The organism is Sphingobacterium sp. MAE, assembly GCF_056711605.1.
The window spans coordinates 3,228,103-3,343,445 of the sequence record NZ_CM160044.1 but is presented as its reverse complement, the minus strand read 5'-3'; the positions used below and the strand labels follow the sequence as shown (position 1 = coordinate 3,343,445).

At 37.6% G+C, this 115,343-nt stretch carries 98 protein-coding genes, 6 tRNA genes and 3 rRNA genes (2 of these 107 only partly in view); 44 read left to right on the top strand and 63 right to left on the bottom strand.

Going from position 1 to position 115,343, the window contains the following annotated elements; translation table 11 throughout:
• Together AC06G9_RS14405 and AC06G9_RS14400 are read right to left on the bottom strand one after the other, a co-directional pair.
• A protein-coding gene (locus tag AC06G9_RS14405) for a methionine ABC transporter ATP-binding protein (protein WP_480956558.1) crosses the window boundary here: on the bottom strand, positions 1-299 show its 5' portion. Its footprint begins 721 nt before the window's first position; 299 of the gene's 1,020 nt are visible here — the first part of the coding sequence; the start codon lies at positions 297-299; its stop codon lies beyond the left edge, outside the window.
• Between the two features lie 161 nt (positions 300-460).
• Positions 461-1,381 (bottom strand): TIGR01777 family oxidoreductase, encoded by a 921-nt coding sequence (locus AC06G9_RS14400; protein ID WP_480956557.1) that lies wholly within the window; start codon positions 1,379-1,381, stop codon positions 461-463.
• 139 nt (positions 1,382-1,520) lie between these two features.
• Between AC06G9_RS14400 and AC06G9_RS14395 the strand changes: the two genes are divergently transcribed.
• Positions 1,521-3,431, top strand: coding sequence for an AAA domain-containing protein (locus AC06G9_RS14395; RefSeq protein ID WP_480956556.1), 1,911 nt, complete (start codon positions 1,521-1,523; stop codon positions 3,429-3,431).
• Positions 3,432-3,514: 83 nt separating this feature from the next.
• Positions 3,515-4,129 carry a hypothetical protein gene (locus AC06G9_RS14390; RefSeq protein ID WP_480956555.1) on the top strand — a complete coding sequence of 205 codons (615 nt, stop codon included), beginning with the start codon at positions 3,515-3,517 and terminating at the stop codon, positions 4,127-4,129.
• 137 nt (positions 4,130-4,266) lie between these two features.
• On the opposite strand, the gene clpB is transcribed toward AC06G9_RS14390, so the two are convergent.
• Positions 4,267-6,870 (bottom strand): ATP-dependent chaperone ClpB, encoded by a 2,604-nt coding sequence (gene clpB, locus AC06G9_RS14385; protein WP_094773345.1) that lies wholly within the window; start codon positions 6,868-6,870, stop codon positions 4,267-4,269.
• A gap of 277 nt (positions 6,871-7,147) precedes the next feature.
• On the opposite strand from clpB, the gene AC06G9_RS14380 reads away from it, so the two are divergent.
• Together AC06G9_RS14380 and AC06G9_RS14375 are read left to right on the top strand one after the other, a co-directional pair.
• Positions 7,148-7,220 (top strand) — tRNA-Thr (locus AC06G9_RS14380).
• Positions 7,221-7,244: 24 nt separating this feature from the next.
• Positions 7,245-7,317 (top strand) — tRNA-Thr (locus AC06G9_RS14375).
• Positions 7,318-7,441: 124 nt separating this feature from the next.
• Here AC06G9_RS14375 and AC06G9_RS14370 read toward each other — a convergent pair.
• Entirely contained in the window at positions 7,442-8,161 is a 720-nt protein-coding gene (locus tag AC06G9_RS14370) for an LOG family protein (RefSeq protein ID WP_084405459.1), read from the bottom strand.
• Between the two features lie 110 nt (positions 8,162-8,271).
• Between AC06G9_RS14370 and recR the strand changes: the two genes are divergently transcribed.
• From recR to AC06G9_RS14355, 3 genes are all read left to right on the top strand, one after another.
• On the top strand, positions 8,272-8,886 hold the full coding sequence (gene recR, locus AC06G9_RS14365; protein ID WP_045756325.1) for a recombination mediator RecR: 615 nt from the start codon (positions 8,272-8,274) through the stop codon (positions 8,884-8,886).
• Between the two features lie 140 nt (positions 8,887-9,026).
• A complete protein-coding gene (locus AC06G9_RS14360) occupies positions 9,027-10,295 on the top strand; it encodes a Gfo/Idh/MocA family oxidoreductase (protein ID WP_045756326.1) in 1,269 nt (422 codons plus the stop codon).
• Positions 10,296-10,313: 18 nt separating this feature from the next.
• Positions 10,314-13,712, top strand: coding sequence for a 3-keto-alpha-glucoside-1,2-lyase-like domain-containing protein (locus tag AC06G9_RS14355; RefSeq protein ID WP_248753297.1), 3,399 nt, complete (start codon positions 10,314-10,316; stop codon positions 13,710-13,712).
• A 286-nt stretch (positions 13,713-13,998) separates the two neighbouring features.
• On the opposite strand, the gene AC06G9_RS14350 is transcribed toward AC06G9_RS14355, so the two are convergent.
• From AC06G9_RS14350 to AC06G9_RS14320, 7 genes are all read right to left on the bottom strand, one after another.
• Positions 13,999-14,328, bottom strand: a complete 330-nt coding sequence (locus tag AC06G9_RS14350; RefSeq protein WP_108159021.1) for a DMT family transporter — start codon at positions 14,326-14,328, stop codon at positions 13,999-14,001.
• Positions 14,329-14,432: 104 nt separating this feature from the next.
• Positions 14,433-14,993, bottom strand: coding sequence for a Crp/Fnr family transcriptional regulator (locus AC06G9_RS14345; protein WP_108159022.1), 561 nt, complete (start codon positions 14,991-14,993; stop codon positions 14,433-14,435).
• Positions 14,994-15,650: 657 nt separating this feature from the next.
• A complete protein-coding gene (locus AC06G9_RS14340) occupies positions 15,651-16,124 on the bottom strand; it encodes a ferredoxin reductase domain-containing protein (protein ID WP_480958190.1) in 474 nt (157 codons plus the stop codon).
• Entirely contained in the window at positions 16,073-16,354 is a 282-nt protein-coding gene (locus AC06G9_RS14335; RefSeq protein ID WP_480956554.1) for a hypothetical protein, read from the bottom strand. Before AC06G9_RS14335 ends, AC06G9_RS14340 begins: the two co-directional genes overlap by 52 nt.
• Before the next feature lie 78 nt (positions 16,355-16,432).
• Positions 16,433-17,296 (bottom strand): helix-turn-helix domain-containing protein, encoded by an 864-nt coding sequence (locus tag AC06G9_RS14330; RefSeq protein ID WP_480956553.1) that lies wholly within the window; start codon positions 17,294-17,296, stop codon positions 16,433-16,435.
• An 88-nt stretch (positions 17,297-17,384) separates the two neighbouring features.
• Positions 17,385-17,999: an alpha-ketoglutarate-dependent dioxygenase AlkB family protein gene (locus AC06G9_RS14325; protein ID WP_480956552.1), complete on the bottom strand. Its 615-nt coding sequence runs from the start codon at positions 17,997-17,999 to the stop codon at positions 17,385-17,387.
• 74 nt (positions 18,000-18,073) lie between these two features.
• Entirely contained in the window at positions 18,074-18,925 is an 852-nt protein-coding gene (locus AC06G9_RS14320; RefSeq protein WP_260948988.1) for a methylated-DNA--[protein]-cysteine S-methyltransferase, read from the bottom strand.
• A gap of 535 nt (positions 18,926-19,460) precedes the next feature.
• Here AC06G9_RS14320 and AC06G9_RS14315 point away from each other — a divergent pair.
• From AC06G9_RS14315 to AC06G9_RS14305, 3 genes are read left to right on the top strand one after another with little or no spacing between them, the layout of a single operon-like run.
• Positions 19,461-19,628, top strand: a complete 168-nt coding sequence (locus tag AC06G9_RS14315; protein WP_293927705.1) for a hypothetical protein — start codon at positions 19,461-19,463, stop codon at positions 19,626-19,628.
• Positions 19,629-19,681: 53 nt separating this feature from the next.
• Positions 19,682-20,239, top strand: a complete 558-nt coding sequence (locus tag AC06G9_RS14310) for a hypothetical protein (protein WP_094773352.1) — start codon at positions 19,682-19,684, stop codon at positions 20,237-20,239.
• A gap of 14 nt (positions 20,240-20,253) precedes the next feature.
• The gene (locus AC06G9_RS14305; protein ID WP_248753302.1) at positions 20,254-20,721 is read left to right on the top strand and encodes a lipocalin-like domain-containing protein; all 468 of its coding nucleotides are present in this window, start codon (positions 20,254-20,256) and stop codon (positions 20,719-20,721) included.
• A 176-nt stretch (positions 20,722-20,897) separates the two neighbouring features.
• On the opposite strand, the gene AC06G9_RS14300 is transcribed toward AC06G9_RS14305, so the two are convergent.
• The 4 genes from AC06G9_RS14300 to xerD all read right to left on the bottom strand — a co-directional run bounded on the left by AC06G9_RS14300 (position 20,898) and on the right by xerD (position 25,114).
• A tRNA-Arg gene (locus tag AC06G9_RS14300) sits at positions 20,898-20,969 on the bottom strand.
• Between the two features lie 73 nt (positions 20,970-21,042).
• Entirely contained in the window at positions 21,043-21,582 is a 540-nt protein-coding gene (locus AC06G9_RS14295) for a hypothetical protein (RefSeq protein ID WP_094773398.1), read from the bottom strand.
• A gap of 20 nt (positions 21,583-21,602) precedes the next feature.
• Entirely contained in the window at positions 21,603-23,885 is a 2,283-nt protein-coding gene (locus AC06G9_RS14290; RefSeq protein ID WP_480956551.1) for a TonB-dependent receptor, read from the bottom strand.
• Between the two features lie 323 nt (positions 23,886-24,208).
• Positions 24,209-25,114 carry a site-specific tyrosine recombinase XerD gene (gene xerD, locus AC06G9_RS14285; protein ID WP_346572389.1) on the bottom strand — a complete coding sequence of 302 codons (906 nt, stop codon included), beginning with the start codon at positions 25,112-25,114 and terminating at the stop codon, positions 24,209-24,211.
• Between the two features lie 88 nt (positions 25,115-25,202).
• On the opposite strand from xerD, the gene AC06G9_RS14280 reads away from it, so the two are divergent.
• Positions 25,203-28,058 (top strand): M16 family metallopeptidase, encoded by a 2,856-nt coding sequence (locus AC06G9_RS14280; RefSeq protein WP_480956550.1) that lies wholly within the window; start codon positions 25,203-25,205, stop codon positions 28,056-28,058.
• Positions 28,059-28,141: 83 nt separating this feature from the next.
• Here AC06G9_RS14280 and AC06G9_RS14275 read toward each other — a convergent pair whose 3' ends face one another.
• The 4 genes from AC06G9_RS14275 to AC06G9_RS14260 form a co-directional block, all read right to left on the bottom strand.
• The gene (locus AC06G9_RS14275; RefSeq protein WP_248753305.1) at positions 28,142-28,603 is read right to left on the bottom strand and encodes a copper resistance protein NlpE; all 462 of its coding nucleotides are present in this window, start codon (positions 28,601-28,603) and stop codon (positions 28,142-28,144) included.
• A gap of 73 nt (positions 28,604-28,676) precedes the next feature.
• On the bottom strand, positions 28,677-28,964 hold the full coding sequence (locus AC06G9_RS14270; protein WP_045752102.1) for an Rdx family protein: 288 nt from the start codon (positions 28,962-28,964) through the stop codon (positions 28,677-28,679).
• A gap of 102 nt (positions 28,965-29,066) precedes the next feature.
• Positions 29,067-29,951: a 4,5-DOPA-extradiol-dioxygenase gene (gene ygiD, locus AC06G9_RS14265; protein WP_248753306.1), complete on the bottom strand. Its 885-nt coding sequence runs from the start codon at positions 29,949-29,951 to the stop codon at positions 29,067-29,069.
• A gap of 107 nt (positions 29,952-30,058) precedes the next feature.
• Positions 30,059-30,892, bottom strand: a complete 834-nt coding sequence (locus tag AC06G9_RS14260) for a helix-turn-helix domain-containing protein (RefSeq protein WP_346572391.1) — start codon at positions 30,890-30,892, stop codon at positions 30,059-30,061.
• Positions 30,893-32,135: 1,243 nt separating this feature from the next.
• On the opposite strand from AC06G9_RS14260, the gene AC06G9_RS14255 reads away from it, so the two are divergent.
• The 5 genes from AC06G9_RS14255 (at position 32,136) to rrf (ending at position 37,293) form a co-directional block, all read left to right on the top strand.
• A 16S ribosomal RNA gene (locus AC06G9_RS14255) occupies positions 32,136-33,665 on the top strand.
• Positions 33,666-33,794: 129 nt separating this feature from the next.
• Positions 33,795-33,871: transfer RNA gene (locus AC06G9_RS14250), tRNA-Ile, on the top strand.
• 10 nt (positions 33,872-33,881) lie between these two features.
• Positions 33,882-33,955 (top strand) — tRNA-Ala (locus AC06G9_RS14245).
• A 227-nt stretch (positions 33,956-34,182) separates the two neighbouring features.
• Positions 34,183-37,071 (top strand): 23S ribosomal RNA (locus AC06G9_RS14240).
• 110 nt (positions 37,072-37,181) lie between these two features.
• Positions 37,182-37,293: ribosomal RNA gene (rrf, locus tag AC06G9_RS14235) — 5S ribosomal RNA — on the top strand.
• The 16S, 23S and 5S rRNA genes sit together here with 2 tRNA genes alongside, the layout of an rRNA operon.
• Before the next feature lie 774 nt (positions 37,294-38,067).
• Here the strand turns inward: rrf and AC06G9_RS14230 are convergent.
• Genes AC06G9_RS14230 through AC06G9_RS14220 form a run of 3 tightly spaced genes read right to left on the bottom strand, consistent with a single transcriptional unit; the run spans position 38,068 to position 41,904 of the window.
• Positions 38,068-38,796, bottom strand: coding sequence for an MIP/aquaporin family protein (locus tag AC06G9_RS14230; RefSeq protein ID WP_045752260.1), 729 nt, complete (start codon positions 38,794-38,796; stop codon positions 38,068-38,070).
• Positions 38,797-38,807: 11 nt separating this feature from the next.
• Positions 38,808-40,316 (bottom strand): glycerol kinase GlpK, encoded by a 1,509-nt coding sequence (gene glpK, locus AC06G9_RS14225; protein WP_480956549.1) that lies wholly within the window; start codon positions 40,314-40,316, stop codon positions 38,808-38,810.
• A gap of 10 nt (positions 40,317-40,326) precedes the next feature.
• Positions 40,327-41,904: a glycerol-3-phosphate dehydrogenase/oxidase gene (locus AC06G9_RS14220; RefSeq protein WP_434443690.1), complete on the bottom strand. Its 1,578-nt coding sequence runs from the start codon at positions 41,902-41,904 to the stop codon at positions 40,327-40,329.
• A 158-nt stretch (positions 41,905-42,062) separates the two neighbouring features.
• Here AC06G9_RS14220 and AC06G9_RS14215 point away from each other — a divergent pair, with 158 nt between their 5' ends.
• From AC06G9_RS14215 to cmk, 4 genes are all read left to right on the top strand, one after another.
• On the top strand, positions 42,063-42,827 hold the full coding sequence (locus tag AC06G9_RS14215) for a DeoR/GlpR family DNA-binding transcription regulator (protein WP_045752258.1): 765 nt from the start codon (positions 42,063-42,065) through the stop codon (positions 42,825-42,827).
• Positions 42,828-42,981: 154 nt separating this feature from the next.
• Positions 42,982-45,411 carry a type I DNA topoisomerase gene (gene topA / locus AC06G9_RS14210; RefSeq protein ID WP_480956548.1) on the top strand — a complete coding sequence of 810 codons (2,430 nt, stop codon included), beginning with the start codon at positions 42,982-42,984 and terminating at the stop codon, positions 45,409-45,411.
• A 5-nt stretch (positions 45,412-45,416) separates the two neighbouring features.
• Positions 45,417-45,830 (top strand): hypothetical protein, encoded by a 414-nt coding sequence (locus AC06G9_RS14205; protein WP_045756028.1) that lies wholly within the window; start codon positions 45,417-45,419, stop codon positions 45,828-45,830.
• Between the two features lie 4 nt (positions 45,831-45,834).
• Positions 45,835-46,521 (top strand): (d)CMP kinase, encoded by a 687-nt coding sequence (cmk, locus tag AC06G9_RS14200; protein WP_045756027.1) that lies wholly within the window; start codon positions 45,835-45,837, stop codon positions 46,519-46,521.
• 32 nt (positions 46,522-46,553) lie between these two features.
• Here cmk and AC06G9_RS14195 read toward each other — a convergent pair whose 3' ends face one another.
• From AC06G9_RS14195 to AC06G9_RS14180, 4 genes are all read right to left on the bottom strand, one after another.
• A complete protein-coding gene (locus tag AC06G9_RS14195) occupies positions 46,554-46,847 on the bottom strand; it encodes a hypothetical protein (RefSeq protein WP_045756026.1) in 294 nt (97 codons plus the stop codon).
• 272 nt (positions 46,848-47,119) lie between these two features.
• Entirely contained in the window at positions 47,120-48,316 is a 1,197-nt protein-coding gene (locus tag AC06G9_RS14190) for a pyridoxal phosphate-dependent aminotransferase (protein WP_293925946.1), read from the bottom strand.
• 99 nt (positions 48,317-48,415) lie between these two features.
• Positions 48,416-48,790 (bottom strand): DUF1573 domain-containing protein, encoded by a 375-nt coding sequence (locus AC06G9_RS14185; RefSeq protein WP_045756024.1) that lies wholly within the window; start codon positions 48,788-48,790, stop codon positions 48,416-48,418.
• Between the two features lie 127 nt (positions 48,791-48,917).
• Positions 48,918-49,883: a KpsF/GutQ family sugar-phosphate isomerase gene (locus AC06G9_RS14180; protein ID WP_293925949.1), complete on the bottom strand. Its 966-nt coding sequence runs from the start codon at positions 49,881-49,883 to the stop codon at positions 48,918-48,920.
• Between the two features lie 99 nt (positions 49,884-49,982).
• Between AC06G9_RS14180 and recQ the strand changes: the two genes are divergently transcribed.
• From recQ to AC06G9_RS14165, 3 genes are all read left to right on the top strand, one after another.
• Positions 49,983-52,172, top strand: coding sequence for a DNA helicase RecQ (gene recQ, locus AC06G9_RS14175; protein WP_094773459.1), 2,190 nt, complete (start codon positions 49,983-49,985; stop codon positions 52,170-52,172).
• Positions 52,173-52,187: 15 nt separating this feature from the next.
• The gene (gene kdsA, locus AC06G9_RS14170; protein ID WP_480956547.1) at positions 52,188-53,003 is read left to right on the top strand and encodes a 3-deoxy-8-phosphooctulonate synthase; all 816 of its coding nucleotides are present in this window, start codon (positions 52,188-52,190) and stop codon (positions 53,001-53,003) included.
• A gap of 189 nt (positions 53,004-53,192) precedes the next feature.
• The gene (locus AC06G9_RS14165; RefSeq protein WP_293925954.1) at positions 53,193-54,281 is read left to right on the top strand and encodes an SGNH/GDSL hydrolase family protein; all 1,089 of its coding nucleotides are present in this window, start codon (positions 53,193-53,195) and stop codon (positions 54,279-54,281) included.
• Here AC06G9_RS14165 and AC06G9_RS14160 read toward each other — a convergent pair.
• From AC06G9_RS14160 to AC06G9_RS14130, 7 genes are all read right to left on the bottom strand, one after another.
• Entirely contained in the window at positions 54,271-55,446 is a 1,176-nt protein-coding gene (locus AC06G9_RS14160) for a BaiN/RdsA family NAD(P)/FAD-dependent oxidoreductase (protein WP_480958189.1), read from the bottom strand. The genes AC06G9_RS14165 and AC06G9_RS14160 overlap by 11 nt on opposite strands.
• Positions 55,447-55,618: 172 nt before the next feature.
• A complete protein-coding gene (gene arsB / locus AC06G9_RS14155; RefSeq protein WP_480956546.1) occupies positions 55,619-56,656 on the bottom strand; it encodes an ACR3 family arsenite efflux transporter in 1,038 nt (345 codons plus the stop codon).
• Positions 56,657-56,658: 2 nt separating this feature from the next.
• Positions 56,659-57,270, bottom strand: coding sequence for a low molecular weight phosphatase family protein (locus tag AC06G9_RS14150; RefSeq protein WP_480956545.1), 612 nt, complete (start codon positions 57,268-57,270; stop codon positions 56,659-56,661).
• An 11-nt stretch (positions 57,271-57,281) separates the two neighbouring features.
• The gene (locus AC06G9_RS14145) at positions 57,282-57,740 is read right to left on the bottom strand and encodes a DUF6428 family protein (RefSeq protein WP_480956544.1); all 459 of its coding nucleotides are present in this window, start codon (positions 57,738-57,740) and stop codon (positions 57,282-57,284) included.
• Between the two features lie 77 nt (positions 57,741-57,817).
• The gene (locus AC06G9_RS14140) at positions 57,818-58,144 is read right to left on the bottom strand and encodes an ArsR/SmtB family transcription factor (protein WP_094773454.1); all 327 of its coding nucleotides are present in this window, start codon (positions 58,142-58,144) and stop codon (positions 57,818-57,820) included.
• Positions 58,145-58,721: 577 nt separating this feature from the next.
• The gene (locus AC06G9_RS14135; protein WP_094773452.1) at positions 58,722-59,588 is read right to left on the bottom strand and encodes a cation diffusion facilitator family transporter; all 867 of its coding nucleotides are present in this window, start codon (positions 59,586-59,588) and stop codon (positions 58,722-58,724) included.
• A 171-nt stretch (positions 59,589-59,759) separates the two neighbouring features.
• Positions 59,760-60,140 (bottom strand): hypothetical protein, encoded by a 381-nt coding sequence (locus AC06G9_RS14130; RefSeq protein ID WP_480956543.1) that lies wholly within the window; start codon positions 60,138-60,140, stop codon positions 59,760-59,762.
• A gap of 346 nt (positions 60,141-60,486) precedes the next feature.
• Here AC06G9_RS14130 and AC06G9_RS14125 point away from each other — a divergent pair, with 346 nt between their 5' ends.
• The 9 genes from AC06G9_RS14125 (at position 60,487) to AC06G9_RS14085 (ending at position 69,932) form a co-directional block, all read left to right on the top strand.
• Complete coding sequence (locus tag AC06G9_RS14125; protein WP_480956542.1) at positions 60,487-62,508, top strand: BCCT family transporter; 2,022 nt, start codon at positions 60,487-60,489, stop codon at positions 62,506-62,508.
• A gap of 15 nt (positions 62,509-62,523) precedes the next feature.
• Entirely contained in the window at positions 62,524-63,546 is a 1,023-nt protein-coding gene (locus tag AC06G9_RS14120) for an LLM class flavin-dependent oxidoreductase (protein ID WP_480956541.1), read from the top strand.
• A 418-nt stretch (positions 63,547-63,964) separates the two neighbouring features.
• Positions 63,965-64,618, top strand: a complete 654-nt coding sequence (locus AC06G9_RS14115) for a TetR family transcriptional regulator C-terminal domain-containing protein (protein ID WP_248753316.1) — start codon at positions 63,965-63,967, stop codon at positions 64,616-64,618.
• Between the two features lie 82 nt (positions 64,619-64,700).
• Entirely contained in the window at positions 64,701-66,017 is a 1,317-nt protein-coding gene (locus AC06G9_RS14110; protein ID WP_045752286.1) for an ABC1 kinase family protein, read from the top strand.
• Complete coding sequence (locus tag AC06G9_RS14105; RefSeq protein WP_084405251.1) at positions 66,018-66,173, top strand: DUF2256 domain-containing protein; 156 nt, start codon at positions 66,018-66,020, stop codon at positions 66,171-66,173.
• On the top strand, positions 66,125-67,426 hold the full coding sequence (locus tag AC06G9_RS14100) for a DASH family cryptochrome (protein WP_480956540.1): 1,302 nt from the start codon (positions 66,125-66,127) through the stop codon (positions 67,424-67,426). The genes AC06G9_RS14105 and AC06G9_RS14100 overlap by 49 nt, the downstream gene beginning before the upstream one ends.
• Positions 67,414-68,892 (top strand): cryptochrome/photolyase family protein, encoded by a 1,479-nt coding sequence (locus AC06G9_RS14095; RefSeq protein ID WP_480956539.1) that lies wholly within the window; start codon positions 67,414-67,416, stop codon positions 68,890-68,892. The genes AC06G9_RS14100 and AC06G9_RS14095 overlap by 13 nt, the downstream gene beginning before the upstream one ends.
• Positions 68,892-69,173, top strand: coding sequence for a TIGR03643 family protein (locus tag AC06G9_RS14090; RefSeq protein ID WP_045752289.1), 282 nt, complete (start codon positions 68,892-68,894; stop codon positions 69,171-69,173). The genes AC06G9_RS14095 and AC06G9_RS14090 overlap by 1 nt, the downstream gene beginning before the upstream one ends.
• A 60-nt stretch (positions 69,174-69,233) precedes the next feature.
• Entirely contained in the window at positions 69,234-69,932 is a 699-nt protein-coding gene (locus AC06G9_RS14085; protein ID WP_480956538.1) for an SDR family NAD(P)-dependent oxidoreductase, read from the top strand.
• Between the two features lie 1,009 nt (positions 69,933-70,941).
• On the opposite strand, the gene AC06G9_RS14080 is transcribed toward AC06G9_RS14085, so the two are convergent.
• From AC06G9_RS14080 to AC06G9_RS14060, 5 genes are all read right to left on the bottom strand, one after another.
• Positions 70,942-72,051, bottom strand: a complete 1,110-nt coding sequence (locus tag AC06G9_RS14080; RefSeq protein WP_480956537.1) for an NAD(P)-dependent alcohol dehydrogenase — start codon at positions 72,049-72,051, stop codon at positions 70,942-70,944.
• A gap of 253 nt (positions 72,052-72,304) precedes the next feature.
• Positions 72,305-73,897: an MFS transporter gene (locus AC06G9_RS14075; RefSeq protein WP_480956536.1), complete on the bottom strand. Its 1,593-nt coding sequence runs from the start codon at positions 73,895-73,897 to the stop codon at positions 72,305-72,307.
• The gene (locus tag AC06G9_RS14070) at positions 73,897-74,943 is read right to left on the bottom strand and encodes an HlyD family secretion protein (protein WP_480956535.1); all 1,047 of its coding nucleotides are present in this window, start codon (positions 74,941-74,943) and stop codon (positions 73,897-73,899) included. Before AC06G9_RS14070 ends, AC06G9_RS14075 begins: the two co-directional genes overlap by 1 nt.
• A 10-nt stretch (positions 74,944-74,953) precedes the next feature.
• Positions 74,954-76,288: a TolC family protein gene (locus tag AC06G9_RS14065; protein WP_480956534.1), complete on the bottom strand. Its 1,335-nt coding sequence runs from the start codon at positions 76,286-76,288 to the stop codon at positions 74,954-74,956.
• A 7-nt stretch (positions 76,289-76,295) separates the two neighbouring features.
• Positions 76,296-76,532, bottom strand: coding sequence for a hypothetical protein (locus AC06G9_RS14060; protein WP_480956533.1), 237 nt, complete (start codon positions 76,530-76,532; stop codon positions 76,296-76,298).
• A gap of 92 nt (positions 76,533-76,624) precedes the next feature.
• Between AC06G9_RS14060 and AC06G9_RS14055 the strand changes: the two genes are divergently transcribed.
• A complete protein-coding gene (locus AC06G9_RS14055; RefSeq protein ID WP_480956532.1) occupies positions 76,625-77,404 on the top strand; it encodes a helix-turn-helix domain-containing protein in 780 nt (259 codons plus the stop codon).
• Between the two features lie 109 nt (positions 77,405-77,513).
• Here the strand turns inward: AC06G9_RS14055 and AC06G9_RS14050 are convergent, their stop codons facing one another.
• The 3 genes from AC06G9_RS14050 to AC06G9_RS14040 form a co-directional block, all read right to left on the bottom strand.
• Positions 77,514-77,900, bottom strand: coding sequence for a VOC family protein (locus tag AC06G9_RS14050; protein ID WP_480956531.1), 387 nt, complete (start codon positions 77,898-77,900; stop codon positions 77,514-77,516).
• A 29-nt stretch (positions 77,901-77,929) separates the two neighbouring features.
• Positions 77,930-78,694 carry a DUF6597 domain-containing transcriptional factor gene (locus tag AC06G9_RS14045; RefSeq protein ID WP_480956530.1) on the bottom strand — a complete coding sequence of 255 codons (765 nt, stop codon included), beginning with the start codon at positions 78,692-78,694 and terminating at the stop codon, positions 77,930-77,932.
• A gap of 299 nt (positions 78,695-78,993) precedes the next feature.
• The gene (locus AC06G9_RS14040; RefSeq protein WP_480956529.1) at positions 78,994-79,950 is read right to left on the bottom strand and encodes a helix-turn-helix domain-containing protein; all 957 of its coding nucleotides are present in this window, start codon (positions 79,948-79,950) and stop codon (positions 78,994-78,996) included.
• A gap of 87 nt (positions 79,951-80,037) precedes the next feature.
• On the opposite strand from AC06G9_RS14040, the gene AC06G9_RS14035 reads away from it, so the two are divergent.
• The gene (locus AC06G9_RS14035) at positions 80,038-80,994 is read left to right on the top strand and encodes an FAD-dependent oxidoreductase (protein WP_480956528.1); all 957 of its coding nucleotides are present in this window, start codon (positions 80,038-80,040) and stop codon (positions 80,992-80,994) included.
• A gap of 27 nt (positions 80,995-81,021) precedes the next feature.
• On the top strand, positions 81,022-81,210 hold the full coding sequence (locus AC06G9_RS14030) for a hypothetical protein (protein WP_480956527.1): 189 nt from the start codon (positions 81,022-81,024) through the stop codon (positions 81,208-81,210).
• A gap of 243 nt (positions 81,211-81,453) precedes the next feature.
• Here AC06G9_RS14030 and AC06G9_RS14025 read toward each other — a convergent pair whose 3' ends face one another.
• Entirely contained in the window at positions 81,454-81,813 is a 360-nt protein-coding gene (locus AC06G9_RS14025) for a VOC family protein (RefSeq protein WP_480956526.1), read from the bottom strand.
• 80 nt (positions 81,814-81,893) lie between these two features.
• On the opposite strand from AC06G9_RS14025, the gene AC06G9_RS14020 reads away from it, so the two are divergent.
• Complete coding sequence (locus tag AC06G9_RS14020; protein WP_480956525.1) at positions 81,894-82,250, top strand: winged helix-turn-helix transcriptional regulator; 357 nt, start codon at positions 81,894-81,896, stop codon at positions 82,248-82,250.
• Between the two features lie 237 nt (positions 82,251-82,487).
• Here the strand turns inward: AC06G9_RS14020 and AC06G9_RS14015 are convergent, their stop codons facing one another.
• The 3 genes from AC06G9_RS14015 to AC06G9_RS14005 form a co-directional block, all read right to left on the bottom strand.
• Positions 82,488-83,066: a nuclear transport factor 2 family protein gene (locus AC06G9_RS14015; protein WP_480956524.1), complete on the bottom strand. Its 579-nt coding sequence runs from the start codon at positions 83,064-83,066 to the stop codon at positions 82,488-82,490.
• A gap of 121 nt (positions 83,067-83,187) precedes the next feature.
• On the bottom strand, positions 83,188-84,201 hold the full coding sequence (locus AC06G9_RS14010; protein WP_480956523.1) for a hypothetical protein: 1,014 nt from the start codon (positions 84,199-84,201) through the stop codon (positions 83,188-83,190).
• Positions 84,202-84,263: 62 nt separating this feature from the next.
• Positions 84,264-84,722 carry an NAD(P)H-dependent oxidoreductase gene (locus AC06G9_RS14005; RefSeq protein ID WP_480958188.1) on the bottom strand — a complete coding sequence of 153 codons (459 nt, stop codon included), beginning with the start codon at positions 84,720-84,722 and terminating at the stop codon, positions 84,264-84,266.
• 167 nt (positions 84,723-84,889) lie between these two features.
• Here AC06G9_RS14005 and AC06G9_RS14000 point away from each other — a divergent pair, with 167 nt between their 5' ends.
• Positions 84,890-85,252: a winged helix-turn-helix transcriptional regulator gene (locus AC06G9_RS14000; protein ID WP_045756547.1), complete on the top strand. Its 363-nt coding sequence runs from the start codon at positions 84,890-84,892 to the stop codon at positions 85,250-85,252.
• 221 nt (positions 85,253-85,473) lie between these two features.
• Here the strand turns inward: AC06G9_RS14000 and AC06G9_RS13995 are convergent, their stop codons facing one another.
• The 3 genes from AC06G9_RS13995 to AC06G9_RS13985 all read right to left on the bottom strand — a co-directional run bounded on the left by AC06G9_RS13995 (position 85,474) and on the right by AC06G9_RS13985 (position 88,846).
• The gene (locus tag AC06G9_RS13995; RefSeq protein WP_480956522.1) at positions 85,474-85,713 is read right to left on the bottom strand and encodes a hypothetical protein; all 240 of its coding nucleotides are present in this window, start codon (positions 85,711-85,713) and stop codon (positions 85,474-85,476) included.
• Between the two features lie 796 nt (positions 85,714-86,509).
• A tRNA-Ser gene (locus tag AC06G9_RS13990) sits at positions 86,510-86,599 on the bottom strand.
• 132 nt (positions 86,600-86,731) lie between these two features.
• Complete coding sequence (locus AC06G9_RS13985) at positions 86,732-88,846, bottom strand: HD family phosphohydrolase (protein WP_094773445.1); 2,115 nt, start codon at positions 88,844-88,846, stop codon at positions 86,732-86,734.
• Between the two features lie 170 nt (positions 88,847-89,016).
• Here AC06G9_RS13985 and rpe point away from each other — a divergent pair, with 170 nt between their 5' ends.
• From rpe to AC06G9_RS13965, 4 genes are all read left to right on the top strand, one after another.
• Entirely contained in the window at positions 89,017-89,697 is a 681-nt protein-coding gene (gene rpe, locus AC06G9_RS13980) for a ribulose-phosphate 3-epimerase (protein ID WP_045752529.1), read from the top strand.
• 458 nt (positions 89,698-90,155) lie between these two features.
• On the top strand, positions 90,156-92,918 hold the full coding sequence (locus AC06G9_RS13975) for a bifunctional aconitate hydratase 2/2-methylisocitrate dehydratase (RefSeq protein ID WP_094773444.1): 2,763 nt from the start codon (positions 90,156-90,158) through the stop codon (positions 92,916-92,918).
• A 58-nt stretch (positions 92,919-92,976) separates the two neighbouring features.
• Positions 92,977-95,244 carry an aconitate hydratase gene (locus AC06G9_RS13970; RefSeq protein WP_293925046.1) on the top strand — a complete coding sequence of 756 codons (2,268 nt, stop codon included), beginning with the start codon at positions 92,977-92,979 and terminating at the stop codon, positions 95,242-95,244.
• Between the two features lie 67 nt (positions 95,245-95,311).
• A complete protein-coding gene (locus tag AC06G9_RS13965; protein WP_045752532.1) occupies positions 95,312-96,202 on the top strand; it encodes a hypothetical protein in 891 nt (296 codons plus the stop codon).
• Between the two features lie 38 nt (positions 96,203-96,240).
• Here AC06G9_RS13965 and AC06G9_RS13960 read toward each other — a convergent pair whose 3' ends face one another.
• The gene (locus AC06G9_RS13960) at positions 96,241-97,077 is read right to left on the bottom strand and encodes an MBL fold metallo-hydrolase (protein WP_094773443.1); all 837 of its coding nucleotides are present in this window, start codon (positions 97,075-97,077) and stop codon (positions 96,241-96,243) included.
• 84 nt (positions 97,078-97,161) lie between these two features.
• On the bottom strand, positions 97,162-98,304 hold the full coding sequence (locus tag AC06G9_RS13955; RefSeq protein ID WP_480956521.1) for a serine hydrolase domain-containing protein: 1,143 nt from the start codon (positions 98,302-98,304) through the stop codon (positions 97,162-97,164).
• 337 nt (positions 98,305-98,641) lie between these two features.
• On the opposite strand from AC06G9_RS13955, the gene AC06G9_RS13950 reads away from it, so the two are divergent.
• Positions 98,642-101,248 (top strand): TonB-dependent receptor domain-containing protein, encoded by a 2,607-nt coding sequence (locus tag AC06G9_RS13950; protein ID WP_480956520.1) that lies wholly within the window; start codon positions 98,642-98,644, stop codon positions 101,246-101,248.
• Positions 101,249-101,330: 82 nt separating this feature from the next.
• Here the strand turns inward: AC06G9_RS13950 and gap are convergent, their stop codons facing one another.
• The 7 genes from gap to AC06G9_RS13915 all read right to left on the bottom strand — a co-directional run bounded on the left by gap (position 101,331) and on the right by AC06G9_RS13915 (position 107,220).
• Entirely contained in the window at positions 101,331-102,329 is a 999-nt protein-coding gene (gene gap, locus AC06G9_RS13945; RefSeq protein WP_248753334.1) for a type I glyceraldehyde-3-phosphate dehydrogenase, read from the bottom strand.
• A 9-nt stretch (positions 102,330-102,338) separates the two neighbouring features.
• Positions 102,339-102,947, bottom strand: a complete 609-nt coding sequence (locus tag AC06G9_RS13940; protein WP_094773439.1) for a redoxin domain-containing protein — start codon at positions 102,945-102,947, stop codon at positions 102,339-102,341.
• 96 nt (positions 102,948-103,043) lie between these two features.
• Positions 103,044-104,129, bottom strand: a complete 1,086-nt coding sequence (locus AC06G9_RS13935) for an AI-2E family transporter (RefSeq protein WP_346575977.1) — start codon at positions 104,127-104,129, stop codon at positions 103,044-103,046.
• Positions 104,130-104,342: 213 nt separating this feature from the next.
• Complete coding sequence (gene gloA2 / locus AC06G9_RS13930) at positions 104,343-104,735, bottom strand: SMU1112c/YaeR family gloxylase I-like metalloprotein (RefSeq protein ID WP_045752538.1); 393 nt, start codon at positions 104,733-104,735, stop codon at positions 104,343-104,345.
• Between the two features lie 6 nt (positions 104,736-104,741).
• A complete protein-coding gene (locus AC06G9_RS13925; protein WP_248753336.1) occupies positions 104,742-105,806 on the bottom strand; it encodes an NADH:flavin oxidoreductase/NADH oxidase in 1,065 nt (354 codons plus the stop codon).
• A gap of 54 nt (positions 105,807-105,860) precedes the next feature.
• Positions 105,861-106,580 carry a 3-ketoacyl-ACP reductase gene (locus AC06G9_RS13920; RefSeq protein WP_480956519.1) on the bottom strand — a complete coding sequence of 240 codons (720 nt, stop codon included), beginning with the start codon at positions 106,578-106,580 and terminating at the stop codon, positions 105,861-105,863.
• A 52-nt stretch (positions 106,581-106,632) separates the two neighbouring features.
• The gene (locus AC06G9_RS13915) at positions 106,633-107,220 is read right to left on the bottom strand and encodes an NUDIX domain-containing protein (RefSeq protein ID WP_346571155.1); all 588 of its coding nucleotides are present in this window, start codon (positions 107,218-107,220) and stop codon (positions 106,633-106,635) included.
• Between the two features lie 22 nt (positions 107,221-107,242).
• Between AC06G9_RS13915 and pyrE the strand changes: the two genes are divergently transcribed.
• Entirely contained in the window at positions 107,243-107,890 is a 648-nt protein-coding gene (pyrE, locus tag AC06G9_RS13910; RefSeq protein ID WP_045752542.1) for an orotate phosphoribosyltransferase, read from the top strand.
• Between the two features lie 18 nt (positions 107,891-107,908).
• Positions 107,909-108,307: an SRPBCC family protein gene (locus AC06G9_RS13905; protein ID WP_045752543.1), complete on the top strand. Its 399-nt coding sequence runs from the start codon at positions 107,909-107,911 to the stop codon at positions 108,305-108,307.
• Positions 108,308-108,393: 86 nt separating this feature from the next.
• On the opposite strand, the gene AC06G9_RS13900 is transcribed toward AC06G9_RS13905, so the two are convergent.
• The 6 genes from AC06G9_RS13900 to AC06G9_RS13875 form a co-directional block, all read right to left on the bottom strand.
• On the bottom strand, positions 108,394-109,110 hold the full coding sequence (locus tag AC06G9_RS13900; RefSeq protein WP_248753340.1) for a superoxide dismutase: 717 nt from the start codon (positions 109,108-109,110) through the stop codon (positions 108,394-108,396).
• A gap of 397 nt (positions 109,111-109,507) precedes the next feature.
• Complete coding sequence (gene brnQ, locus AC06G9_RS13895; protein ID WP_480956518.1) at positions 109,508-110,800, bottom strand: branched-chain amino acid transport system II carrier protein; 1,293 nt, start codon at positions 110,798-110,800, stop codon at positions 109,508-109,510.
• A gap of 423 nt (positions 110,801-111,223) precedes the next feature.
• The gene (locus AC06G9_RS13890) at positions 111,224-112,315 is read right to left on the bottom strand and encodes a hypothetical protein (RefSeq protein WP_480956517.1); all 1,092 of its coding nucleotides are present in this window, start codon (positions 112,313-112,315) and stop codon (positions 111,224-111,226) included.
• A gap of 18 nt (positions 112,316-112,333) precedes the next feature.
• Complete coding sequence (locus AC06G9_RS13885; protein ID WP_480956516.1) at positions 112,334-112,894, bottom strand: biliverdin-producing heme oxygenase; 561 nt, start codon at positions 112,892-112,894, stop codon at positions 112,334-112,336.
• Between the two features lie 18 nt (positions 112,895-112,912).
• The gene (locus AC06G9_RS13880) at positions 112,913-113,632 is read right to left on the bottom strand and encodes an HmuY family protein (protein ID WP_248753344.1); all 720 of its coding nucleotides are present in this window, start codon (positions 113,630-113,632) and stop codon (positions 112,913-112,915) included.
• Positions 113,633-113,636: 4 nt separating this feature from the next.
• A protein-coding gene (locus AC06G9_RS13875; protein ID WP_480956515.1) for a TonB-dependent receptor crosses the window boundary here: on the bottom strand, positions 113,637-115,343 show its 3' portion. Its footprint extends 663 nt past the window's final position; 1,707 of the gene's 2,370 nt are visible here — the last part of the coding sequence; its start codon lies off the right edge, out of view — the gene reads right to left on this strand; it ends in the stop codon at positions 113,637-113,639.

Genomic DNA, 115,343 nt, shown 5'->3' with positions numbered 1-115,343 from the left:
AAAACTGTACGAGAAGATAGTAAATTGAAGTGCTGAAAGATCATTCCGATTTTTCGGCGTTGCTGAACCAAATCCTGGCGAGACAACTGCATGATGTCAACGCCGTGGATCAACACTTGACCTTCATCGGGCTTTTCCAATAAATTGACACAGCGAATCAACGTGCTTTTTCCTGCACCCGAACTCCCTATAACACCAAATATTTGCCCTTTCGGAATCGCTAGCGTGACTTGATCTAATGCTTTCGTAAACTTATTTTTTACTGCAAATGTCTTGGAAATGTTAATTAATTCTATCATTTATGTATAGTAAAAACTAATCTTACAAAAAAAACCTTTCAAACATGTCCTGAAAGGCTTATGGATATGAAGCAATTTGATCTCATGATAAAAACATGAATTGCTATATTTTAGGGCAAATGTATCAAAAGTAGCCCTAACTCACAATACTAATCTTTAAATTACAGGTTTTTGATACATGCTTCGTTCAAAGTGGGATATTTAAATGTAAAACCAGCATCCCGTATTTTTTGGTTACTGGCGCTTGTGCTTGTCAGTAAAACTTCCTCACCCATCTGGCCCAAAGCCAACTTCAGTGCAAATGTAGGAACATAAATAGGGAGATAAAAGCTACCTATCTTTTGCTTGGCCATACGATCGATAATGGTCTTCTGAGGAAGTACTTCCGAAGAGACTGCATTAAAAATGCCTGATAGGTTGCTATCACGAATGGCTGCCAAATAAAGATGGCAAACATCATCAATATGGATCCAGCTCATTTTTTGTTTACCTGATCCTAAGTAAGTAGCCGTTTTATACTTAAAGGATTTGATTAGTTCTTTTAACGCTCCTCCATCCTTACTGAAAACTACCCCTAATCTCAAGATGACGATTCTTTTGTGGAGAAGCTCAATAGGTTTAATGCTATCTTCCCATAGTTTACAGGTCCAACTCAAGAAATCCGTTCCCTGCTCTTCATACTCTTTAAAAATGTGGTTAGGACTTTTGTCCGCTCCATACCAGCCAACAGCAGAAGTAGAAATGACGGCTTTTACCTTATTTGGGATTTGCTGTAAGGCTTCAACGATCAAATTACCGCTATTGACCCGACTCGAAATGAGTTCTTGCCGGCGCTTTTTAGTCCAACGTTGATCAGCAATCCCGGCTCCGGCGAGATTGATTATATAATCAGCCCGTTGAATAGCGTGATTATTGATTCTTTTTTGATCCGGATCCCAATCCAGGTATTCGATATGGGTACTGTCTTGATGTGACTTGGTACTTCGCGTGAATATGATGACATGAAAGCCTTCGCTAATCAGTAATGTTGCGAGATCTCTTCCTATTGTTCCTGTACCACCAGCTAGAATGACTGTTTCCATATTTGATAAGATCTATTAAGCTTAAAAATAACAAGATAGTTTATTAACGCCAATTTAATTTTTATTTATCATATTCCAGCCTTAATCAAATTAAAAATTGGTTATTTTGCTGCATATCGTGGAAGAGAATTATTATAATATGAATTATTTCGATGAGCTGACAACGCTCCTTAATATTGAACAAAACTTTGATTGTGAGCAATATGAGTTGCTTTTGTTAAAGTCAAGCTTGAATGAACGTAAGCTGAAAGGAGTAACTTGGTTTCCCATTCAAATAAAAAGTGACGAAATAGGTAGAGGTGATTATTTGACCATTACGCTGACCAAAACAAATCAGATGGAGCAGGAGCATCGTTTCCGATTTGGCATGCCTGTAGCACTATTTTCCAATCATGATCCACAAGTAGACCGACAAGAAGGTTTGATTTCTTATGTAAGCCGTGACACCATGAAGATTGCATTTCGGGTAGACGAACTGCCCGATTGGAGTCGGCGCGGAAAGTTGGGTGTGGATCTGCTATTTGATGAGAACTCGTATAAGGAGATGCACGACGCGCTCCGGAAAGCAAAAGATTTGCGCTCGGATTTACATAAAGGAAGACTCATTCGCGAAATAATCGGAGAAGAACAAGTAAAGGACTATGAAAAAGAAACGTATTATGATGATGCAGCTTTAAATCAAAGCCAAAATGAAGCTATTGCACTAGTGTTGAGTTCAAGTCCGATTTCAATTATTCATGGTCCCCCAGGTACAGGGAAAACGACAACGCTCATCAAAGCCGTAGCCGCCTTGCTCAAAAAAGAAAAAAAGCAGATCTTGATTGTTGCTCCGAGTAACACAGCGGTAGATGTGCTGACCGAACGATTGGATGCTGTGGGCGTGCTGGTGACAAGGATTGGAAATCCAGTGAAGATTTCAGAGCACCTGCAAGAATTGTCATTGGATGCACAAGTGGATCAGCATCCTGCCAATAAGGAGGTCAAGATATTAAAGAAAAAAGCTCGAGCCTATACGGATATGGCTCAAAAATATAAACGAAGTTTTGGACGTTCAGAGCGTGAGCAACGCAAGGCTCTTTTTGATGAAGCTCGAAAAATAACGAAAGAAATTGGCGATATCCAAGATTTTATCGTTGGAGATATTTTGGATAAAGCGCAAGTGGTGACGGCCACTTTGGTAGGGGCAAATCAATACGCTATTAGAAACAGAACCTATGGGGTCGTCGTTATTGACGAAGCGGCACAAGCGTTGGAACCCGCATGTTGGATTCCTATTTTAAAGGCAGATAAGATAGTGCTGGCGGGAGATCATCGTCAACTGCCCCCAACCGTAAAGTCAACTGCGCATATGAAAACAGGACTTTATGATACATTATTTGAAAAGTTGGTCAGTCGGTATCCTAGCCATGTTGCCCTACTCAATGTTCAGTATCGGATGAATGAAAAAATAATGAAATTTCCATCCTTAGCCTTGTATGACGACCACTTATTGGCAGCAGAGCAGGTGCAGCACTGGACTTTAAAAGGAGATCAAGAACCTGTGTTATTTATTGATACGGCAGGTGCTGGATTTGAAGAAGAACAAGAAGGAACAGCTACTTTTAATCAAGGGGAAGCCCAGTTTTTAAAAACTCATTTGAGCGAATTGCTGACAAAGCTTTCTGCGACTTATGCTGAAGATGATTTTCCAAGTATTGGGGTTATTACTCCTTATCGGAAACAGGCAACTCTATTGCATGAGGTGTTATCACATGATGAATGGATGGCTACCTATCGTAAAAACATACAGATCAATACCATCGACAGTTTCCAAGGACAGGAGAAAGATATTATATATATAAGTTTAACCCGAAGCAATGATCAACAAACCATTGGCTTTTTGTCGGACGTCCGCAGAATGAATGTGGCCATGACTAGAGCTAGAAAGAAACTCATCGTCATTGGTGATAGTGCTACAGTAGGCAAACACGAATTTTATGATGCCTTTATCAAATATGTTGAGTCTGTCGAAAGCTATCATAGTGTTTGGGAATGGGATCTGAATCATTAGATTCCCAAAAAATGAATAAAAAAATATTGATCAGATTTCATATTTAACTGTTATTTTAGTACACAACCCATATCAAATTAATTATGTATCAGCATTATCAAAATAGCGAACTTGTTTTTAAAACACGATGGATTACCAACGAAGGGTTTTATTTTTCTGAGAAAGAATTGCCAGATACATCATTAGAACAGTTTCTGAGTAAATCTGGAGACCCAGAAGAACATATAATTTTCATACCCTATAGTCAGATTAAGCAAGTAGCACCCCTTTATGAAAATCAACCTCCCTTGCTCGATATGGATGTCGTTGACCCGAGTAATTATCAAGCACTAGTGGCAGATTTTGAAAATAAAGCCCAATTGCAGGAAGCTATCCAAGAAATCGAAAAGCATTCAGGACTTAAAGAAGATGTTGAAATTATAAAGAATAAAAGCTGGATGCGCAATTTGTTGTATACGATTGCAGCAGCTTTTTTCGGCTTTTCATTGGTGATGATGGCCAGAGAAATGGAAGCAGGAGAATCATTACACTTAAGCGGTAGCAGATCGGGATTTAAAAATATTTTGGCTTCTATAGCAGGTCAGTTGGGGGTCGTTGGATCCTCTGTATTGGCAATTGCGTTAGTTGCAGGATTTGGTTATCTTACTTATACAATCTATAAAAGCTCAAATACAACAAGGGTGGTATGGAAGAAATAGGGATCTGAGATATGCCATCTCCATCATAAGTATTTTGTAGGCAGACGTTATCATACGATCAGATTGTTCAGGATAATACCATAAAAAATGCGGTTGACACAGTCAACCGCATTTTTTATGGCGAGGCATGTTTTATGTTATTCGATCTCTTTTTTATTTAAGAATACAAATTGACCGTCGAAGACATCGAGCTGGATAACAGCATCTTTATTTACCTTTCCTGAAAGGATCTCTTTTGAAAGTTCATTCAAAATTCGTTTTTGAATCACGCGTTTCAAAGGTCTAGCACCATAGGTAGGGTCATATCCCAGTTGTGCCAACCAATCCAGTGCATCATCAGAAGCAGTGATGAAAATATCCTGTTCAGCTAACTGTTTTTGAATGTTACCAAATTGCATCCTGACAATGCTACCAATTTCTGTTCTGCTCAATGGTGTGAACATAATGATTTCATCAATCCGGTTCAAGAACTCTGGACGAATCGATTTCTGTAACAGCTCAAACACTTCACCTCTTGTTTTAGCGATGACCTCATCTCTATTGATATCATTCAAATGCGAGAAGTTCTCTTGGATAATATGCGAACCTGTATTTGAAGTCATGATGATAATCGTGTTTTTGAAATTGACTGTTCGACCTTTATTGTCCGTCAAATGTCCATCATCCAATACTTGAAGCAATATATTGAACACATCAGGATGTGCTTTTTCAATTTCATCCAATAGGACCACAGAGTAGGGACGGCGTCGTACAGCCTCAGTCAATTGACCACCTTCTTCATAGCCCACGTATCCTGGAGGCGCTCCGATCAGTCGAGATACAGCATGACGTTCTTGGTACTCAGACATATCAATTCTGACCAACGCATGTTCGTCGTCAAATAAAAATTCAGCTAATGCTTTCGCTAATTCTGTTTTACCAACACCAGTTGTACCCAAGAAGATGAAAGAACCAATTGGACGTTTCGCATCACTAAGGCCAGCTCTTGATCGACGAATCGCATCTGATATCGCTTCAATAGCTTCTTCCTGACCAGCCACTCTTTTATGTAATTCGGCTTCGAGTGAAAGTAGTTTTTCACGTTCTGACTGAATCATTTTATTGACAGGGATACCTGTCCATTTGGATACGACATCGGCAATGTCTTCAGCGGTCACTTCCTCTTTCAACATGCGCTTGCTATCTTGCTTTTCAGCCAGTTCAGCCTTTAGTTTTTCAACCTGATCTTGTGCCTCTTTAATACGGCCATAGCGTATCTCTGCTACCTTGCCATAATCTCCAGCACGTTCAGCTTGATCAGCCTCTTGTTTGTAATGCTCAATATTTTCAATTTCTTGGTTGACCTGGTCTACCAATGTTTTTTCAGACTGCCAAGAAGCACGTAACGAATCCCGTTCAGCAGATAAATTTGCAATAGTTTCAGATAGCTCACTTACTTTCTTGTCATCATGTTCACGCTTGATGGCTTCGCGCTCGATCTCCAACTGCATAATGCGGCGATTTAACTCGTCCACGGCCTCAGGCACAGAGTCCATTTCAAGACGTAATTTTGATGCGGCCTCGTCCATCAAATCAATGGCTTTATCCGGTAAGAAACGATCTGAAATATAGCGTGTCGATAATTCGACCGCTGCGATGATTGCCTCATCAAGAATACGCACTTTATGGTGAGTTTCGTATCTTTCTTTTAATCCCCTTAAGATTGAAATTGCATCTTGGGTAGTTGGTTCATCAACCATTACTTTTTGAAAACGACGCTCCAATGCCTTATCCTTTTCAAAATACTTTTGATACTCGTTTAAAGTTGTGGCACCTATAGCGCGAAGTTCACCGCGCGCTAGGGCAGGCTTTAAGATATTGGCAGCATCCATTGCGCCTTCACCGCCACCAGCACCCACTAAGGTATGGATCTCATCAATGAACAGGATGATCTCTCCATTGCTATCGGCTACCTCTTTGACAACAGCTTTTAATCTTTCTTCAAATTCACCTTTGTACTTAGCGCCAGCTATCAGCGCACCCATGTCCAACGAGAATACAATCTTTGACTTTAAATTTTCGGGTACATCACCATTGATGATGCGGTGTGCAATACCTTCAGCAATTGCCGTTTTTCCAACACCAGGCTCACCCACTAAAATTGGATTGTTCTTAGTTCTTCGGGACAGAATTTGCATCACGCGACGGATCTCTTCATCACGACCGATAACTGGGTCCAATTTTCCCGATTCAACAAACTCATTTAAGTTACGCGCATATTTTCCCAAAGCATTATAGGTCGCTTCAGCATTTTGATCCGTTACCCTGCTATTGCCGCGCAGCTCCTTAATGGCCAATTTGAGATCTTTTTCATTGACACCTTGATCTTTTAACAAGGAAGAAGTCTTATCTCCAGCATTTAATATACCCAAAAGAAGATGCTCAACAGAGACAAATTCGTCATTAAACTCCTTCAAGTAGCTTTGCGCTTTCTGTAAGGCTGTATTAGAAGCGTTGCTCAAATAAACATTTGTACCACTTACTTTTGGAAATGCTTGGATCTGTTTATCCAACTCGCCACCTAAGTAGGAGATGTTGACATTTAATTTTTTTAACAGGTGACTGATCACATGTTCATCAACTGTTAGTAATGCTTTTAATATATGTGCGGTCTCAATAGCTTGCTGTTGATTGCCACTGGCAATCTCAGAAGCCTTTTGAATCGCCTCTTGTGCTTTAATCGTGTAGTTATTGAAGTTCATAATTTTTTCCATTTGATTCTACACAAGGGTAACAATCAAAATGCCATATCTGTTTTTATTCTTTTTTCGGAAAAAATGTCTTCTATTTTTATTGTTAAATGACAAAATTTCAGTTTTAGCTGTTTTTCTGTGTTCTGATCCGATATGGAGAGAAAATAAAGCGCTTGATTTTCAGAAAATTATTAAAATTATTAAAAAAAAATGCAATAAAGCTTGATTTTGTTGTCAAAGGTTTCGATATTTGCACCATCATAATTCGAAAGGGTTATTTAAAAAAGCCTCTTTAGCTCAGCTGGTAGAGCAACTGACTTGTAATCAGTAGGTCATTGGTTCGATTCCGATAAGAGGCTCTTTTTTAAACTTTCAGACATGATGCCTCCTTAGCTCAGCTGGTAGAGCAACTGACTTGTAATCAGTAGGTCATTGGTTCGATTCCGATAGGAGGCTCAAAAAGGTCAATCTCACAAAGATTGGCCTTTTTTTATTTATAGCAATTTCCTGATGCTTCGCCTTAAAAAAAAAAGTCCACCATACGATCGTATGGTAGACTTGATGCTTACAGGTTGTACTACTAAAAGTTTGGTTTTAATAAATACTTATCATAGAACCTGAAAATATGATCAGCAGCTTCTTCAGCTGTATCTACAATTCGATATAGTTTTAGATCCTCTTCACTAATGTAGCGATCGCCGAGCATCGTATTTTGAATCCAATTAAAAAGACCACTCCAGTATTCGGTACCTACCAATACGATCGGGAAGCGGGCGATCTTACCCGTTTGGATTAAAGTTATGGCTTCAAATAATTCATCCATTGTTCCAAATCCTCCCGGCATGACGATATAGCCCTGCGAATATTTCATAAACATCACCTTTCGAACAAAGAAATAGTTAAATTCGAGTAGCTTATCACGATCAATATATCTATTGTGAAATTGTTCAAAAGGCAATTCAATGTTTAATCCTACAGATTTACCCCCTGATTCGTACGCACCCTTATTGGCTGCCTCCATGATTCCGGGGCCACCTCCAGAAATGATCCCATAGCCTCGAGCGGTCAATAGGCTTGCTACATCAACAGCCATTTGATAGTATTTATGGTCTTGGGGAGTTCGCGCAGATCCAAATATGGATACACAAGGTCCAATCTTTGCCAATTTCTCAAAACCATCCACAAATTCGGACATGATCTTAAATATTTGCCACGAATCTTTTACTTTTATCTCTTGCCACGTTTTGTTTTCAAAGGCACTCCTTATTTTGTCGATTTTATCGTCTTTAGTGATATCCATGCTCTAATGTTAGTGTAAAATTATTATTCCCATTTTTTGAAGGGAATACAAGATAAGGAATATTTTTAATTTGAGCAGTTTCTTTAGCTAATATATTATTAAATTTGCGCATGAATTTTTCTTCTAAATTATTAGAAAACGCTGTTTCAGAGTTTGGACGTCTACCTGGAGTAGGTCAAAAAACTGCGTTACGACTTGTTTTGCATTTGTTAAAACAATCTGATGCGGAAGTTTTACGATTTACATCGGCGATAAATCAATTGAAGGAAGAAATTCAATATTGCCGCATTTGTTTCAATATTTCAGATTTTCAAGAATGCGAAATCTGCACCTCTTCAAAACGTGATCATTCCATCATCTGTGTGGTAGAAGATACGCGCGATGTAATGGCTATTGAAAATACAAACTCTTATCAAGGAAGTTACCATGTATTGGGAGGGCTTATTTCTCCAATGGATGGGGTAGGACCGTCTGACTTGAAGATCGAAGGATTGGTGGAGCGCATGCGGAAGCGCGACATCAAAGAAGTAATATTGGCATTGAGTGCTACCATGGAAGGCGATACCACTATATTTTATCTGTATCGCAAATTAAAAGAATTCAATGTTCAGGTCACCACCATCGCCCGCGGTATTGCTTTTGGAGGTGAACTCGAATATGTCGATGAATTGACCCTTGGAAGATCAATTGCAACAAGAACATTATACGAGCGTCCTACGCTGTAGCTACGCAGATTTCATATAATAATAATTGTAAGAGCTTTGTTACCCGACAAGGCTTTTTTTTAGTTTGCTTTTTAGTAAAAAGTTGTATTTTAACAGATTATTAAATCTAACACAACCAAACTATCATTTATTAAATAAGTATGAAAGAAAAAAATAGCTCCAGAAGAGATTTCTTGAAGAAATCCGTCACAGGAGCAGCGGCATTTACTATTGTCCCTCGATTCGTATTAGGAGGACAGGGATACTTGGCACCAAGTGACCATTTAACAAAAGGCATTATTGGTGTAGGTTCAATGGGTCGTGGTCATTTTGGATACGCGGGGACCAAGACAGTGGCGATATGTGATGTGGACACCAGACATTTGGCTATTGCTCAACAAGCTTTAGGCGGAGGAGTCAAAGAGCATCATGATTTTCGTGATCTCATCAAAAACCCCGAAGTCGATATTGTACATATCGCAACCCCACCACATTGGCATGGTCTGATGTCTTTAGAAGCAGCTCGTGCTGGAAAGGACATCTGGTGTGAAAAGCCAATGACACGTACGATAGGTGAGGGTAAAAAAGTTAAAGAAGCCATCGCACAGCATGGCAATATGTTTAGACTAAATACATGGTTTCGTTTTAGCGATAATTTTTATGGAATGAATGTTCCGGTAAAAAAGATCAAAAAATTAGTAGATACCGGGATGTTAGGCTGGCCATTAAAAGTCACGATCAGTAAGCATACAGGTTTCGATTGGAAATTTTATTGGGTGGGAAAAGAAAATCTTCCTGTTGAACCTGTACCTGCCGAGTTGGACTATGAATTGTGGTTGGGTCCGGCACCGTTCAAACCTTATAGCACACACCGCGTGCATACGACTTTTAGAGGTTATTGGGATTATGATGGTGGAGGATTAGGAGACATGGGACAACATTATTTAGATCCTGTGCAATATTTCTTAGGAAAAGATGGCGAGAGCCCCGTTTCTGTAGAAGTAGATGCACCTCAGCAGCACAGTGATGCTGTTGGTACTTGGAGAAGAATCACCTATACCTATGCTGATGGTTGCCAAATTATTTTAGATGGAGAAGGGAAAGATGAAGGCATGGCTTATATAGAAGGACCAAAAGGTAAACTATACAAAGGCTTTGTCTCGGATATCCCAGATATGGAAAGAAAATTATCACAATTTCCAGAGCCAGCTCCGCAAATTACAGATTTCTTAGAATCGGTACGTACACGCGAGAAATTTGCATTGAATGAAGAAAACGGATATCGCTCCTGTACGTTGGTAAACATGGGCTTAATTGCATTACGTTTAAATCGTTCATTGAAATTTGACTCTACCAAAGACGAGTTTATCAATGACGATGCAGCAAACCGTTTAGTTTATCAACCCATGCGTGGTCCTTGGTCAATGTAATTTTCTAATCTATCTAAAATGAAAAAAGTTTTTAATACGATATCTGCCTTATTAATACTTCAAGTGGCAGCATATGCACAACAACCCCAAAATAGAACAACAGCAACTAAAATAGCCGATGTCTTGGGCCAACAACCTGCCGAAGAGAAGGCTAAGTTTTTATACGCGATGAACGAGTTGGAAAACTTTACATCAAGTGAAATTGCGGCGATGCTCAATCAGTTGAAACCGCAAGGCCAAAACAATGCGCAGGTAGAATATGCCACAAACAGCTATTCTTTTTATGTTAACCAACCAGGTAAGGAAAAACAGAAAGAAGTATTTGTTCAAGGTCTATTAGATGCATTGGGCACGGTAAAAGAAGATACCAACAAAGCCTTTGTATTGCGTCTTTTACGTCAGTGTGCAACAAATACTGCTGTTAGTAAAGTCGCTACTTATTTAAATACCCCATATTTGGCTGATGCCGCAGCACGCACTTTGGTTTCCATCAATACGAAAGAATCCAGCGATGCACTTGCACAGGGATTAGCGAAAGTAAGCGATGAAAAATGTGCAGTTGCGCTCGTGACCGCTTTGGGAGATGTTAAAAACCAAAGCACCGAGACAGCTATCATCGCTTTGATGGATAAGTTCAAATCGGATAGCTTCAAACGTACCGCTTTGATTGCCCTGAGCAAAATTGGCGGGACGGCAGCACTTCCTATCTTTGAAAAAGAACTTAAAGCCGCAAATTATAGTTATGATAACCTGAATGGTATTGGTTTAGGTCTGGACTATGCCGAATCTTTAATCGAGAATAAGAAAAATACGGAAGCTGTTGCATACTTAAACACCTTGTTTGCTGAAGCTTCTAAATTAAAAGCGATCAATGCACAGGTAGGCTCATTAACCTTATTGACAGAACTGGATGCTAAGAAACAAAAGAAAAATTTGTTTGCAGCAGCGCAAAATGAAAATAATGTTTACCGTCATGTTGCTTTAAGCTTATTGCACAAATATGGAGATGCCAATGATACTAAGAAGCTGTTAGGATTAGCCGCGAAATCAAGTCCTGCTGTGCAAGAATCGCTGTTGAACTATATGGCTCAAAACGGTTCGATAAGTCAATTAAAAGCAATCGAAAAAATCGTTGGCAAGTCTACAGATGCGCATGCCAAATTAGCGGGTCTGTCGGCGATCAATCTCCTGTCTAAAGGTGCTGACTCGAAAGCCTTAATTGACAATCTGTCAACTGATGCACAACTGAATGAATCGATCAAAGCGCTTTTGTTAAGTTCAAAAAATGAGCAGACAATGGATGTGATCAACAATTCATTAGCAACTGTCGATGATGCAAAGAAAATTCAATTATTGGATATTTTAAGTACAAGAGCCAATGCTAATTCTTCACAGGCAGTATTGGCGCTGAATAGCACAAATGCTGATGTTAATAAAGCGATTAATAAGGCCTTGCCAAATGTTGCACAAGAGAAAGACCTAGATGTACTGGTCAATTTATTGGCAAAATCGGAGGATGCTTCAAGTAAGAATTTGGAAGTTGCAATTGCCAATGTGATCCAATCTAGTCAAAATAGAGACCAGCATATTCAGAAACTAGCGGCTAATATTTCGAGATCTGCAGCACCGAGTGCAATCAGGTATTTTCCGGTTTTTGCAAGATTAGGCGATCAAGAATCACTGAATGCAGTGGCTAATTACTTGAAATCTGATAATCCTGACCTTCGAAATGCTGCTGTAGCTGCCATTGCTGACTGGTCTACACCATTAGCGTTGAATGAACTGATTCAACTTTCCAGAACCGATCTATCGGCTGATTTAAATGGAAAAGTATTCGCAGGACTGGTTAAGAATATCAATAAATCCAGTGAAACAAATGATCAGAAAACGCTTTTATTGAAAGATGCATTTGCTGTCGCTAAAAATACCACTCAAAAAAGAACAGTCTTGGCCTCATTGCAAGCAACAGGTACATATCAAGCATTGGTATTTGCGAGTAAATACATGAAAGACCCAGAGTTAAAAGGAGCGGCTGTCAATACAGCGATGAACATTGCTTTGGATAATAAGTCTTTTGTAGGTACGGAAATCCGCACGATATTGAATGAAGTTATCGGTAATTTAAGTGGAAGCGAGAGCTCTTATTTAAAAGAAGCTGTTATTAAGCATCTTGCTGAAATGTCCAAATCTGAAGGTTTCGTGAGTCTTTTTAATGGACAGGATCTGACAGGCTGGAAAGGTTTAGTTGCCAATCCAATCAAGAGAAGTCAGATGACAGAAAAAGAATTGGCTGCAGCACAACTAAAAGCGGATGAGCAAATGCGCCAAGGATGGATAGCCAAAAATGGGGAATTGATCTTTACTGGAAAAGGAGACAATATCGCGACAATCAAACAATATGGTGATTTTGAGATGTTGGTGGATTGGAAGTTGGATAAAAATGGTAAAGAAGGGGATGCTGGAATATATCTTCGCGGTACGCCACAAGTGCAAATTTGGGATATATCCAGAGTACACGAAGGAGCTCAGGTGGGTTCTGGAGGTCTGTACAATAACCAAAAAGCAGAATCGAAACCATTATTGGTGGCGGACAATCCATTAGGAGAATGGAATACCTTCAAAATTAAGATGGTTGACGACAAGGTTACAGTTTACTTAAATGGTAAATTGGTTACAGATAATGTGCCTTTAGAAAATTATTGGGATCGCAATCAATCCCTTTTCCCGACCGAGCAGATTGAGTTGCAGGCTCATGGTACGGTAGTGTCGTATAGAGATATCTATGTGAAAGAGCTGGCTAGAAAAAATGTATTTCAATTGAGTGCAGCTGAAAAGAAAGAAGGTTTTGAGGTGCTGTTTGATGGTACAAACTTAGATAAGTGGACGAAGAATGATGGTTATGTCATCAGTGATGAAGGATATCTTAGGGTAGTGCCGGATGCTAAATTTGGTGGTAATCTTTATACAAAAGAAGAGTACGGCGATTTTATCTATCGTTTTGATTTCAAATTGACTGAAGGTGCCAACAATGGTGTAGGTGTAAGAGCTCCATTAGAGGGTGATGCAGCTTATGCCGGTATGGAAATCCAAGTATTGGATAACACTGCTGATATCTATAAAGACTTGAAACCTTACCAATACCATGGTTCGGTATACGGTGTTGCAACGGCTAAAAAAGGATTCTTAAAACCAGTAGGCGAGTGGAATACGGAAGAAATCGTGGTAAAGGGTAATCGTGTTCAAGTTACTTTAAATGGCACCGTGATTCTTGATGCTGATATTGCAGCGGCAAGTAAAAATGGTACTTTGGATGGTAAAGATCATCCAGGTTTAAAACGTACTACTGGCCATCTTGCTTTCTTAGGGCATGGATCTGAAGTATTCTTTAAAAATATCAGAGTGAAAAAATTGAAATAAGAATTATCTTATTTTATTGATTAGGTCCTTATTAATATCAATTAATAAGGACCTTTTTCGTACTGATACCCCATTTATCGAAATGTTCAACAGTTAGATTGATAACTTTAGGGATCAACATTCTTAACAATCTATGTTGCTGCAGACCTATAAAAATATTTAGATGACTGACAACCGATTGAAGAATCCATATTGCTGATCAATAGAACTAGGTAATCGATAGAAATGGCACTTGAAATATATGGATAAAAAATAATATCACACGTTACGGTAGGCTGGATGAATATTAGTGAGCTGTAGAATTTGAAAATACATTCATCACCACTACTCCCGAAACAATCAAGATAATACCAATCACCGCTGGCAAATCTAGTGTATGTTTAAAAACAACAACAGAGATAACAGTTGTCAGCACAATACCAATACCACCCCAGATGGCATAAGCAATACTGAGCGGTATAGACTTAAGCGCCAAGGAGAGGAAATAGAAACATGCAATAAAAGCAATAACCGTGATAATGGAAGGAATTAGCTTTGTAAAACCGTTAGATGCTTTCAAAAAGCTGCTGCCCGTTAATTCAAATACAATCGACAGCCCTAAAAATAAATATTTCATGATATTTTATATATGATTTAATAATCATACAAAGTAACGTTAGATTGAGACGAGTTTTTTTGATATAGATCAAATTCAGTTATCAAGTACCAGGTAGTACGTAATTATTTTTTTCGAATACGACTTAATGTTTCCTGCGTAATGCCCAAGTAGGAGGCGATATGTCCCAAAGAAATCCGTAAAGAGGCTTCTGTTTCATTCTTCAACAACGTGTTGTAACGCTCCTCCGCAGATTCTGTTTGTAGTGAAATGGCACGCTCCTCTAATATTTTACAATATTCTTCCGCTAATTTTCTACCAATGGTTTCCATCTGATGGTACTTTTGGTACAGCTCATTCATATCTTCTCTTGAGATGTAGTAAATGGAAGAATTTTCTAAAAACTGAATACTTTCTTGGGAGGGAAGATTAAAGAAAAGTGGAATCACCGAACCTAATATGGTATTTTCAATACCAAACCAAACATTAATTTCTCGACCTTCTTTATTGTAAAATGCACGAACAAGTCCGTTTTCGATAACAAACATATTGGATACAACCTGACCTTGTTTAAGAAAAAAATCCCCCTTCTGTTTGGTCATGAATTTAGTTCTACTTAACAGTTCTTGCTCAAGATCATCATGAATTGCTCCATATTTTTTTAGTTGTTGAATTAAAAGATTCATATTTTTTGTTACTTCCTTACCTATTAAAATATTCAGAATATCTCTATACCCTTGTTCCAAAATATCACTTTATGTATGTAAGCGCTAAATTTGAAGCCTTATAAGCCAATAGCTATATATGAGCTTCTGTTTGCAACTACAATAACAAAATTACTCAGATTTATAATATTATATGCATGATATCTCATTTACATCATCCTTATAGGGATAGGACGTAGTGAAAAACAATTTTTATCCCCATATCTTAACTGTTGATCCCTTATGGGGATCGTTTGAATCCTGGTATTGTTCATGCACTTTCTGTTTTTTTTTAAGTTGGAATAGCACAAAATAAGATTGATCTGATCATGATCAAATAATCAGGTCAATATCCGGGATATGGAATTTATGATTGCCTATTGTCAATGGACTAGTAGGGTAACTCTTCACAGTTAAAACCCTTATTCTGCAAGAGTGAGATGATGGACGCTGCATTTTGCTTTTGCGTATCAATACGTAAGATACGATCGCAATCCTGTAAGTCGAAATTCCATTTACCGGGGGTACAGTACGCAGTAAGATCGTATGCTAAGTCAAGAATATCTTTTTCAGTTTCAACTGATGTCTTAAATACATAAATCATATGGCTCGTTGTTTTAGTTTTTTAAATATAATCTGTTATAGTCCTTTCTTTCCTTGCAACCAATAGCCCTGTGCCGATATGCGTTTCGCGCCTTTGTTTTTAAGAACTTTTCGAAATGTCTGGATAGAAATGACATTGCCGACCAGTATATAGCTCGCATCTAACCATTCCTCATCATAGAATATGGGAAGATCAGCTATCCATTTCTCATGCGAGAATGATCCATTTTTTGGGAATATCTGATAATTTTCCAAGCCTAATAATGCTGGAACCTCTTTATTTTCATCGTCCAATTCCAGATAAAATTGAAATAAATGTTTGTTTTGCTTTAACATAGGAAGTAAAGAGCAGGCTAACCCTAACGATGTCTCATCTCCAAAAAAAAACTGATGTTTGATCTTCTGCTGATATACCTTGCGTCCTCTTGGGCTACTGATATAAAGTTGATCACCTATGTTCAAGCTATGGGCGTATTGGCTACCAGGACCATTGTCGTGAAGATGGAATATAATATCCAGGATACCCGTACGGATATCGTGATAGGCAATGGTGTAATTACGATATCATTGACACGTATGACACTGGCATAGCCTATCTGAAAATTCATATGAGCAATATTACTCCGGAAGCGTACTTTTTTAAGATACGGGCTAAGGTAAGTGGCGTATATGACTTCGGCGCGCTGTCCGACGACACTTTCTAATAGTTTTCCTGCCCATTTGGGTATTGTTGATATCATGGTATTCCTTTTTAGTTCATTACAAAGGAACATCGAATTTACAGTGTAAACAATGGAGTAAAGAAAGAGTGTATTGGACTAATCGCGGTTTTTATTCCTAAAGGATAGGGCTGACATTCCAGTTGCCTTAGTGAAAAGTCTGGAAAAGTAGGCATAATCCTCGAAACCCAACGTGTCAGCAATTTCTTTTACCGATTGGTCAGAATGGTAAAGCAGTCGCTTGGCTTCTAAAATAATGCGCTGCTGAATATGATAGGATACCGGCTGGCCAGTACTGTCTTTTACACATTCATTCAAATAAGAGGTTGAGATATTGAGGATCAAAGCATAAGCCGAAGGCCGCTTTATCGATACAAAGTCTCGCTGTAATGCAGCTTTGAAAGCTTTAGTAATCTGCTCTGATCTAGAAAGCTTGTCAATAGCTGTGGAGCCTTCTAGGTATACTGAAGTGAGCAGTCCAATCAAGGTATTGCAGCTGTCTTTTAAACAGGAGTGATACAATTGCTGATTTTTTCGTTCAGATAGGTTAAGACATAGCGATGCACTATTGGCTAGGATAGAAAAGATATCTTCTTGAACCATTAGAGGTTTGAGGGGAGCCAGCTCTTCTAACAAATGGAGGTATTCTGGATTTATATGTTCACTATTGATCCTCAAAAAACTACCGTTCACACTTGTCAGAGCAACAATACGATGTACCTGATGTGGATGTATATATAGAATAGAAAATGGCTTTACAGTATATTGTTGAAAATCTATTTCGATTACCGTAGTTCCATTTTCTAACAAGAAGAACGAATGGTAGTTATCACGGTGTGATCGTCTGACTTCATCCAGATTCATGATATCCTGTTCATCAAAGTGTGCTTTGCCCATACTGATTCCAGAGCTGAATTCAGCAGTCATTGTTTTTATAGGGATGGACTTATTTTTTTGACGCATGATTGGATGTGTATATCTTTAAACCTGATTACTGTCACAGCTAAGAGAAGCAAAAATACGAGAAATATTAAAGATTGGTGGGCACCGTTTATTTTTGCTCTACAATAGTTCTGAAAGTGAGGTTAATCCTCGGGGTATGGATCTTTTTTGTTGGAGGAAGCCGATGTAGCCAATGGGATTGAGTTTCGTCTTTCATCACCAGCAAGCTACCATGTTCTAAGGTCAATCCGACATGCTCTTTCGTTTGTTTATGTTTGAAAGCAAATTTACGCACGGCACCAAAGCTCAAGGAGCCGATAGCCCCATTTTTCTTTAGATCTTTTTCGCCATCACTATGCCAGGCCATACCTTCATCCCCGTTATGATAGAGATTGAGCAAGCAAGAGTTAAAAGTCTCACCAGTCATTTTTTCAATTAAAACTTTCAATTCCAACAACTCTTTTGACCACGGTAGTGCGCGCTTTGTTATATTCGAATAGGTGTATTCAAAAGCTTTTTCCCCGTACCATGCAACCTTTCTTTTGGTCACTATATGTTTGCCAAAAATAACAGCCTCATCATGGCGCCATTCGATAGCAGCTAATAATTTTTCATAATAGCGATTGGCAGTTTCCATATCCACGATTGGACCATAATAATGTACAGTACCATCTTTTGGAAGCCAATTTTTTGAGCTATCTACAGGGTAAGCGAATAATTCCATATCGTTAATTTATGCTTTTTTTTTATTTATGTTAAGTTTGCACCCTTATAAAGGACGATGTGTAAACGGGATTTTTACCATTGATCTTCTGTTCGAGCACTTTCCCAACCTATTATGGCAGTTTTCCTTGTCGGTCCCCACATATATCCTCCCGTAATGCCAGAAGATTGGATAATGCGGTGGCAGGGGATAAGAAAAGCAACCGGATTACTCCCAATTGCGGTGCCAACTGCACGTGACGCTTTTGGATTTCCGATCTGTTGGGCAATGGCAGCATAAGTCGTCAGCTTTCCCATAGGAATTTTTAGTAAACTTTCCCAAACCTTCAGCTGGAAATCAGTTCCCTTGAGGTGTAGCTTAATTTCCGATAGCGCAGACCAATCATTTTGAAAAATATAAAGAGCATTTTCCTGCAGCTCATCTTCATGGTGATTAAATACAGCATTTGGAAATTTAGCATGGAGATCCTGAAAAGCTTTTGTTTCATTATTTTCAAATGCTATATAACAGACCCCTTTTGTCGTGGATGCAACGATAAGTTTGCCAAATGGACTATCTGCAAAGCGATAATTAATATGTAGAAATTGACCGCCATTTTTATATTCAGCAGGGCTCATCCCTTCAATATTGATAAATAAATCATGTAGACGGCTTGTACTGGAAAGCCCCGTCTCGTATGCTGTATCAAATAGAGTAAGCCCCTTGTTTTCATTCAGTAATTTTTTAGCATATTGAATGCTGATGTACTGCAAAAACTTTTTAGGACTTGTACCTGCCCATTCCGTAAAGAGCCGTTGAAAATGGGATGGGCTTAGGTGAATCTGCGCAGCGACCTCATCAAGATTAGGTTGCTCCTTAAAATGATGTTGTATATATTCGATGGCGGAGGCGATTCGATTGTAATTTAAACTTGCTTGTGTTTCCATTCCATTTTTATTTATTCACAAATTTCAATATGATTTTGATTTTTTACAATCCGAAACATGCTGACTTTTAACCGATCTCCCTTACCACATGATCATCAATTGGATGCTGCTTGAACAACACAACCTTTTCTATAATCCTTGTGCGCTGCGCATTCAAAAAAGTTTTAGCAATATAGCTTACATCCGGGGGGTATCTTGCTGGCATTTCATTTTTTAATTCAATTCCTACCCAACGATATAAGTGATTGCCAACCTGACAGTCCCCTCCTCATTTTGATCAACAAACAAGAAATCCAGATAAGTTCCCTTGTCTAAGTTACAAAAACCGATTTAACCTTTCGGAGCTATGTTCATAAATTTTTCTTGCTAAATGATGATTTGCCCATTCTCAATAGTGTATAAAAAGCAAAATAGCAATTCATTTGGGATCTTTTTAGCAGGTGAATATTAAGAGAGGCCTACGATCCAATCAAATTTGTAAAAAAAATACCGGTCAATTTATGAGCCGGTAAAACGTGTTTCCTAGCGATTGGAGATGAGCTATATTTCAAGCAATGGATTGAGATCGGTTGAAATAGATCGGAGAACGCTGATTGTAGCCGATTTTACGGAGTCCACGGAAACCATTACCTCACCGATCAATATTCCTTTTTCAACGATAGTTTGTGCCTGTCCGATGGATAGTGAATTCGACGGACGGTAAATAGGCATAGATTTACATCAGTAAAACAAATCAATCATTCAAAAATTAGTATTATGGAAATTATTCAAACCTCAGAAAATGCATTATCACACTCATCAGTAACAGCGATCATTCATGCACCTATCGAAAAGGTAAATATTGCAGACTGGTTATTGAACCTACCTGATGCAGAATACCAAAGATGCTCAACACAGCATATCGCTGCTGCAATCTCTACAACGTTTGATGGAGAACCCGTTTCACTTAATGTCGAAACAATAGGAGACGCATTAATGGTACAGCACTACGTAGCTGTTGTCCATGAACCGGCATACTGTCGAATGCTGTCGATTTCAGATTCAATCACTAAAGGTGGGCGTACAAAAGTACAGGTACTTTGGGAACTTAGGGCTACCAGAATTGACGATAATACTTGTCTTTATACCAATGAGATCCACGCTACAGCTACTCCAGAGATGCTGGCTTACATCAAAGAAAATGGAATCAATCTTTCCGATGCAGCAGCAGCAAGACAGGCTGCTTCAGATGCGCACAATCATGAAGAGACACCGAACTTTGCTAAAAGTATCGAAAATAAGGCCATAACAGGAAAATACAATCAACCCTTTTAAAAAAAATGTTTAAGATGGAAAAGACATTATTTGAAAAATTGATCGGTACCTGGACCTTAGTGGAATTGCAAGAAGTAGCGCTCGAAAGTGGGAGCATTTCCTACCCCATGGGTGAAATGCCAAAAGGTCTGATCATGTATAATCCTGATGGTTATATGTCTGCTCAGATCATGAATCCAGATCGCAAGAACTTTAAAAAGGAACATTGGACTGGAGCTACAGCAGAAGAATACAGGCAGGAGGGATCCACCTATTTAGCATATTCAGGGCCTTTTACTGCTGATCAGAACGAACAGACATTAAGCCATGTCATGTATATTTCTCTTTTTCCGAATTGGACAGGTCAAACACAAAATAGGATCATACGTTTTGAAAATGAATATCTGTTTTTAGAAAGCGGTAAATCCTTCCTGTCCGAGGGAAAAGAAGTTGTACATCAACTTAAATGGAAAAGAGCAGAAAATTTAAAACCCAAAAATTGATTCAAATGAAAACGGTTGCAATGTCAAGGTATGGTGGTCTTTTTTGAGGAATTGGTAAACGAATATGATAGGGTTTAATTGAAAATTTAGAACGCTAAATGAATATACTTTAACAGGGTGGTTTATAGTTTTTTTGCATAAAAAAGGAGACAACTTATCTAAAGTGCCTCCTTTTGTGTCCCCGAAGGGAGTCGAACCCATATCAACAGAACCGGAATCTGCAATTTTATCCATTAAACTACAGGGACATGCTAGCAAAGATATACTATTTCATGAAAAATCAAAATAGCTAATTACAATCTCTTGCCAACGCTCTCATCTTTAGTCAATAAGATTTAAAGTTAAGTTTACGGCGATATCTGGAGTTCCGCCACCTAGTATTTGGTAGTTCTTATTGTTCCAATCTGCTGCTGTTACAGCGGATTTGCGTAAACCATGCATCAAGACAATTTTCATCGGAATATTGCTCGCGGTTTGCAATACTTTCCAATTACTTTGTAAACCGACTTGCTTATCCAAGTAGGTAAAGTTGATCTGTTCCTGAGTAGGGCCTACGAAGAAAAATTGATGTTCATCTGCATCGTCAGCGATCTCTTGTTGAACCTCATGGCCATCAAAATCATATAATTTTAGATTCATATCGTAGTTTCCTTTTTTCAGATTCAGGACCTTAGTTTCTTTATCTGTTGCATCTATACTAACAACTACTGATGCGTTGGTGGTTTTTTCTGTAAATGTTAAGGTCATCGTTTTCATTTCCTCATTATCATGTTCGTGGACAGGGTCATCTTTCTTACATGAGTTGAAAAGGAGTACGGCTGCGACTAAGATTAATTTGCTGCTGTTAATGATTTTTTTCATGATCGTTATATTTATATGTATTAAAATGTGTAATTGATTGTTAGTTGTACATTTCGGCCCACTCCGTGACTGTAATAACGGAATAGATCTGTATAAGATTTGTATTTGCTATTCAATAGATTTTCCACCAGTAAGCGTGTCTGCAATTTATTGTTTCCGAGCAGGGAACCCAGGCTTATTGATCCATTTATTAATTGATATGCCGGCGGAGGAGGAGCCATTTCCATACTTGCGGTAGACATAAATTGCTTGGCATAAACCTCTTGGCCCAACGCAAATTTTAAATCTTTCATCCAGTTATGATTTCCTTTTACTAAATAGGCTATTTCATGGGTATAAGAAAGAGGAGGAATAAGGGGTAAATAATTATGATCATCTAAATTTCGCGCATAGATGAAAGAGGAATTGGCACTATATTCTAAATTTTCTTTAATGAGGTATCTTCCTTGTATATCGATTCCTGTTAGTAGCGCATTGTTTTGGCTGTACTGCCAAATCGGAAAAGTACCTGAAAGATTTTGTATGTATTCAGAAGTGGGGTTCACATAGATGTAATGATTAATGAAGTTGGCATAGACATCGATATTTAAGAAATTTTTCTTTTCATGAATATTTAAACTTGTGATCCATTTCAAACCTTTTTCTGCTTTTAAACTCGCGTCACCTCTTTCGTACCTTGCCGTACTTTGATGTATGTTTTGACTGTATAATTCTTGTGCAGAAGGTGCTCTCCATGCCAGTCCTAGATTTGATTTTAAAACCATGTGGTTATCGATAGAATAGGATACACCCAGATTGGTCGATAGGTTGTGAAATTGATTGTCTCCTCCATAAGGCTTACCATAGAAATCATATCCTGCCGCATCAAAGTTTTTGAAATCATAACGCGCTCCCAGTTCGTAAGCCAGTCGATTTCTTTGCCATTGGTAGATACCATATGCCCCGATGTTGACTGCACTATAATTAGGAATCAATGGTGTATTGAACGTACCGACAACATTATTATTGACCTGTGTCTGTGCTTGCAGTCCTGTGATGAGTTTTTGGTCGATACCTTCCACGGTATAGGATACATCTAGCGCATGCGAGCGCAAAATCATATCCATGCTAGGAGTAGCACTGCGACCCGCCCGTCTTTTATCATATTCCTTGCGGTGATTGTTTTGGAAAGCATATTTTATGGATAATGTTTTGTCACTGCTCAATTGTTGGTTATAGGCCAATTGAAGTACATCGTGTTTGACCTCTTGACGTGGCGCTTCGATACCGTATGAGAATCCGAATATTTCACTAGGGTAGGGACGTCCATAAGCAATACGCTCTTGAAACGAAGCTAAATCTCCGATATGGGTTGATGACAATATACCTGCTTCATTATGATATTGCTTATAGGAAACTTCAACATTGGCATTCTTGTATTGATAATCAACAGCGGCATTTAAATTGTAAATGCGTTGTCCTGTATTGTTGAGGTAGTAGTCTGGAGTTTTTCTATTCCCACTTTTGGTATAATTTCCATTCAAGGTCCATTTTAAACCCGGGATAGGAGAATTACCTTCTAAGTTCAATGCTCCCTGCATACCTTTGCCATTGGTAAATCCATTGACACTGATTTGTCCCCTAAGACTGTCAACTTTGTTCCAAGGTTTGGATGACAGTAAAACAGCACCACCTAAAGCTTCTCCTCCATATCGAAGGCTTTCTGCTCCCTTCACGACCGTAATGGAGTGTGCTGCGTAAACATCAATTTCTGGTGCATGGTCATTTCCCCATTGTTGACTTTCTAATTTCATCCCATCATTCAATATGGCTAAACGATTTCCATAAAGCCCATTAATAATGGGCTTGCTGATCGTAGAACCTGTCTGTAGCAGCTGCACACCAGAAACTGTTTTTAATACTTCCGCTAAGGAACGGTTGCGGTTTTCGGATAATGACAACGCATTTACCTGCTGTGCAATTTGTGTTTTCGCGGCAGTTTGATAACCATACACTTGCGTTTCAGCAAGTTTTTTAATATCTCTTTTCAATCGTATGATAATGGGCTGATTGTCTTTTATATAGGTGGTGTCATTTTCATAACCCACTAATGAAGTTATCAACTTTAGCGGTAAGCTGCGCTCCGGGTTAAATTTAAATTCACCTGAAAAGTTAGTCGTTACAGGCTTTCTGTGGCCTTCATAGTGGATATTTGCGCCATGAATGGGGGCAGTGTTTCCCATGTCAATTACCTTTCCGCTTACCGTCCTTTGTTGTGCATATAAAGTATGAGAGGTACCTATGCTTAGAAGTGCCGGTACCATGATAGCAAAAATGCTGAGTTGTTTTGTTATGCTTGATTTAATCACGGGTCAAAAATACAACAATGTTGCATTATTTGAAAATTATAATGCAACATTGTTGTGTTAAATTTTTAAAACCGTGTTTTATGACTTTAAATCAATGCTTTTAGTCTGCTTGGATATCTGTTATATGAAGTTATGACATCCATCGTTAAGGGATAAGAAGATATCAAACTTTAGCTTTTTGAAGCGATATTAATTTTATTTAGTTTGATAAAATATCTAAAATAGCGTAGAACCAGGTTATAAATGCACTATTCTGGGTATAGGGGATCAAACGCTATTTACGAACGCGGATGATATTGTGTAATCACACTTTGCAAATAGTCGCGGTCGATATGGGTGTATATTTCTGTCGTTGTAATACTTTCATGCCCGAGCATATCCTGTACTGCGCGGAGATCTGCTCCCCCTTCGACCAGATGTGAAGCAAAACTATGACGAAAAGTATGGGGGCTTATGTTTTTTTGGAGACCAATTTTTGAAGCGAGATCCTTGATGATGATGAAAACCATCACACGGGATAGCGCAGCACCACGTTTATTTAAAAAAACGAAATCTTCTTGACCGGATTTGATTTTGATGTGCGCTCTTACTTCGTTAATATAGATTTTTAAATATTTTATCGCTTGACGACCAATAGGTATTAAGCGTTCTTTATTTCCTTTTCCTTCGACTTTGATAAATTCGATATCCAGGTATAAGTTCGAGATTTTCAGATTGACCAATTCAGATACACGAAGACCACAACCATATAGTACTTCTAGGATTGTTTTATTGCGCATACCTTCTGGAGTCGATAAATCGATCGCATCGATCAGCTGATCAATTTCTTGGATATTGAGGACGCCGGGTATTTTTCGAGCTATGCGAGGAGCTTGGATCAATTCGACGGGATTATTTTCCCAGTCGTACTCCAAGAGCAAGAAATTATAGAAAGTTTTGAGCCCAGATAAAAGACGTGACTGCGTAAATGGAGAGATACCAAATCCATTTATCCAGATCAAAAAACGTTGGATATCTTTACTGGTTATTTGCTGTACTGCCAGATTATTTTCTTCACTATAAACTTCCAACTTGGAAACATCATTGAGATACGCTTCAATAGAATTTTCGGAAAGACCACGCTCAAATTTCAAAAAACGAGCAAAATCTCTTTTAAAATGCACCCAATTATTTTCTTCTATCATCGTGACAAAAATACAACAGATTAATTGTACTTTCGAACATTAATTTTATAAAACAAACTAAATTAAAAACTTAAGGTAAATCAAAAAAATGAGATTTATTAAACCAATTGCATTAACATTTTTGTTGCCAGCCATCTATTGTACGACCCCAAGTACAGCGGCAACAGCATTCCGTGCTGAAGCGAGAGCAATTTTAGCACAAGACACCGTCAGCTGGAATCAAAATCTTCCATTTGACAATGAAGTCGTTACAGGTAAACTGAAAAATGGTTTTACTTATTATATCCGTCGCAACGTGGAGCCTGAAAAAAGGGTAACCATGTATTTGGCTAATAAAGTAGGTTCAATTTTAGAAACAGACGAACAGTTAGGTCTTGCACACTTTTTAGAGCATATGAACTTTAATGGACTGAAGCATTTTCCAAAAAATGAATTAGTCAATTACTTGCAAAAAGCAGGTGTACGTTTTGGTTCTGACTTAAATGCCTATACCGGTTTTGATGAAACGGTGTACCAATTGCCCATTCCATCTGACGATCCAGAACTATTGAAAAATGGTTTACAAGTGATGCGCGATTGGGCGCAGGATGCTCTGTTATCTGACGATGAAATTGATAAGGAACGTGGTATTGTCATGCAAGAAATGCGTGGTGGTAGAGGAGTAGGTCAACGTTTGCAGGACCAATATTTTCCGATCGTTTTAAATGGTTCACGCTATTCCAAGCGCATCCCAATCGGTACAGAAAAAATCATTACGACTTTTAAACCGGAGACTATCCGTCAATTTCACCAAGATTGGTACAGACCAGATCTACAATCGATCATTATTGTTGGTGATATCGATGTTAAAGATATGGAAGCGCGCGTAAAAGCCCTGTTTTCTGATTTAAAAACTCCTGCTAAAAAGTTGGAGCGTACCAAATACAATGTTGATTTATTGAACAAAAATCAATTTATTGCAATCACGGATCCTGAATTGCCGTACACGGTAGCTCAAATCATGATTAAAAGTAAATCCGAGAAAACAGTAACAGTAAAGGACTATAGAAAGGAGTTGTTGATTTCATCTTTTAATACGATGGTGAGTGAGCGTTTTTCAGAAATTATGCAACAAGCAGATGCGCCATTTATGCAAGCTGGAGGTAGTATAACTGATTTCATCGCGGGCCTAGATGTATTTTCGCTCATGGTGGTTCCAAAGCCAAATCAGCTGGAACTTGGTTTCAAAAAGATGATGACCGAATTTGAAAGAATTCAAAAGTTTGGATTTACACAATCTGAATTGGATAGAGCGATCATAGCTATGAATAAAGCCAACGAAACCTCTTATGTGGAAAGAAGTAAAAAGAAATCGGATAGCTATGTTAATCGTTATTTGAATAATTTTTTAAAGGATGATGCGGCTTTGAGTAACGATGACAGTTACAAAATTACGAAACAGCTTTTGCCGACATTGACATTGACAGAAGTGAATGCATTGATTTCAAAATATTACACTGACCTGAATCGTGATGTCATTATCATGGGGCCTGAAAAAGATAAGGCTACTTTACCGACTGAGCAGATCATTAATACGTGGATAAAGGATGTGGAGGCTCAAAACCTGACAGCCTATGAGGACAAAGTATCTAAATTGCCGCTATTGTCTAAAGAGCCAATAAAAGGGACTATTGTTTCTGCAAAAGAGCTAAAAGATATCCAGGTAAAGGAACTGACGTTAAGTAATGGCGTGAAGGTTATTTTGAAACCTACTAATTTCAAAAATGATGAAATAAGAATTTCTGCATTTAGTGAAGGTGGATCATCTCTATATCCTGATTCGGACTATTATTCTGCGAGTAATGCAGCAGGCTTAGTGGATGCAAGTGGGTTGGGACAACTGAATAATGTAGAATTGCAAAAATACCTGACAGGTAAAAATATTGGGATCACGCCTTATATTTCCGAACGATATGAAGGATTATATGGAAGTTCTGATAAAGAGGGATTAAAAAATGCCTTTGAATTGATTTATGGATATTTTACTGAACCACGATTGGACGATGATGTATATCAAAGTATCATTACCCGTACTCTAGGAAGTTTGGAAAATCGTGATAGTAATCCATCGAATGTATTCTCTGATAAAGTAAAAGAAACACTTTATGGCGATAATGTCAGAAGGAAAAATGCAACGGCAGAACTGGTAAAGACAATTGATAAAAATCGTGCTTTCCAAATTTATAAAGAACGATTTGCGGATGCATCCGACTTTACATTTACGATTGTAGGATCTTTTACCGAGGAGGAAATCAAACCTTATCTAGAGAACTATCTTGCAGCCCTACCTAATTTAGGTCGTAAAGAATCTTATAAAGATCTGGGTATTGTGGAGCCGGCAAAAGGAAAACGTGTTGTTGTTCAAAAAGGTAAAGAGGATAAAGCTTCTGTACAGTTAGCTTATTATGGAGACTATACCTACTCTGAAGATGAAAATATAAATATGGATGCTTTGGAAAGTATCTTGACCATTAAATTATTGGAACGTCTTCGTGAAGCTGAAAGTGGAGTTTACAGCGTAGGTGCATCGGCTAATTACGGTAAGTTGCCACGTGGTCGCTATACTTTTGGTATTGGTTTTGGCACCGCGCCAGATAAAGTCGATGTTTTGATAAAATCTGCGGTTGACGAAGTCGCTAAAATAAAGAAAAATGGACCTGTTAAGGAAGATATCGAGAAATTCGTAATCGAACAGAAACGTCAATTGGAATTACAGCTTAAAGAAAATGGGTTTTGGGTTGGATATCTTTCTGGATCATACCAAAATCAGGAGGATGTAACTGAAATTTTGAGAAAATTGGATGATCTAAATCAAGTTTCCGTAGAAAGTGTAAAAGCTGTAGCGGATAAATACCTAAAAGATGATCGTATGTTCGAGTTTATTTTGTTACCAGACGCAAAATAAGGTCTTGTTAAAAAACAAATAAAGCTCCTGATTATTTCAGGAGCTTTATTTGCTTCAATATTTTGACTAAAAGAAATCCAGTATTATTTTATTTTTTTAAAGTTGTAGAATTCTTCTAATTCTCCTTTGATTTCTTTTCCCTCTATATCTAATTTCTTCATCATTCCTTCCCCAACTTTGTATTTGCTTTCACCATCTTTCTCTTTTAAGATAATGGAGCCACCATCAGGAGTCCATGTGAAAGTCCCCGTTTCTTTGAAAGGTTTACCTTTTTCAAGATATTCTTCAGATTTTTCATATGTTCCGTCCATATTTAAAGTTAGGATAACATGGATACCCGTACAGTCTGCGCAGGGAAGAGTGCCTTCATAAGTTCCCGCCCAATCGACGGAGTTTTTGGTATTGTGTTCATCGTAAGATACGCTATCTTGTTTACCAACAATGGTACTACTATCTTTACCGGAGCTTTCTTTCTGTTGTGTTTGACTGTTACAAGCCGAAAATATAGCTGCAATGACCAAGAGACTTATGATGTTTTTTTTCATGTTATTTTTATTCTATTAACCTGTAGAAATGTGTCTTTGAGATTTACACTTGAGTAAAGCTACAAAATAATTTTTATTTTCTTTCCGAGTGCCCCAAATCCTTATCGGGGTTAATGTGGTCCCTTATTAATTGTTTCAATTCCTTAACTTCCGGAAATCTGCCCCTATCTTTACGGTCAAATAAAGGGAGCAGATCAATTGATATGGTATATTTTCCAGCAGTTTCACTTGGAATTAATAAGATCCCATGAATATCTTCTGTAAAAGTGCTTAACAGCTCCTGTGCCATATAAGCCGCCCGCAACATCCAGTTGCATTTTGGGCAGTACTCAATTGAAATGGTTGGTTTTTGTGTGTTCATAAATACGCAAGGTCGAATCTATAGCGAAGATAAGTGATTTTGTTTTTATATGTGTAGATTTTAAAGTTTGACATTCAGCTCATGCTAACAGATCTTTGATCATTAGCCAATTTTTAAGGAAGTCATAGCCAGAGATCCTCCAACAGAGCTGTCATTAAACAAGAACAGATCGTCTTGTTTATCCTTTAAAGCTAGGCTATAAATCAAGGGTAGATAATGTTCTGGAGTTGGAATGGCAAGATCAAATGCTTTTCCTTGATTTCTAAAGTCAATTAACGCATGGTGATTGCCCTCCATGATATATTGTTTCATTTTTTCCTTTGCTTCTAGTGCCCAATCCCAGGCAAAACCAGATTCGTTTAACTTATCCCACGCGACCATTCGTAGATTATGGACCATATTTCCGCTGCCGATTATTAAAACTCCTTTTTGACGCAAAGAAGCTAATTCTTTTGCAAGTTCGTAATGATATGATGCAGGTTGTGTATAGTCGATACTCATTTGAATAACCGGAACAGCTGCATCGGGGTATAGATGTTTAACCACTGACCAAGCTCCGTGATCGAGGCCCCATTTGTTATCGAGCAGAACATCTGTTTTGGTAATAATCCTTTTGGTCTCCTGAGCTAAAGCTGGACTTCCCGGAGCAGGGTACTGCACGTCGAATAATGCCTGTGGAAATCCACCAAAATCATGAATAGTAGGAGGGTTTTCCATAGCGGTGACAAATGTGCCCCGGGTTTCCCAATGTGCTGAAATAACAAGAATGGCAGTTGGTTTTTCAAATGTCTTCCCGATGTTTCGAAAACCATCGACAAACTCATTTTCTTCAATCGCATTCATTGGACTTCCATGACCTAAGAACAAAACTGGAAATTTTTCTGTTGCCTCAAAGTTTTGAGATAATTCTCTTAAGGAACTTACTTTTAAAGCAGCTCCTGTTAGTGGTAATGCAGCCATAGCGGTTATAAATTTTTTTCTATTCATTTTAGTACTCCTGATACCGATTCGCTAATTTGAAGTGATTCGTTAATAAGTACAAATATCGGGGAGATTACAGGAGCGGGGTATTGTTTTTTGGAAAGAATGTTGTGTTATTTGGAAATAATGCTTTTCATGTCCGTTCTAAATTCACTAGGTGTCTGACTTGACTTTTTCTTGAATACATTTGTAAAATAAGCTTTATCGGTATACCCTAATTCAAAACCAATCTCCGATATGGTTTTATCCGTATTCATCAGCAAATTTTTAGCTTCAATTAATTTTCTGGTTTCAATAATTTCAGAAACACTTTGCTGTAATATCTGATGACAGATCAGATTGAGTCCGCGTGCACTCATAAAAAGTTTTTCTGCATAGAAATTCACGGATTCGGGACGATGATAATTTTCTTCTAGAATCGTTAGGAAATTTTTAAAAGTAGTACTTGAGTTGGAAAGTGTCGGTAATCCTTCCGGATATTGTTTTCTGTATTCAGACTCGATCATGGTAAATAGCGTACTTAACAGTTGCCGAACAATTCCAAGATCACTTTGTCCTTCCTGCATCTCGTCGGCAATCATTTGAGCAATATGGGTTAACCTTTGAAAACAAGTTGAATATGTGATGCCAAAAGTAGCATGGTCGTGGAAATGATTATAAAGTTGAAAAGTGGTTTCTGGAATAAATTCACTTTTGAATCTTAAAACCCAAAATAAACATTTGCCATCTGTCGGGTGGGGCTTCACACGATGTGTCTTTCCTTTGGTTACGAAACTGATAAATGGTGCTTCATAAATTTCAGATTTGAAATCAATAAAATGTTCTAATTTTCCTTCGAGGCCAATAATGAGTTCTTCGAAATCATGCTGATGAATGTTATTCTCACTATGAGCGATGCGGTTTGCTTCTGCTTCATCAACTTGGTATATTTTGAAAATCTCCTTCAACGCTTATGTTATTTGTTAAGTTTAAAGTTATACAAAATATGTAATAATCTTAATCGTTATATTTTTTATGCGCTCTGATCGATGATTTCATCCGATTGATTATAGTCCATGGTTAGATGGAAATGTCTTGTTATTGATGATGATTGATCGAGTTCTTATCGCTTATACCAATGGAACATCCATACGGTCGGGCATTATGGCTGTATGGGTGATCAGAGAAGTGCAAAATTATTATCTTTTTTTGTACGCTATATATAGGAGTTAATGCACCTGTATATTGATCTACTAAAACTACATACCAAATTCTGACCAACTTCGTATTTAATACCGGTATAGTAGGGGGATAAGAGGGGGTTTATAGGGGGTTAGTAGGGGTACGCCCCTACTAACCCCCTATAAACCCTAAGTAATGTCTGGTGTATTCCCCATTTAATAGTGAAGTTGGTCTGTAGTTGGTCAGAATTTGTCTTTAAGATCTGGTATATATTGAAAAGTAACGGAGTATCGAGTAACGCAGTGATGTAGTGACGGAGTAAAGCAGTAACATAAAAGGGTAACGCAGTGATCGAGTAACTAGGTAACATAGTAACGGAGTGACGAAGTAACCGAGTAACGCAGTACTTGTATGATGATCCCATATATGGACAGGTGACGGGCGTGTCCGCACACAGATGATCCCAGACCAACTAACAATGTGATCCATAGCAAAAGGTAATCCATATCCGACCCAGCATGATCATCAGGCGGCATCCAGATAAATTATCGGTCACATTTATAGCCCTTTACCGTGCCACGGTAAACTATTTCCGGAAAACATTAGGAAGTGAAGGATAAAAGTTCCTATCTTTGCACCACTCCGCAAGGGAGGAACGGCCGATCCGAAAGGGGAAGCACTGAAAAAAGAAGGGTTTAATTTAGTTTAAACGCAGAAACAGAAGGAAAACAAAAAAATAAATTTTCACATTTATTTTGGAGATGCCAAAAAGATTTCTACCTTTGCAGTCCCAACGGAAACGAAGGGAAAACAAACAAGACCGATACCGGCGCAATGCCGACATCATATAAAGCCGAAGCGAGATGCGGGAGCGAAGAAAGTTCTTTAAAAATATAATCATGTAACGTAACGAGTAGTGTTGAGAAACAACGAAAGTTAAAAAAATCAACCTGTTCAATTTTAGAATTAGAAATAAAATACAAGACAATTCTATTTATTATAAATAGTCTTGATCTTACACTTCATTTTACAATGGAGAGTTTGATCCTGGCTCAGGATGAACGCTAGCGGCAGGCCTAATACATGCAAGTCGGACGGGATTCAGGGAGTAGCTTGCTACAAACTGATGAGAGTGGCGCACGGGTGCGTAACGCGTGAGCAACCTACCCATATCAGGGGGATAGCCTCTCGAAAGAGAGATTAACACCGCATAACATCATTTACCGGCATCGGATTATGATCAAATATTTATAGGATATGGATGGGCTCGCGTGACATTAGCTAGTTGGAGGGGTAACGGCCCACCAAGGCTACGATGTCTAGGGGCTCTGAGAGGAGAATCCCCCACACTGGTACTGAGACACGGACCAGACTCCTACGGGAGGCAGCAGTAAGGAATATTGGTCAATGGAGGGAACTCTGAACCAGCCATGCCGCGTGCAGGATGACTGCCCTATGGGTTGTAAACTGCTTTTGTCAGGGAATAAACCTTTCCACGTGTGGGAAGCTGAATGTACCTGAAGAATAAGGATCGGCTAACTCCGTGCCAGCAGCCGCGGTAATACGGAGGATCCAAGCGTTATCCGGATTTATTGGGTTTAAAGGGTGCGTAGGCGGTCCTATAAGTCAGTGGTGAAAGACGGCAGCTTAACTGTCGCAGTGCCTTTGATACTGTAGGACTTGAATCTATTTGAAGTGGGCGGAATAAGACAAGTAGCGGTGAAATGCATAGATATGTCTTAGAACTCCGATTGCGAAGGCAGCTCACTAAGTTAGTATTGACGCTGATGCACGAAAGCGTGGGGATCAAACAGGATTAGATACCCTGGTAGTCCACGCCCTAAACGATGATAACTCGATGTTTGCGATACACAGTAAGCGTCCAAGCGAAAGCGTTAAGTTATCCACCTGGGGAGTACGGTCGCAAGATTGAAACTCAAAGGAATTGACGGGGGCCCGCACAAGCGGAGGAGCATGTGGTTTAATTCGATGATACGCGAGGAACCTTACCCGGGCTTGAAAGTTAGTGAATGATCCAGAGACGGATCAGTCCTTCGGGACACGAAACTAGGTGCTGCATGGCTGTCGTCAGCTCGTGCCGTGAGGTGTTGGGTTAAGTCCCGCAACGAGCGCAACCCCTATGTTTAGTTGCCAGCACATTAAGGTGGGGACTCTAAACAGACTGCCAGCGTAAGCTGTGAGGAAGGTGGGGACGACGTCAAGTCATCATGGCCCTTACGTCCGGGGCTACACACGTGCTACAATGGATGGTACAGCGGGCAGCTACATAGCAATATGGTGCTAATCTCTAAAAGCCATTCACAGTTCGGATTGAGGTCTGCAACTCGACCTCATGAAGTTGGATTCGCTAGTAATCGCGTATCAGCAATGACGCGGTGAATACGTTCCCGGGCCTTGTACACACCGCCCGTCAAGCCATGAAAGTTGGGGGTACCTAAAGCATGTAACCGCAAGGAGCGTGTTAGGGTAAAACCGATAATTGGGGCTAAGTCGTAACAAGGTAGCCGTACCGGAAGGTGCGGCTGGAATACCTCCTTTCTAGAGCATTCAGGATTGAAGCTCGTTACGTACACACATGGTTTATATAAGAAACAAACAAGAGACAAAACATTTGAAGAAATGTGCCCATCCCTGATTGGATGGTCCAGAGAGATAGAAAGATAAGCTAGTCCCGTAGCTCAGTTGGTTAGAGCACTACACTGATAATGTAGGGGTCAGCAGTTCAAATCTGCTCGGGACTACCATTAACACCACGGGGAATTAGCTCAGCTGGCTAGAGCACCTGCCTTGCACGCAGGGGGTCATCGGTTCGACTCCGATATTCTCCACAGGTATCCGCGCCGTATAAGATATTTACGGCACATAAAGCGGAAACAAAGAGTTCTTTGACATATTGAAAGAAAAAAAATTACAAGAGAAGACAACAGTAGAGACAATACTGTGGTGTGCTTGATGTATTATGAAGACCCTCGGTCAAGGCCGAACGGATTAATGCGTAGCACCATGGTTATATATATCAAAACGCAACCCATAGTAGCAAAAGGGCTATGAGGTGAAGAAAGTAAATAAGGGCACACGGGGGATGCCTAGGCTCTCAGAGGCGATGAAGGACGTGATAAGCTGCGATAAGCTTCGGGGATTAGCAAATGTGAGATTGATCCGAAGATTTCCGAATGGGGCAACCTAGCATACTGAAGGTATGCTGTAAAATACGCGAACGCGCTGAACTGAAACATCTAAGTAGGCGTAGGAGAAGAAAATAATAATGATTTCCCAAGTAGTGGCGAGCGAACGGGAAAGAGCCCAAACCAACTTTGTTACGGCATGGTTGGGGTTGTAGGGCTGCGAAGTGGCATTAGCAAACAGAAGTGGAATGGGATGGGAAGCCCAGCGATACACGGTGATAGCCCTGTACACGTATAGAATGCTAGCCTAGCAGTACCCTGAGTACCGCGGGGTCGGAGACGCCCTGTGGGAATCTGTCAGCACCATCTGATAAGGCTAAATACTCCTGAGAGACCGATAGTGAACTAGTACCGTGAGGGAAAGGTGAAAAGAACCTCGAACAGAGGAGTGAAAAGAACCTGAAACCGTGTGCTTACAAGCGGTCGGAGCTGGCAGGTCCAGTGACGGCGTGCCTTTTGCATAATGAGCCTACGAGTTACTCTTGTCTGGCAAGGTTAAGTGGTTCAGCCACGTATCCGAAGCGAAAGCGAGTCTTAATAGGGCGCATAGTCAGATGAGGTAGACGCGAAACCTTGTGATCTACCCTTGGGCAGGTTGAAGTTGCAGTAACATGTAATGGAGGACCGAACCGATAAACGTTGAAAAGTTTCCGGATGACCTGAGGGTAGGGGTGAAAGGCTAATCAAACTGGGAAATAGCTCGTACTCCCCGAAATGTTTTTAGGAACAGCGTCGGCATGGAGTCTTATAGAGGTAGAGCTACCGATTGGGTGCGGGGGAGTCAAATCCTACCAAATCCAGACGAACTCCGAATGCTATAAGATATGGCCGGCAGTGAGGCTTTGGGTGCTAAGGTCCAAGGCCGAGAGGGAAAGAACCCAGACCATCAGCTAAGGTCCCTAAATATACGCTAAGTTGAACTAACGAGGTCCGATTGCCTAGACAGCTAGGATGTTGGCTTGGAAGCAGCCATTCATTTAAAGAGTGCGTAACAGCTCACTAGTCGAGCGATCGGGCGTGGATAATAAACGGGCATCAAGTGTATTACCGAAGCTATGGATTCATACTGAAATATGTATGTCTGGTAGGGGAGCATTCTATTTACGGCGAAGCGGTCTGGTAATGGGCCGTGGAGTGGATAGAAAAGCAAATGTAGGCATAAGTAACGATAAGGCGGGTGAGAAACCCGCCCACCGAAAGACTAAGGTTTCCTGATCAACGCTAATCGGATCAGGGTTAGTCGGGGCCTAAGGCGCATCCGAAGGGAGCAAGCCGATGGACAACTGGTTAATATTCCAGTACTTTTTATAACTGCGATGTGGTGACGGAGTAGTGACACTGCCGCGAACTGACGGAATAGTTCGTTAAAAGGCGTAGGTATAGGGACGGTAGGCAAATCCGCCGACCCTGCTGAAACCCAATAGTACAGCAAAGCTTCGGCGGCGCTGATAGAGCAGGTAAACAGACTTCCAAGAAAACCCGCTAAGCTTCAGGTTATAAAAACCCGTACCGTAAACCGACACAGGTAGTCGAGGAGAGAATCCTAAGGTGCTCGAGTGAATCATGGCTAAGGAACTCGGCAAAATGGCCCTGTAACTTCGGGAGAAGGGGCGCTTCCTCCAGCAATGGAGAAGCCGCAGTGAAAAGGCCCAGGCGACTGTTTAACAAAAACATATGGCTTTGCAAAATCGAAAGATGAGGTATAAGGCCTGACACCTGCCCGGTGCTGGAAGGTTAAGAGGGGATGTCATCGCAAGAGAAGCATTGAATCGAAGCCCCAGTAAACGGCGGCCGTAACTATAACGGTCCTAAGGTAGCGAAATTCCTTGTCGGGTAAGTTCCGACCTGCACGAATGGTGTAACGATCTGGGCGCTGTCTCAGCCATGAGCTCGGTGAAATTGTGGTATCGGTGAAGACGCCGATTACCCGCAACGGGACGGAAAGACCCCATGCACCTTCACTATAGCTTAACATTGGAATTGGGTACAGGATGTGTAGGATAGGCGGGAGATGTTGAAGTGGCTTCGCCAGGAGTCATGGAATCAACCTTGAAATACCGCCCTTTCTGTATTCGGTTTCTAACTCGGTCATGCCGAGGACATTGTTTGGTGGGTAGTTTGACTGGGGTGGTCGCCTCCAAAAAGGTAACGGAGGCTTTCAAAGGTAAGCTCAGTACGCTTGGTAACCGTACGCGGAGTGCAATGGCATAAGCTTGCTTGACTGTGAGACCAACAAGTCGAACAGGGTCGAAAGACGGACATAGTGATCCGGTGGTTCTGTATGGAAGGGCCATCGCTCAAAGGATAAAAGGTACGCTGGGGATAACAGGCTGATCTCCCCCAAGAGCTCATATCGACGGGGAGGTTTGGCACCTCGATGTCGGCTCGTCACATCCTGGGGCTGGAGAAGGTCCCAAGGGTTGGGCTGTTCGCCCATTAAAGTGGCACGCGAGCTGGGTTCAGAACGTCGCGAGACAGTTCGGTCCCTATCTGTTGTGGGCGTTGGAAGTTTGAGTGGATCTGTCCTTAGTACGAGAGGACCGGGATGGACTGACCGCTGGTAAACCAGTTATGCCGCCAGGTGTACGGCTGGGTAGCTACGTCGGGAATAGATAAGCGCTGAAAGCATCTAAGTGCGAAACTAGCCACGAGATGAGACTTCCTTATAGGGCCGTAGTAGACTACTACGTTGATAGGTTGCAGGTGTAAAGGTAGAGATATCATAGCTGAGCAATACTAATCACCCGAAGCTTTCTCAAGCAACGCAGACACTGTTGTCTTCCTCTTTTAGTTTTTCTTTCAATTGTCTATAGATTAGTATGTTGGATGGGATATTTTATATTTCATTTTTATGACTAATAAAAACATTTTAGGTGCCTATATCGGCGGTGTCTACCTCTTCCCATTCCGAACAGAGCAGTCAAGCCCGCCAGAGCCGATGGTATTGCCGTAACAGGTGGGAGAGTAGGTCGGTGCCTTTTTTTATACAGAAGCCCTTGCTAAGCAGCAGGGGCTTTTTTGTGCGCTAAACTTTTTCTGTCTTTCGGATCAGCATATTCCAGTACCGGTGCTTTAGAACAAGCCATTCCGCTGCTACAGTATAATCAATAGCGCTGACGCAGCAATTAACAATCCTGCTGCCGCAGATAACCCCTTTCACAGCCAAAGATATCGACTTGCTACGGCAGTACTGCAGACGTAGCACAAGCATATTTCTTCTCCTTCATGTCCGAGCTGGTTCCGGATATGGCTATTGGCGGCACGGTTCCACTTCAAGCTCATCCTCCATATCCACGCCAGGCAACTCCTGCTTTTGAAATACGCTTATAGCCCACCTGCTGAACTACTCTAAAATTGGTTTTCTGTCTTCAGTTTGTAAGCGATGTGGTTTCCTTTTGAATGGATCTACATGAGCGGTGCTGATAAGATATTTTGCTTACTACCTGAGCGATTATCTGTTTGAGCGTTTCTTGCTTTCCTATGATCTGGTTTGACCAATTACCTTATCAGTTTTATATTTTAAACTAAATCCATTTTATGAACAATACGTCTGGTTTATTCTAATATGCGTTGTATGGCGGTAGTTTTTACAACAGAGAAGTAGTATTAGCCTTGGTAGTCAGTATTTTGATGACTAATGATTTTAGATTTTTCTAATATAAAAAGGCTAATCACCTCTTGTAAGATGATTAGCCTATATCTCATGATTGACCATAAATCATCAAGATCGACTAATGATGAACTTTAATGTCATCTTATGTTGTGATATATAAATAAAGAATAGTCGCTATTGCGCTTCCAATAAGTGGACCTACTACAGGTATCCAGGCATAGGCTATGTGGAAGGATTTTTTATTTTTTATGGGTAATAAAGCATGTACAATCCTTGGACCTAGATCACGTGCAGGATTAATGGCATATCCAGTAGTTCCCCCTAATGAAAGGCCAATTGCCCAAACGATGAAACCTACTGGTAATGCTCCTATAGAACCTAATCCAAAAGTTTCACCTTGGTGTGTAGTGGGATTAGTAAAATGTAAAATTGAAAATATTAATACAAAAGTACCAACGATTTCACTGATCAGATTAATCTTAGGATTAAAAATAGCAGGTCTTGTGCAGAATACAGCTTCTTTAGCACCAGCATCATCGGTTTGTGCGAAATGATCTTTATACATACACCAAACTACAAAAGATCCAAACATAGCACCTAACACCTGCATCAGGATATATTGCATACCTAACATTAGTGTCATCTTATTTAATATCAAATTGGCTAATGTGACCGCTGGGTTGAGATGTGCACCGCTATAGGGACCAGCGATGATAACGCCTGTAAATACGGCTAGAGCCCAACCTGTACTGATGACCATCCAGCCGGCATTGTGTCCTTTTGTGTCTTTTAAGACCACGTTTGCGACGACTCCACCTCCCAATAGAATAAGCACTGCTGTACCTATAAATTCTGCGATTAATGCATTCATATCAGTTATTCTTAATGGTTAACATCATAATTGGCCCAAAATTTCACTGTTTCTACAGCTCGTTTCCATCCTTTAAGCGATTCTTTAACAGATTGATCGGGTATTGGCGTAAAGGTCCTATCTATTTTCCATTGTTCCGATATTTCCTCAATATTTGCCCAAAATCCTACGGCTAAACCTGCTAGATATGCTGCTCCTAATGCGGTTGTCTCGACGACTTCTGGGCGTAAGGTAACCACATTTAAAAAATTAGCTTGGGTCTGCATTAAAAAGTTATTGGAACTCGCGCCACCATCTACCCGGAGTTCCTTGATATCCGTTTGTGCGTCGGATTGCATAGCACTTAATATATCTGTAATCTGAAAGGCTATTCCTTCCAGTGCAGCACGAGCAATATGTGCCGCATTTGTTCCTCTAGACATCCCTAAAATCGTACCCCTTGCATACGGATTCCAATGTGGTGCTCCTAATCCGGAGAAAGCTGGTACGAGATACACGCCATTACTATCGTGTACACTTTCTGCCAATTTTTCAATTTCTTGAGCATTTTTAATGATGCCTAATTCGTCCCTCAACCACTGGACTACTGCTCCACCTATAAACACACTGCCCTCTAGTGCATATACCACTTGATCACCGATTTTCCAGCCAATGGTGGTTACCAAATTATTTTTGGACAGAATGGGTTTGGAGCCTATATTCATCAACAGAAAGCAGCCTGTTCCGTAGGTGTTTTTTACCATCCCCTTTTCGGTGCACATTTGTCCAAAAAGAGCCGCTTGCTGATCTCCTGCAATTCCAGCTATTGGCACTTTGCTGGAGAGAATCTGTCCTGAAGTATGGCCATAAATTTCAGATGATGATGCCACTTTTGGAAGCATGCGTTCGGGAATATCGAATAGGGTCAAAAGCTCGGTATCCCAGTCTAAGGTTTCGATATTGTATAGCATGGTTCTCGAGGCATTGGACACATCCGTAACGTGAACTTCGCCGTTTGTTAAATTCCAAATAATCCAACTATCAACTGTTCCAAAAGCGAGTTCTCCTGCATTTGCCCTTTCTCTTGCTCCTTGAACATTGTCGAGAATCCAATTGATCTTCGATGCTGAGAAATACGCATCTATTCGAAGGCCGGTTTTACTCTGAATAAGATCTGCATATCCTTGCTTTTCGATATTTTTACAATAATCAGCAGTCCTTCTGTCTTGCCAGACTATCGCATTATAGATGGGTTCGCCTGTTATTCTGTCCCAAACAATAGTAGTTTCTCTTTGGTTGGTAATTCCTATTCCTTTGATATTCTTCGGCGTTATTTTCATCTTGGCCATGACTTCTGTAAATACAGAGAGTTGGCTAGACCAGATTTCTTTGGGATCATGTTCCACCCAGCCTGATTCAGGATAAATTTGTGTAAACTCTTTTTGTGCTACCGCTTCAATTTTTCCAGATTTTGAAAAAACGATCGCTCTTGAACTTGTAGTGCCTTGGTCTAGTGCCAAAATATATTCAGATGTATTCATGGGACAAGGTTTATTGTGATTGGTAATCGTATTGTTTACAAAGGTTTAAAAATGAGGTTAATTGATCATCTTGCCATGCAGTTGATCGGTCTAATTCTTTAGCCATGATTTTCACGACAAGGGGAGCTGCTTCTATTGCTGCTTTGGCATCCAGAAATAATATACGCATCCTCCTCGCCAATACATCTTCTACACCTCTAGCCATTTCATTTCGTACTGCCCACACGACTTCTGCCGCGATGTGATCAAATCTTGGATGTATTTTTTGAGCTAGATCTGGATTTTCTGAAGCTAAATCTTGGATTAACTTTGCATCGGATCCATAAAATTGCCAGTGACCTTCTTGTTGGTCTTTGTGATAACCATGGATTTTTAATGTCTTGGTAACACATGGTTCATCCCTTAATTTTCCAATTTCAATAGCCTTGTTTACCGTTTCTTCTGCCATTTTCCGATAGGTGGTCCATTTTCCACCGGTGATGGTGATTAAACCTGATGGGCTGCTGATTAATTTATGATCTCGCGATATCTCCTTCGTCGAAGTTGAATTCGAATCTTTGGGTGCAGCTAAAGGTCTTAATCCTGCAAATACACTTAATATATCGGCTCTTTGTGGTGCAGGATTTAAATAATTTTTAGCGGTATCAAGAATAAATGCAATCTCCTCCTCTAAAGGTCTTGGTTCAATACTATGTACATTTAAGGGGGTATCTGTTGTTCCTAACAAAATATGATCGTGCCATGGAACTCCAAACAATACGCGACCGTCTGTTGTCTCAGGAATCATAAGAGCATCTTCTTTGCCCAAGAACTTTTTATCAATAACAATATGTGTTCCCTGCGAAGGTCTTACTAGGTTTTTATGGTTGGGAGATTCCATTTTTAAGATATCATCTACAAAAATTCCTGTGGCATTGATGACTGTTTTTGCTTTAATTTGAAAACTTTCACTGGACTCCGTGTCCGTAAATGAGATACCCGAAACCAGTCCTTCTCCATTTTTATGAATAGCGTTTACATCACAATAATTTAAAATCGTAGCTCCTAATGTATGTGCTGATTGTGCTAAATTAATAGCAAATCGCGCATCATCAAATTGTCCATCGTAGTAAATGATACCTCCTTGAAGACCTTGTTGTTTAACTGAATGAAGTTTGGAGACGACTTGTGCATTGGATAGAAATTTAGAATTTCCAATTCTATACTTGCCAGCCATCCAATCGTACATCTTTAAGCCGATAAGAAATTTCCATTTACTAAAGAATGAATAACAAGGAATGATAAAACTTTGTATTCGTGCCAAATGAGGAGCATTTTGAAAAATTAAGCCTCTTTCGTGTAAAGCTGAATAGACGAGCTTGATATCGCCGTTCGCTAAATAACGAACACCCCCATGAACCAACTTGGTACTTCTGCTGGATGTTGCCTTGGCAAAATCGTATTTTTCCAGTAATAGGGTTTTGAATCCTCTGGATGCTGCATCTACAGCAATACCAAGTCCAGTAGCTCCACCTCCGATGATGACGATATCCCATTCAGAAGTGCTTTTTACCGCTGTTAAACTTGTGTTTCTATTAAAATTAATCATATATGTATCGTTTTTATTACGATTTATTTCTTTTTGTTGTGAAATTGCAATAATCAAATATAAATGAAACATTTTAATAATCAAACGAAAGCTTACGAAAGTTGGTTTTATTTATTTCATAATAAGTAGTAACTTGCATCATAAATTATTGAATTTTTATGAATCTTGTAGATAGACATGAATATATCTTAGCGCAGTTGAAAAAGTCTGATCATATAACGGTGATGCAGTTGTGTCAAGATTTAAATGTTTCCACTGTAACCATTCGAAAGGATTTGAAGCAGTTGGAAGATTCTAATTTACTTTTTCGAACACATGGTGGTGCTACCAATAAAAATCCTTATATTATAGACCGTAATGTTTTTGAAAAGGAAAAACATTATTCGAATGAAAAAGCACTCATCAGTAAATGCGCTGTTTCTTATATGGAGTCTCATGAATCTATTATTATTGCTTCGGGGACGACTATGCATGCCTTGGCAGATGCCATGGATTCCAGTATGGAACTGAATGTGATCACATCGTCTTTGCAGGTTAGTATGAAGCTCAATCAATTTCCGGCAGTAGAAGTCTTACAGTTACCTGGAATTCTTCGGAAAAGCAGTATTTCTATCTCTGGCCATTATGCTGAACAAATCTTGGGGGATTATTTTTGCTCCAAATTGTTTATTGGTGTTGACGGTATCGATATCACGTATGGCTTGTCTACGACTTCTGGTCAGGAGGCCAAGTTGAATAAAGCGATGATTCAATCTGCACAGAAAGTCATTGTATTGGCAGACTCTTCTAAATTTGGAAGAAAATCTTTTGGACGGATCTGTGCCATTGATGAAATTGATATCATCATAACAGACCAAGGGATTACACCTTATTATAAAGAAGAGATTGAGAAACTAGGCGTTAAATTAATAATAGCTGAATAGAAAAAATAGGCTATGTTGTTCGGAAATATGGTAACAAAATTTGGGATTTTACTCAACCAGATTTTATTATTTTTCTTTAAATTATGTAAAAAAAGACTAAAAATATTGTCATTCGTTAAAGAAATGCCTTTATTTGCACAAATCTCAAATTTAAATGGCTAAAAATTTACTCATAGTAGAGTCTCCAGCGAAAGCGAAAACAATAGAAGGGTATTTAGGGAAGGACTTTTTAGTGAAGTCTAGTTACGGACATATTCGTGATTTGGTGAAGACCGATGATGCTATTGATACAGACAAAGATTTTCAACAAAAGTATGAAGTCCCGAGTGATAAAAAGGCTGTTGTCAGTGAGTTAAAGAAATTAGCTAAAGCTGCAGAAACTGTATGGCTAGCGTCCGATGAGGACCGCGAAGGAGAGGCCATATCTTGGCATCTGTTTGAGACGTTGGGATTAAAGGATGAGAGTACCAAGCGTATTGTATTTCATGAGATCACGAAACCTGCAATTTTAAAAGCCATTGAGAATCCACGCAAAATAGATTATAATTTAGTAAATGCACAACAAGCACGTCGTGTATTGGATCGTTTGGTCGGATTTGAACTTTCTCCTGTATTATGGAAAAAGGTGAAACCTTCATTATCTGCAGGACGTGTTCAATCTGTCGCTGTCCGTCTGATCGTCGATCGTGAGCGTGAGGTGATCAGATTTAATGCTGAGGCATCCTTTCGTATAGTTGCTTTTTTCCATACTGGAAAAGTTAAAGATAGTTTTAAAGCAGAACTACCACATCGCTTTGCAACAGAAGCTGAAGCTAAGCAGTTTTTAGACGATTGTAAGACTGCAGAGTTTGCTGTGAAGAGTTTGGAAACAAAACCTGCGAAACGAGCTCCTGCGGCTCCATTTACGACTTCAACATTACAACAAGAGGCTAGTCGTAAGCTTGGGTTCTCTGTAGCACGCACGATGCAGGTGGCACAACGTTTATATGAGGCTGGACGTATTACCTATATGCGTACCGATTCTGTTAATTTAAGTGATACTGCAACGGAAGCTGCTGAAAAAGAAATTCGATCTGCTTATGGTGATCGCTATCATAAGCTGAGAAAATATAAAACCAAAACTTCTGGTGCTCAAGAGGCCCACGAAGCTATTCGTCCGACTTATTTTTCTGAACATAGTATCGAAGGTGATGCTGCAGAAAAACGTTTATATGATTTGATTTGGAAACGTGCTATTGCTTCTCAAATGAGTGAAGCAGAGTTTGAAAAAACATTAGCTAAAATTTCCATATCTACGCGTAAAGAAGATTTATCGGCATCGGGTGAAGTCATGAAATTTGATGGATTCTTAAAGGTTTATTTCGAATCTACGGATGACGATCAAGATCAAACCCATGATGAAGAAAGTGATAATTCATTATTGCCACCGTTAACGACCGGGCAAGCAGTTGTGTTGAAAAGCATGAATGCGACAGAGCGTTTCACCAGACCTCCTGCTCGTTATACGGAAGCGGCCCTAGTGAAAAAGTTAGAAGAACTTGGTATTGGTAGACCTTCTACCTATGCACCAACTATTTCGACGATTCAAAACCGTGGATATGTGGTAAAAGAGGAAAGGGAAGGTCGTTCGCGTGATTATCGTGTATTGACTTTGGAAAATGCTGAAATCTCTGCTGTGACTAAAACTGAAATTACGGGTGCTGAGAAAGGAAAAATGTTTCCAACAGATATCGGTATCGTGGTCAACGATTTCTTAGTTGAGCATTTTAAGGGTATTGTTGATTTTAATTTTACGGCAAAAGTAGAAAAGGAATTTGATGAGATTGCGCATGGTCTGACAGAATGGACCGATATGTTGCGCGAATTCTACGGACCTTTTCATTCGGAAGTACAGAATACGTTGGAAAATGCTGAGCGTGCGAACAATGAAAGAGAATTAGGTGTAGACCCTGTATCGGGTAAGCCTGTATCTGTGCGTATCGGTAAATTTGGTCCTTTAGTTCAGATCGGTGCACAGGATGATGAAGAGAAGCCTCGTTTTGCTTCTTTACGTAAGGGTCAAATGATCGAAACCATTACTTTTGAGGATGCTATGGAATTGTTCAAGCTTCCTAAGAAAGTAGGTGTTTTTGAAGAAAAGGAAATGACTGTTGCTATTGGACGATTTGGTCCTTATATCCGTCACGATTCTTCTTTCTATTCTTTACCAAAAGGTATTGATCCACTGGATGTGACCGAGGAAGAGTGTATTCAGATCATTAAAGAAAAGAGACAGAAGGATATTGAAAAGATTATTCGTGTTTTTGATGAAAACCCTGAAGCTCAAATCGAACAAGGTCGTTGGGGTCCATTCGTCCGTTTTGGAAAGCAAAATTTAAAAATTCCTAAAGGAATGGAAGTGGAGCAAATTACTTATCAGGATGTATTGAAATGGGCGGAAGCCGATGCACCTAAAGGTAAAGCTAAAGTAACGGCCAAAAAAACGGCCACAGCTAAGAAAGCACCGGCTAAAAAAGCTACGACAGCAAAAAAGGCGACGACAACTAAAAAAGCAGCTACAGTCAAAGCAACTAAAGCGAAATAATTGAAATGAAAAAGGATTTACCTGAAAACATTGTTCAAAATATCACAATTGCTGTTGTTTTGGAAAGTGAAAGTCCAGAGTTTAAGGTATGGAATGTCTATTTGATCAATGAGAAAAGTCAAGAGATTCAAAATGTCTTGGTTACTTCAAAAGGATATGGTGAGAAAGATGGTGCTCAGGTACAAACAAGTACATTGCGTCATTTTATTGGAAATGTTGCCGCACATTCTTTTGAAAAAATCGAAGCTATTGACGAACAGGTATTTGGCTTGACAAATGAATACTGGTTGAGTTTTTACATTGATAATATTATTTACGATAAGAAATATATCTTCTTGCCAGAGAGCATCATTGAAGGGAATTTAATACTTGTTCCTTTAGTCAACAAGCTTGGGGTAATCATAGGAGGTATGAATTAGTTTTATGACAACTAGACATAACTTTATTATTGCTATTGATGGTTTCTCTTCCTGTGGGAAAAGTACAGTAGCAAAGGCATTAGCTAAAAAATTAAAATTCGTCTTTATTGACAGCGGTGCGATGTACCGTGCTGTAACATTGTATTTCCTTAGGGAAGGGATCGATGTAGAAGATGAAGCGGCAGTTGCTCAAGCATTAGAAAATATTCATATTGACTTTATACCTAATCTGGAAAAAACAGAGATCCACCTGAATGATGAAGATATATCTGATGAGATCCGTCAGATGTATATTTCTGATAAGGTGAGTGAGGTGAGTACGATTAAAGCGGTACGTCAAGCCATGGTTGCACAGCAGCAAAAGTTGGGACGTAGGCGCAATATTGTGATGGATGGTCGTGATATTGGTACGACTGTATTTCCGGATGCAGATATGAAGATCTTTATGACTGCCGATCCGCAGGTTCGTGCAAACAGGCGTTATCTCGAATTGACCAGTAAAGGTGAGCACGTGACCATGGATGAGATTGTTAAAAATCTGGCACATCGTGATCATATCGACAGCACGCGAGAAGAGAGCCCGCTACGAAAAGCTGATGATGCCATCATACTGGATAATTCATATATGACTCAAGAGGATCAGCTGACATTTGTCATTGAAGAATATACAAAAAGAAAAGCTTCCAAATAGGAAGCTTTTCTTGTATTATTTAATAGTAAATCTTATTTAATACTATTGATTTGCTGTTGTTCTTTTAGTTTGGCAACATTGTTCTTCTCACCGTACTCATCTGTTTTTTCTTGGAAAGAGTCCAATAGTTGACGAATTGCATCTGAATTGTCTGCAGTACGTTGAAAAATATCCGGTAGAATTTTTTCTAGATTTTGGTCTCCAAGTTCGATATTATCCACCTCAATTTTTCCAATTTTTTCTAATACGGCTTGCTGACTTTTTCTTACATCTTCTAACTCTCTGGAAATTTTTTCCATCAATTCAAATTTCTTCAATTTATCCATATTATATCTATTTAGTGATCAATTACTATAATAACGTTTGAAGTGGGTAAAATGTTTGGTATGAAATAAATAAAAGCGATTGAGTCGTAGCCTGTATGTTGACACTACAGCATATTTTATCGGCTATGCAGATGGGTAATAGCATCAAATAAGAAATGGAAAAGCGGGTAATGGCTGGAAGAGTAGGAGTCTTTTATAAGGGAAAGGGCTATCACACAGATGTATGATAGCCCTTTCCTTTATTTTGGATCAACAGGCAGTACCTTTTGGAATTATACTCGCCCTGGGTATGCTTCTAATCCTTTTTCTAAACAAATCAATGCTTTTTTCAGGTCGTGTTGATTGAGTACGTAAGCTAATCGCACTTCATTGTTTCCTGCTCCCGGAGTACTGTAAAATCCGGTTGCCGGAGCCATCATCACGGTTTCATTTTCGTAAGCAAATTCTTCCAACATCCACTGACAAAATTTATCTGCGTTGTCAATAGGTAATTTTGCTACGACATAAAAAGCACCACCTGGATTTGGCGAAAATGCACCTTCAATTTTATTTAAACCAGCGACCAAGGTGTCGCGACGGGCTGTATATTCTGTTGAAACGGCATCAAAATAACTAGCTGGTGTATCTATCGCCGCCTCAGCAGCGATCTGACCTTCCAAAGAAGGGCTAAGGCGTGCTTGAGCAAATTTGAGTGCTACTTGGTATAGTTCTTTGTTTTTTGTAATTAGACAGCCTATTCTAGCTCCACAAGCCGAATAGCGTTTTGATACAGTATCCAATACAACCACGTGCTGTTCTAATCCCTCCATATGCATGGGCGAAATAAATTCGCGACCATCATAGCAGAATTCACGGTATGCTTCGTCAGAAAATAAGTATAAATCGTATTTTAAGCAAAGTTCGCGTAACGCTTCGAGTTCTTCTCTCGAATATAGATAACCTGTAGGATTATTGGGATTGCAGATTGCAATAGCTTTTGTTTTATCCGTGATCACTTTTTCAAATTCGGCGATCGATGGTAAAGCAAAACCACTGTCGATATAGGACATAATCGGTTTAACTACGATATCTGCTGAACATGCAAAACCATTGTAATTAGCATAGAAAGGCTCTGGAATAATTACTTCTTCACCAGGGTTTAAACACGCTTGCATAGCGATCATAATCGCTTCAGAACCACCATTTGTTACTAAGATATCAGTAGGTTCGATATGATAGTTCAAATTATTGTAGTATGTCGTGAGTTTATTGCGGTATGATGCTGTTCCCTCAGATGCTGTATATGCCCAAACTTTGAAGTCAATGTTTTTTAACGCATTTAGCATGACCTCGGGTGTTTCGATGTCCGGCTGTCCGATGTTTAAATGATAGATTTTTTTTCCTTCTTTCTTTGCTTGATCAGCAAAAGGCGTCAGTTTTCTAATTGGAGAAGCGGGCATATTATACCCTTTTGTTGATATTGATGGCATTATTTTATATAAATTAGCAATACAAATTTAAGGAATAAAAACTAAAAAAAGCCACTTTAGTTGAAGTGGCTTTTGATGATCATGATATCTGTAAAGTAATTACTCTACAATTCCTTTAATGTACAATGTTTTTACAGGTGTTTTCGTATTTGATGTTACCGTAAAGCTTTTTGTAAATGGAGCTTTTGATGCAGCATTGAACGTCACTTTAATGGTTCCTGTATCTCCTGGTTTGATGGGAGTCTTTGTGAACTCGGCCACTGAACAACCGCATGATGGTTTAACATCACTTATAATGATAGGCTCACTTCCAACATTTGAAAATTTGAAACTGTATGAAACTGGAGTTCCTTGTGCAATCTTTCCAAAATCATGCGTTTCTTTCTCAAATTTAAATTCGCTTTGACTCGCTTGCATTGCAGTAAATCCTACAAATGCGATAATAACAGTTAATACGGCTAAAAACTTTTTCATATCTTCTTCTTCTTTATTTGTTTACTATGCTATTTGATATAGTCAAACAACGTACCAAAATAGCTATTTAGACTTTGATTTAGTGGGTAAAAGGAGCTAATAACAATAATATTACATTCACCTCAGACTAGATGATTCCTTCTTTTAACAAATCCTGAATATGAATAATGCCATCATATTTTCCATCGTTTAAAACAATCAATTGCGAAATATTATTTTGGCGCATCATATGCAATGCATTTACTGCAAGTTCAGATTTGTCAATTGTTTTGGGGTTTGCACCCATGATGTCGGCGGCAGTAAGCCCAGATAAATCTTGATAATTTTCGAGCATCCGTCTTATATCACCATCGGTAATTACGCCAATAATCTGATCTTGGTCCAATACAGCAACGGCACCTAATCTATGTTGGGTAATGGTGAGTATAATTTCCCTGATCCTTGCATGACTTTGAATTTTTGGTTTTTCATTTTGATCTGAAAGATCCGCAACTTTGAGGTATAGTTTTTTGCCGAGTGCTCCTCCTGGATGGTACTTCGCAAAGTCTTGATCTGAAAAATCACGGCACTCCTGTAAGCATACGGCCAAGGCATCGCCCATCGCCAATTGCGCTGTTGTACTGGAAGTCGGAGCGAGGTTATTTGGACAGGCTTCTTTGTCAACAGTTGTGTCCAATACATAATCTGCCTGTTCTGCCAAATAAGAGTTAATATTACCAACAAGGGCTACCAAAGTATTGCCTGTTTGTTTTAAGAAAGGTACCAATACTTTGATTTCGGGAGTTGTCCCACTTTTTGAAATAGCAATGATTAAATCTTGCTGTTGAATGATCCCTAAATCTCCGTGAATGGCGTCAGCGGCATGCATAAAAATGGATGGTGTTCCAGTAGAATTCATTGTTGCAACAATTTTTTGAGCAATTATTGCACTCTTTCCTATGCCGGTAACGATGACACGTCCCTGTAAGTTTACAATTTGTTTCACCACGTTAACAAAGTCGTCGTCAATCCGTTGTGACAAATCAGCTACCGCTTTAGCCTCTTCTTGTATCGCTTGTATAGCTATATTTTTTATATCGATGTTGCTTTTCACAAATAAAATATCTACTTTTATATTAAAGATTGACTACAAAAATACGTTATTTTACAGATTTTTTAGTCATTTATCTATCTTATTTTTGCCCGAGGCTCGATGGAAATAGAAAAATCACTTTTCGACAATTTACAAGATTTTTTTGGTTTTGATACTTTTAAAGGAGATCAAGAAGCAATCATAACAAATGTGCTACAGAGAAAGGACACATTTGTCATTATGCCTACTGGGGGTGGTAAATCCATCTGTTACCAGCTGCCGGCATTGATGAGTGAGGGGACAGCAATTGTCATTTCACCTTTAATTGCCTTGATGAAAAACCAAGTTGATCAACTTCGCGCGTTTGGCGGAGAGGATAGTATTGCTCACTTTTTAAATTCTTCATTGAATAAAGGTGATATTATGCGCGTTAAACAGGATGTTACGGCAGGGAAAACCAAACTACTTTATGTTGCACCGGAATCGCTTTCCAAATTGGAAAATGTCGAATTTCTAAAGCAGATAACGGTTTCTTTTGTGGCTGTTGATGAGGCGCATTGTATCTCTGAATGGGGACATGATTTCCGCCCTGAATATCGTAAGATTCGTCAAGTGATCAATGGTATCGGTGAAAATATACCCATCATTGCGTTGACAGCTACTGCTACTCCAAAGGTGCAGTCGGATATTCGTAAGAATCTTCAAATGAATGATGCTATGCTCTTTAAATCTTCTTTTAATAGGGGCAATTTATTTTATGAGGTAAGACCTAAGAAGGATGTCGTTAAAGAAATCGTACGTTTTATTAAAGGTCAATCTGGAAAGACGGGTATTATTTATTGCTTAAGCCGTAAAAAGGTTGAGGAAATTAGTGAGGTCTTAAATATCAATGGAATCAAGGCGCTTCCTTATCATGCTGGTCTGGATGCTAAAACGCGTGCTGATACACAGGATAAATTTTTAATGGAGGATGTGGAGGTTATCGTAGCAACGATAGCTTTTGGTATGGGAATCGACAAACCCGATGTACGCTTTGTCATCCACCATGATATTCCAAAATCAATGGAAGGTTACTATCAGGAAACAGGTCGTGCTGGTCGTGATGGTGGAGAGGGGCTATGTTTGGCTTTTTACTCGGAGAAGGACGTTGAGAAATTAACGAAATTTATGAAGGATAAGCCTGTTGCTGAAAGGGAAATCGGTACCCAGATTCTCAAAGAGGTCATTGATTATTCTGAATCTGCAGTTTGTAGACGTAAACAAATATTACATTATTTTGGTGAGAATTTTGATGAAACGGGTTGTAGTAACATGTGTGATAACTGCCGTTCTCAAAAGACTTATTTTGAAGCTGAAGCCTCTTTATTAGAAGTGCTTTCTTTCATTAAAGAACAGGGGGAGAATTTTGATGATCTGCATGTGATCAATGTGATGATCGGTCAAAATAATCAACCTGTGTCTGCTTATAAACATGATGAGCATCCGCTGTTTGGAAAAGGTAAAGATAAAGGTATTGTGTACTGGGAGTCTTTGGTTAGGCAAGCCGTTCTGAATAACTTCTTGGCAAAGGATATTGATCATTATGGTTTATTAAAAATGACCGATATCGGACGTCATTATTTAGAAAATCCATATGCATTAAAATTTGTCATGAATCGTCCTTTGGATTTTTCTGGAGATTCGTCCTCTGACGATGCTGGACATGCGACAGGAGCTTTAGACACCGAGTTATTGAAGATGTTAAAAGATCTCCGTAAAAAGATTGCTAAATCAAAATCGTTACCACCATTTGTTATTTTTCAAGATCCATCATTAGATGAAATGTGTACGCATTATCCTGTTTCATTGGATGAATTGAAACAGATACAGGGTGTGGGCAATGGTAAAGCGGTTAAGTTTGGAGCACAGTTTGTTGAGTTGATCAAAAACTATGTGGAAGAAAATGACATCGATCGTCCTGTTGATTTAGTGATCAAGGGTACGGCCAATAAGTCTGCATTAAAGGTTGCCATTATACAGAATATCGATCGTAAGATTGGTCTTGATGATATTGCTGCTGCAAAAGGAATCAGTTATGAAGATTTGTTGAAAGAAGTGGAGACGATCGTCAATGCTGGCACAAAACTGAATATTGGATATTTCGTTGATGAAATGATCGATCAAGATCGCCAAGATGAGGTTTACGATTACTTTAAGCAGGCTGATTCGGATTCTATTGATCAAGCTTTGCGAGATTTAGGTGGAGATGACTATTCTTTTGAAGATATTCAATTGATGCGAATTAAATTTATGTCTGAATTAGGAAATTAGAAACGCATATATTAAATGATAAATACAGTACTACCTCAAATTAAAAATGGAGATTCTACGAATTTCTTTTTAATGGCGGGACCATGTGCGATAGAGGGAGAAGAAATTGCTTTACGTATCGCGGAGAAAATCGTTACCATAACAGATCGCTTAAATATTCCTTATATATTTAAGGGTTCTTATCGTAAAGCAAACCGATCACGTGTGGATTCTTTCACCGGTATCGGCGATGAGAAAGCATTGCGCATTTTGGAAAAGGTAGGTAAAACATTTGGAGTTCCTACCGTGACTGATATCCACGAAAGCCATGAAGCCGCTTTGGCAGCAGCTTATGTTGATGTTTTGCAAATTCCAGCTTTTTTATGTCGCCAAACGGAACTACTTGTTGCTGCGGCAGAAACGGGTAAGGTGGTTAATATAAAGAAGGGACAATTTTTAAATGCAGCGTCGATGAAGTTTGCTGTAGATAAAGTAATAGACTCGGACAATACTAATGTGATGTTGACTGATCGTGGTAATACATTTGGATACCAAGATTTAATAGTCGATTTCAGAGGTATTCCTGAAATGCGCGGTTTTGGAGTTCCTACGATCATGGATTGTACGCATTCTTTACAGCAACCGAATCAAACATCGGGAGTAACTGGTGGTAAGCCAGAATTGATCGAAACAATTGCAAAAGCTGCAATTGCGGTGGGTGCTGATGGATTATTTATTGAAACGCACCCTAATCCTGCGCAAGCTAAATCTGATGGTGCCAATATGCTGCACTTAGATTACCTGGAAGATTTAATGGAAAAATTAGTTCGTGTAAGACAGGCTATTCTGTAGCACGAATGTTTATAATTTATCAAAAGTCATCGTTTGAAACGATGACTTTTTTTTATGTCTTATTTTTCAGTCTGTTGCGGATTTGGTGGTTTTTATTAATTCTTATCGATTACAATTCTTTTGGTGCGTCATTCAATTGATTTTTTAATTTGTTATTTTAATTGTTAGATTTGGATTTCAATCTAAATTATGAAATTAAACTTACTTTTCTCTGTTGCTGGGCTTATTCTTGCTTTCAGCTCAGTTGCGCAACAGTCCAAGTGGAATGACCCACTTAAGGATAAGGTGATTCAAGGCCGTATAGCCACGGAAGAATTGTCTAATTACTACCGATTGCCCGATCAGTTAAAAGATCAGGTAAGATCGCCCGTGTGGAGTCTCGGAACGAATAGTGCCGGTTTGTATGTTGATTTTAAGACTGATGCTACAGCAATTACAATTCGTTATAAAGTGAGTGGTTCTTTGAATATGCCCCATATGCCAACGATCGGCGTGAGTGGTGTAGATCTTTATGCAAAAGACGAAAAAGGTGGTTGGAACTGGGCATTCGGTAATTATAATTTTGCAGATACGGTCTCGTATAGTTATCGGGAGTTGGGTGAAAATTCTAACTTCACTTATCGCCTTTATTTACCTTTGTACAATACCGTTGAATGGATGGAAATCGGTGTAGGATCTGACAAAAATTTTAAGTTTGTGGTTGGTGAAGGCAAACCTATCGTGATTTACGGTACTTCAATAGCACAGGGTGCCTGTGCGACAAGACCTGGTCTGGCGTGGAGTAATATTTTAGGACGAGCGGTTCAAAATCCGATCATTAATGTTGCTTTTTCGGGAAATGGTCGTTTGGAGCAGCCGATTATCAACCATATCAATCAGGTAGATGCAGCTGTGTATATCTTAGATTGTATTCCAAATCTAGCATTAACAAAAGATAGAACGGCTCAGCAGCTGGATTCTTTGTTAACGAACGCAGTTACAGAAATTAGGAAAAGACATCCCAAAACTCCTATTATCATTACGGAGCATAGTTCTGGATTTAACAAGGCTATTTTTAATTTAGATAAAAATGAAGAATACCGCAAAAGCAGTGCGGTTGCCCATGCATTTGTTGGTCGTGTAGCCGCATCAGGGGATAAGAATTTGTATTTGTTAACCAATAAGGAAATTGGATTGGATATAAATTCAACAGTTGATTATGCACACCCGAATGATATCGGTATGATGAAAATAGCTGATGCGTACCAAAAGCTGATTGCTAAAATACTTAAGAAGTAGTTTGCTTATCTATAGATGATGCTATCCATGCGCCTGTACTAAAGCATGCCTGCAAGAGATATCCTCCTGTAGGCGCTTCCCAATCGATCATTTCGCCTGCGCAGTACACGTTAGGAAACTGATGGAGTGCAAGATCTTCTCGAAGTTCTGTAAAAGGTATGCCTCCAGCTGTGGAAATAACTTCATCAATCGGTCTCAATCCAGACACTGGGATGGGATAATGTTTAATCGCGTCAGCTAAAGCTTCGGGATTGGTAAAGGTGTGTTTATCGAGGCGTCTTAAAAGGGCTGCTGCTGTTGCTGATAATCTGAGCTTAGTCTTGAGTATAGTGCTGACCTGACTGCCAGATTGAAGCTGCTTGACAAGAGCATCTTTAGTCAGGTTTGGTTTAAGATCAATATGAAGGTGTAACGGAAAATGGAACGTTCTGGTATACCGGTTCATATAGTATAAAGGGCTTCCTTCTATACCATATTTGGTAAAGACCATTTCTCCTAACTTCTTTGTATTTTGAAAGGAAATTTCAATGTTCTTTAAGACCTGTCCCTCTAAACTGGTATAATCATCCGTTGTATTGTAGCCAGAGTTGGCAGCTTGCAAAGGTTTTATTGTGATGTTTTTATTTTCTAATAGGGATATCCATGCTGCGTCCGAGCCTGTTTTTTTCCACGAACCTCCTCCTAGTGCTAATACCAGTTTGTGATAAGGCTTATGGATCGATTCGTTGTTGTGATTTAAGGTCACGGAGTGCTGATCGAAATCCATGAAGTTATGTTCATAATGTATGATAACGCCCAGTTGGTTGAGCTGGTCTAACCATGCTTGCAATACCTGTATCGGCTTGATATCTTTTTCGGGGAATATTTTTCCTGAACTTCCTACATACGTGGAAATGCCGATCTCGGCTAGCCACGCAACGGTATGACTGTTGTCAAATGATTGAACGATATGCTGGATCTGCTCGGCATCGTATTTTTTGATGAAGGATGCGATCGGTTCGCTATGTGTGAGATTAAAGCCACCATGTCCTGCAACTAAGAATTTCCTTGCTGCAGCTTTATTTTTCTCGTAAATATGCACTTTATAGCCTTTTTTTGCTAGTTGATGTGCTGCCATTAATCCTGCAGGACCTGCACCAATGATGATAATCGGATCTTCGTTCATTTGCTGCAAAAATAAGCATTTAAGATCATGAATAGCGTAGGCATGATCAAAATCATTGACCTCATGAATAGGGAAGATGATGTACTAACCTTGGTCAGTCATCATCTTCTATTGTAGGTGTGTAATTTCTGCAATTTTAGTTAAAGACTCTTTTTAGTGTTTTATGGGTACGCTACTTTAAAGGATAATATTTCTTTTTTAGCCATAAACTAGTTCTTACCAGAAGAATTAATACAGGTACTTCTATCAATGGGCCAATGACGCCAACAAAAGCTTGGGGTGAGTGTATTCCGAACACGGCTATAGCAACTGCAATCGCTAATTCAAAATTATTACCCGTGGCTGTAAAGGCAATGGAGGCATTCTTGTCGTAGGGGATATTTTGGGATTTGCTGATAAAAAAACTGGTAAAGAACATGATCACGAAATAGAGTATCAGTGGAATTGCTATTTGGAGAACGTCTAGTGGTAATTTTACAATCTGGTCTCCTTTTAGGCTGAACATGAGTACAATGGTAAATAATAGCGCATAAAGTGTAATGGGAGAGATGGTCGGGATGTATTTTCGGTTGAACCATTCCTTACCTTTTGTTTTGATCAATACGTACCGACTGAGGAAGCCTAGTAAAAAGGGGATGCCCAGATAAATGAGAACACTTTCTGTCACATCTTTGATGGATACGGATACATTGAACTGTGCAATACCCAGGCAGGCGGGTAGCTTATTGATAAACAGCCAAACTAAAAAACTATAGGAAAATACTTGGAAAATACTATTCAAGGCGATCAATAGTGCTCCATATTCTCGATTTCCTTTGGCGAGATCATTCCATACGATCACCATGGCTATACATCGGGCTAGCCCGATTAAAATCAGTCCTACCATATAGTCGGGTTGATCTCGCAGGAAGATGATCGCTAATCCGAACATCAATATAGGACCGATGATCCAGTTGAGTACAAGTGAAATTGTTATTGCTTTTTTGTCCGAAAATGCCTGAGGTAATAGGGAGTAGTCGACTTTTGCCAATGGCGGATACATCATGAGTATTAACCCTATGGCTAAGGGAATATTGGTACTTCCTACTGTGAGCGTGTTGAAGATATCAGGTACTTGGGGATAAAAATAACCAAGCGATACACCGAGCAACATGGCTAGAAATATCCATAAAGTCAAAAATCGATCAAGAAATTTTAGTTTGGTCTCCATACTTATTTTTTGATTTGAGAAAAGACATAAAACATTTGTGAGGCAATTTCTAAACTTCGTGCTCTGTATACTTCATCTTGCTGCTCGGTACCATCAGCTATTTTGGGATCTTCAAATGTGACTGAAATTCTTTTTTCAGCAGCAGGGATATAAGGACAGCCCTGATCTGCGTGTGAGCAGGTCATAATCGCAGCAAAATGGGATTGTGGGTTGAAGTTGTTATCATACTGCTTAGAGAAGCCAATCAGAGGTGCTGCATTTTGATCAAATTTGATTGCATATATGGGATTGGCAGTGTCGACGATCATATCGATTTGCATGCCTTCTTCTTTCAGTATTTCTACTACTTTTGGAAATAGTGCAGTTGCTTCTGTACCTCCAGAATAACAAGATGTCTTTGGAATTTGATAGTACCATGCAGCTAGTTGCGACCAGATCTGACACAGGTGACTTCGCCTTGAATTGTGCGTACAGATGAAGTTTAAATTGACGTCTGTATCTTGATTCACCTTGAGCTGGATAAAGTCAATCAAGGGCTGTAAAATAGCTTTACGCTCTTGATCGATTGCTGTATGAACGATGCTTTTGATCGTGATGTCTAATTTTGGATTCATATTTTTACTGATTAGCAGCAGCCAGAGCCAGGAGTACATGAATTACTTGTAGATGCTACCACATGTAATGGTTTTAAGGGAATACCACACGATTCTAACGCCAAGCAGGCCGTGGTTTTATTGATGAGTACCAAGTTTTTTCCATCGAAATCTAAGCTGTATTTTCCAATGGTATCGCGTTGATATTCTACTTCGATTTCGTAATCGCCGATCTGTAGTTTTTCTTCTGACAATTGAATAATATGCAACAATTTATCTGGTTTCAAGCGATGCTCGTAGTCGTCGGCATTCCACAATTGAAAATTTACAGTATGCTCTACTCGGATGGTACCTCCACAATCGATAAAATTTTTACTGATTTGCCCTACTTCTGTGACATGAACATGTGCTGGAACAGCGGTGCCATCTGCTAGTTGAAAGACCACATGTTCTAATGTCGGTAGAATTTTTTTGATGTCTGATAATTTCATATGTTATATAATTTGTATATCGCTATATTGCGATATGTATGAATAAAAAAATTTATGCTACAGGATGAAATATTGTCTTAACAGCATTTTTGATTTTGGGTATTGACAACGATTTGACCAAAGTAATTTTTTAAAAATCCAAAGGTTTTCTCATCTATACAATAACATATGGATGTTCCTTCTATATTTCCCTTGATAAGTCCTGCATTTTTCAACTCTTTGAGATGCTGCGATATGGTTGACTGCGCTAAGGGCAGTTCATCTACGATGTCACTACATATACATACATTTACTTTTAATAAGTATTCAATAATGGCAATACGTGCAGGATGTCCAAGTGCTTTAATGATATTGGCCATGTGATTTTGTTCGTCTGTAAAAAGATCTGCTCTGGTAACTCCCATATTGATATTATTTGTATATCGCAATATTACGATTAATTATTTACTTTTCAATTTTTTTTAAAATAATTAGGTGGACAAATTAAAAGGATTTTGCTTATTTGTTTTGGCGAATGGGGCAGAAGGATATGTCGATATTGGAATAAGGCTTTGATTTTAGTATATTTAGTGCAACCAATAATACTTAATATGGCTAAATCAATTAAATTAACTCAGCGGGTTAAAAAAGGTGATGAGGTAGTAGAGAGACCGATCTATTTTATAGCGGAAAATATCGTTCATTTCGTACAAAATGATTATTAGGGTAAATCTCTTACGACTATTTTTTGCATCGTTTCTTCCACTCATGGTACGACGTCATTTGACGTTATTGAATCAGCAGAAGAGGTGGCTAGATTGATAAATTTATAAGGTCATCATTTGGAAGAAGGATATCTTTTATGGCTATCCATTGCGGATAGCCTTTTTTGTATAAAAATGATTATGGAAAAATGGGGCATATACCTATTGGAGAAATCGAGAATGATCTATCCGTATCATTACATGACTATATGCTATACTTCTTGATCGATGTTATCGATCAATTGGGTTCTACATGGATCAAAATATTTCCCAGTTGCGGCATTTCTTGCTGGAGATATGCCTGCAAATTATGCGCTAAGATATGGCCTTCCTTCACTGTTATATCGCCATTGACAATTGCGTGTAGATCGACAAGATGTTTTGTACCTGATTTTCGAACGAAACATTTTTCTGTATCTAATATTCCTTCGACTTTTAAAGAATGGATACGAATATCTGCAATGAGATCTTCGTAAAGGTTTTCATCCATAATTTCTGCTAATGCTGGTCGGAAAATCAGATAACAATTGTATAAAATAAATCCTGATGCAAAAAGCGCAGCGAAGTCATCGGCACTTTCATATCCTTTTCCTAAAATCAATGCTATTGAAATGCCGATGAAGGCAGCTACTGAGGTTATGGCGTCGCTACGATGATGCCAAGCGTCAGCTTTGAGTGAGGAGCTTCCGGTTTCTTTGCTCTTTTTTATGACAATACGATACGATATTTCCTTCCATATGATGATGGTCAGTAAAACGATGAGTGTCCAAGGTTTTGGTAATTCGTGTGGTTTGCCAATATTTTGAATACTCTCATAGGCAATTATAGTGGCTGAAATAATGAGGAAACCAACTACTGCAAATGTAATCAGTGGTTCAATACGACCATGCCCGTATGGATGATTTTCGTCGGCAGGTCTTTTGGCATATTTTAACCCAAGTAATACCAGGAATGAAGAAAAAATATCTGTGGTTGATTCTATTGCGTCGGCAATAAGGGCGTATGAATTACCGAAATAACCTGCTAACCATTTCAGAACTGCAAGTAAAAAATTTCCGACTATACTAAAATATGTTGCTTTTATAGCTGTTTGTTCATTTGACATGTTACTGCTCTTTTATTGTCATATTAAAATTCTATATAAAAATACGATCCTTTAACTGCATCGCGATATAATATCACATGCATACTAGTAAAGGGGTGCATCAAATAGGATGATGCTAATCAACATTATCCAACTCGATGTAGGTGAGGTATGAGATTTTAAAAAAAATGATTAGAGTAGCTTTGGTGGTTGCCAAATATGATTGATGTACGTACTGACGCGGTCTTGATCATCATGAAAAAACACCTTTTTTTCGAAGAAAATATGGGACATCAGCTGTGGTAGCTGGGTGGAAACTCGACAGTAGATGGCTGTTATATTCAAAGAATTAGCATGCTTAATAAAGGGCAGTTTCTGATCGGTATCTGCATCACCATCTTGATCGTGCTTATTGTAATGATCGAACAAAAACTGTCCTATCGTTAGTTTGCTGTTATTTTTTTGATGCTCAACGCAATGTGATATCAATATGGGTATCTTCAATAACTGAATTAATTCTGTCGTAGAGAATAAATAAAGAGACAATATTAATATGATTGAAAGATTTTTCACGTGGACAAATGTAATGGTTTTTGCGCTGTTTTAAAACTGATGGATGTACTAAAACCATAAAAAAAATTAAATGAAAATATCAGTGTGGCTTTATTTAGTATTCCACATATTTTAAATTTTATCTATTTTTAATGACAGCGGACTACTCTGCCGTAGCCAATTTAATATAGCATTTAGGAGATCATCATTCAATAACGATTTCCAAGGTAAACTATTGATTTCCCAGAATGAGGTGAAATTTTTCTATAAGTGTTTGAATGATGTTGATTAATTTTAAATTAAATTATAATATGGGCTATTGTAAAAATTGTATATTTGAAAGTATTGTAAAAATTCTCTCTCTATTATGAATTCATCAAAACAAACGAAGCTCAAATTTACATTCGATAAAGGAGTTACCATACCCAGCTTAATATTTATAATAGGAATATGTCTTTTCTCGGTCTTGTTTCCTGTTGAAATCAAGGCTGTTCTGGATGAAATTAAAAATTTTATTTTTGTTAATCTGAACTGGGTGTATGTATGGTGTGTGACGGTATTTGTAATTTTTCTGGTATTTCTGATGTTTAGTAAGTATGGAAAAATTAGACTGGGCACCAACGACAGCAGGCCCGAACATTCTTTTTTTTCATGGATCTCTATGCTTTTTGCTGCCGGTATGGGAATCGGTTTGATGTATTTCAGTGTGGCAGAACCGATGCAACATTATGCTACGGATGCTTTTTCTGAAAGTCAAGTTATAAGCAGAGCAAAAAATGCACAACTTTATACCTTTTTCCACTGGGGAATTCATGCTTGGGCAATTTATGGTCTTGTGGGCCTATGTTTAGCTTACTTTACTTACCGATATCGGCTTCCATTATCGCTTCGCAGCTGTTTATATCCTTTATTGAAAGACAGAATCAAAGGCAAGTGGGGAAATGTTATTGATATATTTGCGCTATGTAGCACTTTTTTTGGTATTACAACAACGTTGGGATTTGGAGTTGTTCAAATAAATTCAGGACTGGAGACTCTTAAAATTTTGCCGCAAACAGGGTTTATCTATCAGATATTAATCGTTGTTGTTTTGGTGTCGTTTGCTGTTTTATCTGCAGTTTCTGGCGTTAATAAAGGAATTAAGATCTTAAGTAATATCAATGTGGTAGCAGTTATTATTCTCCTGTTATTTGTGTTGATTCTAGGACCGACCGTTTATCTTATCGGAAGTTTTACCAATGGACTGGGTAATTATATCAATAATTTTTTTGATCTTACTTTCAATACGCATGTGTACGAGGATAAAACACTCCCTTGGTTTTATAACTGGACTATTCTGTATTGGGCATGGTGGATTTCATGGTCACCTTTTGTTGGGCTTTTTATTGCAAAAATTTCTAAGGGACGCAGTATCCGTGAGTTTATTGCAGCAGTTTTGATCATACCGACACTATTCAATTTTATCTGGATGTCGGTTTTTGGCAACAGTGCAATCTGGATTGACTTTAATATTGGAAACGGCGCACTAAGTGCCTTGGTTTCTGATCCGGATGCTCTGATGTTTAGATTTTTGGAGTATCTGCCACTTTCCAATATTTTAGCTTTTACGGTCATTTCAATTATTATGATATTTTTTGTCACCTCTGCGGATTCAGGAATGCTGGTGATGGACAGTATATCTTCAAAAAACTCCAGTAAATCTCCTAAACTGCAGATCGTATTCTGGGGCGTACTTTTGGCCGTATTGTCGTTAATGTTATTGAATGCAGGAGGGCTAGAAGCGTTACAAACAATGACTCTTATCACTGCTTTGCCGTTTGCTATTATTATGATCTTATTTGTGGTGTCATTGATGAAGGCTCTTGTCATCGACTATCGTTACTACGAAAAGGGATTGTCTGTTTCAACAATCCCCTGGTCAGGTGAATTCTGGAAACAACGGCTGAAGCAAATTATTTCTTTTAAGACGGAGAAGTCTGTAAAAACTTTTATACAAGAGCAGGTAATGCCTGCATTCACTGAACTGAAGGATGAATTTGCACTAAACGGAATTGCTGTTGAGATCAATTATATGCCTGACAATTTAAAGATTAATTTAGAAATCCATCATGACATTGTCAACAATTTTGTCTACGGAGTTATGGGGCAAAAAAGGATTGTCTCTGAATATATGGTGGATGATGATAATTTGCCAGATCTGGAAGGTAAGGTGACTTATTTTCCTAAAACATATTTTGGTGATTCACGTGAAGGATACGATGTGCAGTATTTTACCAAAAATGAATTAATCAGCGATGTACTTAAACATTATGACCGTTTTCTTAAAATAATCGCTGAAGAGTCTAACGAAATGTTCATTAGTATCGAGAATAATACTCAAGAAAATTAGAAACGATAAGCTAGTATGAAGAAAATAGGATTTTTATCATTTGGGCATTGGGCCAATCATCCATCTTATCAGGCACGGACAGCTAGCGACACGCTGCTTCAGTCTATTGATCTATCGGTAGCCGCTGAAGAAATAGGACTTGATGGAGCGTACTTTAGGGTACATCACTTTGCGAAGCAACTGGCTTCGCCGTTCCCCTTACTTGCTGCTATCGGTGCTAAGACGAAACACATAGAGATTGGGACCGGGGTGATCGATATGAGGTATGAAAACCCTCTGTATATGGTTGAAGATGCTGGTGCTGCTGATTTGATCTCAGAGGGAAGGCTGCAGCTTGGTATAAGCAGAGGTTCTCCTGAGCAGGTAATTGAGGGATGGCGTTATTTTGGCTATGGGACCGAAGATGGGGAGACCGATGCTGATATGGGACGTAAAAAATCCATGGAGTTTCTAGAAAGATTGAACGGTGTCGGATTCGCCAAGCCAAATCCCAATCCGATGTTTCCGAATCCGCCAGGTTTATTACGATTGGAGCCCTATTCTGCAGGATTGCGGGACAGGATATGGTGGGGGGCAGCATCGAACGCAACAGCAGTATGGGCAGCGGAACATGGCATGAACCTACAAAGTTCTACCCTTAAGTATGACGAGAATGGAAAGCCATTCCATATCCAACAAGCAGAACAAATTAGGCTGTATAAAGAAGCTTGGAAAAAAGCAGGACATCAACGTGAACCCAGAGTCGCTGTGAGTCGATCTATTTTTGCTCTTATCAATGATCAAGACCGGTCTTATTTTGGACATGAAGGAAAAGGTAAGGATAGCTTTGGTTATATTGAGCAGGATAGGAGGGCTGTGTTTGGTAAAAGCTATGCTGCTGAACCTGAAAAGCTTATTGCAGAATTATCTCAGGACGAAGCTATCAAAGAAGCTGATACCTTATTGCTCACCATTCCCAATACGTTAGGCGTTGACTATAATGTGCATGTACTTTCTACTATTTTAAAATATATCGCTCCCGAATTAGGTTGGCGTTGATTTTAGTAGGGTCTTTTATAAAAGGACCCTACTAAAATCAATCAGAAAGATACTAAAATGGAAATGTGTAAGATGGATTTGTTAGCACTTTAAATTTTTGTTGTGACATCAAATTCTTTTCCTAATTTACATTTTCTAGGATGAAAACCTCTCCTTTAATGCAGTGGAAATAAAAGCATACATGTAACAAGGGAGCAAATCGATCTTTTTAGTCACATAACCTCAATGTGGCTCTCGTATTTTTTAGAAGATGAGTGGATCGTAGCTATTCCAAAATCGACTCACATGTTGACTTGAACCCTATATTTTTAGCACTAGTCTTATTTTGAATCATTGAAATAGTGTAATATTATACTTTTGTTTATTAGATTAGTATAATTTATTACTAAATTGTCTGATGTAAGATATAAATACAAAAATGGAAAATCTAATGACAGCAGATAAAATATTTGAATTGTACGGAGAGTACATTTTGAATCACGGCGAAAGACCAAAAAATATTTATCGTTTCGCAAAGGACAATGGGTTTGAAGAGAAGGATTTTTATGATTATTTTTCAAGTTTTGAGCAGATTGAAAAATCAATGTTGGTTAATCTTTTTGATAAATCTGTCGCATTGGCATCAGAGGCTCATATTGGGGATGAGATGACGTCGAAAGAAAAGCTTTTGAATGTCTATTTTATCTTTTTTGAAAATATGACGATGAATCGTTCCCTGGTTTTGATGATTTTAGGAAATGACAAATTACATTTCGCAAAAATTTCAAATCAACTCAAAAAGACGCATCGAGATTTTATCAAAACGTTTGATTTTAACGATTGGAGCATGATTAAAGAGGCACAAGATGATGTGAGAAATTTTCATGAAAAAGCTAGAGAAGAAGCATTTTGGCTTCATCTGGTTTCTGCTATCGAGTTTTGGAAAAAAGATACTTCTCCAGCATTTGAAAAAACAGATATCTTCATTGAAAAGACTATCGATACAGGATTTGAACTGATGGATAATGAACCTTTGCGGAAAGTAGTCGACCTGGGTAAGTTTTTATTCAAAGAAACATTCAGAAAAGCTTAAAGGACAAATCTGAATTTTAAGTTTTCTGTATTTCAATCAAAATAATGGAAATTCTTCAGTGTATTAACAATGAAATTTTAAAATGAAAACACTCCATAAAATACCGACAGGAAAGTTAGAACGAACAAGCAGTTTGTTGAAAGCCGGTGCCAAAGTTGGCGTTAATTACATCAAATATTACGGAAACAAAATTATTAAGGATGAGGAGGAGGCTCGGAAAACTTTAAATGAAGATAATGCGACCGATATTTACGATTCTTTAAAAGAATTGAAAGGTTCTGCTTTGAAAGTTGCCCAGATGCTGAGTATGGAGAAAAATATTCTTCCGCAAGCTTACGTTGAGAAATTTTCTTTATCGCAATTTTCTGTTCCACCGCTTTCTGGTGCTTTGGTGAAAAAAACTTTTAGAAAATATTTTGGAAAAAATCCAGAGGATTTATTTGATGAGTTTACTACTGAATCTGTTAATGCGGCAAGTATCGGGCAAGTTCATAAAGCGAAGAAAGATGGTCAAAATTTTGCTGTCAAAATTCAATATCCCGGTGTTAGAGATAGTATTTCGAGCGATCTGAAAATGGTAAAACCGATTGCGATGAAGATGTTTAACATTAAAAAAGAGGGTTCGGAATCGTATTTTCAGGAAGTGGAAAATAAATTGTTTGAGGAAACTGATTATGATTTGGAACTAAAAAGGAGTCAGGAAATTTCTGAAAAATGTGCTCATCTTCCGAACCTGGATTTTCCGAAATATTATCCTGAGTTTTCTTGTGAAAGAGTCATTACGATGGATTGGATGAACGGAAAGCATTTTTCAGAGTTTACAAAACAAGATCATTCACAGGATGATCTGAATAAAATCGGACAGACGCTTTGGGATTTTTATATGTACCAAATGCATGTTCTGAAGCAGGTGCATGCGGACCCGCATCCAGGAAATTTTTTGGTATCGACAGATAAGAAGCTGCTTGTGATTGACTTTGGTTGCATTAAGGAAATTCCGAATGATTTTTACAAACCTTATTTTGAATTGGCTAAACGAGAGAATTTGGATAATCCTGAATTTTTCAAAGAAAAATTATACCAGTTGGAAATCTTGTGTGACACTGACTCTACAAAGGAACTGGAATTTTTCACCAAATTATTTTACGAATTACTGGAATTATTTACAAGACCTTTCAATACGGTGAATTTTGATTTTTCTGATGAAACTTTCTTTCAGGAAATTGCAGATTTAGGTCAGCGGTATGCGAAACTGAGTAGTATGAAAGGGATGAACACCAACAGAGGTTCGAAACATTTTATTTATATGAACCGAACATTTTTTGGTTTGTATAATATGATGCATGATTTGAAAGCGCAAAATATCGTCATCAATCAATATCAAAATTTCATTCAATAAATGCCTGCTAACTTACCTTCAAAGATTTGTGAAGTATGCGGATTGCGCTTCAATTGGCGGAAAAAATGGAAAAAAAATTGGGACGACGTAAAATATTGTAGTGAACGATGCCGGAAAAACAAAAAATCAACATTCTCTGGTTCGGCAACGATTTAAGAATTAGAGATAACGAGTCACTTTTCAACGTCATGCAGGAAGATTTGCCTTTTCTTGCACTATATATTTTTGACGAAACTTTTTTCTGTTCGGCACCACTTGGTTTTAAGAAAATTGGAAAATTCAGAGCTCAATTTTTGCTGGATACAGTTTTGGATTTGAACAGTAATTTAAATCAAAAAAATATTCCGTTTCTTAAAAAAATTGGACGAACTCAGGATGTATTTAATCAAATTTCGGGGCAATTTGAGATTGAAAAAATATTCTGTCAAAGTGAATGGACTCAAGAAGAAGTCGTTTTGTATAATAAAATCAAGCGTATTTTACCTGGTGTAAAATGGGTTAAATCTTATTCCCAACTGTTGCTGCAACCTAATTACGTGGCTGATAAATTAGATGAAATTCCTTTATTGTTTACTAATTTCAGACAAAAAATTGAGAAAGATTTTAAAGTTAGAAATGAATTTGATTGTGAACATTTAGTGAACAGAAGGCCAAATTTAGATTTGCAAATAGAAAGCGATGACATCACATTAAAAACGTTGGGTTTCGATGATTTTGAAGTGCATCAATCTACGGCTTTTCCATTTTCGGGTGGAGAAACAGCAGCTATACAACGATTGAATGCTTATCTTTTTGAAACTAAAAATCTAAGTTGTTATAAAGAGACAAGAAATGGTTTAATCGGTGAAGATTACAGTAGCAAATTTTCTGCCTGGCTTGCAAACGGAAGCTTGTCTGCTGTATCTATTTTCCACGAAATCAAGAAATATGAGTCAAAATTCGGATATAATGAGTCAACTTATTGGCTTGTTTTTGAGCTATTGTGGCGTGATTTTTTTAAAGATACTTCAATGCGATTTCGGGATAAAATATTCCTTAAAGTTGGGATTTTAGAAAGAGATGTTCAATTTAAATTTGATCAAAATTTAGTGAATGAATGGATAAATGGCGAAACAAATTCTGATTTTATCAATGCCAATATGCTGGAAATTAAAAATACAGGCTGGATGAGTAATCGCGGACGTCAAAATGTAGCTTCGTACTTTTGCAAAATTCTTAAACAGGAGTGGAGAATTGGTGCCGCATACTTTGAAGAAATGCTGATCGACTATGATGTTCATAGCAATTATGGAAATTGGATGTATCTAGCAGGTGTTGGAAATGATCCAAGAAGTAGAATTTTCAATGCTGAAAAACAGGCCGAACAGTACGATCCAAACCACAAATTCAGAAATTTATGGCTACAGTAAAATCATCAACGGCACAATTGATATTTCCGCATCAGCTTTTCAAAAATACGGATTATCTGGACAATGATCAGCCGATTTTTTTGTTGGAAGAGTTTCTCTTTTTTAATCAATACAAATTTCACAAACAAAAAATTGCCTTGCATAGAGCGAGTATGAAGTTTTATGAGGGTTATTTAATCACAAAAAAATTTAAGGTTGAATATATTGAAAGTACGTCGCCACTTTCTGATGTCCAAAATTTGATTAAATATTTAGAAAAAGGAAAATTTGAGAAAATCCGCATTACTGATGTTTGTGACAATTGGCTTGAAAAAAGAATTAGGGAAACCAAATTGGAACTGGAAGTTCTTGAGAGTCCTTTATTCATAAATACTCGGGAAGATCTTAAGGTATATTTTGAGAATAGAAAATCCTATCATCAGACCGATTTTTACAAGCAGCAGCGCGTTTTTCGAAATATTCTGATGAAAGATGGCAAGCCTATTGGTGAAAAATGGACTTTTGATAAGGAAAACAGAAAAAGATATCCTAAAAATAAAAAAGCGCCGTTCATTAATTTTCCTGAAAACAGCATGTATTTTGAGGAAGCTAAAATATATACTAATCAAAATTTCAGTGATCACTATGGCAATTTAAGTTCTTATCAACGGTATCCTGTTACTTTTGAGCAAGCAGAAAATTGGTTGAATCAGTTTCTTGAATTTCGATTTGCTGATTTTGGAGTGTATGAAGATAGTATCGTGGGTAGTGAACATTTTTTGCATCATAGCGTGCTTTCGCCTTTGCTTAATATTGGACTTTTGACTGCGGATCGTGTTTTGAAAAAAGCAATCGATCACGCTGAAGAACATAAAATCCCGATCAATTCTTTGGAAGGGTTTGTGCGTCAGATTTTAGGCTGGAGAGAGTTTGTGAGGGGAGTTTATTTGTATCAGGGAACTTATCAGCGTAATAAAAATTACTGGAAACATCATAACACGCTTCCCCAGTCTTTTTATACTGGAACGACAGAAATAAAACCGGTAGACAACACTATTTTAAAAGTTTTAGAAACGGGATATGCCCATCATATCGAGCGACTGATGATTGCGGCTAACTTGATGAATCTCCTTAAAATTGATCCTGATGATGTTTATCAATGGTTTATGGAATTATTTATTGATTCTTACGACTGGGTGATGGTGCCGAATGTCTATGGGATGAGCAGTTTTTCGGATGGCGGAAAAATGAGCACGAAACCGTACATCAGCGGAAGCAACTATATCAAAAAAATGAGCGATTATATGGACGGAGACTGGACGGATAAATGGGATGGTCTTTTCTGGAATTTTGTGAATGATAACCGCAAGTTTTTTGAGATAAACCCGAGGCTTGGCATGATGTTGCTCACATTGGATAAAATGGAAGATGAGAAAAAATCCAAGCATCTTGAAATAGCAAAACAGACGATTAAAAATCTAAAATAATGACGAAAGAATTTGATTTAACACAAACTGACCGCATTATCGAAATGGCATGGGAAGACCGAACGCCGTTTGAAGCGATAGAATTTCAGTTTGGAATTACTGAATCTGAAGTGATTGAAGTGATGAGAAGAGTATTGAAACCTTCTAGTTTTAGACTTTGGAGAAAAAGAGTGAATTCGAGTGTAAGCAAGAAACATCTGATGAAAAGAAATCCTGAAATGGTGAGGTTTAAATGTACAAGACAACGAACAATCAGTCATAATAAAATTTCGAAACGCTGAAAGTTTTGTTTTTCCCAAACCTAGGAGGAGTAAAATTTAATATTAATAAAATATACGGATATGAAAAATATAGTTATCATAGGCTGTGGGCAAGGAATTGGATTTGCTACTGCAAAAATATTATCAGAGAGTCATCATGTGATTGGAATTTCACGAACTGAAAATCCTGAAGTTCGAAATTTGAATATGGAGTTTCATCCCATGGATATTATCTCCGGAGATTTGGGCGAGATTAATCTTCCTGATGTGATTGACGGATTGGTTTATGCGCCAGGAAGTATTAATTTGAAACCATTTAGTAGACTTTCAGTTGATGATTTTAAAAATGATTTTGAAGTCAATGTTGTGGGTGCGGTGAAAACGATTCAGAAATTATTACCTAATTTAAAAAAATCTGATAGTGCGTCGGTTGTACTATTCAGTTCTGTCGCTGCCAAGATCGGAATGCCTTTTCACGCATCGATTTCGGCCAGTAAAAGTGCTGTGGAAGGTCTGACTAAAAGTCTGGCGGCAGAATTGTCTGCTCAGAAAATTAGGGTTAATGCAATCGCACCTTCTTTAACGGACACAAAACTTGCTTCACAACTCCTTTCAACACCTGAAAAGCGGGAGGCTTCGGAAAAAAGACATCCGCTGCAAAGAATTGGTAATGGTGACGAAATCGCAGAAATGGTCAAGTTTTTACTTTCAGAAAATTCAGCTTGGATTACTGGACAGATCATCGGAATTGACGGGGGGATGAGCAACATCAAATTGTAATCATTTATTTTTTTCACCAAAAACCCATCGATTATCCAAGTGAATTAGAAAAAAACTTATCTACTGCTTTGAATTCAACGAAAGACGAGCGAAAAGTCCTAATTGAAATTTTAGCTTGTATTGATATTCTTACACCAGTTTCTTATGACTGACTAAATAGAGGTTAATAACTGGACTTTTGTTGAATACTGGGGTGGAGAAAATAAATATAATGAAGAAGCTCTGAATAAGTATATTGGAAAATATATGAAGTAAATGCTTTCTGCTGGCTTTGCCTTTTATTTTTATGAATTTGCTTTATACATGTCAACAATGGCAGCATTTTTAGCTTATAGATTAACTTTCTTATGGTCGGAAATTGTGTGGTTTTTCCTAAGACCTAGACAAATCAGAAAGCAGAACCAAAAGATATTGAAGATTATCGATTCTCAGGAAACTATTGAAAAAGATTTAATATGATCTAACAGAAATTTTCACCGTAAAGGATCGGTTGTACTGCGATATCGGGTTTATGCCGTAGCCTTTTGCGGCATGTGGGCTGTAAACCCACCTGTAATTTTGAATGTCTTATTCGATTTTCTACGAGGTAAAAGAAAATACTTATTAAAAGTGATAAGGTACGTAATGAGGAACTTGCCTATCAATTTTGGACGTATACAGATTGGTATGGGCAAGATCCTGAATTTAAAATTAACCGTGGTAGTGACCGTTTTGTATATCTGCCAGGTAAAGGCATTATCGGCGGTTCCTTTGACTTCTATTTTTACTTTCACAGAAAGAAACTATCCATTGAATACGCTGACTTTATGCAAAATATAAAGGAAGAGAAAGTGATGATCGCAGATAGTTACTATTTTTGGCAACAGAATAACGTTGTAAAAACCAGCCTCTCGGGTTAAAAATTTACACACTTAATGAGGTAGTCCCAATTTATATTTTTAATAATGTATACAAAAGCAAATTCTCCGGAAAATGTATTTCTGAAGAATTTGCTTTTTTATGAAAAAAATTATCCGGTGTAATCACCAATTAAAATCACAGGCTTGATTGTTTTTCCATTTTCAGAATCTTCAATCGCTTGATTTATATCTTCAAATTTGTATTTCTTAATCAATTTATCAAAGGGGAATTGACCATTTAGATACATCTCCACCATTTCCGGGATGAATTCATTTGGAACGCTGTCTCCTTCTACAATGCCAATTAATTTTATACCTTTTAAAACATAGCTGTTCATTTCCACTTCCAATGGTTTCGTTGCTACACCTACGATTCCCATTTGTCCAAGAGATTTTAAATTAGCCAAAGTGTTATTAATAACATCATTACGTCCAGTTGTATCGAACCCAAAATCAAATCCTTTTGGAGAAATGGTTTGCAAAGCTTCAGTAACATTCTCATTGCGACTGTTGATCACGTGATTTGCTCCTAATTCCAATCCGAAATCTAAACGTTCCTGGTTAATATCAATTAGCACGATTTGAGCTGCAGAGCAAGCTTTTGCTGCTAATAAAGCAGCTAGACCAACTGCACCTGCACCAGAAATTACAACGGTTTTTCCAGGAGAAACCTGCAGTGAATTGATAATAGCACCAGCTCCAGTTTGGATTCCGCATCCTAGAGGACCTAATAATTCCAATGGCGCTTTGTCAGAAACTTTGATTGCATTTCTTTTATTGGCAATTGCATAAGTTGCAAATGAGGACTGTGAAAAGAAGTTGTCAAAAATTCCACCTTCGTTATGATGATGGCTGTGTGAACCATCTAAACGAGCACCTCCGAAATTCAATGCAGGGAAATTTTCGCAATAAGCTGGCTTACCGTGTTGACAGGTGTGGCATTCTCCACAGAAACCAAATGTCAATACAACGTGGTCTCCAGGTTTAAGATTTGTAACTCCTTCGCCAACTTTTTCTACTATACCAGCACCCTCATGTCCTAAAACAATCGGATATGGAGTAGCACCAGTCTGCTGGTCTCTAGCTGCCATATCTGTGTGGCAGGTACCAGTTGCTACAATTTTCACTAATACTTCGTCTGATCTTGGCTCTTCAAGTGATATTTTTTCCAATTCAAATTTTCCACCTTTTTCTTTTACTAATGCGGCTGTTATTTCCATAAAAATTTGTTTTAAAAATAATACTTAAAGTTACTTAATAAAGTATTAAATTCAGATGGCTATATTTTAAAATTCATAGTATTACCACAACATTTTCTATATGGCGATACAATAATATTTACCGTTTTTTTGTATTTGCCATCTGTTTTTCCAATTAACTTGAAAAGCTACTACATTTAATTAGTCTAGAATTTATTTTTACGGCTTGTAGCGAATTATATTTTGTTATTATACTTTGTGACATTAGAAGATTTCAAAAAGGTATATTACTTTTTCTTAATCTCAAAACAACGTTTTGAATTTGTGGTAATAAGAGCAAAACAACAATTACGAAAATCACACCTATTAACATCAAATCATAATAATCTCTAGTAGCACGAGCCAATATTTGATGACCTACCATTTGATTAAAATAGCCTGTGGATACTGCTTTTGAAGTATAGATATCGCTACCGGCATTCATATATTGATTTTGAATATCCAGTAAGGTAGCTGATAATTGGGGATTGGTTTCCGTGAGTGTTTCCCGAATCTTTTCGCGAACTCCTGATTTTGCAAATAATTGAAGTTCGTTATTCAGTGCCAAACTACCTGTAAACCCCATAAACCTAGCTAATATGCCCACAAGCGATGTATTGATGGCAATTTTGGGAGGTGCTGATGAAGCGGTGAATGAAACAATTGGAACAAATAAGACTCCTGTTGATACACCATAAATAAACATAGGTAGAATGAAATCAATTGTTTCGCCCTGCACAGAAACAAATAGTATCATATAAGCATAATAAATCGCCATTATTCCGAAGCCTACAATAATCATCCTTATCAAGTTGTAACCCATCAGGACAAATCTGGAAGTAACGAACATACTCAGTGTAGTTCCAAAAATTACAGCCGTCCATATAGGAATGGTATTCAGTGGGTCATTTCCTAAAATCACTTCAAGATAGCCGTAAGCAAGCCCTGTACTTCCTTTAAAAATATAAAATGCAAAAAGTAGTAATAGGCCAATGACAAAATTCTTTGTCTTGAAAATCTGCAAGTTGATCAATGGTCGTTTAAGCTTTAATTCTCTGATGATGAAAAGCAAAAGAATAATTAGATTGAATATACTAAGCGTAGTGATTAATGAACTATCCAGCCATCCCAATTGTCGTCCGTACACAAGGATGTATCCTAAGATTAAGATAAAAGACGCGTAAAACAGATAACCTATCCAATCCACCTGATAAAGTGGAATCTTTTTGGTAAATCGAGCTTTACTGTTCATGGTTAACAAAACAGTAATTGTTAGAAGGATGAGTATGATAATAAATCCGTAGAATAGCCAGTTAAAATCAAAGAAATGAATGACCACGCTGGTAAAAATTGAATAAAAAGGAACTGCAATCTGTATGCTGCCATATAGTAGGCTAAAAGCTATTACACGGGCACGTACAGACTGTAATCTAGGGAAAATCAGTTGTAAGACGATGCCTGACATCAATGCACAGGTAATTCCTTGAAAAAACTGGCAAATAACAAACCATGTCCAATCTTTGAAATGAAAACAGATCACAGAACATATTGCATTTACGGCAAGAGCAACAAGTAAATATTTCCTAGGCGCAAAATATTTTACAATCCGAAAATCAAGTGCCAAGAATGCTACGGTAGAGCCATAGATAACGACCATTCCATATTGCACATCTGTAGGTTGTATTCCGTAAAAACCCATTGCTGCAACCGGACTACCGTAAAAAGCGAAGCTAAACAGGCAGGTCATCAGGATAGCAAATATGACGGATCTCGCCCCCCATTCAGATACCCAAGATTTAAAAATCGGTATTTTATGTGCTTGCATCATTAATCTTTTAAAACATAAACATTGGCATTCATTCCGGCGGAGAGCTTTCCTAATTTTTCAGGCGCATCTGTAAGTTTAATTCTTATAGGAATACGTTGAATAATTTTGACAAAATTACCTGTAGCATTATCTGGTGGAAGTAGGGAATAACGTGAACCTGTGGTTGGCGAAAGTGATTCGATAGTACCATTGAATTTTTCATTCGGAAAGGCATCAACTTCTATGGATACCACTTGTCCGATCTTGAAGTTGCCAATCTGTGTTTCTTTAAAATTAGCAATTACCCATTTTTCCTCGGCTTTGTTCACCAAAAAAGCCAATGTTTGCCCAGGTTGTATCAGTTGACCTTCCTGAATGGTCTTTTTACCAATTTGCCCATCAAAAGGTGCAATGATAACCGTATATCGAATGTCCAGTTCCTGCCTTTGAACAAGTGTTTCTTTAATTTTTATCTCTGCCTGTATAGCAATGTGTTGAGCTCTAACATCATTCAGTTTAGATTCTGCAACTTGTAAAGAAGCTTTAGCCTGATTATAATCTGACTGTGCAATGGATAAAGAAGTACTGATGTTGTCGAATTTTTGTTGTGTAGTAGATTCATCCGCCAGTAGATTTTTGTAACGGTCAAATTCTTTTTGCTGTTGGTTCAATCTCGCTTTAGCTCCTTCCAATTGTGCTTTTATAACCTCAATACTTTTAAGTTGTGTTTCTTCGTTTGCCGTCAAGATCGGTAATTTGGTGTGTGAACTCATGAGTTCTGCTGATGCAACATCTTTTTTCAGTCTATACTCGTCCAATTCAATGACAACAAGCGTATCACCTTTTTTAACAAGCTGATTGTCCTTGTAATATATTTTGCTGATATAGCCACCTACTTTTGCGTTGATCGGTGATAGATAAGCATCTATCTGTGCATCATTAGTCTGTTGGTAGCGATATCCTCTTAAGAAATAGGTAGCTCCCCAAATAATGATCCCTACGAATAATGCAATTCCCAACCATTTGGTGAGGCTTACAATAATTTTATCGGTTTTATTTTTGTTCATGATGTTTGTATTAAAGAATTCCTATAATTGCCAGCAGTCTGATATGCGTTACCTTTACGTTTGTTCGTGCTGTTGTAAGATTTAATTTTGCTTCCAATAAAGCGTTTTCTGCTTCCAGAAGATCGGTCAGAAGAGATTCCTGATTTAAGTAGCTACTTTTGATAACACGTACAGTTTCGGTGGTTTTAATCATATTTTGTTCTGCCGTTTCCACGCTCTCCAAAGCCTGTTTTTGCTGTAAATAAGCTTCTTTTACCTGAAGAGAGATTTCGTCCTTCTTCATTTCTGCTTTTTCTTTAGCTTGATTGCTAACAACTTGGGCACGAGCAATGGTATGTTTACTTTTGTACAAATTATCAATCGAATACTGTATTTTAATTCCTGTCTGACCAAATCCCCACAAGTCATTTGAATACGGATAAAAGGAAATCTGTGGATAGTTGTAATTATAATTAGCGTACAAAGAAACTTTGGGCAATAGCGTAGCTTTTACTTGTTTTACGTTTAGTTCGGTCCATTTGATGTCACTACCAGCCATTTTGTATTCAGGAGATTTGTTGATAGCAATGTCCACATAATCATAGTAGTCACCGTCTGTGATAGCGCTTAATTCGATTGCATCTTCGTATTTGATCGCTAGCTCCATATCATTTTCACGTCCCATCAGAATATTGAGCCGTTGTTTAGCTATTTCAATTTTCTTCGTAACATCGGAAAGACTAAGTTCCAGTTGAGATAATTTCACGGAGGTTCTCAGTACATCACTCTTTAGTACGGTACCGTTTTTATGCAGACTTTCTATCACTCTCAATTGCTTTTTTTCTGCTTCAATCTCTGCATTCAGAAAATCATAGAAATGCAAAAATTTGTATAAATCAAAATAAGCAACTGCGACATTATATTTTACACTATGTTTTTGTAGATCAACTTCATATTGTTTTCGTGTCTCTTCTTCCTTTTTTATGGCTATGTTTCTTTTGTCTTTACCACCATTATAAAGATTAAAGTTTAAGTTGTAGCCTACTCCGTACCCATAAGCTTTTACAGGCACATCCTGTGGAGAAGAGAATAATCCATTGTCATAAATCAGAAATTTGGAATTGAGTTTTACATCTCCACTTAACGAAAGCTCTGGTAACAAACGGTCTTTAGCTTCCAATATTTCTATTTTACTCTGCTGATGATTTAGGTCAGATAGTTTCAGTTGTCGATTATTCATTTCTGCAACTTTCCATATTTCTTCCAAACTTAAAGGTTTGACTTTTTCTGTATACTGAGCATAAATACACTGTGTAGATAACAGTAACAGCATGCTCAAAATCCGGGTAGTTTTATATCGTTTCATGAGCTTTCTATTTATAAATGATGGTATCTTTCTTTGCTAACCATTGCTTTAGCATCTTTTTCAACTCTTCAAAAGCAAAGCTTAAATCGACCATTGGCATAAAGGGGCTGGAATAAGCACAAGACAGCCAGTAAATGTTGGCTTTATCAATTTCTTCATTTGTACGACGTAATTTATGTTTAGATTTTTTGACTTGTGTTTCAAGTTCAAAATCTTTGTCGGGTTTTATGATTTTGCGTTTCATTATCATTCTGGTACTATTAATACTGCAAAATTATTCAACATACCTAGCTTCATTTTTATATAATTAGCCTAATATTTGCTATATTTGGCCATATGGATATACTTAGTCAATTAATAAGTATTGTGGATCAAAATCCCGATTCAATCCTCGTGATGAGACAACAAACGGAGCAGCGTTTACCTGCTCATCAGCACGATAAGGCTCAGTTATTATTGGTATATGGTGGAATTGCTTACTTACAAACAGACGAAAAAGATTTCTATATTCCGTCGAATCATTATATATGGATACCCAAAAACTACGCTCACAATCTGATGTTTAATACACAGGATTTGTACATTATCAATATTTATTTTCCAGATGAAAAAACAGATAGTTTTTATGATGAACTGGGTATTTACCCTGTGAGTAAGCTTCTGGCAGAAATGCTCTCATTTAGCGAGAAATGGCAAGGTGATTATTTTAAAGGTTCATGGGAATTTGAATTTCTGACCACGCTTAAAGGGGTATTATCAAAAGAAAATCTCAAAAAATTCTCTATTCAACTTCCTACAACGGACGATCAAAGGCTCAATGCCATAATCGACAGTTTTAGAAATCGATTAAATGAAGATCTAAGTTTAGATAGTATTGCTCAGCAATCAGGAATGAGTGTGAGAAGCTTGACCAGATTATTCCAAACCAAACTGCACATCACTTTTGTTCAATACTTAAAGATGCTACGTATTATCAGAGCGATGGAATTGATAAAAGATACAGATTTGAGCATGACCGAGATCGCTTATGAAGTTGGATATTCGAACATTTCTACTTTTAGCAATAATTTTCAGCTGCTGACTAATATGAGACCTACTGAATTTAAAACCAAATAAGAAGTACGGCTATAGTCGTCTTGGCTATAATCTTCTATAAAATAGCTGATAGTAATTTTTATTTATGTAATCTTAGATTCAGTGGTCTACTGCCGGCTGGCTAGCTATGTTATGCAATATTATCCTTAAATGGATTAACACTTATTTCTATCATTAATTTTTCAAAAAAGAAATATAAACCAAACGTATTCCTGATTTTCTTAGGTTCACTTTCAAATTGTAATTCAGCTTCTGTTAGTAACTTTTCATAGATTTCCCAAACTGCTTGCTCATCCTTCTGATAAAATCCGATGTGGAAATTCTCCGGATATTCAGGCGTATTTTCATTATGGTTCAATTCCTGTCCCCAAATAACTAAGGCAAAATTATTGTCGTTTTCCAGAACTGCCATTTTGTTGTTTCGATTGACAATTAAACTAAAACCTAAATGTTTTGTAAATAAATTTACAGCTTTATTTACGTCTTGTACAACGATGTTGATGTGGTTTAAATTCATTTTATTCTTGTTTTAATTACAGAACAAAATTACTTCTCAGACATCAGGCTAAATTGGATAAATCGGTCGTTTTCGTTTTTATTTAAGATAATTGGTTTTACTCCAGCAAACTTTTTCACTTCCCTGATGAAATGCGACTGGTCTGCATAATCGAGTTGCGGGTAAAAATCCCCGTTTTTTAGTTGTTTTAATGAGTTAGAAAAACGGATAATATTTAGATAGGATTTAAGCGTTACGCCCATCCATTTATGGAAATAACGGTTCATTTGTCTGCTACTCCAAAAAACATTTTCTTCGAGTTCTTTTACAGTAATTTCTCCTTTAGAAGCATAAATGAGTTTAAACAACTTCTTTTTTCGGTCGTCTATTTCTTTGGATAATAACGAAGAAATGACCTTAATAGATTTCTGGTAAAATTGGTTAAAATCGTTTAGATCATCTCTTGAAAATCCCCAGTAATCTGTCGGAAGTGTTTTCTTCGTGTTATTTAATTCCGCAAAAGATTGTTTGAAAATATATTCGGCAGCGATGGGATAAAAGCTGATTGCAAACATTGTAGATTTGGGAAACGGGGGTTTGGTAATGGGAATAGAGCATATTCCGGCAACGAAAATTTCAAAATTTCCATTTTCATCTGCTAACAGAAATAAATCTATTTTTCCATCGGGAACTATAATGCCTTCTTTTTCTTCATCTGAGTGGTTTTTTACCATCCAGATGCTTTCCACCATATTTGTTAGCGGTTCATCGGGCTTAAGACAGATATATTCTAATTTATTTATTGAGAAACACATTTTCTAATCAGCATGAAAATAAATAGACATTTCACAAAATTACAAATTTGACAGCTCGTTACTAAGTCTCATTTTCTACAATATAATCAAAATCATTTGTCAATTTTTTAATTGAGTAGATATGCCCAAAAATAAAGCTCCAAAACAGTATTACTCCAAGAATATTGTTTTACACAAATTTTCTAATACTTAACATATACCCTAAATGCATTCCTTCGTGATTATTATTACATTCAAATGCATCTCTAATCGAATACAAATGACATACAGTACCAGTAGTAGTGTTTGGCTGATTGCTATTATTTATTCTGGCTCCATTTCTTTGGTTTCATAGTGAAATGTCTTTCAAATAATCTGCCGAAATAACTTAAATTGCTAAACCCCAAATGGTAACCGACTTCAGAAACAGAGAAATGTTCTTCACGTAAAAGTCTTGCCGCTTCTTGCATACGCAGATGTTGATAGTATGAATATATTCCTTTACCAAAGACTTGTGTAAATAGTTTTCGAAGTTTGATGACATTCATACCGCTTAACTTCACTAACTCTTCCTGGATAAATGGTTTGTCTATCGAAGCTGCTATTTTGTCTCGGACACGATAAACCGATTCTAATTCATATTTCGACAGATGCTGATAGGGAACATGTGCTCTGCTTGATAAATTTTTAAACAAATAAAACAGTAGCTCGAGCGATTTTAGTCTATAGTAAGCATCTGATAGTGTATCTTGTGTTTTTGTCACTGAAAACTCATTGGCTACTTCTGCAATTTCCGGCGACATAAATTCCTCAATCCAAAGCGTTTTCTCGTTATTAAAAAGATAATCGAATTTCAGATGGTCTTTTCCGATAAAGCTTTTTAAATAATCAAGACTTATAATTATGGTTATCTGCTGAATATTTATATCTCTTGGAAAGTTCACATCACTTTCAGCATGCAACGGCATAATGCGAACGTGTGGCTGTATTTGTTGTAATACTTTTTTATTTGATATCGATGTGTCTAATCGTGAATGGATAATATTTTGAAATGAAATGGATATTCCGTTTTCAAAAGCTGTTATAGGTTTTCTCCGAATACAAAATGTTTGCTTTGCCACAACGGAACGAACCATAACTAACATTTCGGGCATTAAATCTACGATTTTCAGCTCATTGAGATAAAGCATATCCAATTCAGATCTGGATGGTGTAAGCGAAACCCCTAAACGCTTTGCCCAATAGTACATCTCTTGTTTTTTTATATGATCACTCATTTTATCGGACTATTTTTATTTTTTAATGGGATATTTTAGCATTAAAAGTATAAATAAATTTGCAGTATCAATTTAAAAATGTAAGAAATGAAAAAGCATATTCTAATATCCGGAGCAGGTATTGCGGGTTTAACAGCAGCTATTTTTTTGACAAAGCAAGGTCATAAGGTGACTGTAATCGACAGATCGCCTTCATTCAGTAAAGCAGGGTTTCTTATTTCCCTCAAGAGTTTCGGTGTAAAAATCATGGATGAACTGGGGTTGACTCAAAATCTACAGGCAGCATCATCACCTTCTGAAACGGTTCATTTTGTTGAAACCAATGAGGAAATCATTCAAAGCATTGATTATGATAAAATGAATGAGAATATTGAGCGTTCTGTTCTTATATCCCGCGGTGGGTTACATCACGTTTTGTATGAGGCAATCAAGAATGAGGTAAATATACTTGTAGACACGACGATTTCGCAATTGGAAGAAAAATCAGGCAAGACTCAAGTGACGTTTTCAAACGGAAGTATTGTGGATGTTGATTTAGTCGTTGTTTCCGAAGGATTACGTTCCTCAACAAGAGATCGGTATTTTACAAATTGCCAACTAGAGGATTTCAATACGCTTTATGTGGGAGGAAAGTTAAATCTAAATCATGTAAAGCAAGTTGGCGTTTTTAAGATCTATATTGATGTTAACAAAATGTTGTCCATTTATCCCATAGCAGAGGATCAAGTAGCTATTCAATGCTATATACGTAATTCAGAAGATATTAGTACTCTTAAAAATAATGCTTCATCTATTCTTAAGAGTACTTTTACTGATTATAATTCAGAAGTGAAGCAACTACTAGATAATCTTTTAGATGAGGGGTTGTTTTTCATGGATAAAATGGGGATGGTGAATGCGAAAAACCTTATTAATGGTAACTTGGTTTTGTTGGGAGATGCCGGTTATTGCCCTACAGCTTTATCAGGAATGGGAGCTTCACTGTCTATTTATGGTGCAAAAGCATTGGCACACTTTATTGCTAAATACCCTGATGACATCTGAACCGCCTGTGATAGCTACAATAGGCTGATGCAGCCAATTGTAGAAAAATTTCAGACCAATGCAAAGAATAATGCGGCATCTTTCCTTCCAAAGAGCCAAGCAGATTTGGAAAAATTTGTTGCCGGATTCCGGGTTGCTGATGATAAAGCCGTTCAAAAAATAATGACAGAACCCATAGTTTTAACCAAAGATCAGGAAAACTTTATATTGAATTGATTTAATTGTAAAATACACAAATGCTCTATCAATTTTACTGCAAAAAGTTATTTAGATTAATGCCTGTTAAAATTGTCTTCTCCTTGCATTTTTTTGTGTCTAAATAAATATTCAAGAGTGATTTAAGGAGGCTTATTCTTTAGCTTTCGAAGTTGTAAAATACTCAACCTCGAAAGCTGAATTTTTTATAATTTCATTAAAATACAAATTGCAGATCGCTTAACCCAGAGCGATACCTTCGATTTAATTATCATTAAGTTGTAGATATTCAATTACCTTTCCATCTTTTTGTTCTACAATAAAGCGAACACCAGTACTAACTCTGTTAACGGGAATAATTATTCTTTTTGACTCTTTTTCAAGTATTTTCCAAAAAGCTTCCAAATCGTCAACTACAAATATTGCATTCACCAAGCTAGGTATCTCGAGTGCTTCAGGACCATCCACAGCACCTAAAATAACAAAATGATCCACTAAATTTAATTGATACCCGTCGTGGGCAGCTGAAAGAGATACACCTTTACCGGTAATTTTTCTATAAAAAGCTACTGTACTTTCAAAATCATCAGTAACAATTGGTAACAATACTATTTTAATTTCCATAAACTTAATCTTTAACTTTGCAACAAAGCTATGCTGATCGTCAGTAGTACGCAATAACTCATTTTTTTATTAGTAATGTAATGGGAAATAAAATTAAAGAGAGCTCTACCAACCAAGCCAATAGAATAATATTGTCAAATAGGTGTAGAGTAAATGATATACTTAGTTTGGTAGGTAAACGCTGGCTAATGACCATATTATATGAAATTTCATTAGGGAATAATCAATTTTCTGCACTAACTAAAAGCATTCCTGAAATTTCGGAACATGTTCTTGCAACTCGTGTAAATAATTTGGTCGAAAACAACTTAATAGAGAAGAATGAAAGAATGAATACGACTCCTTTACAGATAATTTACTCTACTACTGATAAAGGGAAACAACTCTTATCACTAGTCGATAACTTATGCAAATGGGATGGATATTGGAATAACTAATATATTGTTTATGAATATAAAGGAAGAAAAAGTGATGTTGGCAGATCGTTATAAATAGAAAATTAGTCACCCTTCACCAATGATTATATGAAGGATGACTATTGTTAAACCTACGGTGATGCGAACTATCGAGGCCATGTACTATTCTTACTTTGATGGGTAGTTTTGAATAGATTTATAATTCCTTCATAATCTTAAGCAGTAGTACCCATATTAGGATCAATATCTAGTTTCATTTCATTTGTCAAGATTTTCCTTTTCTATGACAAAAGCTTTTAATTCTGCAATTTTTCCATTTTCGAAACGCCATATATCGCAATAATTATAGTGGTGGTAGATGCCATTTGGCGCCTTCAAGGTGATTTCACCTGTCACGGTTACCAAATTGCCTTCTTCAATGGTCGTTTCGACGGTAAACACAGGTGGTTCCACATAAAATTCTTTCATATAGTCTCGTACTTTATCTTTACCGTCGAGGATACGTTCACCTACAAAAACCCATTTTGTATCTGGTGTACAATGAGCTAGAAAATCCTCATAATTTCCCTTTTTAACAAATTCATTTGCTTGATGTAATATCGTTGCATTTTTCATTTTTGTTTCTTTTTTGATGTGAATTAATTCATTAATGCTTGTATCTGGACTGCTGTCATATAATTCCATTTCTAAGCTTTCTCCCTGATTTTGATAGCAGTTATTCGTATTTTGAGCATTTGTAACTGGCCGAGATGTATTTTGATTAGTAAGATATCTCATCGCTTGTACAGTAATGCAGACTACTAGTAAAATGGATATGGTAAATGCCAGTTTTTTCACGTTAATATTTTATTTATACGCCAATTCATTAGTTCTAATCTTGATCCTTGCTGTACCTTTCATATGCCTATTGCTAAGTCATGGCTTAGTTTAATAATGTTTAGAATATCCGGATTAAGTATTACAAACTTTCCGAGGTTTCCTCCATCATTTCGATTCCGAATTCTTTTAAGCGGGTACTGATATTATGACTTGGAACAATAGTTTCTGGAAGGTGTAAACCTCCAACCTTATGTTCCGGCTGCCCATTAAGTCCTAATATTTTTTCTGCAATCAAGTATACGCCAACAGCGGTTAGATGAGAATTTCCTCTCGGGCCCGATACGATTGTGCTGAGTTTTCTTTTTTCGCCGGATAGTAGGGTGCCTTCAATCGTAATGTATAAATCATGTGAAGCTTGCAAGCCTTTATTGCTACCTATTGATTCCCCTGTGATAAAATCGAACCGAATATTTTTCGCACTCGTAAAAGCGGCAATGCTCGGTACATCCAGTGTGCTAAGTGGATAACCTATTACTGAGGAATGATTGTACAAATCAATAGTTCTCGGGTTTTCCTTTGCTTGTAATGATAGCCAATTTCCCTCCTTGCGGATCAGAGCATTACCAACAAAACCACTGACTTCGTTGGCAACTAGTGGTCCAACACTATCCTTTGGGTCAAATAACCCGGCAATTTCGATCGTTTTTATATGGCTGAATTTATTCGCTAGTTGTTTAACCACAAGGGTTAATATTCCTGCTTGCCAATGTCCAGCATATACAACTGGCGCAATGATCGTTTTGTGCAGGCCTAGAAATGCTGTGGGAGAAATTTGATCAGCTAATTCGCTGACGGCAATACACGCAATGCCCTTTAAGATAGCAGTCTCTCTTACTATATTACGATGATCATCCACTGCTGATATGATCAGATCAATTTTTTGAAAGTGACTTAAATCGAAGCCTTCTTCAAGGTTGATGTAAGCTGTTTCTGTATGATTTAATTCCTTCGCTAAAGATATTCCGTTTTGCGGATTTCTGCCCGCTAGAATAAGTTCGATGCGATGATCAACTTGTCTGATTAGTCGTGCTATGTGACTCCCAACCATACCGTAACCGCCTACAATTAATACTCGTTTTTTCTGTGATTCCATCTTGAAATTTTTTAAATTATATACTTTTTACATTTAACAATGCAGTTTAAGCGTGTGGTCTGTCAAAATTTATCTAGAAACTCCAAATATGATTTGACACCATGTGCTAGATGGCTTTCCGATATGTTGTGCTCTATCCCATAAAAAGCAAATGGAGGTTGGTAATTAACTTTGACATATTGAAAAGTCAACTCAAAAGGTCGTGTGAGTTCCTGTAAGGTGTATTTGTATTTTCCTGTTCCCTTCAAATCGTTTTCATCTAAGCCCAGAGATATCGCCATGGTTATTTTCTTCCCTTGCATCCGATATCCGCTTTGACTGCCATATGCCCACCCATGAGTCAACACGTCATCAAACCACTGTTTTAACAGAGCGGGGCAGTTAAACCAGTAAAAAGGAAATTGGAAAACAATTTTATCATACTGTTCGACTAGGCGCTGTTCGGCCAAAACATCGATATTTCCGTCTGGATAACTTTCTTGTAAATGGTGTACGGTATATTTTTCAGGATACTTAAGCAGTTCCTCAATCCATCTCTTATTTATCCCGACTTAGTTATATGAGGATGGACGACAATTATTAAAGTTTTCATATTTCAATTATTCATTTGTTGAAGACAAAGTTAGGGTTCCACATGAAGTTTTGTATATTGCCAGCTAATTGTTAGGTACTATAAATAATGTAAGTAATGAGTGAAATCAAACAAACCTCAACCAACTTTTCCAATAAGGCTGCTCTGAGCGATGAATGTCCGGAAGCATACGCCTCAAATATCATTGGCGGTCAATGGACATTGGTGATATGTTCTTGGTTGTTAAGTGGTAAACTTAGATTTGGAGAGCTAAAGAAGAAACTACCTGGTATTACTGAACGGATGTTGACTTTGCAACTGCGTAAGCTCGAAGAGAATAAAATAATCAGCCGGACTGTTTATGCTGAAGTTCCGCCACGTGTAGAATATGAAATGACAGAAATTGGATATGCGTTGAAGTCTGTTATTAAAGAGTTAGAGGCTTGGGGAGAAAGCCATAAGAAATTGACAGGTAAATAACCTAATATGCCTGTATGAAATCATTCGCTTTTCTATTTTTATTAGAAAATCAAATGATTGAAATTGACTTTAAGAAAAATTAGTGATCAAGATAATTCACCAAAATCGGTTCTTTAATCTAGTTTTTGACAAGAATTTTATCCGAAAGTAGCTTTGTTATTAAAAAGATATTTCCATTGTGCAACGGAGAGTCGTACAATGGAAATATACACAAGAATAGCTTATTTGCTATTCAGTAATTTTTCTAAATATTCAACCTTCGATTTTTCGGCTTCAAGAAGGCGTTCGTAGAGTTTTTTGTTTTCTTCGTAGACTCCGATGAGTTTGTCTATAGGATTGAAAGAAAATGTTGGGTTTGAGCTCCAAGCACCGTTATAAGAACTATTGTCATTAAATGTCTTTACAATATTGAACACAGCTTCTTCACTAAAATTCTCAACTGCATCTGGAGTTACGTACAATATTTCGGCTACTTGAGCAAAAAGATCTGCTTCTATGAATTCACTTCTTTTTGTTAATGTTGGAAGGTTTTATTTTGAAAATGGTCACGTAAGTAGCAAGCAGTAATTTCGTGCCATTTAGATGTCCTGAAGCCATCATAACATTAATAACAAAGGATTTAGTTTTTTATCAAAACCCATATGAATCTTTTGGCAAAAATGTCAGCTTCATTACCTTACCAGCACATGAGGATGGTCGTGTAGAAGTACGAGGGATAGTCGGAAAATATTACTATATTGATAAAGAGTTAGTAATAAAAATAGAAATATATACCGGTAGTATGTCATATATCTATTTTAGTCTTTAAAGTATAATTACTTCTATTTTATGATTTTTTTAAGGTCTAGATTGTATTGGATATTACCTGCTTTAATTTTTATTGGATTGAATATCTACAGTTATTATTCATCTGAAATTAAGGGAATAGGCTTTCCGTTTTTATTCTTAGAATTTGGCAGTAATAATGGCCAACAAGGTACGTCAATCAACATAGGTTTGATACCAATCAACATTTTATTCGATATATTTATACTTACATCGGCAATATTACTATTTTATTTTTTTTTTAAAATAACTAAGAGAAAATCCAATTATTAGAGCAATCAGAAGCTGGGCAGATCTGAAAGCTTCAATACAAAATAAAGCCATTCACTCCGTTCATTACTTTTGTTGTTTATATACTTTTTGTTAAAACTTACGTTTACCCACGTATATAAACAACAAAACCCGACTTAATAGTCGGGCTCTATTTTGTCTTGGCGGAAGAGGAGGGATTCGAACCCTCGGTACCGTTTCCAGTACGACAGTTTAGCAAACTGTTCCTTTCGGCCACTCAGGCACTCTTCCTCGTTTTGACATTGCAAACATAAGGCAATTATTTTATTCTGCAAAGTCTATTTTATAAAAAAAATAAAAAAAAATCGTAAGGTTTTAGTAAGCGATTGTATGTCAATTTATTGCTCATCCAATAAATTTCACTTATTTTTTCTTACTGAGATCGTAATCAACCCTGACATGATAAATACTCTTCAACATGGCCTTGAAAATATTTGAAGACTCCGTGATTTCCTTCAATGTGATGTTACTATTTGCAAATTGATTTAATTTTAATTTGTGTTCAATGATCTTATCAACTAGTGTATTGATCGACTCTTCTGTGTGCTCTTTAAGGGCTCTAGAGGCTGCTTCTACAGAATCGGCCATCATGAGTACTGCCGTTTCTTTGGAATAAGGAATTGGCCCTGGATATTGATACAACGATTCGTCAACAAGTTTGTCCGGATTGTTCTTGATAAATAAATTATAGAAGTAATCGACTTTTGTGGTACCGTGGTGTGTTTTGATGAAATCGATAATCACATCAGGAAGTTGATTTCTCTTTGCTATTTCAACTCCTTTGATGACATGGGAAATAATAATTTGCGCACTCTGTTCTGGAGATAGCTCATCATGTGGATTCTTTTCTGTTTTTTGATTTTCAATAAAAAACTGTGGGTTTGTTATTTTTCCGATATCATGATATAATGCTCCTGCACGTACGAGTAGGGGATTTCCGCCTATTCTATAAATAGCAGCTTCCGCTAAATTAGCGACTTGAAGCGAATGCTGGAAAGTCCCTGGTGCTTTAAAGGATAGTTCTCGTAGTAGTTTGGAATTACTATTGGTAAGTTCCATGAGCGTTAAATCCGAAACAATGCCAAAGAGTTTCTCAAATGCGTATACCAATGGATATGCCATTAAGGTAATCATGACACTGACAACAAAAGGTATGACGTCCATGATATTGATCGTACTCAGGGAACCATTTCGTGTGAGAAGAAGACCAAAATAGGCAATGAGGTAAGTGGCGAGTATAATCGCAGATGAAATAAAGAACTGCTCTCTCTTAACTAGAGTTTTGATGCTATAGATCGCAACTATACCGGCCATAAATTGTAAAAAAACAAATTCATATGAATTGGGAACGAATAAAGCGGCTAGCAATACCATGAGTAGATGGATGTTTAAAGCTACTCTTGAGTCAAATAGAATTCGGATGATGATCGGTACGGAGCAAAAGGGGATATAGTATAAATTGGGAATCTTAATTTTAATCGCCCACGATAACGCACCGAGCATCCCGATGATCACAATCATAATAATCGAAAGTAGGCGGTTGTTGTAGTAGATATCTTTTCGGAACAGATAGAGAAATACCAATAAGATGGATAATGCTAATGAAATAATCAAAAACTGACCTAAGGTAACATAGGTTTGGTTACCTGATATTTTACCTTCGTCTTCGTAGATCTTACGAAGTGATTCTAACTTTTGGTAGGTTTCATTGCTGATAATCTTATCCTTCTCGGCTATAAGCTCGCCTTTTTGTACCACCCCCCGAGTAGAGGAAATATTGGCTAAAGCTGTTTGTTCTAGTCGTTCTGTTTGTTGATCGTTGTAGACGTAATTGAGCGTAATGTAGTTTTTTAAGGTTTCTAATAGCCACTTTTTGTAGACGATCTTGGACGAATTGTTGAGGACTGAATTTGCATATTCATAGGATGATTCTATGGTGTAACAGTCGGCTGTATTTTTTTGAGTGGCTACTTTGTCTTGGATCAGGGTAAAATTATACTGTTTTGCAGCGGGACTTTTGTCGTCATTTCGATTTTGAAATCGATTATTAAGGGATAAAATACCACGATCATAGAGATGTGATAATATCGCATTACCTACTGCTCTATAGTCTTGGATTTTTTGAGGGGTCGTATCCAATTTATTGGTTTGCCATCTTTCAGCTAAATCCGTTTCAAATTGATCAATCTGTTCTCTACTGATGGTCGAATTGACATCGTAGATAGGTTGAATGGTTTTGAGGATATTTTTTTTATCCTCATTTAATTCTTCTTGTGTTTTAAGAATAGCAAAATTATAGGGGGAAATTAAATTTTCATGATCCCACACTTTTCCTTTCTGAAATTCGTAACGAAAGCGTGCTTGCTTGGGAAGGAATATACAAATAAGAATAATGGTCGCCAATATTAAACTGATCTTACGAATGAGGTTAAGATTGTTGTCGGATTCGCGATTATATTTAATTTTTAATCTACTCACGGAATTGAATTGTTGTTGGATAATAAAGAATTACTCAAGCAAATGTACTTAAAAATGTCCTATTATTAAGTTCTTTATCCATAGCAATCGGGGCTATATTTAATTTTTTTGATTTAAATTCGAGGCTTCCGCAAGACTTAATTATCTTTGTGAAAACAAATCAAAGACTCATGTCAAGTAAAAAGCATCTTATTGCACCTTCAGTTTTGGCAGCGGATTTCGCTAAATTATACGATGATATTATAATGGTAAACAATAGTGAGGCCGATTGGTTTCATATTGATATCATGGATGGCGTATTTGTGCCAAATATTTCTTTTGGTTTTCCGGTCATGCAAGCAATTGCAAAACATGCTACAAAACCGTTAGATGTACATTTAATGATTGTAGATCCAGATCGTTATTTACAGGTGTGCAAGGATTCGGGAGCTGCGGTGATTACCGTACATTACGAAGCATGTACGCATTTGCACCGTACTTTAGCGGCGATTAAGGAGTTGGGATGTAAGGCGGGGGTAGCATTAAATCCACATACTCCGGTTTCTTTGTTGGCAGACGTTATTGCTGACTTAGATTTGGTCTGTTTAATGTCTGTTAATCCTGGTTTTGGAGGTCAAAAATTTATTCAGCATACGTATACTAAAGTAAAACAATTGCGTGCTATGGCAGCGGGTGTGAATGATGGCTTGTTAATCGAAATCGATGGTGGGGTTGGTGTAGGTAATGCTGCTGCGTTGCTTCAGGCTGGTGCTGATGTGTTGGTTGCCGGTAGCTCGGTTTTTGCAGCTGCTGATCCAACGCAGTCTATAGCAGACTTAAAAGCGGTTGATATTCAGTTACAAAATATTTAATCAAAATAAAAGGGTATAAAAAAGGGGGAAATCAGACATGGTTTTCCCCTTTTTTATACCCTTTGCTACGATCATATTTAATATCAGCGTCAAAATATACTGATATGAATTGCTGTTTATTTGATGAAAATCGTCTGCAAATAATTGTATGTTAGGGCTTTATTTTATTTTATTATGGAAAATAATTCTTGTTTAGAATATTTCCAAATTGAGTGAATAAATGGTAATGATAGCTATTAACTATTGATTTTTAGTATTTTTGTGCTCACATTTCAGCATTGATTTTATCGAGAAATAGATCCTTAAAACCAATAAAGTGTAAAGTTAATCTTAGTGTCACGGTGTCTTGTATAGCATGATGTTTTTTTTGGCTTAATTTATTAAACTTGTGGCTGTATTGGAAAACTGCAATGTGTATTTTTTTGAACAGCCTTTAACATATAAAAGATTTATAAACTATGAGTATTTACAACGATTACGTACAAGAGGTTGTAGAACGAAAAGGTCAAGGATTAAATCCTAAACCAATTGATGGAGCAGAATTATTAAGTGAGGTTATTGCTCAAATTAAAGATTTAAATAACGAAAATAGAGCTGATTCTCTGAACTTGTTTATTTACAATACCCTGTCTGGCACGACTAGTGCAGCTGGTGTAAAAGCAATATTCTTAAAAGAAATTATTCTGGGAAAAGAGGTAGTCGCAGAAATTACACCAACTTTTGCATTTGAGTTATTATCTCATATGAAAGGTGGTCCTTCTATCGAAGTACTTTTGGATTTGGCGTTAGGGGATGACGTAGCTATTGCGAAGCAGGCTGCTGAAGTTCTTAAAACACAAGTTTTTCTTTATGAGGCGGATACTACGCGTCTGAAAAATGCTTTTACTAACGGTAACGTCATTGCAAAAGAAATTCTAGAGAGTTATGCTCAAGCTGAATTTTTTACAAAACTACCTGAATTGCCAGAAGAAATAAAGGTGGTTACTTTTATCGCTGGTGAAGGTGATATTTCTACGGATCTGTTATCTCCAGGTAACCAGGCGCATTCGCGCTCGGATCGTGAGCTACATGGTCAATGTATGATCACTCCAGAGGCACAACAACAGATTAAAGCTTTACAGGCACAGCACCCAGATGCTAGTGTGATGTTGATTGCTGAAAAAGGTACTATGGGAGTGGGGTCTTCTAGAATGTCAGGTGTAAATAATGTGGCATTGTGGACAGGTAAACAAGCTAGTCCTTATATTCCATTTGTTAACATTGCTCCAATTGTGGGAGGTACTAATGGTATTTCTCCAATTTTCTTGACTACGGTAGATGTGACAGGTGGTATTGGAATTGATCTTCAGAATTGGAAGAAAAAAGTAGATGCAAATGGTGAGGTTATTCGTAACGAAAATAATGAGCCCATTTTAGAGCAAGTATATTCAGTTGCTACAGGTACTGTTCTTACGATCAATACTAAAACTGAAAAATTATATCATGGAGATCAAGAGTTAATCGACATTTCTAAATCTCTTACTCCTCAGAAAAGAGAGTTTATCAAAGCAGGTGGTTCTTATGCTATTGTATTTGGTAAGAAAATCCAAACATTTGCGGCTGGGGTATTAGGTATTGAAATTCCAAGAGTATTTGCTCCTTCTAAAGAGATTTCTATTGAAAACCAAGGTTTAACTGCTGTAGAGAAAATCTTCAATAAAAATGCTGTCGGTACAACTCCAGGAAAAGTATTACATGCTGGTTCTGATGTTCGTGTTAAGGTGAATATTGTAGGTTCTCAAGATACAACAGGTTTAATGACTGCTCAAGAGTTAGAAGCGATGGCTGCAAAGGTCATTTCTCCAACAGTAGACGGTGCTTATCAATCAGGTTGTCATACGGCATCTGTATGGGATAAAAAAGCGCAGGCTAATATTCCTAAATTGATGAAGTTTATGAATGACTTCGGATTGATTACAGCGCGTGATCCAAAAGGAGAATACCATGCTATGACCGATGTTATCCACAAGGTATTAAATGATATTACGATTGATGAGTGGGCGATCATCATTGGTGGCGACTCGCATACGCGTATGTCCAAAGGTGTAGCTTTTGGAGCTGATTCGGGAACTGTTGCCTTGGCATTAGCTACTGGTGAAGCTTCGATGCCGATTCCAGAATCTGTAAAAGTAACATTTAAAGGGAGTATGAAACAGCACATGGATTTCCGTGATGTGGTTCATGCGACACAATCTCAGATGTTACAGCAATTTGGTGGAGAGAATGTATTCCAGGGTAGAATCATCGAGGTTCATATCGGTACACTACTTGCCGATCAGGCGTTTACATTTACGGATTGGACTGCAGAAATGAAAGCAAAAGCTTCTATCTGTATTTCCCAAGATGAGACGTTAATTCAATCACTAGAAATTGCTAAGAGCCGTATCCAAATCATGATTGATAAGGGTATGGAAAATAAAAATCAAGTATTACAAGGATTAATCGATAAAGCTAACAAACGTATCGAGGAAATTAAAACGGGTGTAAAACCTGCTTTGACTCCAGATGCAAATGCAAAATATTATGCTGAAGTGGTGATCGATCTTGATATTATTGATGAACCGATGATTGCTGATCCTGATGTCAACAATGTGGACGTTTCAAAACGTTATACGCATGATGCTATTAGAGAGCTTTCTTACTATGGCGGTGACAAAAAAGTGGATTTAGGTTTTGTAGGTTCTTGTATGGTACACAAAGACGATTTAAAAATCGTTTCTCAAATGCTGAAGAACGTCGAGAAACAACTTGGTGTTGTTAAGTTTAATGCACCATTGGTTGTTGCAGCTCCTACTTACAACATCATAGATGAATTGAAAGCAGAAGGCGACTGGGAATATTTGCAGAAATATTCTGGTTTTGAATTCAGTGATATTTTACCAAAAAGTACAGCACGTACTGAGTACGAAAATATCATGTATTTAGAGCGTCCGGGGTGTAATCTATGTATGGGTAACCAAGAAAAAGCAGCAAAAGGTGATACGGTAATGGCTACTTCTACTCGTCTTTTCCAAGGTCGTGTAGTTGAAGATCGAGATGGTAAAAAAGGTGAATCTTTATTAGCGTCTACTCCAGTGGTTGTGCTTTCTGCTATCTTAGGTAGAATTCCAAACATGCAAGAGTATAAAGCTGCTGTTGAAGGTATCAACTTAACCAAATTTTCGCCTATTTCGACAAAGTAAAAACTAATACTGGAGTTTGAGTAAATAACTTATATAAGTATCATAAAATTAGAAATATATGGCTTTTGATATAGAAATGATTAAAAAGGTATATAACCGTTATGAGGAGCGTGTAAACGCTGCTCGTAGCTTGGTTAATAAACCTTTAACCCTATCTGAGAAAATTTTATATACTCACTTATGGGATGGAAATGCAACTGAAACATACGATAGAGGTGTATCTTATGTTGATTTTGCTCCAGATCGTGTAGCAATGCAAGATGCGACTGCACAAATGGCACTATTGCAATTTATGCAAGCGGGTCGTCCTCAAGCGGCTGTTCCATCAACAGTACACTGTGATCACTTGATTCAAGCGAAAGAAGGTGCTCAAGTAGATTTGCAAAGAGCGAATACAGAATCAAAAGAAGTATTTAATTTTTTAGGTTCTGTGGCAAATAAATATGGTATCGGTTTCTGGAAACCAGGAGCGGGTATTATTCACCAAGTCGTTTTAGAAAACTATGCTTTCCCTGGCGGTATGATGATCGGTACAGATTCACATACGGTTAATGCTGGTGGTCTAGGTATGTTGGCTATTGGGGTTGGTGGTGCAGATGCATGTGATGTCATGGCTGGTCTACCTTGGGAACTTAAATTTCCTAAATTAATTGGTGTTAAATTAACAGGTAAATTAAGTGGCTGGACTTCGCCTAAAGATGTGATCTTAAAAGTTGCGGGTATCTTAACTGTAAAAGGTGGTACTGGTGCTGTTGTAGAATATTTCGGTGAGGGTGCTCAATCTATGTCTTGTACTGGTAAAGGTACAATCTGTAATATGGGTGCTGAAATTGGTGCAACGACCTCTACATTTGGATATGATGAGTCGATGGAGCGTTATTTACGTGCTACTGGTCGTGCTGATGTTGCTGATGCGGCAAATGCTGTTAAGGAACACTTAACTGCCGATGCTGAAGTATACGCAAACCCGGAATTATATTTTGATCAACTTATTGAGATTAATTTATCTGAACTCGAGCCTTCATTAAATGGTCCTTTTACACCAGATCTATACACACCAGTTTCACGTATGCGTGAAGAGGCTGCTAAAAATGGTTGGCCTACAAAAGTGGAGTGGGGATTGATCGGTTCATGTACAAACTCTTCTTATGAAGATTTGTCACGTGCTGCTTCTATCGCTAAACAAGCGGTTGATAAAGGTTTAGTAACGAAGGCAGAATTTGGTATCAATCCGGGTTCTGAGCAAGTTCGTTATACTGCTGATCGTGACGGTTTATTGAAAACTTTCGAAGATCTGAATGCAACCATCTTTACAAATGCTTGCGGTCCATGTATTGGTATGTGGGATCGTGTAGGTGCTGAAAAGCAAGAGAAAAATACAATCGTCCACTCATTCAACCGTAATTTTGCAAAACGTGCGGATGGTAACCCGAATACATTTGCTTTCGTAGCTTCTCCTGAGATCGTTGCAGCAATTGCAATTTCGGGTGATTTGGGCTTCAACCCTTTGACAGACACGTTGACTAATGCTAACGGTGAGCAGGTTAAGCTGGATCCTCCTACTGGTGATGAATTGCCTGAAAAAGGATTTGCAGTAGAGGATGCTGGATATCAAGCTCCTGCTGAAGATGGTTCTGCTGTCGCAATTGATGTAGATCCTAATTCTGACCGTCTGCAATTATTAGAGCCTTTTGCTGCTTGGGAAGGTACTGACCTGAAAGGTTTAAGATTATTGATTAAGGCTAAAGGTAAATGTACTACTGACCATATTTCTATGGCTGGCCCTTGGTTGAAATACCGTGGTCATCTGGATAATATCTCCAACAATATGTTGATCGGCGCTGTTAATTACTTCAATGAAAAAACAGATTCGGTTAAAAATCAATTGACTGGTGAATATGGTCCTGTTCCTGCGACACAACGTGCTTATAAAGCTGCTGGTATCGGATCGATCGTAGTTGGTGACGAAAACTATGGAGAAGGTTCTTCTCGAGAGCATGCTGCTATGGAGCCTCGTCACTTGGGCGTTCGTGCGGTGTTAGTGAAATCTTTTGCTCGTATCCATGAGACGAACTTGAAGAAACAAGGCATGTTAGGTTTGACTTTTGCTGATAAGGATGATTATGATAAGATCCAAGAGGACGATGTAATCGACATCTTAGGATTGACAACTTTTACTCCTGGACAGCCACTTACTCTGGTCCTTCACCACGCGGACGGAACGGAAGATCAAATTTTAGCAAACCACACTTACAATGCTCAACAAATTGAGTGGTTTAAAGAGGGTGGTGCTTTGAACATTATTCGTAAAAATCAAGTAAAATAAAGTAATTATTTTGCTTATCTAAATATAACCCGGTACTTTTGTGCCGGGTTTTTTATTGACAAACAATATGAATAAATTTTTATTGGCCTTAAGTGTGCTAACAGTGTCTGCTTCTTCTTTATTTGCACAAGATCATAGTAGTGAATTACCTGCAAAACCAATCGCTAAAAGTATATTCAATCCGAAATATTCGCGTACGGAAAGCAACAAAGGCAAGTTTTATTTTCACTGGGGATATAACTTTTCATCTTATGCCAAAAGTGATATTCGGTTTAAGGGTACGGGATATGATTTTACTTTATTGGATGTAAAAGCATCGGATAGACCGACTAAATTGTCGATGACCTATATTAACCCTGCTACAATTTCTATCCCTCAATTCAATTTCCATTTTGGGTATTTTATCAAAGATAATTATTCGATATCATTGGGCTGGGACCATATGAAATATGTGGTGGATATTCCACAGACGGTACGAATTAAGGGACATATCAGTCCTGAAATTTCTGAACCTGGCATTCCAACTGGTGGTATGGCCGGAACTTACAATGGTGAGCAGGTTACTTTAGTGGATTCGGTACTGAAATTTGAACATACAGATGGATATAATTTTGCTTCTGTTGCCTTGGAAAGACATGACGATATCTGGGTTTCTAGAACTGGGAAATCTTATTTGTCAATGGAAACAGGTGCTGAACTTGGGCTGCTAGTGCCAAGAACTGATGTTCGATTATTTGGAGTAGGAGAGAATAACTTTTGGAATATTGCTGGTTATGGTGCTGCAGCAAAAGTTGGTTTGCAATATCACTTTTTGAAGTGGATGTATTTGCAAACAAGTTTTAAAACCGGGTGGACAGATCTTAATAATATCCGTACTACGGGGAGAAACAATATTGATAAGGCAAGTCAGTCGATATGGTTCTTTGAGAACTATTGGGTGCTTGGTTTCAAATTCTAAATTTTAAAAGCGGATGATTGTCATCCGCTTTTTTTACATTAAATATCTGAAAGCTGAAAACTTTCTTTTAGTCTTATTCCTTTTTCTGTATGCTGTAAAGTACAACAAGCATTGACCGCATCATGTTCTAAGAAAAGGATGTATTCTCGATCTACTATCTCTTGCCAGTAGTTATTCCTTTCTTCCATGGTAGTGAGCGGTCTTATGTCATAGCTCATGACGTAGGGAAGGGGAATATGTCCTACCGAAGGAAGTAAATCTGCCATATACAAGATTGTTTTATTTTTATATTGAATTTGGGGCAACATCATGGATTCGGTATGTCCGTGAGCATACCTGATCTGAATATTTGGACCAAATGGGCTGCTCTCTTTTTCAATAAATTTTAGTTGACCACTTTCTTGTATAGGTATTATATTTTCCTCCAAAAAAGAAGCCTTTTCTCTTGGATTTGGATGAATCGCCCAATCCCAATGTGCTGCATTGCTCCAATAATTAGCATTAGTAAATGAAGGACGTAATTTATCTCCTTGACGTGCAATGGCGCCACCACAATGATCAAAATGCAGGTGTGTCAAGATTACATCCGTGATATCTTCTCTATTGAAACCATGTTTTGCTAATGATTTATCTATGCTATTGTCTCCGTGTATATAGTAGTGTCCAAAAAATTTTTCAGATTGCTTGTCGCCCAATCCTGTATCAACAAGTATTAACTTTGCGCCATCTTCTATCAACAGTAAACGATTGGTCCAAGTACACATATTATTGGAATCGGCGGGATTTGTTTTATGCCATATGGATTTAGGTACTACACCAAACATAGCTCCACCATCTAATTTGAAGTTTTGAGTTTCAATCGTATATAACTGCATAATTTTTTCTTTTTATGTATCTTATACGAATATACTAGTTTTGATCAGTAAAATAGAGGCATCAATGACAAGATCGTATAACGATTAATTTTCAATCATTTCTTGATAAATCAATTGGATACAATCCTTTAAAAATGGATTGAAATCGGTGTACTCGGGGACACGGCAACCATTGGTGATGACTACTATTCCAAATTTTGCTCGGGGATCAAAAAACATAGCGCTATAAAGACCGTATGCAGAACCTGTATGTCCGATCAACGTTTTATGCGGAACTAATTGGTCAGTTGACCTGAGTGCTAGTCCATAGCCTTCATCAGATGTAATGGGGGTCTGCATGATTTTTGAACTGCTTTTTTTGATGATCTGCTGACCATTAAATCCTTTACCATAATTCATGTGCATACCCATATACTTCGCTAGATCAACGGCTGAAATTTTCATTCCTCCAGTAGGAGAGAAGACGGGAGTGGAATGGCCTAATGTGTAATTTTTGATTTCTAATGATCGCGGATTATAGGCACTGGTTTGGGGACGGAATCCACTTTTATCATGGTCATATTCATAAAGTGTGACAAACTTGTTTTTATCTAAGGAGTCAACACAATAACCTGCATACAATTGCAAAGGATCTAGGATATGTTCTTTGATATATAAATCAAATCTTTGTCCGGATAAACGTTCAATCACTGCTCCAATCATATTAAAATTGAGGTTGCAGTATGCATATTTTGTCCCTGGCTCATAGTTGCTATACGAGTTTATGTATTGATCTGAATGCGTAGGATTGATGACTTCTAAGTCAAAGTATCCATTTTTATCATTGATACTTGAGGTATGCGAAAGTATCATTCGTAATGTAATTTTCGTGTTTGGAAAATTAGGGTTTCTAATTTTGAATCCAATCAAATCACTGAAATCATCATCCAGGTGACATTTCTTTTGCTCGATCAATTGCATAATGGCTGTTGCCGAAAATGATTTGGAAATTGATGCTATTCTAAATATATCATCATTTTGTAAGGCTTGATTCTCTTCTATGTTTTTAAGTCCGTAGGAATTCGAAAATATTAATTTATTGTTTTTTATGACAGCAACTGATAGGCCAATAGCCTGATATTTTTGCATGATATCGGTTATTTTTTTATCAATAACAGTTGGTTGAGCTCGGCTTACTTGACTGCAACAGAAGGCTCCGAGTATAAGAATGAATAAGAATTTTTTCATGATTTATGGATTAGTATCGAAAGGTATAAATAATTAATAAATATAGTTGCATTAGTTTGCATTTTTGTGTAGTCTTATTGCATACTCTAGCTGTATTTTCTTTTCTTCTTTTATGTTGGTTTGCTCACTTTTTTTTTAAAATCTTTTGTCAAACAGATGAAAAAGTCTATTTGAATTTTGTTTTGAAAAATAGTATCAACATGTTGTTTTTAAGGTGATTGTGTGTTTGTTTTTGGTTTCAAAATAATTTTATATTTATTTAAAATAAATCTAAATAGATTGAAAAAAAGATTGTAAGTTTGCATCCGAAATAAAATTTATCTTATTATCATACACTATGAAAAAGTCATTTCTCGGCTTAGTATTAAGCTTAGGATTAGTCGGGGGGATACAATTAGAAGGAATTGCACAGCACAGTGGAATTCACGGAAAACTAAAAAATAAATCTGGGGCTCCAATTGAAGCTGCGACGATAACTGTTAAAGAATTAGGGAAGTCAACAGCAACTGATCGCAATGGATCATTTTCTTTTTCTTCGTTACCTGATGGATCTTATACTATCATCGTTAAAAGTTTGGGTAATGTCATTGATGAAGAGCGTATAAAAGTTGTCAATGGTAGTTCGCAACCTATCAACTTGGTAGGGGATAGCAGCGATTCGAAATTGGATATCGTGGACGTTCGCGGGTATAATTCACATAATAATCAGACAGTCAGTGTTGGGAAAGCTGGAATTGCTGATAAAGATCTACCACAGAGTGTTCAGATTATAAACGAGCAGGTGATCAGAGATCAGCAAGTGAATCGGCTTAGTGATGCCTTAAAAAATGCCAATGGAATAGCCATGGGAGCAAATAGGGGTGGTGTTAATGAAAATTTCTATGCACGTGGTTATAGTCTTGGTGCAAATAATATCTTTAAAAATGGGGCACGTACCAATAATGGAGGCTCTATTGAGGCCAGTACATTGGAGTCTGTGGAGATTTTGAAGGGAAGTGCTGCATTGCTATATGGTGGTGTTACCGGTGGTGCTGTTGTCAATTTAGTGACCAAAAAGCCGAAATTTGAGTATGGTGGAGAGGCTTCGGTACGTGTCGGTAGTTATGATTTTTATAAACCGACAGTTGATGTGTATGGACCTATATCCGATAAATTAGCTTTCCGTGTGATCGGTACTTATGAAAAATCTGGCAGCTTCAGGGATCATGTCACTTCTGAAAGGTTATATGTAAATCCTTCTATTTTATATAAAATCAATGATCGTACGGATATCAACTTGATGTTTGACTATCTAAAAAGTGATTATACACCTGATTTTGGTATTGGATCAGTGGATGGAAAGCTTAACAAAGATGTAGGTCGTCATACCTTTTTAAATACGCTTTGGGCATATAATAAAACAAATACGAGTAATGGTCAGATTAATTTGAATCATCAATTTAATGATAACTGGAAGTTAAATGCAATAGCGAGTTACCAAAGCTATGGCCGTGATTATTATGGCTCAGATAGAATTCAAGCTGCTGCCAATGGTATTGCTGCTCGAAATCTGACGCGCTCAAAATCGGATGAGCTTACTTTCAATCAGCAGTTAAATTTGACTGGTACGGTAAATACAGGTGGCATTAAGCATAAAATTTTGGTAGGTGCTGATGCTGATCAGTCCAATACAAAGGCTTATGCATATCGTATTGATAATACTTTAAATATCAAGACAGTCACTTACGATCAAAAAGGATTGCCTGTCATCATGCCAGGATCGGTTTACGATAATATAAATGTTTTTGATCCGGCATCAACAGTATATACTTATATTCCTAGTCATTTTGAAAATAATCTAGCAAATCCTAAAGTTACAGTTCCTGCAGTGATGCAGACTGGGGTTAGAACAGATATGCCAGGAGCAGAATATTTAACCAGAACAACGACTAATATCTACCGTTATGGTGTGTTTTTACAAGATCTAATTGAGGTTACAGACAAATTTAAGGTACTTGCGGGTTTACGATATACATACCAAAGAACGCCTTATGCTGAAAAATATACCTATGCTACTGATGTAACTGAAGATATTAAAAATTTGGATGCTAACCAAAAGGAATTGGGCGCAAAAGTTGATCAAGCTTGGTCTCCAAAATTTGGATTGATCTTCCAACCGATCCCAACTTCGAGTATTTATGTGACTTACGCGAATAACTTTACATCCAATGCGGGCTATGATGTGGATTATAGACCAATGGGCCCTTCGACTATAGATCAGTACGAGGCAGGTATTAAAAACGATTTTTTCAACGGACGTTTGACTGCGAATGCATCGGTATACCGGATCAACAACAATAGATTTGCACAGCAATTGTTGGTTAAACCTGATGGAACAAGTAACGGAGATACTAATATGAAAGAGTTTTCTGGTAAAACGGCTTCGGATGGTGTTGAGCTTGATGTAACGGGTTCTATATTGCCAGGATTGGACATCTTAGCTGGATATTCATATAACTATATGCGTTATACAGAGACGAGTCCTATAACAGAAATTACTACTGTTGTCAATGGTAGTCCAAAGGTTACTGAGGTTTCTGGTAATCAGGAAGATGTTCGTTTGGTCGGTACAACTGCACATACTGCTAATGGAACGATCTTCTATACTTTGCAACATGGTGGTGCTAAAGGATTAAAATTGGGCGTATCGGCATTTTATACAGGAAGAAGAAATGCAGGCTGGAATAATACGAAAATCAATGTGAGAGATGGTCTAGACCGCTTAATTACTGTCAGTCCTTTTACAACCGTAGATATCTCTGCTGGTTATACGTATAAAAAATGGAGTATTTTAGCTAAAATGTCTAATGTTAATAATGCTTTCAATTATTATATTCATGAAAATTACAGTGTGAACCCGATTCCACCAAGAAGTTTTATGACCACATTGACGTATAAATTTTAAATGTTTAGTTTGTTTATAGTTTATGTTAAAAGGGCCTCCATGGAGACCCTTTTTATATTGAATAGTATGTGATATACGTATTTTAAAGTTTACTGATTTTTTCAAGAAGATCTACAAGTCGGTTTGAATAACCGAATTCATTATCATACCATCCCACAACTTTAACCAGCCCGCCTACAATAGATGTTAATTGTGAATCAAATACACAGGAATAGGGATTGTTGATAATATCAACAGAGACTATTGGGTCTTCTGTGTAATAGAGTACATTTTTCAATTCACCTTCTGCAGCTTCTTTAAATTTTGCATTGATTTCTGTTACTGTCGGTTGATGTATCAACGTACAGGTGAAATCTGTCAAAGAGCCATTTAGGACAGGGACACGTATACCAGCACCACCTAATTTTCCTTCTAAATGAGTAAAAACGTTGGTAATTGCCTTAGCTGCACCAGTTGTGGTTGGAATAATAGAAGATGATGCTGCTCGTGCTCTACGAAGATCACGATGGGGGGCATCATGCAGATTTTGATCACCTGTCATGGAATGGACCGTCGTGATATACCCGTCCTTGATACCCCAGTTTTCATCTAATATTTTGACCAGCGGAGCAACATTGTTTGTCGTGCAGGATGCATTGGAGAGTATAGGTACGTTTAAATCAAATTCTTTATCATTAATACCTAATACAATTGTCGGTACATCTTTATCAGAGGATGGTGCTGAAATGATTACTTTCTTGGCACCGGCTAGTACATGTAAATTTGCTTTTTCTTTACTTGTAAAATGACCTGTTGACTCCAATACGACATCAATATCTAAAATCTTCCAAGGAAGATTTTGCGGATTTTTTTCATTGGTTACCAAAATCCGTTGATCATTGATAATAAGGTGATGCTCATCAAAATCGACTGTACCTAAGAATGGCCCGTGAACTGAATCATACTTGAAAAGATGAGCTAATGTTTTTGTATCTGTAAGATCATTGATCGCAACAACTTTTAAATCATCTAATCCGCGAAGTAAAATGTTACGTAAAGTATTCCTTCCAATACGTCCAAACCCATTTATAGCAATATGCATAATTGACTACTATTTATGAAATTCGGCAATTGCCTCATTTACATTTTTGTCACCTTCCCACTGCGCCTTTAACTGACCATCAGCACCATAAACATAATTAGCTGGAAACTGCTCTGGAACATGTATTTTTTGAATAAACTCTTGGTTCTTGTCTACTAAAATTTCAACATTTTCCATCTTGGATAGTTTTGGAGCGAAGTTGTCGAAAAATCCCAATACTAATGCCGGATCATTCATGGAAACGTAATAGATATTGATATCTTTGAGTCTCTCTCTATTTTTTTCCAATTCTGTAGCTTCCTGTTGGCAATGGCTACATCCTGGATCAAATAAGATAAATACGGTGTTTTTATCTTTTGATACATCTGATTTTGTAACTTTAATTCCTGATTTTAACTGATAGAAAGTGAAATCTGGAAGCATTTTAGCGGCTTCTTTTGCCATGGCAGCAGGAGCTGCTTCATGAGCACTGTGATCGTGTGCACTATGGTCGTGACCATCATGTTCGTCATGAGCTTCAGTTTTTGTTGCTTCTTGGGTTTTGTTATTTGAATTGCAGGAGAAAAGCATAGATGCTGTTAAAATTCCTGATATGCCTAATATTAATTTTTTATTCATGGTAATGGTATCAATTATCTATCAAAACTATAAAAAATATTGAATTTAAATTTTAAAAATGCTCATAATGACATTGTACTGTATATCTAGATCCGTTTAGGTGATGATATTACGATCGTTGTCCAAGTTTTTTAAGGATGTTGATTCGATAATTGCTGGTTGTCCTTTGCCATATTCGTTGTTATATACTTTTAGTAATACACGTACAGAAGAAATGATCAACGGTCCAAATATAAGTCCGAGCATCCCGAATAGGTTTAACCCCAATAAAACACCAAATACGGTAATTAATGGTGGTACATCGCCTAATTTTCTTAGAATGGTGAAACGAAGCACATTATCAATACCGCCAATTAATATAAATCCATATAGAGCAAGTCCAATCGCATTGCCGGTAGATCCTATTGCGAGTAGGTAGATCGCTGTAGGGACATATACAGTCATGGTACCCAATACGGGTATAATGGTCGAAATAGCTGTGACGATGCCTAGCAAAATGGGGCTATCGACTCCAAAAATCCAATAACCGATACCGGCTACGATCCCCTGACAGATGCCTAGAATCGGAATTCCGATTGCATTTGAACGGACCATCATACTTATTTCATTCCAAAGTTCAGTTTTACTTTGTTGTGAAAAAGGGATCGCATGCCCAATTGTTGATTCCATCTCCTTACTATAGTACTGCATGAAATAAAGTACAAATAAAGCAACAATGATATTAACGACGGTTTCTGCAACCGAATTCAGCACATTGGGGATGTATTTTGCCAATCTTTGGAGCGAATTGAGAATAGCTTCATCTGATAAATCTATATTTTTTAATACCGGTTTATTGTGCATGTAGTCTTTTACAGAATCAAATTTCGAAAGAATGTCTTTTTGATTGACAATAAGTTGTTCAAGCTGCGGTATTAAGTAATTGATCAATCCCCACAGCGGGAAAACGATAAAGATGACAGAGAGACTGATTAGAAAAATACTTGCTGCTGATTTGTTCCATCTTTTTTTCTCTGTCAGTGTATGGTATATATTTCTAAATAAGATGTAAAGTGTTACTGCACCTAAAAAGCCCGGTAAATAATAGGATAAATTTGTGAAAATTAATATACATATCAATAAAATGATCGTTATCAACATGATTTGGTTAATCGAATTGTTGTTTATTTGTTTATACTTCATGGTCGGCTCCTCAGAATAAGTAAATATTAAGTACTTTATTTGCTAAACTAAGATAAATTTGTTTTACCTAATTGCATATAATATAAAACAAATTTATCGATATCTCTGCTTCGGTAAACATTATTTTATATGGGAAATATATTAAATATTATTGAGCAATTTTTTGAAAGAAATAAAAAAAGCTAGCTTTAAAGTATAGCTAGCTTAATTGAATCAAATTTCGTAGAGTTCCAGAGGCAATCCATCTGGATCTTCAAAAAATGTAAATTTTTTATGTGTCCACTCGTCTATACGAATAGGTTCTACAGCAATTTGCAACTTTTTTAAGAACTGAACTTCTTTTTCAATATCCGATACGGCAAAGGCGAGGTGCCTCAAACCTACAGCTTCGGGTTTAGAAATTCGTTGAGGTGGGTGTGTAAATGAAAACAATTCGATAATATAGCTGTCATTCAAAGCCAAGTCTAATTTGTAAGAATTTCGACTCTCGCGATATACTTCCTGAATAATAGTCAATCCCAATATATCTGTATAGAACTTTTTAGATCGCTCATAATCACTACAAATGATAGCGATGTGATGTACTTGCTGTAAATTTAGTGGCATATTGTTTTATTTAGCACGTTCATATTGTGATGGCCAATCTATTTTATCTCCTAAGACTTCTGCAAAATGAAATGGAAGATGTGGGTTTTTTAAAAAAGCGCGCGCTATCATGATGATATCTGCTTTATTATCTTGTAGGATCTGTTCAGCATGAACGGCTTCTTTTATAAGTCCGACAGTGGCTGTTGTGATGCCTGTTTCTTTCTTTATTGCTTCGGCAAACGGAAGTTGATAATCGGGCTGAGCATTTATTTTTTGATATACAACCGCCCCTCCTGTAGAAACGTCTATCACTTCCACGCCGCATTTTTTTAATTCATGTGCAAGCGCGATAGATTGTTCCAAGTCCCAACCATCGGCAGCCCAATCTGTGGCGGAGATTCTGACCCATAGCGATTGTGAGGTAAGCTCCTGTTGGATTGCATCAATGATCTCCAATAAAAATAATATTCTATTTTGAAATGAACCTCCATATTGATCTGTTCTGATATTGGACAGTGGGGATAGGAATTGATGTATAAGATAACCATGTGCTGCATGAATCTCGATAATATCGTAACCGGCTTGAACAGCTCTTCGAGCAGCGATTTTAAAGTCAGCGATTGTCTCTTTAATTTCGTCAATAGATAGTGGTAGGGGAGCAACTTCTTTTTCTGGTCTAAATGCTAAAGCTGAGGGTGCGACTGTTTGCCATCCATTTTCTGCCTCAGGTGAAATTTGATAATGATTTTCCCAAGGTTTTCCCGTACTAGCTTTACGGCCCGCATGTGCTAATTGAATGCCTGGAATGGCATTATGCTCTTTGATAAAGGTCGTGATTTCTTTAAATTTTTCGATGTGTTCATCTTTCCAAATACCCAAATCTCCAGCGCTGATTCTACCTTCTGGAGTTACCGCTGTGGCTTCTTGGATAATTGCGGCGGCGCCACCTGTCGCAAACTGGCCCAAGTGTACGAGATGCCAATTGTTGGCAAAACCATCAATAGCAGAATATTGACACATTGGAGAAACCACTAGCCTGTTTTTAAGTGTGATATGTTTGAGGTCTAATTTTGAAAATAAAATACTCATATACGAAAGAAATTAAAAATGAAATAAAAAAAGGAGCATGCGCTCCTTTAATTTTTATGATGGATTTGTGGACCATAAAGATGCAGATTTTAACATCGCTCTTCTTGGTAATTTCAAATTTGCAATAATCAATTCTGCAAAATCTTCAGGTTGTAATACCGATTCAGGATTTCCGTCTGTCAAACCTAATTCTTTGGACATATCCGATGCAATGGTACTAGGCATCAAGGTGCATACTCGAATATTGTGTTTACGAACTTCGCGCATAAGCGAATCTGCCATGCCAATAACAGCAAATTTAGATGCACTATAGGCAGATGTCGTTGGCGCTCCATTCAATCCTGCTGTGGATGAAACAAAGATAATATCTCCTTCATTTTTTTGGATTAATTGTGGAAGTATTGCCTTTGTGACGTAGTAACTACCCAATACATTGGTATTGATTATATCTGTCCATGTATCCGGGCTCATCTCCATCAAAGAACCAAATGAAGCTATACCAGCATTGTTAATCACAATATCAAACTGTCCAAATGATTGGTTTAATTGTTCAATCGCTTGCTGTACAGCGGTTAAGTTTGAAATATCAAAAACAGCATATGTAGCCGCTACACCCAGATCTTTTAATTCGTTAACCGTCAATTTTAATTGCTCTTCATTGCGCCCTGTGATGGCAACATGTACCCCTTCTTTTGCCAATGCAAGGGCCGTTGCTTTGCCTAATCCACGAGCACCACCTGTAACCAGTGCTTTTTTTCCAGCTATATTTTCCATGTTTTAAAGGTAGCTATTCGAGTTAAGCTTAATGTCAATAGAATTTAAAATTTTATAAATTGTCCTCCAATATATGCGCAATAATGGGATAGGTGTTTTGTTTCACTTTCTTTAGGTTTTTTGCATCTAGCCATTCAGCCTGTGTGATATCTTCTTCCAGTTGTGGTACTAGCTTAGGGACTTTATTGACCCCCATTTCATACCAGTTTGTTTGTTTCAAAACAAATTCGCCATTTCTCAGATAATACGTATGATAGGAGGTCTGTATTTTTTTTCCGAGATAATCTATTTTTAAACCACACTCTTCTTCTACTTCTCTTACTGCAGCTTCTCTCATTTTTTCATGGCTTTCAACTTTACCTTTTGGAAGGTCCCATTTACCAAGTCTAAAAATGAATAAATAGTCTCCTTCGCCGTTTTTAACTAAACCGCCAGCCGCTTTTATAATTTTATGTTTTTCTTTTATTTTTTGAAAAACCGATTCACAATCCTTGTGTATATATAAAAATGATCTAGGAATGTCATTTTGTTCAGATAATTTAAAAAGTTTTTCAAGTTCAATATCTTGAACATCAATTGTTTGAGGGTTTTTAATGCCCGTAGGAACGAAATCTGCCAAAATTAGCACAGATTGGTTCATATAAATTTTATAAATTTGCGACATGAATAATTTAAATGAGGTTGAACAAAAAGTTGCTGAATCCTTATTGCAAATTAAAGCAATAAAATTGCAACCTAAAAACCCTTTTACTTGGGCATCGGGTTGGAAGTCTCCAATTTATTGTGATAATCGTATTACTTTATCGTATCCAGCAATCCGTACGTATATTCGTCAGAAGCTTTCAAAGTTGATTCAAGAAGAATTTGGATCTGTGGATATGATTTCTGGTGTCGCTACTGCAGGTATCCCACAGGGTGTTTTAGTTGCTCAAGATTTGGGTTTACCATTTTCTTATGTGAGAAGTAGTGCTAAAGATCACGGTCGTCAAAATATGATTGAAGGTGAGGTTGTTAGCGGTCAGCGTGTTGTTGTTGTTGAAGATTTAGTTTCTACAGGTAAAAGTAGTTTGGTAGCCGTAAAAGCGCTGCGTGAAGCAGGATGTAATGTAGTAGGTCTAGTCTCTATATTTACGTACGGTCTTGACGAGGCTACGAAGAATTTTGCTGATGCAAAATGTACCTTCCACAGTCTTTGTGATTACAATTCCCTTATTCAAGTGGCGGCAGAAAATGGTTTTATTTTTGAAGAAGATGTCGAGCTATTGAAAGATTGGAGAAAAAATCCATCGACTTGGTCACCGACAGTTTAATAAATAAAGAAAATTTTTATGACAACGATTCAGAATAATGTAACGATTGATAAGTCAGTTCAAGAGGTTTTTACTTTTTTAACAGATTTAAATAATCATGAGCAATTGATGCCTGAAAACATTTATAATTGGTCTTCCACTGCTGATGAGGCACGCTTTACAATCCAAAATATGGCTAAATTGGTCTTGAAAGTTGAGGAACGTATCGTAGACCAAGAAATAAAGTTAGTGCCAGCAGAAAAAGCTCCTTTTGATGTTACATTAAAGTGGACTTTGTCAGCAATAGCAGCTGATGCAACAATAGCAACATTTACGATTGATGCTGATCTGAATATGATGATGAAAATGATCGCATCTGGTCCATTGCAAAAATTAGCTGATTTTCAAGTGAATAAATTGAAAGAGATTTTAGGATAATCTATCCCTATGTTATCCTGTAAATTTTCAGTCTATAAAGAAATGTCTTCCAATTTGGAAGACATTTTGAGTTTATAGTAATATGTTTATGCAAGTCTTTCGTGTACTATTTTCCAATTCACAACATTCCACCAGTTTTTGATATAGTCGGCTCTTTTATTTTGATAGTGTAGGTAATAGGCATGTTCCCATACATCAAGAGCCAAAACAGGAATTCCTCTTTGATCTACTACATCCATCAATGGATTGTCTTGATTGGCTGTAGATGTAATTTTTAATTTACCAGATTCGTCTAAGATCAACCATGCCCATCCAGAACCAAATCTCGAAGTTGCAGCCGTTGCAAACTGTTCTTTGAATTTTTCCATGCTTCCGAAAGATGAAGTAATCAGTTGCATTGTTTTCTCAGAAGGTCCCGTCTGCTTTGCGGATAAATTTTCCCAAAAGAAATTGTGATTCCATGCTCCCCCAGCATTATTTCGAGCCTTAGCAGAATATTTAGAAATATTTGCTAGTAATTGTTCTTCTGATGATTCCGAAATGTTTTCTGCAACGATCGCTTCATTGATCGCTTTGATATATGCAGCATGATGCTTTGTGTAATGGATTTCCATTGTTAACGCATCAATATTTGGCTCCAGATCGGAATACGCGTACGGTAATTTGATTTGACTAAAAGAAAGAGGAGCGGCTTGATTACGTGCAGGTTCGGCTTGTGCTAAATTAGTTAAAACACTGCCCGATACAGCGACAGCCAATGTTGCCTTAGCGGTGTTGTGAAGGAAATTTCTACGTGTTTGCATTCTTTTATTATTAAGTTAATAGTAGTAATATAACGTGTTTTTTTAGTTTTATTATTCTTTATTGCGGGAAATTTTGGAAGAGAACGAGAATGTTACCTAATCATGACTTTTTGCATATTTTATAAAATATAAATATCGTGTTTATCGTCTATTAATGTTAATAAAATTACATTGTAATATAATAGCTCAAGTTGTATTAACTTTTATTATTAACTAATTGTGATAAAGTGTTGATGTTATCGATACCACCATTATGAAGGTGGTAATTTTTATGTTGGGCTTTTTGTATATAGTTTCCAATAGTTTAATAAAGCCTAGTGAAATGCTTTTGTTTTAGACTCAGCTTGACTATTTAAATTAAGTTGTATTTTCTACGTATCCTTATTATAAAAGGTAATTATTGCTTAGCTTTTAATTTTTCGCATATTAAAAATATAGCAAATCCAATTATGGAGGGGACTACCCACCATAACTCATATCCGGCTAATGGAACTGATTGTAGCACTTTTTCTGCACCTCGTATATGGATGTCAAATCCTGCTAGCAGATAGATCGTAGAAAATAGGGTAGTTCCTGCTAAAGCTCCTATATAGGGTAATCTAGCCTTTATAAAACGTCCAAAAATCAACACATAAAGTACAAGGGTAATGACAATCGGGTAGATGAATGCTAAAAATGGATAAGCAATTTGAATAATATACTCTACTCCGGTTATGGCAAGTACTGCTGAAAAGAGACAACAAATAATGACAATCCACTCGTAGGTAATTCGATTATTAAACAGCTGACTGAAAAATGTACCTACAGCGCAAGTTAAAGCTATTGCAGTAGTTAGGCACGCTAAAGCAATACTGACTGAAATGGCAAGCACCCCATAACTTCCAAAGATTTTATGCGAAATAAACAGGAGTAATTCTGCCCGTTTTACATCTGGAGATAAGGGATATCCAGATTTTGCTCCTAAAAAAACTAAGCCACCGTAGATCAATAATAAACAAAATGTAGCTAGACATCCTGCACTCGTGACGATTCTATTTTTATCTTTAAGTTTTTCATATCCTTTGGCTTTTGCCGCAGCGATAATAATACTGCTAAAAATGACAGAAGCCAACACATCTAATGTTTGGTATCCTTCTATGAAACCAAGCTTAAAGGCTTGCATGGATTCTATCTGATGTGCGGTATTCGGTGATAAAGGAAACAAAATTCCCATGATGATCATACCGATCAATAAAATCAAAAGTAACGGTGTCAGAAAATTTCCAATTACATTCACGACTTTGGAAGGGCGGATCGAAAGGATAAAAGTAACCGCAAAAAATAGTATTGAACCCCAGATGGGAGAGAGGTTTGGAAATGCAGGCAATAAACCTACTTCAAAAGTAGTTGCGGCTGTTCTCGGAATAGCAATTAATGGTCCTATACCCAACATGATGATAATACCCAGTATAGTGGCTATATAAGGATGAGTTCGATTACCTAAATCTTTGAATGATTCACCTGAATTGATGATCGATAAGACGCCTAACAGAGGAAGTAAAATACCTGTAAGTCCAAAACCTACTATTGCCCAGTCCCATTGATCTGCTGCATTTAATCCAATAAATGGAGGAAGCAGTAAGTTTCCAGCTCCAAAAAACATAGCAAATAAGGCGAATCCTAGTGTCGTAATATCTTTGATTTGTTTCATCAATAGTTAATTATGTCCTTTCAAACAGGTCTGAGCTTCTTATCAACACAAGAGTGTTCATAGTCTGCACGTTGTAGATCTTTGAGATGTAAATAGTATTATCGAACGGCAAATATAGTAGGACTTTCCAATTAAACAAGAAATAAGTAGCGCTGTTTTTAAATAGCTTATTTATATTGTTGAGTAGGATAGGGAAATAAAATGCAGTGTAAGCAATATGCTTGCAGTAGTTTGAACGTCTGTGTTGTTGCGTAAAATGATCAGATTTAAGATTTTTTTTATTTTTCCTAAATTATGCTGAAATCAATTGATTTCAAAAAAGAGATCGAATACCACGGAGATATCATACATCGTACTAAAAATAAGAAAGCATCTTGATACAAATCAAGATGCTTCGTGCGATTATAAAATTGACTTTTAGGTCTATTTTATGAACTGTTTTATTTTCAATTTGAAGGTTGCATCTCGCCCTGCAGTAACGAGTTCATCTATTTTGAAGATGATGACTTCATTTGGATTTTCAGATAAGGATGTTCCTTTGTATAATACTACAAACCGATCAGCAGTAGGATGTAGAGCATGTGTAGGAGCACCTGCGTATACCACCCATATTGGGCCTGTCACCGGCTGCCCCATGCTAGTCGCATCTAATCCTAATGATGTTGCTTCTTTGAAATCAAGTTCTTTTAAGTTCGCGATCTTGATATCTTCAATGCTTTTTCCTTTTAAATCAAAATATCCAAATTTATAAGCTGTTGTACTTGGCTTAAGCGTAGTACCCGACAACCCAGAAAAATTTACTAGACTTGTTTCGACAGTTTCTGTAATTTTATCATTTAACACATCATAAAATGCTGTCTTACCAGAAGGAACAGCAACAGTACCTGTTTTTACCTCTTTTTCTTTAAGGATATTGATATCATGCGATTCCGATTTTAATTGGTATCGTGCATTTCCATCTTTGGCTGTTACTTTATCTGCTTGCATAATGATGACTTCAGTTTGTGCACCACTTGTGATGTCTGCTTTTTTGTAGAATACAATATAACGATCTGCAGTCGGGTATACAGCATGATTATTTTTATAGTCATAAATAATCCAAGTTGGACCGTTTGCCGGTTCTCCTGCAGTGGATGCATCAATGGTTAAAAAATTAGTTTCTTTAACATCCAATTGGTTAAAGTCTGCTGTATTGGTCAACTTAATATCTTTGATACTCGTATTTTTCAAGTCAAAATATCCCATTTGATAGCCTTGGTTTCCCAAATCTAAACGAGACCCATACATACCTGAAAGTTTTAACGTATAAGAGCTTTCTGTCGCATCTTCTTGTTTCTTTAAGTCGTAAAATATGGTTTTACCACTTGGTACTGCAACATTAAGTCCTTCCGTTTTGAAAACTTCTTCTTCTATTGGATCTTCAACTTTATCTTTTTTACAAGCTGTAAATTGAAAAGAGGTCAGTGCAATAGCACTAACACACAGGATACTTTTTAATTTGTGTGATGATTTCATGATTACACGGATTTAAAATTACGAGACAACTGCTTTTGAATTAAAGGTATTGGTAAAGGCTTCAAATGTCGCTAATGCAGCATCGATAGCTTCTTGCTCGTCATTTTCGGCAACTTCTGCATTGATTATTGCAGTAAACTCCGCCCATTTTTCCATTGATTGGTCACCATAGCCATTAAAAAAGTTAAATCCCGAATTAATACCTCTATGTTGAAGCATTTTGACAATATGTGGCCCGCCCATGATAGACCCCTCTAGTACATAAAGAGCACCGATCGCTTGGTTTTTTGTGCTGATCGTTGGTAACACAACTTCAGGTAAGTTTTCTAAACTACCACCAAGTTCAATGATATCTTTGGCAACATGTGATGCATTTCTGCGTGTGGCATAGTAAGACGCTAAGCTTTCTGGTAATGCCGCTTCAATGTTTCCTTCTGCAGCATTGAAATAAGCATAGAAATATTTCAATACGTCTGCATAATCTAAGTTATTTTCAATAGCCTTCAATTTAAAAATAACATTTTTTTCTAACTCTTGATGGCCATTTTTTGTGGCTTCTTTGATTTTTAAGTTTAACATGATATTTGCTTATTAATTTTATAAATTACTCGTTTTTAAATTTTTTGTTCCGTCTTCTTGTATGAAGTATCGGAAAGTAAAGTAGGGGGCAGGCCAGTAAAGGTCAGTAATAGGCGTAAAATTGTGAATACCCTGATATACACTGATCATTTGTAGCTTAACATATTTCCCATTACTTAAACGGATGACATAGGTGCGGTCAGGCATGGCTTGTACCAAGTGACGCTGTATATTATAATCATACCAGCCTGATGACTCGGCATCCATAATAATACCGAATGCGTTTATCTTTGAGTTTTCAAATTCAATATCCTCAGGAGCTGAATCGACCTGGTCATATGGCTTTTTAATCAGTACAATGCGATGTCTTGATGGATTTCCGTAGGCGGGATTATTTTCCATCGTTCCATCATTAATAAAAAGTGTTCCATTGTATTGTCCTGTAAAGGCAAGATCCCAATCTGTTTTTGCAAAGTTCGTGACCGAATCGGTATGATTTTTTAACCAGGTCTGGTTTTGATCTGAAAACCGAAATAGGAAGGTATAAAAGTCTCTTGTTTCTTTGGGGTTTCCGCCACCAACACCAGCTCCAACATAAGCATTTACATCACCTGCAAGATCTTTTATGATCGTACTTTTTCCGTCGGCTAAGATATCTGGCTCTATGTTGGGTTTAAAACATGAAGTAAACACTGTTGCGATACAACTATAAAAGAGTATTTTTATGGATAATTTCATCTTTTTACTTTATTAATCTGTAGGATAGGCCAAAGGATACACTTCGACCAATTTGGCCTGGAATTAAATAATTAATATAGTTTCCGAGGTTTTCTCCAGTAACCCGGACAGTTAGAGGAAGTTTGTCAAACTTTTTTTCAATAGTTGCATTATAGAGAATATGCTGATTGACAAATGTGTCAAAACGATCAATAAAATGATTGCCATTTGCATCTGAAAATGCATACTTCCCTCTGTAATTGGCACGTGCATTTATTGTCAGATTCCAAGGAGCTTGATAAATTGCACCTACGTTGAACTGATGTCTTGATCTGTTTTCTAAGCCCCAGTAATCTTTTGATGTTGGTTTAAACGTCTCACCGGTCTTTGGATCTCTTAAGGTATTAAATGGCCAATTCCCTTGCTCTATACTGTCAACAACACTCATATCTTTCGCAATCAGATATTGATAGCCTGCATTGATTGTGATTTTTTCTAACACCCGAGTAGAAAGAGATATGTCAAATCCTTTATTGACTGACTTTGGTAAATTTTGATACGAGTAAATTGCCATGTTTTGCATACCCGTGGCGACCTGTATACTATTGATTTGATTTTTAAGTTGATGACGAAATACATTGACTTCTACTGTTGTATTCGTTAACGGCTTCCAGATCAAACCTGCATTGATTGAGGTGTTGTGCTCGGCTTTTAAGTTACCATCAAGTTGATTGATGATGTAATTGCGACGTTCAGAAATTTGTCCTGCGGCATCCATTTCATCCAGAGTACTGTTTAAAACTTCATTGCCGATCACGTAGTAATTGGCAGCAGGGTTGTAAAACACCTGATAACGGGTCTTGAAGTCAGGAGCTTTAAATCCAGTTCCTATACCTGTTTTCAAAGCAAGCTGAGGCAGTAATTGATAGGTCACACCTAAACTTGGGTTTAATCGTCCTCCGTAATTGTCTGTCTGATCATAACGCAATCCTGCAACAACAGTGGTTTTTTCTCCGATTGTTTTATTCGCTTGGGAATATAAAAAGAAGTTCTTCTGATTTTTGTTGTCAAAATTTTCAGCAAGATCCATAGCTTCTATAGCGCCACCTAGTCCCATAGTCCCATTTAAGCCTTCTGACTGATAAGCAAATTGTTGTTCCAGACGATGCACCATCTGTGTGAAATTGTCTGAGGCCAAATTGGCATTGTTTTGCTTTGCTGTTACTTTATTATCGGATTGATAATGCGATACGTAATAGGTAGAAAGCGATTTCCAGCGCTCATTCCAACGGCTATCGTAGAACAATGAAGCATTGATGTCAGTTTCTTTTTGCTGATCTAGCGTGCTAAAATCTTGTCCGTAACCACGGTGCATATCCGATTGGCGATAGTTATAACGCCCTGAAGCGCCAATGAAATGCTGATTATCTTTCAATTGATGTCTTACTTTTCCCTGGATGGAAAAAGTTTGGTAGGGTGGGACTGTGGTTCCGCTTGACTGAAATTTTTTGTTTGTATTAAAACCATCCGTACGGTAGTAATTCGTAGATAGTAAAGCTGTTCCTCTATTTTTATTAAAGGAAGTCTCACCTTCTAAGGTTGCATCCAATACGTTGAAGCTTCCATAGTTAATATTTGCATGCATTTGAGGAGTTACTTTCCCTAAACGGGTAATGATATTGATCGCTCCTCCCAGTGCATCACTCCCATAAAGACAAGAAGAAGCTCCTTT

Excerpts from the sequence above, each read along its gene's own strand:
- AC06G9_RS14400 (WP_480956557.1), bottom strand. The coding sequence starts at position 1,381 with ATGGAAACAGTCATTCTAGCTGGTGGTACAGGAACAATAGGAAGAGAT.
- AC06G9_RS14395 (WP_480956556.1), top strand. The coding sequence starts at position 1,521 with ATGAATTATTTCGATGAGCTGACAACGCTCCTTAATATTGAACAAAAC.
- AC06G9_RS14390 (WP_480956555.1), top strand. The coding sequence starts at position 3,515 with ATGTATCAGCATTATCAAAATAGCGAACTTGTTTTTAAAACACGATGG.
- clpB (WP_094773345.1), bottom strand. The coding sequence starts at position 6,870 with ATGAACTTCAATAACTACACGATTAAAGCACAAGAGGCGATTCAAAAG.
- AC06G9_RS14370 (WP_084405459.1), bottom strand. The coding sequence starts at position 8,161 with ATGGATATCACTAAAGACGATAAAATCGACAAAATAAGGAGTGCCTTT.
- recR (WP_045756325.1), top strand. The coding sequence starts at position 8,272 with ATGAATTTTTCTTCTAAATTATTAGAAAACGCTGTTTCAGAGTTTGGA.
- AC06G9_RS14360 (WP_045756326.1), top strand. The coding sequence starts at position 9,027 with ATGAAAGAAAAAAATAGCTCCAGAAGAGATTTCTTGAAGAAATCCGTC.
- AC06G9_RS14355 (WP_248753297.1), top strand. The coding sequence starts at position 10,314 with ATGAAAAAAGTTTTTAATACGATATCTGCCTTATTAATACTTCAAGTG.
- AC06G9_RS14350 (WP_108159021.1), bottom strand. The coding sequence starts at position 14,328 with ATGAAATATTTATTTTTAGGGCTGTCGATTGTATTTGAATTAACGGGC.
- AC06G9_RS14345 (WP_108159022.1), bottom strand. The coding sequence starts at position 14,993 with ATGAATCTTTTAATTCAACAACTAAAAAAATATGGAGCAATTCATGAT.
- AC06G9_RS14335 (WP_480956554.1), bottom strand. The coding sequence starts at position 16,354 with ATGATATCAACAATACCCAAATGGGCAGGAAAACTATTAGAAAGTGTC.
- AC06G9_RS14330 (WP_480956553.1), bottom strand. The coding sequence starts at position 17,296 with ATGCGTCAAAAAAATAAGTCCATCCCTATAAAAACAATGACTGCTGAA.
- AC06G9_RS14325 (WP_480956552.1), bottom strand. The coding sequence starts at position 17,999 with ATGGAATTATTCGCTTACCCTGTAGATAGCTCAAAAAATTGGCTTCCA.
- AC06G9_RS14320 (WP_260948988.1), bottom strand. The coding sequence starts at position 18,925 with ATGGAAACACAAGCAAGTTTAAATTACAATCGAATCGCCTCCGCCATC.
- AC06G9_RS14315 (WP_293927705.1), top strand. The coding sequence starts at position 19,461 with ATGAGCTATATTTCAAGCAATGGATTGAGATCGGTTGAAATAGATCGG.
- AC06G9_RS14310 (WP_094773352.1), top strand. The coding sequence starts at position 19,682 with ATGGAAATTATTCAAACCTCAGAAAATGCATTATCACACTCATCAGTA.
- AC06G9_RS14305 (WP_248753302.1), top strand. The coding sequence starts at position 20,254 with ATGGAAAAGACATTATTTGAAAAATTGATCGGTACCTGGACCTTAGTG.
- AC06G9_RS14295 (WP_094773398.1), bottom strand. The coding sequence starts at position 21,582 with ATGAAAAAAATCATTAACAGCAGCAAATTAATCTTAGTCGCAGCCGTA.
- AC06G9_RS14290 (WP_480956551.1), bottom strand. The coding sequence starts at position 23,885 with ATGGTACCGGCACTTCTAAGCATAGGTACCTCTCATACTTTATATGCA.
- xerD (WP_346572389.1), bottom strand. The coding sequence starts at position 25,114 with ATGATAGAAGAAAATAATTGGGTGCATTTTAAAAGAGATTTTGCTCGT.
- AC06G9_RS14280 (WP_480956550.1), top strand. The coding sequence starts at position 25,203 with ATGAGATTTATTAAACCAATTGCATTAACATTTTTGTTGCCAGCCATC.
- AC06G9_RS14275 (WP_248753305.1), bottom strand. The coding sequence starts at position 28,603 with ATGAAAAAAAACATCATAAGTCTCTTGGTCATTGCAGCTATATTTTCG.
- AC06G9_RS14270 (WP_045752102.1), bottom strand. The coding sequence starts at position 28,964 with ATGAACACACAAAAACCAACCATTTCAATTGAGTACTGCCCAAAATGC.
- ygiD (WP_248753306.1), bottom strand. The coding sequence starts at position 29,951 with ATGAATAGAAAAAAATTTATAACCGCTATGGCTGCATTACCACTAACA.
- AC06G9_RS14230 (WP_045752260.1), bottom strand. The coding sequence starts at position 38,796 with ATGAATGCATTAATCGCAGAATTTATAGGTACAGCAGTGCTTATTCTA.
- glpK (WP_480956549.1), bottom strand. The coding sequence starts at position 40,316 with ATGAATACATCTGAATATATTTTGGCACTAGACCAAGGCACTACAAGT.
- AC06G9_RS14220 (WP_434443690.1), bottom strand. The coding sequence starts at position 41,904 with ATGATTAATTTTAATAGAAACACAAGTTTAACAGCGGTAAAAAGCACT.
- AC06G9_RS14215 (WP_045752258.1), top strand. The coding sequence starts at position 42,063 with ATGAATCTTGTAGATAGACATGAATATATCTTAGCGCAGTTGAAAAAG.
- topA (WP_480956548.1), top strand. The coding sequence starts at position 42,982 with ATGGCTAAAAATTTACTCATAGTAGAGTCTCCAGCGAAAGCGAAAACA.
- AC06G9_RS14205 (WP_045756028.1), top strand. The coding sequence starts at position 45,417 with ATGAAAAAGGATTTACCTGAAAACATTGTTCAAAATATCACAATTGCT.
- cmk (WP_045756027.1), top strand. The coding sequence starts at position 45,835 with ATGACAACTAGACATAACTTTATTATTGCTATTGATGGTTTCTCTTCC.
- AC06G9_RS14195 (WP_045756026.1), bottom strand. The coding sequence starts at position 46,847 with ATGGATAAATTGAAGAAATTTGAATTGATGGAAAAAATTTCCAGAGAG.
- AC06G9_RS14190 (WP_293925946.1), bottom strand. The coding sequence starts at position 48,316 with ATGCCATCAATATCAACAAAAGGGTATAATATGCCCGCTTCTCCAATT.
- AC06G9_RS14185 (WP_045756024.1), bottom strand. The coding sequence starts at position 48,790 with ATGAAAAAGTTTTTAGCCGTATTAACTGTTATTATCGCATTTGTAGGA.
- recQ (WP_094773459.1), top strand. The coding sequence starts at position 49,983 with ATGGAAATAGAAAAATCACTTTTCGACAATTTACAAGATTTTTTTGGT.
- kdsA (WP_480956547.1), top strand. The coding sequence starts at position 52,188 with ATGATAAATACAGTACTACCTCAAATTAAAAATGGAGATTCTACGAAT.
- AC06G9_RS14165 (WP_293925954.1), top strand. The coding sequence starts at position 53,193 with ATGAAATTAAACTTACTTTTCTCTGTTGCTGGGCTTATTCTTGCTTTC.
- AC06G9_RS14160 (WP_480958189.1), bottom strand. The coding sequence starts at position 55,446 with ATGAACGAAGATCCGATTATCATCATTGGTGCAGGTCCTGCAGGATTA.
- arsB (WP_480956546.1), bottom strand. The coding sequence starts at position 56,656 with ATGGAGACCAAACTAAAATTTCTTGATCGATTTTTGACTTTATGGATA.
- AC06G9_RS14150 (WP_480956545.1), bottom strand. The coding sequence starts at position 57,270 with ATGAATCCAAAATTAGACATCACGATCAAAAGCATCGTTCATACAGCA.
- AC06G9_RS14145 (WP_480956544.1), bottom strand. The coding sequence starts at position 57,740 with ATGAAATTATCAGACATCAAAAAAATTCTACCGACATTAGAACATGTG.
- AC06G9_RS14140 (WP_094773454.1), bottom strand. The coding sequence starts at position 58,144 with ATGGGAGTTACCAGAGCAGATCTTTTTACAGACGAACAAAATCACATG.
- AC06G9_RS14135 (WP_094773452.1), bottom strand. The coding sequence starts at position 59,588 with ATGTCAAATGAACAAACAGCTATAAAAGCAACATATTTTAGTATAGTC.
- AC06G9_RS14125 (WP_480956542.1), top strand. The coding sequence starts at position 60,487 with ATGAATTCATCAAAACAAACGAAGCTCAAATTTACATTCGATAAAGGA.
- AC06G9_RS14120 (WP_480956541.1), top strand. The coding sequence starts at position 62,524 with ATGAAGAAAATAGGATTTTTATCATTTGGGCATTGGGCCAATCATCCA.
- AC06G9_RS14115 (WP_248753316.1), top strand. The coding sequence starts at position 63,965 with ATGGAAAATCTAATGACAGCAGATAAAATATTTGAATTGTACGGAGAG.
- AC06G9_RS14110 (WP_045752286.1), top strand. The coding sequence starts at position 64,701 with ATGAAAACACTCCATAAAATACCGACAGGAAAGTTAGAACGAACAAGC.
- AC06G9_RS14105 (WP_084405251.1), top strand. The coding sequence starts at position 66,018 with ATGCCTGCTAACTTACCTTCAAAGATTTGTGAAGTATGCGGATTGCGC.
- AC06G9_RS14100 (WP_480956540.1), top strand. The coding sequence starts at position 66,125 with ATGCCGGAAAAACAAAAAATCAACATTCTCTGGTTCGGCAACGATTTA.
- AC06G9_RS14095 (WP_480956539.1), top strand. The coding sequence starts at position 67,414 with ATGGCTACAGTAAAATCATCAACGGCACAATTGATATTTCCGCATCAG.
- AC06G9_RS14090 (WP_045752289.1), top strand. The coding sequence starts at position 68,892 with ATGACGAAAGAATTTGATTTAACACAAACTGACCGCATTATCGAAATG.
- AC06G9_RS14085 (WP_480956538.1), top strand. The coding sequence starts at position 69,234 with ATGAAAAATATAGTTATCATAGGCTGTGGGCAAGGAATTGGATTTGCT.
- AC06G9_RS14080 (WP_480956537.1), bottom strand. The coding sequence starts at position 72,051 with ATGGAAATAACAGCCGCATTAGTAAAAGAAAAAGGTGGAAAATTTGAA.
- AC06G9_RS14075 (WP_480956536.1), bottom strand. The coding sequence starts at position 73,897 with ATGATGCAAGCACATAAAATACCGATTTTTAAATCTTGGGTATCTGAA.
- AC06G9_RS14070 (WP_480956535.1), bottom strand. The coding sequence starts at position 74,943 with ATGAACAAAAATAAAACCGATAAAATTATTGTAAGCCTCACCAAATGG.
- AC06G9_RS14065 (WP_480956534.1), bottom strand. The coding sequence starts at position 76,288 with ATGAAACGATATAAAACTACCCGGATTTTGAGCATGCTGTTACTGTTA.
- AC06G9_RS14060 (WP_480956533.1), bottom strand. The coding sequence starts at position 76,532 with ATGAAACGCAAAATCATAAAACCCGACAAAGATTTTGAACTTGAAACA.
- AC06G9_RS14055 (WP_480956532.1), top strand. The coding sequence starts at position 76,625 with ATGGATATACTTAGTCAATTAATAAGTATTGTGGATCAAAATCCCGAT.
- AC06G9_RS14050 (WP_480956531.1), bottom strand. The coding sequence starts at position 77,900 with ATGAATTTAAACCACATCAACATCGTTGTACAAGACGTAAATAAAGCT.
- AC06G9_RS14045 (WP_480956530.1), bottom strand. The coding sequence starts at position 78,694 with ATGTGTTTCTCAATAAATAAATTAGAATATATCTGTCTTAAGCCCGAT.
- AC06G9_RS14040 (WP_480956529.1), bottom strand. The coding sequence starts at position 79,950 with ATGAGTGATCATATAAAAAAACAAGAGATGTACTATTGGGCAAAGCGT.
- AC06G9_RS14035 (WP_480956528.1), top strand. The coding sequence starts at position 80,038 with ATGAAAAAGCATATTCTAATATCCGGAGCAGGTATTGCGGGTTTAACA.
- AC06G9_RS14030 (WP_480956527.1), top strand. The coding sequence starts at position 81,022 with ATGCAGCCAATTGTAGAAAAATTTCAGACCAATGCAAAGAATAATGCG.
- AC06G9_RS14025 (WP_480956526.1), bottom strand. The coding sequence starts at position 81,813 with ATGGAAATTAAAATAGTATTGTTACCAATTGTTACTGATGATTTTGAA.
- AC06G9_RS14020 (WP_480956525.1), top strand. The coding sequence starts at position 81,894 with ATGGGAAATAAAATTAAAGAGAGCTCTACCAACCAAGCCAATAGAATA.
- AC06G9_RS14010 (WP_480956523.1), bottom strand. The coding sequence starts at position 84,201 with ATGGAATCACAGAAAAAACGAGTATTAATTGTAGGCGGTTACGGTATG.
- AC06G9_RS14000 (WP_045756547.1), top strand. The coding sequence starts at position 84,890 with ATGAGTGAAATCAAACAAACCTCAACCAACTTTTCCAATAAGGCTGCT.
- rpe (WP_045752529.1), top strand. The coding sequence starts at position 89,017 with ATGTCAAGTAAAAAGCATCTTATTGCACCTTCAGTTTTGGCAGCGGAT.
- AC06G9_RS13975 (WP_094773444.1), top strand. The coding sequence starts at position 90,156 with ATGAGTATTTACAACGATTACGTACAAGAGGTTGTAGAACGAAAAGGT.
- AC06G9_RS13970 (WP_293925046.1), top strand. The coding sequence starts at position 92,977 with ATGGCTTTTGATATAGAAATGATTAAAAAGGTATATAACCGTTATGAG.
- AC06G9_RS13965 (WP_045752532.1), top strand. The coding sequence starts at position 95,312 with ATGAATAAATTTTTATTGGCCTTAAGTGTGCTAACAGTGTCTGCTTCT.
- AC06G9_RS13960 (WP_094773443.1), bottom strand. The coding sequence starts at position 97,077 with ATGCAGTTATATACGATTGAAACTCAAAACTTCAAATTAGATGGTGGA.
- AC06G9_RS13955 (WP_480956521.1), bottom strand. The coding sequence starts at position 98,304 with ATGAAAAAATTCTTATTCATTCTTATACTCGGAGCCTTCTGTTGCAGT.
- AC06G9_RS13950 (WP_480956520.1), top strand. The coding sequence starts at position 98,642 with ATGAAAAAGTCATTTCTCGGCTTAGTATTAAGCTTAGGATTAGTCGGG.
- gap (WP_248753334.1), bottom strand. The coding sequence starts at position 102,329 with ATGCATATTGCTATAAATGGGTTTGGACGTATTGGAAGGAATACTTTA.
- AC06G9_RS13940 (WP_094773439.1), bottom strand. The coding sequence starts at position 102,947 with ATGAATAAAAAATTAATATTAGGCATATCAGGAATTTTAACAGCATCT.
- AC06G9_RS13935 (WP_346575977.1), bottom strand. The coding sequence starts at position 104,129 with ATGAAGTATAAACAAATAAACAACAATTCGATTAACCAAATCATGTTG.
- gloA2 (WP_045752538.1), bottom strand. The coding sequence starts at position 104,735 with ATGCCACTAAATTTACAGCAAGTACATCACATCGCTATCATTTGTAGT.
- AC06G9_RS13925 (WP_248753336.1), bottom strand. The coding sequence starts at position 105,806 with ATGAGTATTTTATTTTCAAAATTAGACCTCAAACATATCACACTTAAA.
- AC06G9_RS13920 (WP_480956519.1), bottom strand. The coding sequence starts at position 106,580 with ATGGAAAATATAGCTGGAAAAAAAGCACTGGTTACAGGTGGTGCTCGT.
- AC06G9_RS13915 (WP_346571155.1), bottom strand. The coding sequence starts at position 107,220 with ATGAACCAATCTGTGCTAATTTTGGCAGATTTCGTTCCTACGGGCATT.
- pyrE (WP_045752542.1), top strand. The coding sequence starts at position 107,243 with ATGAATAATTTAAATGAGGTTGAACAAAAAGTTGCTGAATCCTTATTG.
- AC06G9_RS13905 (WP_045752543.1), top strand. The coding sequence starts at position 107,909 with ATGACAACGATTCAGAATAATGTAACGATTGATAAGTCAGTTCAAGAG.
- AC06G9_RS13900 (WP_248753340.1), bottom strand. The coding sequence starts at position 109,110 with ATGCAAACACGTAGAAATTTCCTTCACAACACCGCTAAGGCAACATTG.
- brnQ (WP_480956518.1), bottom strand. The coding sequence starts at position 110,800 with ATGAAACAAATCAAAGATATTACGACACTAGGATTCGCCTTATTTGCT.
- AC06G9_RS13890 (WP_480956517.1), bottom strand. The coding sequence starts at position 112,315 with ATGAAATCATCACACAAATTAAAAAGTATCCTGTGTGTTAGTGCTATT.
- AC06G9_RS13885 (WP_480956516.1), bottom strand. The coding sequence starts at position 112,894 with ATGTTAAACTTAAAAATCAAAGAAGCCACAAAAAATGGCCATCAAGAG.
- AC06G9_RS13880 (WP_248753344.1), bottom strand. The coding sequence starts at position 113,632 with ATGAAATTATCCATAAAAATACTCTTTTATAGTTGTATCGCAACAGTG.